A 115343-nucleotide genomic window follows, 5' to 3' on the forward strand; every position below is an offset into this window, starting at 1 on the left:
GGAACGGTGGTCTTGGCGCAATGTCCTGCCCATCTATAAGTCCATTGAAAACTACTCCGAAGGCCCCAGTGAATTTCACGGCACCGACGGCTTGCTCCCGGTAGTCAACGACTACGAATTGGACCCGATCCAGCAGTCGATTGTCGACGCTGCCGTGCAGTCGGGGGTTAAATTCAATCCCGACTACAACGGGGAAAGCCTCGAAGGTGTCTCCAAAGAGCAGGTCAATATCGTAGACGGGGAACGGATCAATACCTGGAAGGCGTACCTGAAGCCGGTGCGCGAGCAGCTGGAGATCATCACCAACGCCGAGGTGCACTCGGTAATAGTCCGGGACGGTGCTGCCGTTGGCCTTCGATACCAGCAAGATGGCGAGCTCAAAGAACTTCTGGCAGATGAGGTGGTACTGAGTGCAGGGGCTCTCGGTTCTCCGCAGATCCTGCTGCGTTCGGGTATCGGCCCGGGTGAAGAGCTTGAAGCGGTAGGAGTGAGACCGGTGCTGGAATCGCCGCAGGTGGGAAAGAACCTGCACGATCATCTGCTTGCACCGGTCATTGCCCAAACCACTACCCGAGATATTGACCCGCCACGGACCGGGGTCTCGGTGTCGCAGAGTCATCTGTTCGCCAAGTCGCGCGCGGAACTCGAAGTGCCGGACACCCAGCCGATTTTCTTCTCGGTTCCCATGTACTCCCCGGGGATGGACATGATCGAAGGAACCGCGTTTACCCTGCATTCGGGGATCGTCACGCCTGCAAGCCGAGGCGCGGTGACGCTGAGCGGGCCGAATCTCGATGACCCGGTAACCATAGACTTAAATGCCCTAGACGATCCGCAGGATATGAAGTCCTTCTTGTTCTCCATCAAGCAGTGCCGGGATATTGTGAAGCAGCGGGCACTCGCCGAGGTCTGGGGCGCAGTGGAGGTTTACCCAGGTCCCACGGTGCAAAGTGATGCGGAGCTTGAAACTTACATTCGCAATAACGTGGTCACCTACCATCATCAGGTGGGTACTTGCCGGATGGGCAGCGATGACCAGGCCGTGGTTGACCCCCGGCTCAAGCTCAACGGGCTGAGCGGATTGCGGGTGATCGATGCGTCGATCATGCCGAAAATTACTACCGGCAACACCAATGCGCCGGCGATTCTGATCGGCGAGCTCGGTGCGCAGTTCCTCATCGAGGATCTGGAGCTCTAGGTACCTTAAACCGCCTTGCGGGGCTGTTGCAGGGCGGACCGAGGGTAGGCGCCGCACACCAAGTGGGGTGCGGCGCCGATCTCAGTTAATCTATGGACACGGCTTGTTTCTCGGATTCGCCGACCGCTTCGGTCGCAGCCGGGCCGTGGATGCGGAAGGCCCCGGCATCTTCCTTCTCCACCGCGACCTTTGCCACATGCGCGGCACGAAGTGCTACGTGCCCCGGCTTGCTGCGCACCACGCGGTATCCGATAGCCAGACCGATGAACCACAGCGGGGTGATTAGCAGTGCCGACAGCGTATCGCTCTGCGTGGTCAACGCCCAGAGGATGAATCCGAAGAAGGCCAGCACCACATAGGGCATGAAGGTGCCACCGGGCATCTTGAACTTGCTCTGCGCATGCAGGTGCGGACGGCGCTTGCGGTACACGAGGTAGCTGACCAAGATGATCGACCAAACAAACATGAAGCAAAGGGCCGCTACGGTGGTGACCAGGGTGAAAGCTACCATCACCGAATCGCCGCTGTAGAGCAGCACCACTCCGGCCAGCAGGAACATGCAGGAGAACATCAGCGCGTTGCGCGGCACCTTGTTTTCGGACAATTGGGCGAAGGCCTTCGGCGCATCGCCCTCAAGGGCCAAGCCGCGGATCATGCGGGAGGTCGAGTAGATGCCCGAGTTCGCGCTGGACGTCGCGCTGGTGAGCACCACGAAGTTGATAATGCCCGCCGCACCGGCCAGCCCGGCCAAGGCGAACATGCCCACGAAGGGGGATTCTCCGGCGGAGAACAAGCGCCATGGCTGAACCGCCATGAGGATGATGAGCGCACCCACATAGAAGATCAGAATGCGGATAGGAATGGAGTTGATGGCCTTGGGGAGGGTCTTCTCGGGGTCCTTTGTTTCGGCAGCGGTGGTGCCTACCAGCTCAATTCCCACGAATGCGAATACTGCAATCTGGAAACCTGCAACGAAGCCCATGAAGCCGGTCGGGAACATTCCGCCGTCGGTCCAGAGATTGTTGAAGGACGCGGTAGCACCGTTGTGCCCGAAGCTGGTGATGACCATGACCAGGCCAACAACAATCAGCGCGCAGATGGCCACGATCTTGATCATGGAGAACCAGAACTCGGTTTCGCCGAAGGCCTTCACCGTGGCCAGATTCAGTACCAGCAACAACGCGATACATGCGAGTGCCGGGATCCAGAGTGGAAGGTTCCCCCACCAGAAAGCGACGTAGTGCGCGATGGCCACCACATCTGCGATGCCGGTGACTACCCAACAGAACCAGTAGGTCCAGCCGGTAAAGAACGCGGCCCACGGGCCGAGCAGGTCACCTGCGAAGTCCGCGAAAGTCTTGTAGTTCAGGTTCGAAAGCAGCAGTTCGCCCATGGCACGCATGACGAAGAACAGCATGAAGCCGATAACCATGTAAACGAAGATGACAGATGGCCCGGCAACCGAAATGGTTTTACCCGAGCCCATGAACAATCCGGTGCCAATGGCACCGCCGATTGCGATGAGTTGGATATGACGATTTGAGAGCCCGCGTTTGAGTTTGGGCGAAGAGCTGGTATCGCTCATGCTGCTGCCTTCCAGGAGTGGTGAGGTGCTTCGATGAGGTGCCATGGCGAATCACTAATGGTTTCGTCACGTTGTGGCAGATCTACGTTCGCACTCGAACCGTCAGACTCCGGGACAAATTTCTCTGCGCCGCAACGTAGCGGGCGAGGTCCAGCCAGGGACCGCCCGAAGCGAACGCGGAGATAGTTTGCCAAAGGGAGGACTTTCGAATCGGGTGCGTACGGTGCGGCACGGTTCTTAGTTCCTCCCCAATCTGTTTGAAGACCTGAGAGTTTTCGCCTCGACCCGGTGAGGGGTCAGAGAGTTGCTCCGTCGGTGAGTATGGACTAGTCCATACTGCTTTCCAGATTCGCCTCGTCGTGGCGGTACGGGTGCCTGAGAGTTTCCCGGGGAGGAATTGCTCCTACGGCGCCCGCCCTTGGCTTGGGCGGGACTCTCCCGCCACGCGTCAACGGCGTACTGCTTGTGATTGCAGTCACAGTATGCCCGGCTCTTTTCTGCTTGCGCAAACCGGCATGGAGTTTATTGCGTGAGCAATCTATGGCTTGCTCAGGCCTGAGCCCGGCATTGGGCGGTTTTGGGGGAGGGGCTCGTTTTAAATATGAAGCGTTTTGTTGCCAAGTACGCACGGTGCCGCCGGATAATAATTTGCGCTTACTTTGAACAGAGTGAAATTTACTGGTCAGAAAGAGGGGAGCATATTCGCGGATCAGCTTTAGGACGAAATAAGTATGAAAATTTTGCAGCGGCTTCCTGAAAAATTGTTCTGGATGTTGGCTGCGCACGCCGAAGGTGTTTCGTTTTCTCCCGATGCTGCGCGCAACGCGGCGGCCTCGGTGTAGTTCTACCTGCCGCAAGTGCCGGGCATCGTACCTAGATTGGAATCGCCGGCCCGAACTATCCGCCGGTAATTAAAAACTAGAGCCCAGCCAATGGGCTGGGCTCTGGTTCATCACTCGCACCTTTGAGGAAGGTAGTTACCACTCTAGGGGCGGCAACTGTTTGGCTACTGTGTGCGCGGTGCTTATTCGCTTTGCACGCTGAGCGGATGCGCTAGGGCGGCGCCTCCTCGACGAAATTAGTTGGTGAAGGGAACACGCTCCCAGCTGAGAATTTCTGCACCCTGTGCTGAGTTGGGCGCGACGCTCACGCGCAGCCACTCTCTTGATGTTGCGGCGCCCTCGACGGTGACCCGCTGCAAGTTCGGAACCGGGTCAACGCCGTAGACCTCTAGCCACGGTGAACCGGCGGCCAGCGGCGCATCTTCGTTGAACACGTGGCTGTCGCCATTGACCAGATACACCGGTCCGCCGAAGGCTGCTGATTCGTTGGCCAGGGCCTCGACGAACGACTTGAAGCCTGAAACGGATTCGGGGTTTGCCAGGGAATCATCTTCGAACCCGGGGGTGAACATATCTGCCTGGGTCATCACCACTACGGCGCGCGCCTGGGATCGTTTCGCATTGGCGAATGTTTCGGCCAGTTGGTCGAGGTTGGCTTCGGTGCGCAGCGCGACTTCTTCCAGCTGTTCGGAGGTTGGTTCGGTCAGTCCGAGCCCAGTCCACGGAGCCAAGGAGTTATTGGATCCTTGGACGTTCACCGCGGAGAAGGCGATACGGTTCTTCGTGAATTGAACGTTTTCCGGTAAACCGATGTCAGCCTGGGAATCTACCCGCATGGTGCCGCCCAAGGTCTTGTTTTCGACCGGGAAGAACATCTCACGCAGGGTATACAATCGCTCCAACGGGTTGTAGGCACCGTTATTGGCACGGTGGCAGTCAACCCATTCGTTGTCGCCCGGGGTGAATACCAGCGGAGTTTGAAGTCTGTCCAGTTCCTTCCTGACTAGGCCCAGGCGTTCGTCGGTGCACCGCTCGGAACCTGCCTTGATATCTCCAACGTGGGCAATGAAGCGAAGCTCGTCTTGCTCGTTGAGTTCACTGACCATGCTGGGGAATTCGGCCAGCTGGGCTGCGCCGTAAGGGATGTCTCCAATGACACCAAAAGTGTAAGCAGACTCTGCGGAGCCCGCGGAATTCGCAATTGCTGGGGCCGCCGGGGCGACGAGAATTGCGCAGGCTAGAGCGGCGAGACCGGGTAGGAATCGATTACGCATGGTTCACTCCTAATTTTCGATGCGAGGCGAAGCTGAAAAGACCTCTGCCACGCTACGCGGCAGGGGTTAAGCGCCGGCAACAGGAGCATGGCACGAGGGTGAAAACGAGCCTGCTCGAGCCATCTTCTCGGAGGCCTGAAACAACAACGGCTACCGGAGCCTATGGAGCATAGGTAGCGGTAGCCGTGTGACGGTTGAAGAAGGGGTTGCGCTGGATCTACTTCTTTTCCTGCGGGTCGGTTGCCAACACCGCTTCGGTGTAGCGGCGTTCAAATTCCTCGGCGGAAACCATCTCGCGCTCCACGCGGAAGGACGATTCCGGGATGCCGAGAACTGCCGAGATGAGGGTGCGGGTGTATCCGGCAATCTTGCGGGACTTCCGAGTGGAGGTGACATGGTCCAGTTCCGGGACCCAGATGTTCCACCAACCTGCTTGTTTGCCCACCACCGCGTGGAATACTCGTTGTTCGTTCATCTGTTGTCCTACTTTCATGGATGCACCAACCGTGAGTCCAGCTAGAGGTAATTGCTTAGAACAGGCAGTCAATTGCTCACTGCCTGTTCTAATGTTCTATCATCGGTGGCATCTGCGCCAAGACAACTTGCGCCACCTAGCAGCAATTGGCCTGTGGCTACTTCGCCAAAGGCGCGCCGTCCTGGCCGACCGGGAAGGTCACCACATCGTCGTATACGCGTCGTTCGGTGTGTTCAAGCTGGTATTCCGAATCCAACTTCGGGAAGACGTATACCGGGGTCAAAGTGAGCTCTGCTCCTTTGGCCTTCTTCGCGATGTCGATTTGCAGGTGTCCGTAGTGCAGACCGCCGGATACGAGCTGTGCTACGCCGTTTTCATCCTCTTTCCAGGTCTCTGGCTGATCTGCCGGGGCTGACCACTGTGAATGCGAGTTGAAGCGGAGCGGTTCGTACTCGCCCTGAGCATTCTGCACCAACTTTTCGCCACGCAGGCCGTCGGCGGCCACCCCCACATCATAGGAGTGGAAGCCTCGTCCGTCGCCGTCCGCATCTACCCAAGAGCGCTCGAACATTTCATCATGGCCGGAGATGACTGCGGCGACACCATGATCCTCGAACATTGGCGAGTAGGCACGCATTGCGGTGCCGGACTGGTTATCGGGGTGCTCATGGTTCGGTGGGGTGCCGTGCACACCGTTGGAATAAGCCGAATGGTGGAATTGGACGAGCACAATCTGGCCGTCGGCGCGGGCTTCGGCCAATTGCTTCTCGGTCCAGTCCCATTGGGCGGACTGCGCATCCATATTCGGCAGGTCAACCTCTTGCTCGGTTGAGCCGGGGAAAAGATCCTTGAAGCCCTGAACGTAGGATTCAAAGGTGAATTGCCCCTGGGTGTCGGTGGACTGGTTCTCGGCGGTCAGGTTGGTGTCGTCCCCGGAGAATTTTTCGCCGGACAAGGTGCCGGTGTCGGTGTTCTCATCGGGTCGGCCATTGGTGGAGTCCAAGGTCAGGACGGTGACCGGCCCATGATCCACCCGGTAGTAGGAGCCCTTGTGTTCGGGGTGCTCCGGGTCCTGCGGCAAGGAGAAATAATCCAGGAAGCGGTTGCGTGAAATTACCGCGGGGGTGCGGTCTGCGTCCGAACCGTAGCCACCGTTCAGGGCCGCATAGGTTTCCCAGTTGCCCAATGCCGGAAGCAACGGAACATTGGAGGCTAGATCGGAGTGTTCCCCGGCGACATGTCCGAAGAACTCATCCCATGCCGGTTGGTATCCCGAGCCCTGTGTCAGGTCCCCGGCCATCATGACCAGATCCGGGTTGGCAGCCTGAACATGCTTGAGGTTTTCGTTGAAAGCGGTGGACTGGTCCAGCGGATAGCGCAAGGTCGGCTGGCCATACCGGGTGGTCATTCCGAAAGTCTCGGCCCATTGCGATCCGTCGCCTGGGCGCTGCAAGGACTCGGAGGTATATCCGTTGACCGGGGAAAGCTCCCATTCACGGTGCTCGGTGCGTCCGCGCGGTTCGGTCTCCGAGTCGGAGAAGGCGACAATGCGGATGTTCTTCCAGGATTTTCCATCTGGCGCTGTTTCGAAAGCGGCAGTATGCGTCTGTCCTGATTGGGTCACGGTGTAGTTGTATTTCTTGCCTGGTTTGAGGCCCTCAAGGGTCACCGAATGCTTGTAATTGGAGTTCGACTTCAGCCAGGAGCCCTGTTCAAGTCCGGGGATGTGTTGATCCAGTTCTGCCTGGGTGTACTCCATCAAGTCCAGGTATTCAGGCTCGCTGCGTTGGACGCTGCTATTTCCTTTGCCAGGCTGATTGCCGAGACCCGGCCCCTGGACTGAGAGGGTTCCTGGGTGGTCGGTTTCGCTGATCCAGTTGATGGTCATCGAGGTCGAGCCTGGTGCCTGCAGGTAGGGCAGAACACGAAATCCGGGTTCTGGAGATTTGGCGGTGGACGCCGGGAAGGACATGGGGGCGCTGGCTGGCAGGGCTGCCGCCGGTGTAGCAGGCGCGATGGCCAGCGGGAGCAGAACGGCGGCCGCGAGCGCGACGGCGGTGGGCTTGTGCATGAGCAATTCTCCTGTGCGAGTGTGATCGCCCGGGTTGGCGGGCAATACCTCGAGGATGCACAGCGCGAATGGACGAAAAGTGCACGGCAGGAGTCGAAGAGGTGAACCTGCCCGGTGATCCTAATCTCCGTTTCGTGGGAAATTCTGGTTTGCCGGGTGCGGGATCGGGTTTTCGCGGTCCATGACGTTGGTCGCGCGCGCTTCCAGCCTTCCCGAATGTTGACTGCGTCACGTTTGAGATATACCTTTAATCACATTTTGATATATGAGGTTCGATATCGAACGTGCGGTGTCGAGTGAACCTTCTGAGAGGGAATCTACATGTCAGATAAGGTCGTTACCCGAGCGCATTTAGCAACGGTTGAAAAAGGCAGCTTCTTCCGGGTCTTGACCTACGCGGGGGCAATAATGGCGTTTTTGATCGGCTCAGGTTTTGCTACAGGCCAAGAGATTTTGCAGTACTTCACCTCGTACGGATACTGGGGAGTCTTTGGCACCGGGCTGCTGGTTCTCGTGCTCATGACGTATGTAGCAGTGGAGTTCTTCGTTGTCGGGCAGGCAAAGAAATATGATCGCCCGTCGCACATCTTCCGCTATTACTGCGGAAAGCACTTGGGGTACTTCTTCGACTTTTTCTCAATACTGTTCGTCTTCTTGAGCTTCACGGTGATGGTAGCCGGCGCGGGCGCCGTATTCGAGGAGCACTACGGATTGTCGAAGTTTATTGGCGGCATCGGTTTGGCTGTTGCGGTCGGCGTCAGCGTCTGGTTTGGCCTGAAGAGTCTGGTTGACGTCATCGGCAAGATCGGACCGCTGGTTGTTGTGGTGGCTATTGGGCTTGGACTGTTGGCGATTCTGCGTAATCCAGCCGGGATCTCTGAAGGACACCAGTTGCTTCCGGGGCTGGACCTTATCCAGGCATCCACAAACTGGTTCATGGCTGGACTTTCCTACGTGGGTTTCTGCATGCTGTGGCTGGCGGCCTTCCTTACCGCGTTAGGTAAGACGGCGAGAAGCCGCAAGGAGGCGGTTGCCGGTGGAATTACCGGTGCGGTGGTGTTCTCGCTGGCCTGCGTTGTCGTCGGGCTGGGGCTGCTGGCCAATATCACCCGGGTGGGTGGAACCGAGATTCCCATGCTGGTGCTGGCGAAGGATATTAGCCCCGTACTTGCCGCAGGAATTTCGGTCATGATTCTCGCCGGAATCTATACCACCGCGGTCCCGCTGCTGTGGACCGTGTCTTCGCGATTCTTTGCCGACAAGACTCTCCGATTTAAGTACCTGACCATCACCTTGGCAGTACTAGGAACGGTTATCGGGCTGATGCTGCCATTCTCGCAAATGGTCAACGTTGTCTATGTCATCAACGGGTATGTAGGTGTTCTTCTGCTGGCGTTGATGGTGGTGAAGACGATCTCACGAGTTGTCCGGCGCCACCCCGTGTCGCGCTAAGCCTGGTTGCCTCGGAGAGATGCGTGATTGCCGGTGAACGGTGAACGGTGAACGGTGAACGGTGAACGGTGATCAGGTCTAGCAAGCCACCAGGGGGATGATTGTGTTCCCGGCGGAGTGGGAATCGTATCGAGGGTCTGTAGAACGCTCGTCCCGCATCCGCGCCTGCGCGGTGGGTTCCTAGTTGCCGACGGATTCGAGAGTGTACCCGGCTTCTTCGATCGCGTTGCGTATGATTTCCTGCTCAACGGCGCCGCTGGTGTTGAGGATTGCCGTGGAGATCCCCTTCGCGTCCAAGATGATCTCGACGTTCTGGACCTCGGGGATTTCGTTGAGTTCTTCAGTTACCGAAGAGACGCAATGGCCGCAGGTCATTCCCGAGATCTTCAGTTCGGTCTGGCTGATGATGGGGGTAGCCTCCGGACGCGGAATGATCTGCAGTCCTTGGCTGGTGGACTTCGAGTTATCGGAACATCCGCAGTTGCAGGCATGGCTCATGTTTGGATCTCTTTCGTGGAAAAGGTTGGAAGGTCTTCGAGGATCAGCGCAGCAACCGGGAGATGGCTGCGGTGGCTTCCGAGATCTTGTCTTGAACGATGCTCGCATCCCCGGACTGGATTGATTCCTCGGCGGCTCCCACCACGCAGTGGCCGATATGGTCTTCGACTAGTTGGAGGCTGACCTTGTGCAAGGCTGCGTTGATGGCTGAGATCTGGGTGAGAATATCAATGCAATACTTGTCCTCATCAACCATGCGGGCAACTCCGCGCACCTGGCCTTCGATACGGTTCAAGCGCTTTCGCAGCGCCTCCTTTTCAGGAGTGTATCCGTGGGGTGCTGTGGGTTGCGCCTGCTTAGTTTGAGAGTCCATACATCAATAATACCCCCGAGGGGTATGAATTGCACGTGGCCTCAATGGTGACTTTCGGTAAGAAAATTATTTGCAGGACTTAGTCTCCGCATGGGCTTCTCTGGCTCGTTGCCTGCCCTTGGAAATCATGGGCCAAGGCGCGTCCTGCGAGTTCTGTCCGCCACGGCTCACGTATGCAACTGGTTTCCGGCAAGTGCGGGTGTCCAATTGCTCACAGACTGACACCGCGCACCAGTTGGTTTCTGCCAGTGATCCTGCGAGTGTTCTTGGGCGCGAGGGCCGCTGGCGGTATGTCTCAACCCGGGGGCGGTGCGCAAACCACGATAGGCTTCTACGTGTGAGCCACAATGAACTTCGCGTGCGTCCGATATCCAGCACCGAGCACTCCGCGTTCCTTGCAACCGCGCAAGATGTCAGCTTCCTTCAGCGTCCCGAATGGGCGCAGGTCAAGGGGGGATGGCGGGGCGAATCGCTCGGTTGGTTCGAAAGTGACACCCTCGTTGGAGTCGCCCTGGTCCTGCACCGCCATGCGCCGGTGATCAAAAAGACCCTCGCCTACATACCCGACGGCCCGGTCATTGATTTCACAACCTATGACCCGCAGGGTGTGCTTTCTATTCTCGCTAGCTATCTGAAAAACCGCGGCGCCTTCCAGCTGCGCCTCGGCCCAGGGCTGGCGATGCGCACCTGGGGTGCGGCGGCTGTGCGAAAAGCATTTGGCAAGGAAGAGCTTGCTTCATTAGCGGACCTGGAAACCGTGTCGGTCAATGAAGAAGCCCATAAGCTCAACGAGGCGCTCGGCGACTTGGGGTTCACCAAGCAGGACGTCGGAATGGACTTCGCCGCGGGGCAGCCGGAGTACGTGGCCCGGGTTGTGCTACAAGATGCCGAGGGAAACCAGCTGGATACCGAGCAGGTCATGGCTTCCTACTCCTCATCCACTCGCAACGAAACGCGTAAGTCGCTCAAGAGCGAGCTCAAGGTTGAAATCGGCGAGACCCAGGACATGGCACGCTTCCATGCACTGTATAACCACACGGCCGAACGCCAAGAGTTCACCGGTCGCCCGCTGAGCTATTTCGAAAAGATGCACACGGTACTTAATGCTGCGGTACCCGGCTCCTGCACCCTCTACATCGCTAGCCACGAGGGCGTCGACCTGGCTTCGGCTATTGTGCTGCGCTCAAGCAACCTTGCGTGGTATCTCTACGGCGCCTCGTCTTCCGAACAGCGCAAGCTCTTCGCGCCCAAGGCTCTGATGCATCACATGATTTCGGATTCCACCGAGGCTGGATGCAGGTACCTGGACCAGGGCGGGGTGAGCGCCACCTTGGATAGCGCACACCATCTGGCAGGGCTGACCAAGTTCAAGACCAACACCGGCTGCGATATCGTGCAAACCAATGGCGAATGGGATCTGGCGCTCAACAAACCACTTGCTTGGGCATTTGAGAAGTACATGAACTGGCGACAGAAGTAGGAACCAAAAACCTTATGGCAATCGAGAATTCTCAGCCTTTCGTTCCCGTTATTCTTGGCGGAGATATCGGCACCTACACCCTCGCCCGCGAATTCTATGAGGCATACCAGGTGCGCTCGGTCGTTGTGCCTGCCTCAGGCAACGGGGTAATCGAGCACTCGGTGGCCATCGAACTGCATCCCATCGGGTCCATGGTTGACCAGGGGCGGGTAGTTGAAGAACTCATCTCCCTGGCCCAAGAGCTTAACGCCGAAGTGGATCGACCGCTGATGCTCTTCGGTTCCCTCGATTTCCATATCATGCTGATCGCCGAGCACCGTGCGGTGTTGAGTGAATATTTTGTCATCCCTTACCCGGAACTGGGAACCATCGAAGGCGCCGCGCTGAAGGAGAACTTCTACGCGCTCGCCGACCGGCTGGGAATTGCGCACCCGCGCACCGCCGTTTACCGGGCCGGAGAAGACCTGCAGGAATTGGCGCAGTCGCTGACCTTCCCGCTGATCGGCAAGCCCTCGAGCTCGGGGGACTGGATCGCCGCCAAGTTTGAAGGCAAGCAGAAAATCCACACCCTGCGGAGCATCGCCGAACTTGAGGACCTGCTCACTCGTATCGACGCGAGCGGCTACACCTCGGGGTATATCCTGCAGGAATACATTCCCGGTTCGGATGACGCGATGCGTCTGTGCACTTATTTCGCCACTCAGGACAAGAAGGTCATCTTCGCCGGATACGGCGAGGTGGTGGTCGAAGAGCACGCGCCGCTGGTGCTCGGTAATTCCGCAGCCATCGTCACCGGGCAGCATGACCAGATGTCCCAAGATGGTGCGCGCCTGCTCGAAGAACTCGGCTGGCAGGGGATCGCGATGATCGATGCCAAATACGACCACCGCGATGGATCCATCAAATTCTTTGAAATCAATCCTCGTCTGGGACGCAATCATTATTACCTGACCGCGGCCGGAGTTAATCCTGCGCGTTTTTACGTCACCGAGTTCCTTGGCGTCGAGTTTGATCGCTCAGACCCGCACACCGATGCGGTCCTCGATACCGGGATCGGAATCTTGCAGCTAAGCCGCCAGCATCTGTTCACCGTGCTCCCGCACCATTTGCTGCGCCGCTTCTTGGATAGCGAAACCGGGCAGAAGGCTGCCGCATTGCTGAAGTCCGGGAAGGTTTCCAACCCGCTGAAATTCAAGGCAGAGAAGCATCCTCGCCGGAAGTTCTACCTGGTGCTCAATGCGGTCAACCACTACCGCAAGTACAAGAAATTCCCGCCGCGTAGCCTGTAGGCATCTGCATCCGGCAGTTTTCAGCCAAGGCCCTGAGCCTAGGCTGAGCTCTTTAACGCCTTCTCGCGTTTGCGTGCATAAGCACGAGCGGCGCGGACTCGGTCCCCGCAGCGGGTCGAGCACCACTGCCGCCGCCCATGGGTTCTCAGCAAGAACCGCTGGCAGGGCTCGGCCTCGCATTGTGCCAGTAACGCTGACTCTTCCGAAGCTAGAAGCGTCGCGGCATCTTCGGTGATCACCGACATCGCATATTCCACCAGGCGCGTGACCGGGTGCTCCGTCGAGCGGTAGAACCCGTTGTCGGGGGAGTAGCGCAGCAGCGGAATATGCGGGGCCGCGGTTAGCGCCTTGTTTAACCGCTCCAGTATCTGCGGATCGAAAGGCTGTTGCGCTGCGCTCATGGAGAAGGCTTCACGCAGGTCTGCGCGCAATCCGCTGAGCCTGTTCTGGCAGTAGGACTGCAATGCGGCATCTTCGTCAACCAGCTCGCGCCTCTTGAGCCAGGCGGTCGTTTCCTCTGGGGAATCCAGCTCGTCGACAATCTTCCCGCCGGGTAGGTGGAGCACGCTGTTGACCAGGTCGAGGCTCAGGTGCTTTTGTGTGCCGGGGGCTGGGGGTAGCAATGCTTCGGACATGCATCTCATGGTATCAGTAGATATTTATCGTGAGGTCGTGTTATCTTGATATCACGTTATAAATAGATTTTATCCGTGATAAAGAGGTTTTACTTGTACCCCGCACCAATGTTCGGATCCGCACCCTTTGCGCTCAATGCCCATACCGGTGGCAGCGTTGGAGTGGGACGCACCGCCCAAGAAGGCTTTAATGCGCTGATCAAGCTCGCACGAAAAGCAGACGAACTGGGATACCACCGCTTCTGGATGTCTGAGCACCACGCGATGCCGGGTCTGGCGGTGTCCTCACCTCCGCTGGTGCTCTCGCGCCTGACCGCAGAAACCGAGCGAATCCGGCTGGGCGCCGGCGGCGTGATGCTCCCGAACCACGCACCGCTGGTCATCGCTGAGCAATTCGGAACGCTGGACGCGCTGGCCCCCGGGCGCATCGATCTCGGGCTCGGCAGGGCGCCGGGCACCGATCATGCAACGGCCACCGCGCTGCGCCGGGGCGAAGGAGCGAATGACAACTTCGCCCAGCAGGTTGCCGAGCTGGTGGGATTCATGAATGACGATTTCCCCGAGGGGCATCCCTACAGCACCGTCCATGCGGTCCCCGGCCCGTGGCAGGCCAAGGAAAACCGGGTCCAGCACCCGCAGCTAGCTACCGAGCTTTGGATGCTCGGCTCCTCGCCGTACTCCGCTCAACTGGCGGCAAAGCTCGGCCGCCCCTATGCCTTCGCCCTGCAATTCGGGGATGCCGACATCGACACCGCGCTGCGCATCTACCGGGACAATTTCGAACCCTCCGCGGTGCTCGACGCTCCTTACTCCATGGTCAGCGTCACCGCGGTTGCCGACGAAGACCCGAACGAGGCCAAGCGCCAGGCCTCCAGCATGGCCATGGCGATGCTGCGCATGTTCAAGCGCGAATCCTTCACGCTGTTCTCCCCCGAAGAGGTCGCGGCCTTCGACGGAACGCTCAACGAACGGTCCATCATCGAGATGTACACCGACCGTGCCTTCACCGGCACCGCAGCCACCGTGGCAGGGCGCCTCGAACGACTCCAAGAACAAACCGGAGTTGACGAGATCATGCTGGTCATTGGGGCCTACTCGGCAACGGCGGAGATCAACACCCTGGAGCTGCTGGCCAAGCACTACGGGGCGTAGCCCGCCTGCATCCGACTCATTCGCTATACCCGACAGAAAATAGGAGAAAATATGAACACCCCACGCCGTGCCCTGATTGTCATCGACGTCCAGCAGGAATACTTCGAAGGCCTGCTGCAGATCCAGTACCCGCCACGCGAACAGTCCCTGGCTCGCACCGTCGAGGCGATCGACGCCGCGCAGAGCGCCGGAATTCCGGTATATATCGTGCAGCACCAGCTTCCGTCCGAAGCGCCGGTGTTCGCAGATGGTTCGGCAACCTTCAAATTGAACCCTGAAATCGAACGGCGTGCAGACAAGGCCGCGAAGGTCTTCACCAAGGCCTACGCCAGTGTTTTTGCCGGCACCGAGCTCGAAAGCTGGCTGCGCGAAAATGAGATAGACACGATCGCGGTGACCGGATACATGACGAACAACTGCGTCATCGGTTCCGTGGCCGCCGCCGAACCTCTGGGATTCAAGGTCGAAGTGCTCTCGGACGCAACCGGCGCCATCAACATCGGCAACGAGGCGGGTTCCGCCAGCGCGCAACAGGTGCATGGAACCTTGATGGCATTGCTGCACTCCAACTGGGCTGCGGTGGCAACCACCGAGGCCTGGATCGGCGCGCTCGACGCGGGCGCGGCGCTGGAAGCGAGCAATCTGGTCGTCTCGGCGATGGAAGGCCAGAAGCAGCACCGGCAGTAGCTTGGCCAAAGGGCGGGCGTGAACTTGAGAGTTCACGCCCGCCGTTGCGTAAGAGGTAATCAAGGGCCTGTTACCCGATGTTCGCTGGCTAGGATGAAGCCATGGACTCCAAACACCCAGTGCTGCCCAAGGGCTTCGGCGCGCTGCTGATCATCGCCTTGGTATTCGCGGCGTTGAACCTGCGCCCGGCGGTAACCTCACTTGGTTCGCTACTGGACCCGGTCATTGACGGTCTGGCCATGAACGGCTTCGTCGCCGGGCTCATCACCGGCGTGCCGCCCCTTTGCTTCGCGGTGCTCGGGCCGCTGGCACCCAAGCTGGCCGGAAAACGTGGCCCAGAAGTGGTAGTTATCGCCGCAATGCTGGCAATTCTTCTTGGCCTGGCCCTGCGCTCTGTGGCCCCCAATACCTGGGTGTTCTTCATCTTTACCGCGGTGGCGCTGGCCGGCATCGCGGTCGGCAATATCCTGATGCCGGTGCTCGTCAAACGCTGGTTCCCCGCAAAAATAGGAATAGTCACCGGCGCCTACACCACCGCGGTCGCCCTCGGCGCCTCGGTCGTCGCAACCGTCGCGGTGCCCGTAAACGAGGCAGTGGGCGGCGCCTGGCGACGAGGACTAGGGATTTGGGCGATACTTGCGCTGATTGCGGTATTCATCTGGGTCGTAGTCTTTTTCGGGTTGCGCAATCAGATCGCGCAGCGCCAGCTGCCTTCCTCGAACCTATCCGTCGCCGCCCTGGAGATCGGGCCGATGAGCCGCAACGCCACCGCGTGGTGGGTGGCACTCTTTTTTGGCGCCCAATCAACCGTCGCCTATATCCTCATGGGGTGGGCGCCGAAGATCTTCACCGACTTCGGCGTGAACCCAGCGTATTCCGGGGCATTGCTCGGGGTGATCCTCGGCGTCGGGGTGCCGCTGTCTTTCATCATGCCGGCACTCGCTGCACGGTTCTCGCACCAGGGGCCTCTGGTGATTATCAATGGCATAGCCGGGATACTGGCGGTGATCGGCATATTCATCGCGCCGGTGCAGGGAGCCTTTATTTGGGCGGCGCTTTTAGGCATCTGCGGTTCGAGCTTCCCACTAGCGCTGACCATGATCGGGCTCAAGGCGCATACCGCGGCCGGGGTGAGCAGGCTTTCCACCTTCGGGCAATCGGTGGGCTACCTGATCGCAATTCCCGGGCCCTTCCTCGTCGGAGCCCTCCACGAGGTGACCAATTCCTGGACCACGCCGCTATTGCTGATCGCTGCGGTGATCATTTTCCAGACCTTCACCGGCATCATGGCGGGCCGGCCTCGTTTTGTCGAAGACAACGGCGCCCCAATTCGCATCGACGCCTAGCCCGCCAAGAGCATTCCGGATCGGATGACCTGCAATCAGCTACTCGGATCCCGAGGTTTGGGCGGGAGAGACATAGACTGAAGCAGTGGAAGAAAACGGCAGCCTGCGCATCAGTAAGAGTCTCTGGGCAGCGGCCATATTTCTGGCCGTCATGCTTCTCTGCCTCGTCGGCGATCCCGCAAGCTGGGGAGAATCCCTTGGCCCTGCACTCGTAGTCGCTGCCGGAATTCTTGCCGTCGGGTTCGCCGTCCTTTCCGTACTGCAAGAGCGTTTTCCGCGTGCGATCATGCTCATCGCAGCTCTGGGGATCTGTGCCTGGCTAGCGCTTGAACTGCCGCATATTGCACTAGTTATCCCCCTGCTTTATTTTCTCGCGGGGGCAACTCGTGCCGGACACCGCACCTTCGCGTTGCTTAGCGCGGCGGGCATCCTGCTCTTCGGCATGGCGCTACAGCTGGTCCAGCGACAAGCACCGGCAGAAATCTTCGATTATGAGCTGCTGGCCTTCGCCGCGCTGGCGCTGCTGGCCGTTGCCTTCGGAGAACTGCGGGCAAACCGCAAGATCCTGCGTGAGCATATGGAACAGCTTGAGCACGTTGCCCGCCGGGCGTCGAACGCGGAAACAGCACAGCAGCAGTTGACCAAACGCGCACGGGTGACCTATCAGCTTCATGACGAGATTGCCCACAACCTTGCGGTGGCTTCGTTGCATACTAATGCGGCCCTCGACTCCGAGCTGACCGATACCAGCACGGCTCTGCGCCTGATTCATGTGCGCCAAGCGGTGACCGGGGCGTTAACGGCCCTGCGCCGTACCTTCGATGCCTTGGGGCATCAAGAACCTCCCGAGGAGTTATCTGCCACCCTCGAAGATGTCGAACGGATTGCCGCCTCGCTGCGCGATGCCGGAATCGAGGTGAGCATCCATAGCTCCGGGCTCGGGCAAACCGAGAATTTCCCGCAGCTAGCCATGCGGATTATCCGTGAGGCCGCCACAAACGCGGTTAAGCATGCGGATCCGAGCGAAATAGTCATTTGGATCCGCGAGAACGATGACGAAAACGGGACCCCGCACTGGACCGTATCGGTGCGCAACAACGGTGTTCCTAGGCCTAATCCGCAAGCCCGTCCCGGGCAGGGCCTGACCCGGTTGCGTACGGCAACCGAAGAGGACGGCGGAACCATAGAGTGGGGACGGCTGGGCTCGAACTACCTGCTGTCGGCAACCGTGCGCAAAGAAAATGACAAGAAATCATAGCTTCGCAGGCCCTGATTCGTAAGCCTGGTGTGCAGTAGGGCCCCGTCACCCGCCATGTGCTTGGAGCACCTGGATCTTCCCTAGTGAGGCCCTAAGCAAAGTAGCTATAGCCGGGTTCGAAAACCGGGCGTAGAGTGAAGGCACCAAACGATGCGGCACTTGCGACAGCGCGGGGCTCGCACACACTATGGGAGGTCGAGATGGGCGATTTTCGGGCATACACCATGGAGGAACGGGCCACGTATTTGGCACCGTCTTGCGAGCGCTGCGGACAGCACCGGCATGTGGTGTGGGAAAAGGTCGAGGAAACCGAAACATATCTTCCACGCGATGCCGGATGCTCCAATGAGGCCTGCACCGCGTAGCGGATGATCATCCGAGGCGATGCGGGGCCTTTCCGCAGTGCCATTCTTGTCGCGCCGGTGCCAGGGCATCTCGTTGCGGTGCCAGGCCGGAGTATTTTCCGGCCCCGGGCAGCTAGCGCAGTCATCCCCGGACCACCGGTGCGGGGGCCTTCGGGCGGCTCGGTCCGCTACCCCGCCAGCGCCGCTCGGCACGTGCGCCCCACCAGGTTGCAAAGAGCAGCACCGCGGCACCAGCGTATCCGAGGGTGCCGATGCGCTCCCCTGCGAGAAGCACCCCGACGAGCAGCGCCCATCCGGGTTCCGTGCCGAGCAGCATGCCCGCCCGTGATGCCGAGGTGTGCTTCGTCGCCCACAGCTGCCCGAGAAACGCGAAGATGGTGCAGCCGAGGCAGAGATAGCCAATGGTGAGCCAATTCGCGGCACCGAAGTCGGGAATGTGATCCAGCAGCGAACTTCCGCCCCACGCGGCAAAGATGGCCGCGCCAAATACGATCTCCATCGTGGTCAAGCCCAGCACGTCGGCGTTCTTGCCGACGGTGAACCGCGCCTCGGCCACACCGAGCAGGGCCCGCGTTGCCGCCGCGGCGAGCATCAGCCCATCGCCGAGGTTGAGCTCGGAAAAACTTTGCCCGCCCACGAGCAGCATGATCCCGATCAGGGCGAGCAGGATGCTTGCGACCAGCGAGGGGGAGAGCCGTCTTTTGGTGAGTGCGGATTCGAGGATCGGGGTGAGCAGGATGGACAGAGCGATGATGAGTCCCGCGTTTGTGGCGCTGGTGAGCGTGACCCCGATCGTCTCCAGAGCGATGGTCGCCGCGCGCAGCGTGCCCAGCATCATGCCGGGAAGGGCCGAATCCCGGAGCCTGAATTGGGGCCGGGACAGATGCACGCACAACAGGATCGCGGCCGAGGGGAGGAACCGGGCGCACATCACCGCAGCTGCCGAGGAGGCCGCCGCCAGGTCTTGGGTTGCCAGATAGCTTCCGCCCCACATGATTGCGACGATCAGGAGTACCAGGTCGGGAAGGGCGCGGCGAAGGCGGGGAAAAGCGGAGGTCATGCTTTTACAGTAGAGAGGCATTCCATGCAGAACAACGGGCATTATCTTCACTATCGCGTAAGCTGAGCTTCATGGAAGTGCATCATCTTCGAACTCTTCGGGAGCTCAGGGACCGGGGGTCGGTCACCGCCGTGGCGCAGGCGCTGCATCTGTCCCCGTCCGCAGTATCCCAACAGCTCGCTTCGCTGCAGCGGGGCGTTCAACTGCCGCTGACCGAGCAACGCGGCCGCGTGCTGGTGCTCACTCCCGCGGGCGAGAGGCTGGCGGATGCCGGCGGCGAGGTGCTCGAATCCCTGGCTCGCGCGGAGAACTCGGTGGCGGAGTATCTCTTGGCGCGCCGCGAGCCGGTTTCGGTCACCGCCTTCCACAGCGCCGGCCTGGCCTGGTTTCCGTCGCTGATCGCAAGCAGCCTGGCCGACCCCGATGGGCCGGCGGTGCGCTGCCGTGACGAGGATGTGTCGATCAACGGTTTCATCGATTTGGTCGGCGACCACGATGTGGTGATCGCCCACCGCCCGCTGGCCTCGGACCCCTGGCCGGGCCAGCGGGTGCATGTCACTTCCGTGCTGCAGGAGCCGATCGACGTGGCGATCCACCGGGAGCATCCGCTGGCGAAACAGCAGACGGTGAGCCTGACCGATCTGGTGGGGGAGACCTGGGTCGCGGCCCATGAGGGCTTCGCGCTGGAGCCGCTCCTGGTCCAGGCGATGTTTGCCAGCGCGGGCACGCCGATCCAGATCACGCACCGGGTCAATGAGTTCAATCTGGTGGCGGCCATTATCGCCGAGACGCGCATGGTGGGACTGCTGCCTCGGTACACCGGCTTGATCCCATACTTCCGCGAGCACGTGGTGCTGCGCCCGATCCAGTCACTCGCCCTGGGCCGGCATATCGACGTGCTGACCAGGCCCGAAGCGCAATCCCGGGTGAGCACGCGCAACGTGATCGAGCGCATTGTCAAAATTGCCGAGGAGACCCGCCGCCATGCCGAGGGCAGCTAGCTCAAGCCGTGCCGAGCCGGGAAAACACGCTCAACGCACCGCGGAATTCAGCCGCGCAGTTTAGCGCTGGGTGCCGCGTCGCATAGAGTTAAAGCTGCGGTTAACGAAGGGACGCACCATGGCCAAGAAACGCTCAATTTGGGCCCGTATTTTCGGGATCGGCAAAGCCAACGCCAACGCGGCACTCGACGCGCTCGAAGATCCACAGAAGATGCTGGACCAGCAGGTCCGCGACTACACCAACAACATTGCCCAAGCCGAATCGGCGGTAGCCCAGACCATCGGCAATCTGCGCATGGCCGAGGACGACCAGGCCAAGGCGATGGAAGAGGTCAAGTCCTGGGGTAAGAAGGCGCTCGCGGCGTCAAATAAGGCCGAGGAGTTCTCCACTGCCGGGGACTCCACCAATGCGCAGAAGTTCAATCAGCTAGCCACCGTCGCGATTCAGCGCCAGATGGCAGCGGAGAAGAAGGTCAAGGACCTCGCTCCGCGTATCGCCTCCCAGCGCGAGGTGGTGGCCAAGCTCAAGGACGGGCTGAACATCATGGGCGCCAAGCGCGTCGAACTTGTCGCCAAGCGTGATGAGCTCGTCGCTCGTGCCCGCAATGCGAAGACCCAGGGCCAGATGATGGAGACCCTGAAGGCCTTGGACCTGAATGATCCAACCTCGGAGATCAGCCGCTTCGAAGATAAGATCCGCCAGGACGAAGCCAAGGTCCGCGGAGCTTCCGAACTTGCGGCCTCCTCGCTCGACTCGCAGTTCGCCGCACTCGAAGATTTAGGTGAAGAAACCGAGATCGAGGCCCGCCTTGCGGCGATGAAAGGCGAGCAGAACGTGCTCGACGAATCCCCAGCACCGCAAGCCGTTGAATCCCAGGCTCCGCAGATGTCTGAAATCGAGGCTCGGCTGGAAGCCATGAAGAAGAACCAAGCATAGCCCTAAAGCGGAAGCTGGCCGCTGGCCGAAGTGAATATTCACTTCGGCCAGCGGCCAGCTTCGTCTTACCGGAAGGTTGCGCTTATTTCTTTGGCGTTGTCGCTTCCGCCCCTGGGCGCAAGACCACGTTGCCGGCCGAGACCTCGACCTTCACCATGTGCGGCGACGACGAATCGACGAGCAAACTGTTATCGAGGCTGCCGGCGGAGATATCTTCGCTCACGTTGTAGCTGTCCTTGGGCAGGGTCAGGTTCAGCATGCCGGCACTGACATCGGCCTGGACATTATTCGGAGAACTGCCGGTGAGGGTGCTGTCGATGCGGCCGGCCGAAACATTGAAGTTCGCCGCCTGCACGTCTGCCATGTCGATGTCGGTCTTGCCAGCACCGAGTTCTACGAACAATCCATTCGCCGCACCAGCAGCCTCAAGGGTGCCGCCGCTCATTTCCATAATCAGATCATTAAAGTTGCCGTCAACGGAATATTCACCGGCAGACATCTTCAATACGGCATCGAGTTCACCGCTGTTCAGTGAGTTCGGCAAGGTCAAGGTGACCTCGTTTTCGTCCCAATCGCAACCGGTGAAGCACCAGTCACCCCAGTCATTGGGGGAGCGCACAAGGAGGGAGCTTCCATCGCGTTGAAGCTTCCATTCCCCGCTACGCGAGCTTTGCACATCCAACGTTGCGGTCGGGACCTCCGCGAAGAGGATATTAAATTTCCCCGCATCCACTTCCACGTCCAACTCGGCGATGCCCTCGGTGTTCAAGGATTGCGTGGTATTGCTGCTGGAGAGGCTGTGCGAAGCACGCCATGCCGAGGTGGCGATCACACCGAGGATGACCAGTGCGCCGATGAGGCCCAGCACCAGGGTCAAGGTTTTCTTCGAACCGGCCGGCTGCGGATTCTGCGGTGCAACCGGCGCGTTCATGGTTGGGGAGTTCATGGGTTTGTCCTGTCGCTGCGAGTGGTGCCCAAAGTTTGGATATGAGCCAGGGCGGCGAGCACACGCCGGTTTCCCGTCCCATCTGCCTCGAGTCCAAGCTTCTGGAAGATCGAGGTAATGTACTTTTCAACGCTTGCCTCCGAAAGGAACAGCAAGGCGGCAATGGCCTGATTCGATTTGCCTTCGGCCAGCGCCGTCAGCACGCTGCGTTCCCTATCGGTCAACCGCTGCATCCGGTCATCGTGATTGCGTCTGGTCAACAGCTGTGCCACCACCTCTTGGTCGAGTACCGTGCCGCCACCGGCGATCTGCTCCAGCGAAGCAATGAACTCGGTGACATCCGCAACGCGGTCCTTGAGCAGGTAGCCCAGGCTTCCGGATTGCATGGAGATCAGCTCCGAAGCGTAGCGTTCCTCCACATACTGGGAGAGCACCAGCAACGGAAGTTGCGGGTAGTTCTTGCGTACCTCCAGCGCGGCGCGGATTCCCTCGTCGGTGTAGGTCGGAGGCAGCCGCACATCCAGGATGCAGATCTGCGGGAATGCTGATTCCTCGGCCTGGGCCAGGAAATCCATAAGTCCGCCGGTATCAGGCAGGTCCGCGACCACCTGATGCCCGGAGTGGTCCAGCAGCCTGACCAGGCCCTCGCGCAGGAGCACCGAGTCTTCGCAGATTAGGACGCGCATGGCACGTTCACCTCCACCGCGGTCGGACCGCCTTGCGGGCTGTCCAGGCGCAGCGTGCCGCCGGCAGCCAGGACGCGGTTATTGATCCCATCCAGTCCGCCGCCGGGCAGGATCTGCGCCCCGCCCACCCCGTTGTCTTCGATGCGCGCGAAGAGCCAGCGCCTGCCGGCCTCCTCGCGTTCGCGCACCGTCACTCGGCAGGTCGCCGCCCGGGAATGCTTGGTCGAGTTGGTCAGCGCCTCGGCAATCGCGAAGTACACCGCCGATTCGCTGTCCCTCGGGTAGCGTCCGGAAAGCTGCACATCGAGTTGCACCGGGATATGGCTGCGTCCGGCTACCGCGGACAGGGCCGCATCCAATCCGCGGTCATCGAGCACCGAGGCGTAGATCCCGCGGGTGAGCTGGCGCAGCTCGGTAATCGCCGACTTGGTCGAGGCATGCGCCTCGGCGATCAGCTCCTTGGCCTGCGCCGGGTCCTTGTCGATCTGCTGATGGGCCAGGCCCAAGGTCATGCCCACCGAAACCAGCCGGGGCTGGACCCCGTCGTGCAGGTCGCGTTCGATGCGGGTGCGTTCCACCTCAGCGGCACGCACCGCGCCTTCACGCTGGACCGAACTGGTTCGCACCCGCTCGGTCATTGCGGATTCCCGGGCAATCGCGCCGATGATGGCGCAGGTGACCGCGCGGTGCAAGAAGGCCAGACCGACTATCACCGCGGCACCCAAGAGGGTGAAGAGGAACAGCCAGGGGGCCTGGGAAGCCGGAACCAGCAGCCCGAAGGGACCAGTTACGGTGTCGGTAGCGCTCAGCGGAGCGAAGCCGACGATTGCGGTATGCACCGTCCACTGCAGCGCGCCGATCATCAGCGAGCCGAAGATGCAGGAGAGCACGAAGCTGCCAAAGGAGGCCCACATGCGTCCGCTGGCCAGGTTCCGGCCCAGGGAGCGAATGTACTCGCCGAACCCTTCGCGGCGTCGTGGACGCCAGGATAAGGTGGCGACGTTCAGGTCATAGAGCCCGGAGACGCGCTGTATTTCTAGCCAGGAGAGCCCGAAGAGCGCGTAGAGCAAGCCGATGAGCACGATGATGCCGAATCCCAGGAGGAATATCAGCGCGGCACCTGCTGCGAGCCAGCCGAGCAAGAGCCAAGAGATGGCGGTGCCGACGCTGCCCAGAACTGCCAGGTGAAGAATCGTCAGTCCGATTCTCAACGGTGGCCGGACGGTGTTCTCGTCCGGGAGAAGCTTTGGTGATGAAGTCATAGCTCAACAGTATGCTGACGTGGCCGCCAGCAACATCGAGAGATCCGGAGAAGAAGGGTAGGGAAAACCCGAATGATTTTCTTGGGCTATCGCCAAAGCACCCGGGGGTGCAGGATGGATGCATGGAAGCCAATGCGCAGAGTCCAGCAGCAGACAAGGCCAATTGGGAAGTGCTGCCGCTGACCGCGGATCGTTTTGCGGATTTCGCCGCGGTGGTCAATCCCGGCGGACGCGAGAAGCATTGCTGGTGCCTTTCGCATCGCCTGGGAGCCAAGGAAATTGAGCTGCTCGGTGCCGGGGATCGGGCAGCGGCGATGCGCGCCCTGAGCGCCGAGCCCATCGCGCCGGGAGTGGTGGCTTACCGGGATTCGGTACCGGTGGGCTGGTGCAGTATTTCCCCGCGGTCGCAGGTCCCGCTGCTGGAGCGTTCGAAGCTCATTCGCCCGGTGGATGACCTGAAGGTGTGGAGCATTATCTGCGTTGTGGTCCGCAGCGGCTACCGCCGGCAAGGGGTAAGTACCGAAATGCTAACCGGCGCCCTTCGGTACGCCCAGGCGCTCGGCGCGCCCGCGGTGGAAGCCTACCCGGTGGATCCCGAGGGGCGCATGGACCTCACCATGGCATTTGTGGGGACGCGGAAAATGTTTGAGCGCGTGGGATTCGAGCTGATCGGGAGCACGGATGCGGTGGCCAGCCGGATGCCGCGGCTGATCATGCGAAAAGACCTCACCGCGCATTGAGCCACCTGCTAGGCGGGGTTGAGCAGCGCCTGCAGGCCGCGCAGGCCATCTTCATCCAGGCTGTGCTTGAAGTAGGAGGAGATGGCCGTCTTGGCCGCGTTCCCCGCGGTGGCGGGCTCGCCGGCGGCGATGGCGTCGAAGATGGCGCGGTCCAGGGCCACGACCTTCTTCATTTCACGCCGCTCGTTCTCCGAATGGCTCATTTGCTCATTCATGACGTTGAGGATGGCTCCCGATACCGCCTCGCCGCAGATCCGCAGCAACGCGTTGCCACTGGCCTCCCAGACGGCTGCGTGGAAATCCAGGTCGGCGCGGTTGAAGGAATCCGATCCGGTTCCCGCTTCCACCTCCATCCGTTCGATGGCGTCGCGCATCGCAGCCAGCTGTTCGGCGTTGTGCATGACCGCCGCCAATTGGCAGGCCGAGCTTTCCAGCACGATGCGGAACTGGACTAATTCGGAAAGCGACAAGGAGGCAATCCGCGCCATATTGGCAAAGGAGCGTCCGAGATTATCCGGCGAAACCGGCAGAACTATCGGGCCGCTGCGGCTGCCGGGCCGAGAAGCGATAAGCCCCTGGCTTTGCAATACGCGCAGTGCTTCGCGCACCGTTGGCCGGCTCACGGAGAATTGCACCATCAGCTCGCGTTCGCTGGGAAGGTGCTGCCCGGGCTCGATTTCCTTGGAAAGAATCGCCTCTTCGATTTGCTGCACAACTCGCTCGTAGGTCAATGTCGGCACGGCCGGCGTGAAAGTCAGCTTGCTCATGTGGAGCCTTCCTTTGATTGCGAGGATGAGTGCGTTATGGACAAAGCTAGCGCAGCTGCCCCGGCCGCGCGGTCTCCACCAAATATGTCGTTTACTGGTAAGACCAGAAAACTTAGTAGAAATATCAGCATATATGGTGTTGTATGGATCACATCACTCAGTTGTCACTTTGACCCGATGGAGATCTCATGAGCGCGAAAAAGAATTACTGCCGATTGGCAGCGGCCGCAGTGGTTGGTTCCCTCGTCCTGACCGCCTGCTCGGCGGGATCCGGCGGAAATTCTTCGGAAGGCTCGGCGGAAAACACCTCGGTCACGGTGGCGCTGACCGGTGAACCGGTCAACCTCGACTTCACCACCACCGCAGGCGCCGCCATCCCGCAGGCGCTCATGTCCAACGTGTATGAAGGCCTGGTAGAGATCGACCAGGAGGGCAAGATCCAGCCGCTGCTCGCCGAGTCCTGGGAGCTGAGCAACGGAAACAAGACCTACACGTTCAAGCTCCGCGAGGGCGCAACCTTCTCCAACGGCGAGGCATTCACCGCCGAGGACGTCAAATTCAGCATCGAACGCGTCCAATCCGATGCCTGGGTCTCCAGCCTGAAGAAGAAGATGGAGATCGTCGAGTCGGTGGAGGTCAACAGCGACACCGAGGTCGCCATCACGCTCAAGCAGCCAAGCAACGCATGGCTGTTCGACATGGGGACCCTGGTCGGGGCCATCTTCGATCCGAGCGGAGTCGAAGACCTGGCGGGGACCGCCATCGGCACCGGCCCCTACGAGATCGACGCATGGAATCGCGGCCAGTCCATCGAGTTCGTAACCCGCGAGGGCTACTGGGGCGAAACTCCTGGAGTCGAAAAGGTCTCGCTGCGCTACTTCGCCGATGCGGTGGCCACCACCAACGCGCTGCAGTCCGGGGACGTGGATGTTGTCTACAATATGCAGTCGCCAGAGCTGCTCTCCAGCTTCGAGTCGGATGACAAATACCAGGTCCTCGACGGCACCTCAAACGGTGAAATCGTGTTGTCGATGAACAACAACATGGCACCCTTCGACGACTTGCGGGTGCGCCAGGCGGTCATGCATGCCATCGACCGGCAGGCCGTGGTGGACACCGCCTGGAACGGCTATGGCACGGTCGTCGGCGGACCGGTCCCGACCACCGACCCGTACTACGAAGATCTCAACGACGTGTACCCCTACGACCCGGCAAAGGCCAAGTCCTTGCTGGCGGAAGCCGGCGCGGAGAACCTGGACATCACCTTCACCGTCCCGACCCGCCCCTATGCCACGGCGGTCTCCGAAATTGTCGTCTCCCAGCTGGCCGACGTGGGAATCAACGCAAAAATCGAATCGGCGGAATTCCCTGCGGTCTGGCTGGACGAGGTCTTCACCAAGCAGGACTACCAGATGTCCGTGGTGCTGGCCGTGGAAAGCCGGGACGTGCTGGCCATGTTCAACAACCCGGACTACTACCTGGGCTATGACAACTCAAAGATCAAGGACCTCGCCGCCGAGGCCGACGCCGCCGATGAAGCGGGCTACGTGGAGGGCATGAAGCAGGTGGTGCGCACCATCGTCGACGACGCGGCGGCGAACACCCTGTTCATCTTCCCGAACATCGTCGTTGCCAAGGCGGAGGTCACCGGAATTCCGGAGAACTCCGTGACCGAGGCGCTGGATCTGACCAACCTCGGCTGGAAGTAATCCGCAGCACCGCTTCGGCAGAGAGGAACGCACTTGGGCATCCGATTACTGACTAACCTCGTGAGATTTGCTGTCACCTACGTGATTGCAACTATTGCGGTGTTCTTCTTCATGCGCGCAATTCCCGGGGACCCGGCGCAGATCGCCTTGGGCGTGAACGCCACCCCGGAACTACTGGCCAAGACGCGGGCCGAGTTCGGCACCGACCGGCCCCTGATCGTGCAGTACTTCGACTGGGCGCTCGGCCTGCCGGCCGGGAACTTCGGCACCTCCTACGTCACCCGGCAAGATATCAGCCCGCTGATCATCGACCGGGTCCAGGTGAGCCTGATCCTCGTGGTGCTGGCAATGGTTGTCGCGCTGCTGATCGCCGTGCCTTTTGGCACCTACGCGGCGGTCAAGCACCGCAACCCCAGCGGCATCCTCATCAGCGGGGTCAGCCAGCTAGGCGTTGCCATTCCCAACTTCCTTGCGGGCATCTTGCTGGTGGTCGTCTTCGCGGTCGGGCTCGGCTGGCTGCCGGCCAACGGCTGGACGCCGCCGGGCGAAGACTTCGGCGATTTCCTGGCCCGCGTGTGCTTGCCGGTGCTGGCGCTGGCCTCGGTGCAGGGCGCGATCCTGACCCGCTACGTCCGCTCGGCGGTGATGGAGGTGATGAGCGAAGACTACCTGCGCACCGCACGGTCCAAGGGGCTGGGCAAGCTTGAATCACTGGTCAAGCATGGCTTGCGCAATGCCTCCATTCCGGTGCTGACGGTGACCAGCGTGCAGCTGGCGGCGCTGATCATCGGTGCCGTGGTGATCGAACGGGTCTTTGTCATCCCCGGCTTGGGATCGATGCTGCTGGACGCGGTAGGCAACCGCGACCTGCTCACGGTCCAGTCGGTGGTGATGGTGCTGGTGGCCATCACGCTGATCATCAACCTGGTGGTGGACGTGCTCTACACGATCCTGGATCCCCGCATTCGAAAGGGAGCGTAATGGCTGCCGAACAAATACCAGTCGAGAAAACCCGCCGCAAGCTTTCGCTCACGCTCATCGTGGGCGGATCATTGGTGGCAGTTGTGGTGCTCGCCGCCCTCGTCTCATTCTTTTGGACCCCTTACAACCCGGTTCAGGCATTTCCCGCCGACCGCTTGCAAGGTTCCAGCGCCGCGCACCTGATGGGCACCGACCGCTACGGCCGGGACGTATTCTCCGGGGTGCTCTACGGGGCGCGCATCACCTTGCTGGTCGGGCTGGTGGCCGTCGGCATCGCGCTGGTCATCGGCACGCCCTTGGGAATCCTCGCCGGAATGCGCGGCGGGATCACCGAAGAGGTCACCATGCGCGGCGCGGATATCCTGCTGGCCTTCCCCGCCCTGCTGGTGGCGATCATGTTCGGTGCGGTCTTCGGCGCCAGCACGCTCACCGCGATGCTCGCCATCGGCATCGGCTCGATCCCCGGGTTCGCCCGCGTGGCCCGCAGCGGAACCCTGCAGGTGATGAGCACCGAATACATCATGGCCGCCAAGGCCTCCAGCCAGAGCGGCTGGAGAATTGCCCGGCGCCACGTGATGCCCAATATCGTGGGCATGGTGGTGGTGCAGTGCTCGGTTTCCTTCGCCATCGCGGTGCTTGCCGAGGCGGCCCTGTCATTCCTTGGCTTGGGCACCCCGCCACCGGTTCCCTCCTGGGGGCGCATGCTGCAAGAATCCCAGCAGTTCCTTGGCACCTTCCCGATGCTGGCCGTCTGGCCAGGTGCCGCGATCGCCGTCGCGGTGCTCGGCTTCACCCTGCTTGGGGACGGACTACGCGACCGCTTTGACCCGAAACTGAACGGAGAGCGCTGATCATGGCGAAGCATGCAGAGGCCGCCACATTGCTGGAGGTCAAAAACCTGTCCATCGGCACCAAGACGCGCACCCTGGTCAGCGACTTCAACCTGAGCATGGCACCCGGAGACCGGGTGGGCCTGATCGGGGAGTCCGGCTCGGGCAAGTCCATAACCACCTCGGCGCTGATGGGATTGCTCCCCGAAGGGGTCACCGCGCAAGGCTCAATTCAGCTCGCGGGCTATGGAGGAAACCTCGTCGAGGCCAGCGACCGGGAGTTGCAGAAGATCCGCGGCAAGGACATGGCCATGGTCTTCCAGGAGCCGTTGACCGCGTTGAATCCGCTGATGAAGGTCGGCCCGCAGGTCGCCGAGATCATGAGCAGCCACAAGACCGTGCCCTCAAAGGCCGCGGCCCGCGCGCGGGCGGTGCAGATGCTGGAATCGGTGAAGCTCCCGGACCCGGAACGTGCGGCACGCTCCTACCCGCATCAGCTCTCCGGCGGCCAGCGGCAGCGCGCCATGCTGGCGATGGCGCTGGCCAACAACCCGGGCCTGCTGCTCTGCGACGAACCGACCACCGCCTTGGACGTCACCGTGCAACGCCAGGTGCTCGACCTGATCCTGGAATCGGTGACCGAGCGCGGCACCGGGCTGCTGTTCATAACCCACGACCTGTCGGTGGTGGCCAACGTCTGCGACCGGGTCCTGGTGATGAACAACGGACGGGTGGTGGAGGAAGGAAGCACCGAAGAGGTCTTCAGCAACCCGCAGCACCCGTACACCCGGGGACTTCTTGCCGCCTCCGACCTGGACGCCACCGACGCCCAGGGGCGCCTGTTCACCGTGGCCTCGGCCGCGGCATATGTGCCACCGGGCGTGCGGGAGGAAGCGGCGCCGGCGGAACGGGTCCCAGAAGAGCCGGTGGCGGCCGCGCCGGAACCGGCCACCGTCGGCGAGGCGGAGCCAGCCGCGCAGGGGAAACCTTCCGAAAACCCGGTGATCAGTGTCGCGGACCTGCATCGGATCTACCCGGTGGGCCGTTCCACCCTCTTCGGCAAGCCCTCCGAAGTACACGCCCTGCGCGGGGTGTCCTTCGAGGTGGCCGCCGGACAGCGCTTCGGGGTGGTGGGCGAATCGGGTTCGGGCAAGTCGACGCTGCTTCGCATTCTGGCGGGCCTCGACCAGCCTTCCTCCGGCAGCGTGCAGGTCGCGGGAAACCAGGTCTCCGGAGCGAAGGAACGCGATCTGCTGCAATTGCGCCAGCAGCTGCAGATCGTCTTCCAAGACCCCATGGGATCCCTGGACCCGCGGATGCGGGTCCGCGACATCATCGCCGAGCCGCTGCTCGCCCCGGGGCAAAAGGTGGACAGCGCCAAGCTGCGCAAACAGGTGGCCGAAATGCTCGGAGCCGTGGGGCTGCCGGCCGACGCGGCCGAACGCTTCCCGCACCAATTCTCCGGCGGGCAGCGCCAGCGCATTTCGATTGCCCGCGCGCTGATCTGCGAACCGCGGGTGCTCGTGGCCGACGAACCGGTGAGCGCCCTTGACGTCTCGGTTCGGGCGCAGGTGCTGAACCTGCTCTCCGACCTGGTGGATGACTACCAGCTCACCTTGGTCTTCGTCTCCCACGATTTGGGGGTGGTGCGCTATATCTGCGACAACGTGGTGGTGATGAACGAGGGGCAGATTGTCGAAAGCGGCACCACCGAGCAAATCTATGAGAACCCGCAGCACGAGTACACCCGGACACTGGTGAACTCCTCGATGTCCCTCCAAAACGAACTGGCACTGCGCTAGAAGCACTTGCGCATTTTGAAAGGTCCAGATGTCTCAGCTATCCAAACGCACCACAGCGCTGCACCAGCTCTCCGCCCGCGAGCTCGGCCAGAGGTATGCGGCCAAAGAGCTCTCCCCGGTCGACGTCGCCGAGGCGGTGATCACCCGGATCCAGGAACGCGAACCGGTGCTGAACGCCATGTATCAGTTCGATCCGGAAGACATTCGCCGCCAAGCCCGGATGAGTGAAAAACGCTGGGCAACCGGGCAGCAACGCGGTGCCCTGGATGGGGTGCCGGCCACGGTGAAGGAAAACGTGGCCCGCGCGGGAATTCCCATGCCCTCGGGGACCGCGCTGGCCAATCCGAAGGTTCCCAGCGCCAACGCACCGATCACCGACCGGATTCTCGAAGCCGGATCGGTGATCCTCGGATCCACCACGATGCCGGACTGGGGCATGCTCTCCTCGGGCGTCTCGAGCCTGCACGGCATTTCGCGCAGCGCCTGGAATCCGGCGTGGACCACCGGCGGCTCCAGCGCCGGGGCCGGGTCGGCGGCCGCGGCAGGGTACGGTCCGCTCCATGTGGGAACGGACATTGGCGGTTCGATTCGGCTGCCCGGCGGCTGGCAGGGGCTGGCCACGCTCAAGCCGAGCGCCGGGCTGATTCCGCTGGATGCCCCGTATATCGGACGCGCCGCGGGACCTATGGGGCGCACGGTGGATGACATCGCGGCGTTCATGTCCATTCTCGGCCGGCCAGACATCCGCGATTATTCCGCGCGCCCCTATGCGCCCATGGACTTCGAAACCCCGCGGGGCAACGTGCGGGGTTTGAAGGTCGGGCTGCATACCGTGGCCAATGCCGGAGCCGAGGTCGATCCCGAGGTGCTTGCCGCCGTGCAAGCGGTCGCGGAGACCTTCGCGGAAGCCGGGGCCAACGTGCAGCGGCTGGATCCGTTTATCGATCAAGGCATGCTGGACCGGCTCGACAAGTTCTGGCGCACCCGTTCCTGGGCCGACTACCGGGAGCTTTCCGAAGCAGACCAGGCGAAAGTCCTGGACTACATCGTGCGTTGGTGCGCCGGCGGCGCCGGATTTGATGGTGCGGACACCATCCGGAACTTCGGCGCGATCGACCAGATGCAACGGGCCACGATCGCCGCGACCGCAGGTTTCGATCTGGTGATCTCCCCGGTCTCGCCGATGGCCGCCTTCCCCGCCGAGCAGCCGATGCCGGTGGTGGACCCGGATGCGACCATGAGCCACATCGCCTTCACCGTTCCGTACAACATGTCGGGCCAACCTGCTGCCACGGTCAATTGCGGGTTCACCGCCAACGGGCGGCCCATTGGGGTGCAGCTCTCCGCCCGGGTCGGCGCCGATGCCGACCTGCTGCGCGCGGCACGCTGGTATGAGGCGCATCGCCCGGCGCAGGCAACACCGAATTGGCTGGCCCTGGACTAGGCCCACCGGGCACGGTCGAGCCTGCCCTTCGGGGGATCAGGGCTCGGCCGGGCTGCCGAAGGAGGCCAAGGCGGCCAATGCTTCGCGCTCCTCGGCGCCCAGCAGATGCCCGTAGTATTCGAATAGGCTGCTGCGCGCCAGATGCTCCGCCAGATGGGCGTCCTGTTGCTCGATGGCCGCAAACACCTCGGCGTGATGATCGATGGTGCGCAGCATCAGTGCATGGTCATCCGAGCTTTGCTCGATGCGCGAGGCGATGAGCTGTTCAATTGATTGGCGCACGGCTTCGCCGGAGATCTGCAACAAGGCATGGCCACTGGCCTTGGCGACCACATCATGGAAATCGAGGTCAGCTTCGCTGAAGGCCACTTGGCCCTGCAGGCGCGCGGCCCGCATGCGCGCCATCGCCTTTTCCAGCTGCAAGAGATCGGCATCCGTGCGCCTCGTCGCGGCGAGCGAGTTCGCCGAGGACTCCAGGGTCATGCGGTAGATGAGCAGATCGGCAAGGCTGGAGGCGGAAGTATGGGTGAGCCGGGTGATCATTTTGCGCAGCGGCGTGGCCGTAGGGGAAAGCACCACCGCTCCGCGCGGATCACCCGGGCGGGAGGCGATCATGCCGCTGCTTTCAAGCACCCGCATCGCTTCGCGCACCGAGGACCGGCTGACCTGGAAACGGGTCACCAGTTCGCGCTCGCCGGGCAGGTGGTCGCCGATTTTCAGTTCGCCGGCGAGCACCTGATTCTCGATATGGCTGACAATCGCCTCGAAGGCGCGGGTCTTCGCCGCGGCCGGAGCTTCGGGTGTCTGCGGCAACTTAAAATCCTTTCCCTCAGGGTTCTCGCTGCACCCCGCAGCTGGTGTGCAGGCTAATTTGGCGGGGTGAAGCGTCCGTCGATTGCGGTCCAGCCGCCGTCGACCGTCAGCACCGAGCCGGTGACAAAACTTGAGGCCGCCGAGGCCAGGTATACGATGGCCCCGGCCATTTCTTCGGGTTTGGCCCAGCGTCCCAGTGCGCTCTTCTCGGAATAGGCGTTGTACCACTGTTCGTTCGCCTTGATCTGGCTGGTCAGCGGGGTCTCCACAACGCCGGGGGCAATGACGTTAACGCGGACTGACTGGCCGCCGAACTCGGCCGCGGCGGTGCGCACCAGCTGGACCAGCGCCGCCTTGGTGGCCGCGTAGACGCTCTGCCCGGGCTCGACGACCGTGGCGCGGATGGAGGCGATGCCGATAATCGACCCGCCGCCGTTGGCCGCCATCCGCGGGGCGAAGGCCTGGAGCAGTGCGAAGGAGGCGCGCAGGTTCAGATTCACCACGCGATCGAATTCCTCCATGGAGTAGTCCACGATGCGCTTGCGAACGTTGGTGGCCGCGGTGAAAACCAGCGCGCTGATGTCGCTGTATTCGGCGGCTGCCGCCCGTACGGCCTGGAAATCCAGGACATCGAGTTCCAGCACGGAAGCGTTCGCGCCGAGTTCGCCGGCGGTGACCTGGACCGCTGCCAGGTCGCGATCGGCGCAGATGACCGCGGCGCCATGGGCGCCGAGGGCCAGCGCGGCCTCGCGGCCAATGCCGCTGCCTGCGCCAATCACCAGGACGCGGCGGCCGGAAAACTGAAACAACTGCGTGTAATCCATCGATGAATCTTTCTCTGAGGACTGCTAGTTACGGCCTGATCATGGCCATGCGGGTCACGGTGAATTCTTCGATGGCGAAGCGCGGTCCCTCGCGGCCTATGCCCGAATCCTTGACCCCGCCATAGGGCATGATGTCGGAACGGAAGCCCGGAATTTCGTTGACTACCACCCCGCCGACTTCCAGCTCATCGATGGCCCGGAACGCGGTTTTCAGGCAGGTGCTGTAGATCGCCGCCTGCAGGCCATAGCGCGAATCATTGACCAGTTCGAAGGCGGTGTCCAGATCCGGGACACTGCGCAGGCAGATCACCGGCCCGAAAATTTCCTCGCACCACAGCTGCGCATCGGTGGGCACTCCGCTCATCACCGTGGGCCGGATGGCCCCGTCGCGCACCTCGCCGCCGCTCAGCACCTGCGCGCCGCGTTCGACGGCGGCGGTGATCCAAGCCATGATGCGCTGGGTGGAGGCTTCATTGATCACCGGCGCCACGCGGGTGTCGGCCGAGCGGGGGTCGCCCACGATGACCTCGGAGATGCGGGCGAGCAGCTGCCGTTCAAATTCCTTGGCGATTTTCTGATCGAGGAGCACCCGCTGCACCGAGATGCAGGCCTGCCCATTGGCATAGAACCCACCGCGAAGCACCGCGTCCACCGCGTCCGGGATCACCGCGTCGGCGGCCACGATGAAGCCGGTGTTGGATCCCAGCTCGAGCACCGCCTTGCGTGGTGCCGCGTTTTTCGCGATCTGGTGGCCTACCGCGGCGGAGCCGGTGAAGGAGACGACGGCCGAGCGCGGGTCGTCGACGAGTAGCTCCCCGACCTCGATCCCGCCGGTGACCAGCTGCACCGCCGCGGCGCTGACCCGATGCTCGGCAAGCGCCTCGCGGATCAGGTGGACCGCCCACAGTGTGGCCAAAGGGGTGTTGGGGGCGGGCTTGAGAATGATGGGGCAGCCGGCGGCGAGGGCCGGAGCCAGCTTGTGGCTTGCCAGCAGCAGCGGGTAGTTGAATCCGGCGATGCCAATGACAATTCCTGCCGGCTTGCGGGTCCAGTAGCCGATCATTCCCGCACCGGATGGCTGAAGGTCCAGCGGGACCGTTTCGCCATGGGCGTGGGCGACCTCTTCGGCCGCCGCGGCCCAGGTAGTCAGGGTTCTTGCGACCTCCACGCGGCAGTCGACCAGCGGCTTGCCGGTTTCCAGCACCAGCAGGTTTTCCAGCTCTTCGCGATGGGCGGCGAGTTTCTCGTGGACCGCAAGCAGAATTGCCCGTCGGGTTCCGGTGCTCAGCCGCGCGATTTCCTTGGCGACTGCCTGCGCCGCATCGAGCGCTTGGCTCGCATGCTCGGTGGTGCCGACCGGAGCCTGGGCAACGATCGATGAATCGTAGGGGAAGACGACTGGTGCGGAGCTTTCGCACGGAACCCACGCGTCACCAATGGGCAAGCCATCCGGGAAGGCCTTTGAATAAGTGGACACCGTTCCTGCTTTCGCGTCGTCGACTATCAGAAGCTCTACTGGTCTGACCAGTAGATGACCAAAGCTAATCAGTGATCTAGCTCGCAGTCAATGGATTTCGCCTAAATGGCACCAACTATTGCGAAAACTCCTAAATTCATTGACATGTGGTGATGCACCGGGAACAGTGATTCTCACCAAGATAACTTCTGGATACCAACAATCGCGGGCAACCGCCGGAGCACGAGGCGGTGACGATGACTTCCGAATGGCGGAGCAATGTCTCCCTGGCCCGGGAAACCGCGGGAGTAATCAGCGAACGCGTATTCTCCGGGCGCTACCATCCCGGACAGGTTCTTGCGCAGAGCAAGCTGTCCCAAGAGCTCGGCTTGAGCCGCACCCCCTTGCGGGAAGCCTTGAGCCTGCTTGAGCGCGAGGGAATCATCAGCATCGACGCGGGCGGCCGCGCGACGGTCCGGAGCATGGCCGGAAGCCAACTCCGCGAGGCGCTGGTCTTTCGCGAAGTGCTCGAATCCGCGGCGTGCAAAATGGTGTGCGGCCAACTGCCCGAAACGGTGCTGGATGATCTTCAGCGGTTGATCCAGCAGGCCCGCACCGGTGATCAACGCCCGATGTCCAGATTCCACCTGGCGCTTCTCGACGCTTCGGACAACAGCCACCTGCAATGTTTTTCAGGCTTGGTGCGGATGACCGAAGAAGTCATCCTTCCCGGCCTCGGACGGCACGGGCAGGCATTTGAAAATTCGCTAACCGACTTAGCGAAGCTTGTCCTCGCCCTACGCGAAGGTGCTAGCGGCAGGGCTCTGCAGCACCTCTCCGAGTACTTCCAAAAGCAACTAGCTCTCCTGGACAATCCTGAAAGGCATTCCCCGTGAAAACTTATAACATTGCAGCAATTCCCGGAGACGGCATCGGCCCCGAGGTCATGGACGGGTCGCTGAAAGTACTGGCCGCGGCCCAGCAGGCGTTTGGGTTTGCGCTTCAGCTGACCAAATATGAGGCGGGGGCACAGCATTACCTGCAGACCGGAGAATTATGGGGCCCCGAACTTGCCGAACAACTTCGCGGTCACGAGGCAATCCTTTTCGGCGCCATGGGCGACCCCGCGGTGGAACCCGGAATCCTCGAGCGCGGCTTCATCTTGGCGATGCGCCAGGAATTCGAGCAAGCCGTGAACCTGCGTCCGGTAAAGCTCTATCCGGGTGTGGCAACGCCCATCGCCGGGCTGACTCCCGAACGCTGCGATCTGGTGATCGTCCGGGAAAACACCGAGGGCGCCTATGTGGGCCAGGGGTCCACCATTCACGCAAACACCGAGCACACCGTGGCGGTGCAAGAATCGGTTAATACCCGTGCGGGCATCACACGAGTGGTCGAATACTCATTCAAATTAGCCGCCAGCCGGCGCGGAAAACTCACCCTGTGCCATAAGAAAAATATCCTCATCGAAGCCGGCAAGCTATGGCAGGAAGTGGTCACGCAGGTCTCGGCACGCTACCCGCAGGTCGAAGTGGACTATGTCCATGTAGACGCCATGTGCTTCCACCTGCCGGTAGCCCCGGAACGATTCGACGTGGTGGTCACCGATAACCTGTTCGGCGATATCATCACCGACTTGGGTGCGGTGATCCAGGGCGGACTCGGTGTGGCAGCCAGCGCGAACCTGAACCTCGACGGATCGGCCCCGAGCATGTTCGAAGCCATCCACGGTTCGGCCCCAGACATCGCTGGCAAGGGGTGGGCTAATCCCGTCGGCGCCGTTTTGTCCGCGGCCATGCTGCTGGCGCATCTGGGCGAAACTCAAGCGGCACTGGCCGTCGAATCCGCCGCGGTGCACGTACTCGGCGAACTCCCGGTGCTCGCCGGCCCGGATATGGGAATGGATACCACAGGGATCGCCGAGGCGATTGCGCTTCAGGTTTCGCAGGAGTTCGAGAAGGTGGGCGGCCACTCGGTGATGAACAGCCTGGCCGAGGTGCGCTGAGCGAGAATTGCGGACTCTCGCTGATCGTCAACCCGGGGCAGGCCTGCCTGGCGACTCGCGCGCACCAAGGCGAGCCCGAACGACATGTGGCGGTAAGGCTTCGTTTGCCGCTAGGTCATTGGCTGGTCAATTGCCGACGGTAGCGTAGCCAGTCATGAGTCGGCTATTTGTAGCAATCGGGGATTCGTTCACCGAGGGTGTGGGGGACTGGGAACCTCGCCTGCCCAATGGGGTGCGTGGCTGGGCGGATCGAGTGGCTAAGCAGCTCTCCAAAGAAGATCCCGGGTGGCGCTACGCCAACCTTGCTATCCGCAGCCGCCGGCTGGATCGAATCATCGAAGAGCAGATCGAACCGGCCCTTGCCATGAACCCGGATGTCATCAGCTTTTATGCCGGCGGAAATGACATTCTGGAGTTTCGCAAGGATCTGGATGCGGTGCTGGCAAATTACACTGCCGCGGTAGAGCGGCTGGCAACCTCCGGGGCCCAAATTTTGCTGTTTACCGGCTTCGACATCCCGGTGCACCCAATGCTTGCTCCGTTTAAGCGGCGCAACTGGAAATTCAACGATCGTGTCCGGGAGCTAGCACTTCAGCACGGTGACACGGTCACGTTGGTGGACTACTGGGAATGGGAGGTCTACAGGGATCGGCGCATGTGGGACGTCGACAAGCTGCATATGAATCGGGCCGGGCATCGCTACATGGCCATCAGGGTTTTAGAGATCCTGGGGGCCAACCATCAGCTTGCATTCGAAGACTTCGGCGACATCGAGCGGGTATCTCCGGTGCAGGCGGTGCGTCGCGACGTGGAGTGGCTGCGCCAGTGGGTCCTGCCGATGTTCGGACGCAGAATTCGCGGGGTGACCTTGGGAGATGAGCTCGAACCGAGATGGCAGCAGCCGATACGTCCGGCGGACGGCATGAAGAAGCTATACCGCAAGGGGCTGCAGAAAAAGGCCAGGCGGCACGCCAAAACGCCGGATTAGCCAGATAAGCAAGCAGGGGTCCCGCCGCCGCCCCAACGGACCAGCGGCAGAACCCCTGCTTGCTGATTGTTGAACTAGCCGCCAGGATTCTCCATGGCTTCTGGGCTCATCCATGCGATTTCCCAGACGTGGCCGTCGGGATCTTTCACGGCCGCTTGGTACATTCCCGGGAACGGCTCGTCAGCCGCGCGGTAGATGCTCCCGCCGCCGGTCTGGGCATTGACTACGAACTCGTCCACGCCCTCCCGGGTGTCAGCCGAGATGGCGTTGAGCGTCTCGCGGTGCGGTGCGCCCAGTGCGGGCACATCTCCATCGACCAGGAAGCTGGCAAAGAATTCCTGGACCAGCACCATCACGGTGATGTTATCGCTGATCATCCAGGAGGAAGCGTTCTCGTCAGAGAAGACCGGGTTCTTCTCGAACCCCAACGAAGCGTAGAAAGTGTCCGCCTTGGCTAGGTCAGCGGTGGGTAAATTGACGAAGATCATCCGGCTCATACTCAATACCTCGTTCGGTTGGGGGAAAGGCGCTTAATGCGCCCGGCACTTACTTTGCCCTACCAAGTCACGCGGAACAAGAGGTAATGTATGCAAATTTTCGGGACGCAAATTGAGCCTTGATGCGAAACGGCCCCGATCCTCGTCACGAGGATCGGGGCCGTTTCCACACCGCCAACCGGGTAATGGCTGAAGGCATCCGCTGGAAGTTAGATAAGAGCCTTGGTGATTTCCAGGGGAATACGGTCACGGGTGTAGGTGATGTGGTCATAGCCGTGTGGTTCTGGCTTGCCGTCTTCGCCGATGTTCACGAACACAATCTTCTCGATGGTCAGGATGGATTCCTGGGTGAAGATGTTGCGTACCTCGGCACGCAGCGTGACCGAGGTGCGACCGAAGTCGATGGCGGTCAGGCCCATCTCAATGAGGTCGCCTTCCTTGGCGGAAGCGATGAAGTTGATTTCGGACATGAATTTGGTGACCACGTGCTTGTTGCCAAGCTGGATGATCGAGTAGATGGCCGCCTCTTCGTCGATCCAACGCAGCAAGCTTCCGCCGAACAGCGTGCCATTTGCATTGAGGTCTTCGGGGCGAACCCATTTGCGCGTATGAAAAGTAATACCCTTAGCCATACTGAAAATGCTAGGTCAGAATGGGAGTTAACGCTGTAAGGCCGTGCACATTGTCACCGAAAACACACTTTGCTCCACGGTAGGAGCCGCAGCAGCACCACCGCGGAATCGATCAGCTGGCATCGTTGAAGCTGCGCGGCCAGTCGCACTCCGAATTGAAAGATGCCAGCTGAGGTCGCTGTTGGTAGTCTCAAAACAGGTAGTAGGAAACTAATGGCGCCATAGGCAAAGGCAGGTGAAGATGAACTATCCTTCGGAGGGGAATAACGAAACTATTCCTACCGACTTTGACGACGTCGAACAGCAGGTATCCACTGGTGCCCTAGAGCATCAACGCATCGACGAGCTTCTCAAAGAGGCCCATGAACGCTATGCCGATGCGGATGACGGTCTGCTGGCCCACTACATCCCAATCCTCGGCCAAGCTGATCCGAACCTGTTTGGCATTGCCATGTCCCACGTTCGCGGATCCGTGCATGAAGTTGGCGACTGCCGGCATCTCTTTTCCATCCAGTCAATCTCCAAGATGTTCGTCTACGCTTTGGTCGTGCAGGAGCATGGGCGCGAACTCGTGCGCGAGCGCATCGGGGTGAACAACACCGGGATGTCCTTCAACTCGGTGATGGCCGTTGAGCTGAATAATGGGCACCCGATGAATCCGATGGTGAACGCCGGAGCGATTGCCACCACTGAAATGATTCCCGGCAAGACCGCAGCGAAGAAGTGGGAGAACGTCAGGGAAGGGCTCTCGGCATTCGCCGGCCGCGCGCTGTCCCTGGATGACGAGGTCTACCACTCCGAGTCGCTGGCCAACGAACGAAACAAGGCTTTGGGCCGTTTGCTCAAGAGCTACGGGCGTCTCGAGGGGGACCCGTTGGATGCCGTGGATACATATACCAAGCAGTGTTCGCTGAATGTCACCGCCTACGACCTTGCCGTCATGGGCGCGACGCTGGCCGACGGCGGGGTTAACCCGGTGACCGGAAAACAGGTAGTTGATGCGGATGTCTGCCGTGACACCTTGGCCGCTGTGGCGTCGAACGGCCTCTACGAGCGTTCGGGCGAATGGCTCTTTGAAATCGGCATACCAGCCAAATCCGGAGTTTCCGGAGGCATCGTGGCTGTAGCGCCCGGCAAAGGCGCCATTGGCGCCTTTTCGCCACCCTTGGATATGGCTGGCAACTCGGTTCGGGCACAGCTGGCCATTGGGCAGCTTTCGCGCGCCATGGGGTTGAACCTATTTGCGTCGGCTCCGAATCTAGAACGCTGACTTTAATTATTCGATGCGATGGCAGCTCTAGAAGGAGTTATCTACTTGGCCAATAATTTATAGCCGGTTGGGTTAAATCAGCCAGGCAAACGGTGGCATGTGGAGTTTGGCTTTGAAATTTACTATCTCGATACCCTCTAAATGCTCTACTCAGCACCGAATAACACGAGAACATTTGTTCGTGATTCAGATGGCGGGAGAAAACCCCGCGAGAAATCCTCGAGCTCGTCCGAAGCCAAGAAGTCTTCGCGCTAAAAGCAAGTTGAATTTGCTCCTAAATACGCTTTACTGAAGGTAGGTGCCATCGCAGGCACTCCTACTTTGAGGATGCGGAGCATATGAAGAAAGTAACCAAGGCGACTGTAGCGGCCGTTGCCGCGGGTGCCCTGTTGCTCGGCGGCGCCGGTACGGTGGCCCGTTGGCAATCACAGCAGACGGTAGACGCGGGCGTGGTTGAGACCGGCCATCTGAACCTGACTCTGGGCGCCGACGGCGTTTGGCAAGATGTCAGCAACGCGGCAGCGCCGGAGCCCTTCGATCCTGCAACGCAGCAGCTTGTGCCTGGCGATACGGTGACCTATAGCCAGACCGTCGCAATTGACGCCGAGGGCAAGAATATTGCCGGTGTCTTGAGCATTGCCGAAGCCGAGACCGTGTTGGGCGCGCTGGAGGGCTTTGTGACCGTGGGGCTTGAAGTTGACGCCTCGGCCACTGGCATCACGGAAGAACCTGACGGCACGCTGAGTTTTGCCGAGCCAGGTACCTACAACGTTCCGGTGTTGATTACCGTTGTCTTTGCTGAAGGCGCCGTAGGCGACACGCCGCCGTCAACCTATGACCAGCCTCTTGACTTGGGCGACCTGACCTTGACTTTGGACCAAGTCCGCTCCTAGGTAACGAACGCGGGATAGCCCCTATATGCCCAAGCCTCTGAAGTTTGCGTTGATAGCGGCCGTGCTTTTGGTGCTCGGACTCGGCGCCCAAGGTACGGTCGCTTCGTGGCGCGCAGAAAGCAGTGTGGATCCCGGAACGCTGCAGACCGGATCCTTGCAGTTGCTTGCCGGTGATGGGGTAAACGGTATGCAGCATTACCAGTTCTCGCAGCTCAGCAGCGGCAACCTTGTCCCGGGGCAATTCACGCAGGCGCCACTGGTGATCAGCAATGGCGGCACCAGCGATCTGGGCTATCGGCTGGACGGAGCGGTCAACGCGGCAACTTCACCCACTGCCGCTGATATTGCCTTGTCCGAAGCAAGCCAGTTGCGCATTCATGCCGGTATGCCTGCCTCCGCTTGCGAAGCTGGGCAGCCGCTCTCTGGCGAGCAACTTTATGCAGGTTCGCTAGGGGATGCTGCGGAGTTTGCAGCGCCCAGACCGTTGCCGGCCGAAAGCGCTGGGGGCGAAGAAACCCTATGCGTGCGAGTCTCGCTTCCTGCTGGCGCGTCCCAGACAGCAGCCGGCGGGAAGCTGGAACTCAGGCTGGGCTTTGTCGGGCAGCAGCGATGACCGTGCAAACACGAGCGGAGCTCAGAAAAGAACGTGAAAAGACTGGCCTGTTTTGGTGGAGCGGACAACTTGCCTCTTGGTTTGCCCTCTTCGTTGTGCTGGCTTTGATCGCCGTCATGATCGTAATCCCAAAACTCGGCGGTGCCACAGCCTATACCGTGCTGACAGGTTCCATGCGGCCAGAGTTCCCTCCTGGGTCGTTAATCGTAGTGCGGCCTGCAGATACGGAAGAGATCCGGATTGGCGATGTGGTGACCTACCAGCTGAAGTCCGGAGAGCCTGAGGTGGTGACCCACCGGATCGCCGCCGTTAGCTCGTCCTTGTCGGGGGAAATTCAATTCACGTTGCGCGGGGATGCAAACAACACCGATGACGATCCGGTAAGGCCAGAGCAGATCAGGGGCAAGCTCTGGTACTCGATGCCATTGCTCGGTTTCATCAATTCGGCCATTTCCGGCCAGCAGCGCACTTGGCTGACCTGGGCTGCCGCAGGGGGCCTGCTGGCCTACTCGATGATCATGTTCGCCGGAGCTTGGCGCGAGAATCAACGAAAGGAACGGACATGACTATTCGTCTTCACCCGGTCCTTTTGAAGGCCTCGGCCGCAGCGCTCATTGCATGTCTGAGTGCCGCTCCCGTCCATGCTCGGAGTGATCAAGATAGTGCCGGTGGCTTGAGCTATAGCAGTGATGGCAGGAATTTTTCACAGGCCCCACCGCCGCTGTTCGGCGGGGAGCCGGTTCTGGTGCCAGGCGATGAAGTCATTGGCGCACTGTGGATTCGCAACGACCGCGGCCTGGAGATAGAAGTTAGCGTGCAACCCAAGGATCCAGCAGCTCACACGCAAATCTATTTCGAGACAATCGGCTTGTCGCGCTTCCGGCTGGAACCGGAGGAATCGGTCAAAGTGGGACTGCGCATGGGGATGCCGGGGTCCGCGACGAACGGGTCGCAAGATCAGGAAGAGCGTTCACTGCAGGTGCAGATCAACGCGGTCGAAATCGGCATAGGCAAGACACCGGAGCCCGAACCGTCGCAACCACCACGCGAAACCGACGCGCCCCCAGAAGCTCCTCCCGAAAAGAATACTCCGGATCAGCGCGATCAACTTAGCGATACGGGATTCAGCGGAGGGGTAATAGCATTGGGAATCGGTGCATTGGCGGCTGGCTGTGCGGCCGTCATTCTCTCGTGGAGACAGAAACGAACTGAAGCAATAAGGGATGATGGCAAACGATGAGCACCCGATCCATGCGTATCAAGGCGATCCTGTCCATGGGAATTCTCGTGGGATTTGGCGCGGTCTCCACGTTGGCTGCGTGGACCGGCACCGCCACCGCGACCTCCAATATCAGTTCCGCTACTGTCGCCCTTGGAGTCGGCGCAACGGCAGGTGCAGCGAACGCAACTACCTATCAGATGCCTATTACCGGCAGTAATTTGTATCCGGGCACCAGCGCGGCATCCACGGTGGTTGTGAAAAATACGGGAACCATATCGGCTCCGTACACGGTTCAGGGAAAGATCACCGAATCAGGTGCTTCCACCCTGGGTGCGGGGCTGAACATCTCCGTCAAGATTGGCGCAACGATCAGCGGCAGCGGCACCAACGTCACGTGTTCAGGTGGAACGACCATAATCTCCAAGAGCGCCGGTGCGCAGTTCATCGGCTCATCGACTCCGCGCACTTTAGAATCTGGTGCCTCAGAGTCGCTTTGCATCCAATATGCTTTGCCGACAACAGCTGCCAACTCCCTGCAGGGCGCAACGACAAGCATTGGCCTGACCTTCACCTCAACGGTTGGTTCCTAGCATGGGGAATCATAAGTCCAAAAGGAATCGGGGCACGGGCCTCTCAGCATTCCAGCGGATCGTATTGAACGTAGGGGCGGCACTGGGTTCCCTATGCCTGATCATGACGGTCGCAACCATGATTTTTGGTCTAAAGCCCTTGATTTTTGCTTCCGGCTCCATGGAGCCGTCGATTCCGACGGGTTCCTTAGGGATCGCAGTGCCCACTGCTATCCACGAGATCAACCAGGACGAAATTGTCTCGGTGATAAATAGCGAAAATCAACGCATAACGCATCGGGTCGTCGAGAACTCAGATGCCGGTCTGGTGCTCAAGGGAGATTCCAACCCCATCCCAGATCTCGAAATGTACCACGCGAGCACCGTCGATAAGCTTCTTCTCAGCATTCCTGTATTGGGCTATGCCGTTTCTTGGCTCAGCCAGCCTTGGGCATTTTTCCTCGGGGGACTGCTCTGTGCCTATCTGCTCTACATAGCCTTCGTTAGAAGCACCAACGATCGTGGAAGTGATCCTGGCAATACGAGTGAAGCAAGAAAGAACGCGTCCGAGATGCATGCCTCGGTCGAAGACGCAACCGGGTCGGCTCACAGATGGTCGAAACGCAAATCGATACGTGGGATCGCGGGCCTTGGTGCTCTTCTGCTCGTCAGCACGCTGATTGTCGGCACACCGAAGATCGAAATGACTCAGGCCGCCTTCGCGGGCAATGCGACGTCTACGTCATCGCCCGTTGCCGCCAGCGTGCCAGCGATCCCCGGCGCCCTGACCTGCACGACGGTTGGCGGCGTGCTGGGTGCCGCTACCAGTGCTGACGTGTCCTGGCCCGCGCCGGCTATGCCTGGTGGTGCTAAATATGCGGTTCGGGTGCAGTTCAACTCCGGTGAGGTTCGTTTTCTAAACGTCAACGCTGGCACTACTTCGGTGAGGTTCAGCGCCGGGCTGAGTCTGCTCGGAGCAATCCTCGGCACTGCCCAGACATTTGAAGTCAAGGTGCTCGTCGTGACAACAACTGATGGAGCTGCGGTCACCGAAATGGGCAGCAACATCGGATGGTCCTCGCCGGTGGCTACGGCGCCGAAAACGACAATTCGATACCGGCCGGGAATTTTGCTGATCAACGATTTCTCGTGCGCGTAGTCCGCCCAAACGCCACCCATGGGAAATCGGCGAACTACACGAACTTTCGCTCAAACCCGGATAGCACGATTTCCAATCCGGCAGAGAAGGCCTTCGCCGGCCTGCCTTCTACATTCAAGCCGGCGTCCAAGGCGTCGCTAAATGCAGTAGATGCTTCGCTGCTCACTAGCCAGACTTCCTTGGGCGCGGCGGCATCCAACGCGGAGCCCAGGACAAACGAATCAATGATGGTGATCGCTTGCAGGCGTTCCTTGGGTGCAAATCCAGCCATGGCAAACGCTTCAGCCAGCGCTTCATAGACTCGCAGCGTCGTTTGGTCGCGGACCGTGTGGCTGGTGAAGAGCGGAATCAATTTTGGGTGCTTGGCGTAGGAGGCCCAATACTCCGTGGCGATCTGCCGAACTGCCTCCTGCCAATCAACCCGGTCCAGATCGGGTAGTTGAATTTCGGACATCGCGCGCCCGCGCATCAGCTCAATGATCCCGGCCTTGCCATCTACGTGGTTGTAGAGCGAAGATGCAGTCACCGAGAGTGCTTTGGCCAGATGCGGCAGGGTGAACTCACCATGTGCGTCGACAAGCTTGAGCGCGGCGTCGGCAATCGCAATTGCGCTGAGCTTTGGTTTCGACGGCCTAGCCATGCGGGCTTCCTTTGCTTCGAGACTCTTTGACTAGAGCATACACAGATTAAACGAAAATCATTCGTTAAGCTCCTTGATTTTGGATATGACTTAGGTCTAACCTGAAAACGAATAGCATTCGTTAAACATCCTGAGGTGACCCAAATGCAAGAAGTCCTCGCCCTGAATCCACCGGTCTCTCCGGCGCGTGCCGGAGAAAAAGTGCGTGGCGACATCACCGTTGCCCTAGTGCAGCACCGCTGGCATGAAGACCGCCAAGCCCTGGAAGCGGAGCTTGAAGATGGGATCCGGCGAGCGGCGAGCCATGGCGCACAAATCGTATTCCTGCCGGAACTGACGCTGAGCAAATACCCGGCTTTCAAAGTCCCGGATACGGCTGCCGCCGATGCGTCTGCCGAAGAGCTGCTGACCGGTCCAACTTTTACCTTCGCCGCGCAGATGGCCACCAAGCACCAGATCAACGTGCATATCTCCTTGTACCGCAAGGCGCCATCGCACGATGGCCTGGGGTTGAACACCGCGATTGTCGTGTCGCCGGAGGGCGAACTGGTGGCGACCACGAATAAGCTGCATATTCCGCGTACCGCCGGATACTACGAGGATAAATACTTCCGCGAAGGCCCCAACGAGGAGCCCTATCCGGTGCACCGCATCCCGGGCCTGAAAGATCTGGCCATGGGACTGCCCACTTGCTGGGATGAGTGGTTCAGCGAACCACCGCGCATCTACTCGTTAGCCGGGGCCGACCTGCTGGCCTATCCTACGGCCATCGGGTCTGAACCGGATCACCCGGATTTTGATACCGAACCGCTGTGGCGCCAAACCATTCTCGGCAATGGCATTGCCAACGGTCTTTTCATGGTCGTCCCTAACCGCTGGGGCGACGAAGGAGCGCTGACCTTCTACGGTTCCTCCTTCATCTCCGACCCGTATGGCCGGATTCTGGTCCGCGCCCCGCGCGATGAATCAGCGGTGCTGGTCGCGAGCCTGGACCTGGATGCCCGCCGGGACTGGCTGACGCTCTTCCCATTCCTGCGCACACGCCGCCCGGAAACCTACGCAGCCCTGACCGAAGCGCGCGTTGAGAGCGGACTCGGGGAAGAAGAGCAGACTCGTGCCTAACTACTTCATGCCCGCCGAAACTGCAGCCCATGAGCGGATCTTCATGGCTTTTCCAAGCGGAGGATACACCTTGGGGCAGAGCGAGGCGGAGGCGGAAGCCGCTCGTACGGCATGGTCCAACGTGGCCCGCGCGGTTGCCCGGTTTACCCCGGTGACGATGATCGTTGATCCAGGCGCACTTGCCGATGCCGGCCGCCATCTCGGGGAATCCGTGGACTTCTCGGTACGCGCGTTGGATGATGCCTGGATGCGCGACATCGGTCCAACCTTCGTACGTGATGCCGCGGGTGAACTTTTTGCGGTGAACTGGAATTTCAACGGTTGGGGCGCCCAGGCATGGGCAAACTGGGGAAAGGACAGCAAGATCGCGAGCGAAGTTGCCGCCTTGACCGAAACCAAGGTGCTGCGAGCGCTGATCACCAATGAAGGCGGCGGCATTCATGTGGATGGGGAGGGCACCGTTTTGGCTACCCGCAGCGTCCAGCTGGACCCGGGACGCAACCCGGGGGCAACGGAAGCCGATATTGAAGTGGAATTTTCCCGGCTACTCGGTGCCACGCAGACCATCTGGCTAGAGCGCGGGTTGACCCGTGACAACGAAGAATTCGGAACCCGTGGACACGTAGATATCGTGGCATGTTTCGCCGCGCCCGGAGTGGTGCTCTTCCACGACCAGCAGAACCGTGAGCACCCAGATTTTGCGGTCTCCCAGCAGGTGCGCCAGCAGCTTGAGTCTGCAGTTGACGCCAAGGGACGCAAGCTCACGCTCATTGCGGTGCCGGCCCCGACGGTGCTCACGGATACCGAGGGATGGGTTGATTACTCCTACATCAACCATCTGGTCACCAACGCCGGAGTCATCGCCTGCACCTTTGGCGATCCGATGGATGCCCAGGCCCTGCAAGTATTGGCGGAGGCCTATCCTGGGCGGGAAGTGGTGGGAGTCGATGCCCGGGAGCTCTTTGCGCGCGGTGGCGGAATCCACTGCATCACTCAACAGCTGCCGGGGGCTAAACGCAAGGGTTAGTCCAGTCCGACCTGATGGCGCCGCTCCAGAAATACGGGGCGCGTGATTTTGCGGTTTGCGGCGAAAGTCGGCTCGGTGCTGCAGGCTCCGGTGGCCAGATCGGCCAGATGCTCGCCGATGGCGGGCACAAACTTAAACCCATGTCCGCTAAATCCGGCGCCCACGGTGATCGGTCCGAAGCGATCCAAAATGAAGTCCTCGTCCTCGGTATTGGAGTAGGTGCAGGAGACCGTCTCAAAACGTTCGGGGTCCACACCAGGTAGCCAGCGTGCGGCATATGCCTGCAACGCCCGAATTTGTTCGTCCACGAGTTCATGCGGACGGGCATCCGGGTCAACTATGCGGCCCGAGCCGTGCCAGCCGACCTTGATTCCCTCGCCGGGGGTGTGCATTCCATAAATCGGACCGTAGACCGGGGAGCCGGTATCGCGGGCGGGGTCCAGCGAGTGGTTGAACCCGGGCCACCGTACCGGAAGCGGGGTTTGCGTGAAATGAACCGGGTGCTCTTCGGTGACATGGATCCGTGGAAGGCTGATTGCTTCCCCAAGGAGCGACCGGGTCCATGCCCCGGCGGTCACGATGACATGGCGCGCGCGCAGGGTTGAGCTCCCCGCAGGGTCCTCCAGCTGGATGCTGACAAGTTCCTCGGAGATCACTTGCAGGGACGACACACGCCGAGTGTGGTGAATCGTGGCCCCGGAGTTCAACGCCAGACGTTGCAGTGTCGAAACGGCAAGATCGGCATTAATCTGACCACCTGCGGGAATATACAGAGCTTCGGTCTCAAATTTCATCCCGGCAAAACGTTCTTCGGCTTCGGCAATGCTCAGCGTCACGCAGTCGAATCCGGCCGCGCCAAGACTGCGCTGGATCTGGCGTTGCCCGGCTGGATCGCCGTGGTTCACCAACCCGGTGCGGTTTAGCAGCTCGGTGCCACCGGCCTGGGCAATCTCATCCCACAGGTGGTTCGCGCGTTGCAGCAACCGCACGTAGGGAGTTTCCGCGTAGGCCGGATTGAAGTTGCGGGTCGCCCCATGCGAGGCACCGTGCAGATGGCCCGGCGCGTACTGCTCGAGCAAGAGCACTTCGCGGCCGCGTGCAGCTAATGAGTGGGCGGCGGCCGAGCCCATCGCTCCGCCGCCAATGATCAGGTAGTCAACGTCGATACTCACTAGACAAGCGTAGAACGAGGCAGCGCGGAATTCGTATTCTGCGGTCGTGCTCGGGTGCACTAACGTAAAGCAATAGGGCGCGACTGCGTTCTGTGCAGGAACTGGAAGGCAACAACTATTGGATACGCTACAACTCGGCGCATTGCTCGGATTGTCCGCGGCCGTTTTTGTGGGGGCTTCTACACAACGAATCTCCGGCATGGGATTCGCGCTGGTTGCTTCACCATTTCTGGTGATGGTTCTCGGGCCGCACCACGGGGTCATGGTGGTCAACTTCCTCGGAGCCTGCAGCAGCTTGTTGATTCTGCTTCAGGTATTCAGGGACGTTGAGTATAAGAAGATCTTGCTGATGCTCGTTCCTGCGGTCGTCATGACTCTTCCCGGCGCCTGGGTTGCCTCGCGTTTAGGCGGCCCATGGCTCACCGTTGGGATTGCCCTGATGGTCATCCTTGCCCTGGGTTCGAGCTTCCTGGTGCGCAACCTTCGTACCGCGCAAAGCAAGGGGTTGGCAATCGGGGCCGGCGCCGTTTCCGGATTCATGTCTGTTACCGCCGGAGTATCAGGTCCGGCCATTGCGGGGTACGCGGTGGCCAGCCGATGGCCGCAGGCGAAATTCGCCATTTCGGTGCAACTGTATTTCTTTGTGCTGGCCGTCGCTTCTTTGCTGGCCAAGGGCGGAGCTCCTGAACTTCATTGGACGCAGTGGGTGAGCTGTCTCGTGGCGATGGTTGGGGGAATACTGCTGGGCAACTTCCTCGCTCCTAAAATTCCGGAGAGGTTTAGCCGCTTGTTCGTTATTCTCGTCGCGTTTGCCGGGGCCGTGACGCTGATGGTCAACGGGCTAACCCAGGCACTGGCGTAGGCAGAAACTGGCTAAAAAGTCTATCAGTGAGATAATTGGTACCGTGCGGACCGATGAGAGCATTCAGAACCATGGCAAACCGGCCACAGAACTAGACATTGAACGGCAGGCATTGTGGGCAGGCTTTATCTGTTCAATCCTAGGATTAATAGTCGGACTCATCCTGTTCGCAGGTAATCGTCCGGCCCTCGCCGGTGGGCTATCGGTAGGTGCCGTCGCAGCTTCAACCGGAGCGATCGCAGCAGCCCTGGCAAGTGCGGTGGCCTTTCGGCGGTTGCTGCTATCGCGCGAGCCGTGGCTCGCACGGATCCCCAGGTGGCGTCAGGCAGTCACCCTGATTGGGCTGGTATTGGTTCATGCAGCAAGCTCGGTGATGATCTTGATGGTGGCTTTCCACCTGATGCAGCAGGCGTTTTTCGGACTGCGTGTGGATATGCTTGCCGGGTCCTTGCTTGTCAGTGGCGCGACAGGGGTAAGCGCCTATCTGTGCTTGGTTGCCACGGCTCGGACAAATGCCGAAACTCTGTCGGTGGTTCTGGGTATCTTCATGGCCTCGGGTGTCGTCATCAGCATGCTGCTCGCCGAGGACCGAGGCTGGTGGCAGTCGATGTTCTCTTCCCTCGGCACCTATGACGCGGGGATTGGTTCCTTCTGGACATTCAATACCACGTTGGTGGTCTCCGGGCTCGTGCTGATGGCCTTTACCGAATTTATGACCAGAGATCTTGCAAAGCTCGCACGGACCTATAGGTGTCGCCCGAGCTTGGAGAAATACCGGATTGCAAAGTATCTGCGTCCGCGTCCCGGCGTTGTCCGCTGGTGCCTGTTGGCGGTGGCCGTTGGCGTTATTTTGATCGGGATAGTTCCGGTGAATGTTGCACCCGAGGTACACGCTACTTTTGTCCGTTTGGCGGCGGCCGGGATGATGCTGCTCCTGATGGGGACTACCGTGCTTCTTCCGGGGTATCCGGTGGTTTTCCATTTGATGTCGCTGACGGCACTAGGAGCCCTATGGCTGTCCTTCTTGCTATGGCAGGAATGGAACTACTACAACCTCACCGGATTTGAACTTGCCGTGGTCGCAATTCTCTTCACCTGGATCTCGGTGTTCATCCGTACAACTTCGGCACTGATCCACGACAAGAAACAGCAACTTCGCAAGGAAAAACGTGCGCGCAGACGTGCGCAGCGTGAACAGTTGGCCGGTGCGCAAGATCCGGCAGCCTCAAATATCGATCCGCATTTCAACCACGGCGAAATCCGTCGTAATGGTGAGGACGCAGGTTTCCAGAGTCGATAGCCTTGAAATATGTTGATCTCCGAGAAGCTGTATTTGCTACTGACCAAGGATGACGGCCGCCCCGAGACGGTGATGAGCTCTTATGGGTACGGGATGAACGCGGCGGTCATTGCCGACCTGATTCTGGGCGGACGAGTGGGCTTGACCGAAGACACGAATCCGCGCATCACAATCATCGGGGCGGGGCCAATCGGGGACCCGGTATTGGCGCATTCCCTGGACAGGCTCGAAGGCAAAGACGGCACAACCCTGGATTCGGCCGTTGCGATCAACCGACTGTGCAATATTCGCTTGGTAACAGATTCTTTAGCCAAGCAAGGACTCGTGGAACACGGAGAACGCAGCTTCTTTGGTCTGGGCAAGGGGAATGTGAAGGTACTGAACGGGCAGTTGGAACGCCAATTCCGTTTCGGGCTGCGGTCGGTGCTCCAGGGGCAACGGGAGGCCGAAACCCACGAGGCAACGCTGCTATCCATCTTGCAAGGCATGGGCGTGGTGCCTGATGTCCTAGCCGAGGAGATCGAACCGCTGAACACTGCAGAGGCCAAGCAACGGATCAAGGAAGTCGCCACGGACTCCCGTGCTGGGGACGCGGTACGCAAAGCGGTGGCAACGATGAACAGCGCGGTCGCCACGACCACCATCCTTCCGGGCTCTCGCTGAGAAGCCGGTAGCCATGCGGGCTGCTCGACCAAACCGGCTTGCATCACGACGTCCACGGTGGCTTGGAAGTGCTTGCGCAGCAGCACGCCGAGCTGCTGCGCATCGCGGGCCAGGGCCTCATCGAGAATATCTGCGTGCTCCTGCTCAACATCGCGCGCCACCGCCGCTTGTGACGGTGCGGCCCACCGGCGATAGAGCTCCGTGAAATTCGCCAAGTCGGTGGAGGGTTTCAGCCTCGGTTGGCACTCGCAGGGAGCCAAAAGCTGATGATGAAATTCGCGGTGCGCAACCGACCAGAGCGGGTTCACGCGATCCGGTTCTTCGGGTAGACGGCGTGGGGTTCGCGAAAGTTCATGGTGCGCGGCGATGAGCCCGGATTCCCAACCTACGGTTCCACGCTCCACGGCCAGCCGTGCCGCGAGCGCCTCGGTGGCACAGCGGAGCTCGGTAATATCTGCCAATTCTCCAAAGTTCAGATCTGGAACGAAAAATCCGCGATTGGTGCGGATGGCAACAAGGTATTCACCGGCTAAACGAGTCAAGGACTCGCGAATGACGGTGGTGCTGGTGCTGAATTGCTCGGCTAACGTGGTGGGCTGCAAGCGATCTCCAGGAGACCAGAATCCGTCCAGAATCGTACGGCGAATTCCTTCGAGCGAATGCATAGATGCCTTTGCCCCGCTGGCCTCTTTCTTATTGGCGAAACCTTGAGCGCAAAATCCAAGATAATCAGATTATGTCTGGCTACTCAGAGTATTGAGCGATTTCGCTTCTTCGTGTTCCCCCTGTGTTTCGCTGCACCCTTTACGTAGCGTGGCGGTGGGCCTAGGCTCGGCTCATGCCAGTGATGCTGCGTACTATCCAGACCGCCGTACCAGAAAGGCTCCTTCGCCAGGACGAAGTTCGTGATGTCTTTGCGCTGCAACCTGGGTTGTCCCGTTTGGGTCAGCGGCTGATCGCTACCTCCTTCGATTCCTCGGCAATCAACACCCGCTACAGCTGCGTCAAAGACTTCGATGCCAAGCACCCTCCGGCGAACCCGTTGTTCTACGACGCAAGCACACAACTGCTGCATTCCCCGAGCACCGCCACCCGCAACCGCGAGTATGTGGCCCATGCCCCGGCCCTCTTTATCGGAGCCGCGCAGAAAGCCCTGGATTACTGCCCGGATCTGACACCCGCGGACATCACCCACGTCATTACCGTCTCCTGCACCGGTTTTTACAACCCAGGACCGGATTACCAGATTGTGCGCGCGCTGGGCCTGAAGCCCAATACGGTGCGGCACCATCTGGGGTTCATGGGCTGTTATGCGGCTTTCCCTGCACTGCGTGCGGCTAAGGACTTTTGCCTCGCGGATCCGCAGGCGACGGTGCTGGTGGCCTGCGCGGAGCTGTGCACCTTGCATGTGCACAGCTCGAACGACCCGGACACCATCATGGGTTCTGCGCTCTTTGCCGACGGAGCCGCGGCGGCAATCGTCACCGCACGCGGCGACAGCGGGTTGAGCATGGACGCCTTTGAAACGGTGCTCACCCCGGTCGGCGAAGAGGCCATGGCGTGGAATATCGGGGATGAAGGATTTGAGATGGTGCTCGGGACCTATGTTCCGCACATCATCGATGAGCATATCAGCGGCGCCTTGGAACCGCTCTTCGCGAAGGCTTCCATCCCGGAGACAAGCTTTGCCCAGATCAAGCATTGGGGGATTCATCCCGGCGGACGAGCGATCCTGGACCGCGTCCAGAATCGCCTCGAACTCAGCGATACCCAATTAGCACCTGCCCGCAAGGTCTTGGCCGAATACGGAAATATGTCCAGTGCGACGGTCCTATTCGTGCTCAAGGAAATCATGGATGATCGGCAAGCCAACTCGGGCGAACGAGTCTGCGCCATGGCCTTCGGTCCCGGACTGACCGTGGAAACCGGGCTGTTCACCCTGCACGGGGAGGCTGAATGACGAGTCTGCGGCGCAGCATTGGAGTCGCAGAGGAAATGGATCGACCGGACTGCGACCCTACGTTGCTACGCCGGACCTACGCGCAGTTTCCGCTGGTAAATCGAGTTGTCGCCGGATGGCGCGGAAACTATGTGCGGTTCATCCGCCCGGTGCTGCGCCGCCGGCCCGAAACAAGAATTCTGGATGTGGGTTGCGGAGGCGGTGACCTCGCAATGAATCTGGCCCGCTGGGCGCTCGCCGATGGGCTTTCAACTCAGATCCTCGGGATAGATCCGGATCCGCGCGCCATCGGCTATGCCCGGCAGGCTATGCGCCGGGCGGCGCTACCGGAGGGCGTGGTGCAATTCCGTGAGACTACCAGTGCGCTGCTCGCCGCTGCCGGGGAGCCGTTCGACGTGGTGCTCTCGAATCACCTGCTGCATCACCTGGAAGCGCGCGAATTGCAGCAGCTGCAGGTGGACACCGAATCGCTGTGCACCGGGATCGGCCTGCATAGCGATATTCGCCGCGCCCGAGCGGCGTTGCTGTTGTTCGGCACGGCGACGCTGCCGCTGGCCGGTACCTCGCTGATCCGCCGCGACGGGCTGGTCTCCATCCGGCGCAGCTATACGTCGGCGGAACTGCGTCACCGGGCCCGGCCAGGCTGGGAGGTTCAGGCACAACGGACTTACCGGAATGCGCTGCTCTGGAAGGCCGCCGGCAGTGGATGAGGTAGCGATCATCGGAGCCGGACCGGTGGGGCTGACCCTGGCGATCCTGCTGGCCCAACGCGGGCAGAAGGCCACGGTGTACGAGAAGCGCACCGAACTAGCCGGGCATTCACGGGCGATCGGCCTGCACCCACCGGCCCAGCGGATCCTTGAACTGGCAGGGCTCGGCCCGCGGGCGCAGGAAAGCGGAGTGCCGATCCGCCGCGGCATCGGAATGTCCGCGGGCCGCATCATCGGCACCATGGATTTCGCGGTGATCGGCGGGGACTACCCCTTCGTCTTGTCATTGCCCCAGCAGGTCACCGAGTCGCTGCTGCGCGAACGCCTGGCAGAGCTTGCCCCGGGGGCACTGGTGTCCGGGGCCGAGTTCTCCGGCCTTCTGGAACAGTCGCCGGACGGGGTGGAATTCACCGCCGGCGGCACCGCGCACCGTGCCCGATGGCTGGTCGCGGCCGATGGAGTGAACTCTTCGGTGCGCAGGAGCCTAGGAGTTCCTTTCGCCGGGAAAGAGCTGCCCGACACCTACCTGATGGGAGATTTTCCGGATACCACGCAGCTGCCCCATACCGCCGCCTTGTTTTTGCACCCGGCGGGGATTGTGGAATCTTTCCCCTTGCCGGGTTCCTTGCGGCGCTGGGTAGTGCGTGTGGACGGCCAGGACCGCGGCGGCTCGGCCGCCGAGGTGGTTGATGCGCTCTGCCATCGGGTGGGATTTGTGCTCGACGCCGCGAGCTGCACCATGCACAGCCGCTTCACTACCGCCAACCGGCAGGTTGCCTCGATGGTCCATGGGCGGGTGGTCATGCTCGGGGATGCCGCACACCAGATCAGTCCCATTGGGGGACAGGGGCTCAGCTTGGGATTTGCCGACGCGCTGGAGCTGGCAGCTCGGTTGGCTTCCCACGCATCCCTGGCCGGTTTCTCCGAAACCCGATTGCAGGCCGCGCGCAAGGCGGGATCGCGTGCGCAGCTGAATATGATGCTGGGCCGGCCCTTGCCGCGATGGCTGGCCCCGGCACGCGATGTCCTGATTTCACGCCTGGCATCGAGCCAACGAATCCATGACGGTGCCGCCCGCAGCTTTACGATGACCGCACGTGGAGTTCCGCGAAGTAGCTGATGCGCGGGAGGGTGCCGCTGATTCTCTCCTCGGGGAGGGCTCCGGAGCAGCAAGCACCATGCGTGCCCAAACTCACCGCCAACTTCCAGTGGATACGTGAAACAATAGGTAGTAATGACTTCCAGCGACTCCACCACACTTTCCGCCGTTGAACGCAAGGCCCTGCGCACCGAGCAGGCCGCTGCCCAGCGCGCCCAGCAGCTGCGCATCTCCAAGTCCCGAGCCGAGGCCGAAGGCCGCGCCCAGGTCGTGCCAACGGCCGAAGGATGGAAACAGGAGATGGGCGCCGATGGCCGTCCAGAACTGCAGTTCGCCACCAAGCGCCGCGTCGCCCAGCCGCCAACGCACCTGGCGGACCTGAGCCTTGCCGAACGCCAAGCGAAGCTGAAGGAACTAGGCCTTCCGGCCTTCCGCGCCAAGCAGCTTTCGACGCACTACTTCACGCACTACACCACCGACCCGGAGAAGATGAGCGATCTTCCCAAGGAGCGCCGTGCGGAACTGGCCGAGGCCATGTTCCCGAAGCTGCTCACCGAGGTCAAGCGACTGACCACCGATGACGGCAAGACCATCAAGTTCCTCTGGCGCCTGTTCGACGGTTCGCTGGTCGAGTCCGTGCTCATGCGCTACCCGGGCCGCATCACCCTATGCATCTCTTCGCAGTGCGGCTGCGGCATGAACTGCCCATTCTGCGCCACCGGACAGGCGGGGCTGACCCGCAACATGTCCACCGCAGAAATCCTGGACCAGATTGTCCAGGCGAACCGGGTGATCGCCGAAGGCGGCCTCGGTGGCCAGAAGCATCCGGACGAACGCGTGGGCAACATCGTGTTCATGGGCATGGGCGAGCCGCTGGCGAACTACAAGCGCGTGATGAATGCGGTGCACCGCATGGTTGCCGACGCCCCCGAAGGCCTGGGCATGAGCGCCCGCGGCATCACCATTTCCACCGTGGGTCTGGTGCCTGCCATCCGCAAGCTGACCGAAGAGAATGTGCCGGTCACCTTCGCGCTGTCGCTGCATGCCCCGGACGATGAGCTGCGCGATGAGCTGATCCCGGTGAACTCACGCTGGAAGGTCGACGAGGCGCTGGACGCCGCGTTTGACTACTATGTGAAGACCGGACGCCGCGTCTCCATCGAGTACGCGCTGATCAAGGACATGAACGACCATGAGTGGCGTGCCGAGCTGCTGGCGAAGAAGCTCAACGCCCGCGGTCGCGGCTGGGTCCATGTGAATCCGATTCCATTAAATCCGGTGCCGGGCTCCATCTGGACCCGCAGCGAGAAGGACATCACCAGCAAGTTCGTGCGCCGCCTGGACAGCCTCGGCGTACCCACCACGCTGCGCGATACGCGCGGCAAGGAAATCGACGGCGCCTGCGGGCAGCTCGCAGCCGACGAAGACTAAACATGTGTGACTAGGGCCTTTGCTTCACGTGAAACACGTGGAGCAAGGGCCCTTTTCGCGTTTAGGGGCGCCAGCAATCTGGCGCGCGGCCTGTCCGGAGACGCTATTTCTGGGTTCGCCGGTCGGGGCGGGCTCCGCGAACACCGGCAGCCGCCAAGACACAGGCGCCGACTCAGCAAGAGCAACCGCGGCCAAACCGGTAGGGTTCAGATATGGCCGTTTCAGACCCGCTCTTTTTAGACAAGACCAATCCCGAGTTGTGGAACTCCATGGGGAAGTTCTCCAACCAGCTTGCCAAGACCTACCGGGCCGCCGGCATCAGCGACCGGACAGCCGAACTGATCAACCTTCGGGTCTCGCAGATCAACGGCTGCGCCTACTGCCTCGACATGCACACGCGCAAGGCGCTGGAAGCCGGAGAGCGCATGCAGCGCATCGTCTTGCTCAGCACATGGGATGAATGCGGCGGACAGTTTGACGAGCTCGAATGCGCGGCCCTTGCCATCGCCGAGGCTGCCACGGATCTGCCCTGCCCGGAGGAACGCATCGCAGCCGTAGCTTCGGCGCGACTGCTGCTCACCGATGAACAGGTTGCCGCGATCCAGTGGATCGCGATTTCGATGAACGCTTTTAATAGAATTTCCATCCTGTCCCGCCACCCGGTCAAGGAACGGGCGCTTGGAGCGGAGAACGCCCAGTGAAGGTATCTGCTCGCGGACAGGTGCCGCCCTTTGAAGTAATGCAGATTGTTGATTCGGTGGCCACCATGCGTTCGGCCGGACATGATGTGATCTCGCTCTGCGTCGGCGAACCCGGTGGCGGGGCACCGGCCGCGGTTAATGAATTGGCTTCGAAGCTCCACGCCGAACATGCGGATTTCGGGTACACCTCCACCACTGGCTTAGCCGCAACAAGGCAGGCGCTAGCCGAGCACTACCGCCTGACCTACGGGATAGAGATTCCCGCGAGGAACTTCGTCATGACTGCAGGTTCCTCGGGCGCATTCCAGCTCGCGTTCTTGGCGGCCTTTGATCAGGGAGATATCGTCGCATTGGCGCGGCCTGGGTACCCGGCCTACGCAAATATTCTGCAAGCCCTTGGGCTGCAAGTTGTTGACCTGCCCACCGGACCCGAGCAGCGTTTCCAGCCGACGGTGGAACTTCTCGAGGCGGCGAAGGCGCAACACGGACGCCTCGACGGGCTGGTGATAGCTTCGCCGAATAACCCCACCGGCACCATGTTCAGCGCCGCGGAGCTTGAACGCCTTGCCTGCTGGTGCGAAGCCAATGGGGTGCGGCTGATCAGTGACGAGATCTATCACGGAATCGAGTTTGTTCCCGAACGCAGGGGCCATACCTCTTGGGAATACTCCCAGACCAGCATCGTCGTCTCGTCTTTTTCCAAATACTGGGGAATGACCGGCTGGCGTTTGGGCTGGATGATCGTCCCCGACGATATGCTCGCCGTGGTGGATGGCCTAGCTTCCAACCTTGCCCTTTGTGCGCCGGCGCCCGCGCAACGCGCCGTCCTGGCGGCCTTCGAACCAGCGAGTCTGGATGAAGCCGAGAGCCGGGTAGCCGAATTTGCGCGCACCCGTGAGTTGGTGCTCCGCAGCATGGAAAAGCTTGGCATCTCCCAGGCGGCCCCTGCCGATGGCGCGTTCTATCTCTACGGAAAACTGCGCCCGGCGGTGCTCGAAAAGTTTGGTTCGGCCTCTGGGTTCTGTGCCGCGGTCTTGGAAGAAACCCATGTGGCGCTCACCCCCGGCGGGGACTTTGACCCATTTGCGGGGCATCTCTTTATTCGGCTTTCTTTCGCAGCGGGCTACCATCGTGTCGCCGAAGCGCTGGATCGAATCGATGCATTCCTGAAAAGGAATATTTAGCAATGGGAGTTTATGCACAGTTCGCCGTTGCGGGGCAACGCGTTGAACAAGCAGGCCCGAAGCTGGGATGAATCAAAGTCCGCCGCCCAGCTTGGAGTCCACCATGCGCGATCTACCGCTACCCGTTGAACACGAATGCCTTGCCTGCTACCTCTATCGGGTAGCCGAGGACGTCCCCTGCGAAGGTTCGCTTCGCATGCTCAAATATTACCGAGACCATGCGGCACCCCGAGCCACCGCGCTGGAACGCAAGATCAAGCTGCTGGGCGGATACTGCGATTGCGAGGTTCTCATGAACGCACTGCGGCCGGCTACCACCGAGGCGGTCAGAGCCATGGACCACGGGGCCGATTTGGTCTGCAAAGGGGTACGCCGCGGCTGTATTCAACCCTGCGAGCAGTGGTTGATACGCCGCGGCGTGCAATGGGCTGGCGGACAATTCCGCAGCCGGGGTGCTAAAAGCTCTTAGTCGTCGATTGCGTCAGACCGATTCGCTGCCTTCTTCTTGGACGCCATACGGGCCTTGAGAAGTTCCACGAAGATCGGGATGACCGAAATCAGCACGATCAAGATGAAGATGATGTCTACGTTCTCTTCGATCCAGCTAATCTGGCCCAACCAGTAACCCAGCAGGGTTACGCCGACACCCCAGAGCAGCGCGCCGACAAGATTGTAGAAAACGAAGGTCTTGTGGTTCATTTTGGCGACGCCGGCAATCACCGGCACGAAGGTACGAACCACCGGGACGAAGCGTGCAAGGATGACCGCGCGTCCACCGAATCTCTCGAAGAATTCGTGCGCACGTTCCACGTTCGCCTGGGAAAAGAAACGAGAATCGGGCTTTTTGAAGATCGCGGGGCCAGATTTCTTACCTATGATGTAGCCCGTTTGGTCTCCGGCGAAGGCGCAAACGAAGATCGCGAGGGCAAAAAGCCACAGCGAGATATCCAGAGTTCCCGAAGCAATCAACAGCCCCACGGTGAAGAGCATTGAATCCCCTGGCAGGAAGAACCCGACAAGCAATCCGGTCTCGGCAAAGACGATGCCGCACACCAGCAGCATGACCCATGGGCCTAAGGCTGGGTCGCGGAGGAAGACGTTGGGGTTCAACCAGTCGGGGAGAAACGCGGCTCCCATGGTTGGTGTCCCGAACTCGGTCATAAGCGAGAGGAAAGGAGAAAGATCTAGCACGGTAAAAGACTACGGGAAATCACTGGGAGTTTCCCTGCACGTTAATGCAGATCACAGACCGAAAGTGCGTGGAGAAACGCCGAAATTACATCCTGACAGGTGCTTACCGAACCTTTGCGCTAGCTGGCGCACAGGTGGAGTGTGGCGGCACAGCGCCAGAGCTTATCGGCAAGATCACAGCCAGCTCGTCCCTATGCTGGCACCGGGCGGGGCAATGTCTACCGAGGCGCCACCTCATTCGTCCGAGGTCAGGCGGGCGAGCATGACCCATGACAACCGTCATGGGCGGGACGTGACTTTCTACTCTGTGCACAGCACCGGAAATTTAGAAAAATAGTGAGTATGAAAACGCTGAACCGAACCGACGCTGTCACGCTGACGGGGCTTCACAAGACTTTCACGACACCCCGTACCAAGGTCGAAGCCGTTAAAGGCATCGATCTAACCATTCACACCGGACAAATCGTCGCCCTGCTGGGGCCGAACGGTGCAGGGAAGACCACCACCGTGGACATGATCCTCGGGCTGACCGCGCCAACCGCAGGAACTGCCCAGGTACTTGGCCTGGACCCGCACAAGGCGGTGTCCAGCGGCCGGGTCTCCGCAGTTTTGCAAACCGGCGGACTGCTTCGAGATATGACCGTCTACGAAACGATCAAGGTCATCGCGTCCATGCACCAAGTTCATGGACGAATCGACGAAGTCATGGAACGAACCGGACTAACCCCGATCGCCAAGCGCCGCGTCGGCAAATGCTCCGGTGGTGAACAGCAACGAATCAAATTCGCTCTCGCGCTCCTGCCCAACCCAGATGTGTTGATCCTGGATGAGCCCACTGCGGGGATGGATGTGATGGCTCGCCGCGAATTTTGGAACACCATGCGCAACGAAGCCATCGACGGGCGAACCATCATCTTCGCAACCCACTACCTCGAAGAGGCACAAAACTTCGCCGAACGCACCGTGCTGATCAGCCGCGGCACGGTGGTCGCAGACGGCGCAACAGAGCAATTACGGCAGATGATCTCCGGACGCAAGGTAGTCGCGACCATGCCGGACGCGCGAAGCATCGACCAGCTCATGAGCGAAGAAGCCAAGCCCGAGATCGAAGAGCGGTCAGGGATGCGGGTGACCTTTCGCTGCCAGGACTCGGACGGGCTGGCACGTGAACTTCTGACTCGGTATGGCGCCTATGATCTGGAGATCTCCGCGCCAAGCCTCGAAGACGCTTTTGTTCAGTTGACGGAGGACGCATCATGAATCCCACATATGTCGGTGTCGAGTTCACCCGACACATTCGAGATGGCTACAACCTGTTCTTCTCCCTGCTGATGCCTTCGGCAATGTACCTGCTCTTCGGCAATATCCCCAGCTACGGCGAGGAGGTCCTCGGACTGGGAAACGTGAAGTTCTACATCATGGCGTCCATGGCAGCCTACGGGGCCGCGATCTCGACGGTTGCCATCGCCGGCACCGTTGCTACCGAATCCATGCAGGGCTGGGGGCGGCAGATCGCCTTGACAAGAATGTCGCCGGCAACCTTCGTCTCCTCGAAGATGTTCGTGGCGACCACCATCGCGGCAATCTCCGCAGCCCTGGTCTACGCACTGGGTGCCGCAACGGGCGCCACCACCACCGAATGGTGGCTGTGGATCGCCGCCTTCGGCATCACGATGGTCGGTTCGCTGATGTTCGCTTGCTACGGCATCGGCGTTGGCATGCTCTTCAAATCCGAATCCGCGCTGGGCCTGGCCTCGGGGCTGATGGTGTTCTTCGCCTTCTTCGGCAACGTGTTCATGCCGCTGAGCGGCATGATGCTGGATATCGCACGCTTTACCCCGATGTACGGGTATGTCGCGCTGGTACGTTTCCTGCAACTGCAAGATGTTCCAGCAGAAACCGGGTTCGCTCCGGATGCATTGTGGATCCCAGTGACTAATGTGGTGCTATGGGCAGCGTTCTTCGCAATCTTCGCCCTGATCGCAACGCGAAAGGCACGGGCACGACAGTGACCGAACGTAGTCAGGCACAGGCCGATGTAGACCGATTCTGGAGCAGATTTGGCTGGTGGGTTTCGGGAGTGTGGATTATTTTCCTCATCTACCCGACGCTCACCCTGCTCCAGGAGGACTTCCCGGTGGCACTGCGGGTCATTGGACTGAGCCTGATTCTCGTGTACGCGGCCGCTTACCTTCGCGGCTACGGACGGTTCTCCTGGACGGTGGGCCACGGCGGCAGCAGCTCTTTCGAGGCCTATGCCTATTTCGGCACCATGGCAGCGATCATGTTTGCAAGTATTCCGATCCTGCACGATGGCGCGTTGGGGTTGCTGCCCTTTCTGACCTCATATTCGGCTTTTCTGCTCAAGCGCAAGGTCATGTACGTGACCTACGCGGTGGCACTGATCCTGAGCTTCGGCCTTCCGTTGGCTTACGGAGTGTTCTTGCAACAGCTCTTCCTCACCGGGTTGAACGTGATGCTCATGGTCATTTACTTCGTCACCTCCGGGACGATCCGCAGGGCCGTAGCGGCAGACATGATCAAGGATGAATTCCTGGTCCTTAGCGAGCAAGAACGAATGGCTCGCGACGTGCATGACGGGGTAGGCCATTCGTTGACCGCGCTGAACCTCAAGGCGCAGCTGGCCCTGCGGCTGCTGGACGAAGGCGAAGTGCAGAAAGCCCGAAGCGAGGTTGAACAGCTCAGCGAGCTGGCGCTCATGGCGCTCGATTCGGTGCGCACCACCGTGCATGGAATGGCCCGGGCCGATCTCGAAGGGGAACTTCAGGCCTTGGCGTGCGTGTGCGCCGACAGCGGCATCGAATTTAACGTCGTGGGCCGGGCGGAAGCCATCCCGCACGAACTGCGTTCGCACGTTTCGTGGATCGTGCGGGAATCGCTGACCAATGTGTTGCGCCATGCGCACGCCAGCGGGGTCTGGGTTAGCCTCTCGGAGCAAATGCTCAGTATCGATGATGACGGAGATGGCCTGCAGAATGCCAAGGAAGGCCATGGGCTACGCGGCATGCGTGAACGAGCCCGGCTTTTCGGAGCCAGCTGTACAGTGGGGGAGTCGAAGCTCGGCGGAACCAGCATTCGAATCGACTTCGGAACCACAGGAGTACATTCATGATCAAGGTGTTGATTGCCGATGACCAGCACCTGGTCCGCGGTGCGCTGGTGGCGCTGCTGAACATGGAACACGACCTTGAAGTGGTTGCCGAATGCTCCGACGGGGACGAGGTGCTGGACGCGGTGGCCGCGTACGCCCCGGACGTGGTGCTGCTCGATGTACAGATGCCGCGCATGGATGGACTCACGGCCGCCGGCCTGGTTCGCGCGAAGCATCCGCAGGTCAAGGTGCTGATCGTGACCACCTTCGACCGTCCGGGATATTTCAGGCAGGCATTCGAGGTCGGAGCCCATGGCTTCCTTGTTAAGGACGCCTCGCCCGCCGAATTAGCCGACGCGGTGCGCCGGGTGCAGGCCGGAGGCAAGGTCATCGACCCGCAGCTTGCCATGCTGTCGGTTGAATCCGCGAGCAACCCGCTGACCGATCGGGAACGCGAGGTCCTGGGGCTCGCGGCGGCCGGGAGCCCGGTCTCCAGGATTGCCCAGGAAATACATCTGTCGGTCGGTACCGTGCGCAACCACCTGTCGAATGCGATCGGCAAGACCGACGGGTCGAATCGGATCGAGGCCGCACGCATTGCCCAGGAACGCGGTTGGATCTAGCGGGTCGCGAAGTGGGTGATCAGGCCGATGACCCAGATGGATGTGGCCAGCAGGACGCAGCCGAACTCTACAATGATTCCGATGCCCATGGCCTTCAAGGTCGCCCAGGAAGAGGCTAAGGCGCCACCGAACTTGCGGTGACGAGCAGCCTCGCCGAGGAACAGCCCCACCGCGAAGCCGAGGAACAGGCCCACCACCGGAATGAGGATGGCGCCGGCGATCGCACCGAGCAACCCCCAGAAGATCGATCCTTTGGGGATCTGATGCTGTTTGAGCTTGCGTCCGGTCAGTACCGCGGATGCCGACCAGCCTAAGGCGGCGATCAGCATGCCGAGTCCCGCCGCCCACCAGGAAGCGCCGGATCCCAGTAGCCAGCCCCATCCGAGCAGCGTCAAAATAGTGAGCAAGGAGCCGGGAAGTACCGGAATGATGGTTCCCAAGGCAGAAACGATCAGCAGTAATCCGGCAATAATGGTGTAAATAATCTGTGCATCCACACCCTTAGTGTGGCACGGTGAGCTTGAGAATAACTTTTGGGCGCGTGCAGGATTTTTGAGGTGTTTGATGAGTCAGCAACAGCAGGGCCGCATCGGTGTCGAGATCAGCAACAACGTAGCCACGGTGAGCCTGGATAATTCGAAGCAGCACAACGCGCTGACCAAAGACATGTGTCTGCAACTCGTCGGCGCGTTTGCCGGGCTCTCTGCAAATCCCGAGGTCGCTGCCATCGTGGTGACCGGGGCCGGAACGAACTTCAGTGCCGGCATCGCCATCGATCAAATGAATCTGGTGCTCTTTGACAAGCCCAGCGGAGACGGACTGGTTAACCACTTTGATCTGGTGGACCATGCGATTACCAACTGCCCCAAACCGACCATCGCGGTGGTGCGCGGCAATTGCTTCGGAGGGGCATGGCAGCTGGCGGCCGCTTGCGACGTCCAGCTGGCGGCGGACAATACCCGTCTGGCTATTACCCCGGCCAAGGTGGGGTTGGTGTTTCCCCGGCCTGGCATCGAACGCCTGGTGCAAACGGTAGGCCGGAGCCGCGCAAAATACCTGCTGTTCAGCGGCGCCGGAATCAGCATGCAGGAAGCTTCCGATTGGGGCTTGTTTACCCGGGTTGTCCCAGAAGAAAAACTGGAAGGCGAGGCGGCGACCCTGATCTTCCAAATGTCAGCCAATTCGAACTTTTCGATTCAGCACACCAAGGAAGCCATCTCACTGACCGGTGAAGGAAAACCGGATCCATTGCTTGATGCCTACTGGGAGGAGCTGTGGAGGGACAACGCGCACAGCGAGGATCTCAAGGAAGGCCGAGCGGCTTTTGCCGCCAAACGCCGCCCAGAATTCAACTGGCGCTTCGAGGGGACCAACTAGCGGCGCAGCTCGCTGCTGGAAGCGTGCGCCCGTAGCTAGCCGCTGTGCTTGGCTACCAGCTCGCGTTTGAGAATCTTCCCGCTGGGGCCGAGCGGGAATTCTTTCACGATCTCAATGTGCCTTGGGTACTTGTAGGCAGCGATCTGTTCGCTGACCCATTGGCCGATACTTTCCGGGTTCAGGGTCGACCCGGGTTCCAGCGTGATCGAGGCCGCGACTTCCTGTCCGTGCTTTGCATGTGGAATGCCGTACACGGCCGCGTTGGAGATCTCCGGATGGCTGACCAGCACTTCCTCCACCTCGCGTGGGTATACGTTGTACCCGTTGCGCAACACCATATCCTTGGTGCGGTCCATGATGCGCAGATAGTCTTCTGCATCTTTCGTGCCTAGGTCTCCGGTGCGGAACCACCCATCCACGACGGCCTCGGCGGTCGCATCCGGGCGGTTGAGATATCCGGAGAACAGGTTGTGTCCGCGGATCACCAGCTCTCCCAGCTCTCCGCGGGGAAGCAAACGGATTTCGTTCGGATAGGCAGGGTCGGTGATTTCCACTTCGACTCCCCAGATGGGGGTGCCGATAGTTCCGGGGCGAGGCTCGCGCCCCAAATGGTTGAAGGTGGCGGCCGGTGAGGTTTCGGTCAGTCCGTACGCCTCATGGATTCGAGCTCCGAAACGCGCCTCGAAGGCGTTCAGGACCGCTACCGGCAGCGACGCACCGCCGGAGACCGCATAGCGTAGCTTGGTTGCTTTATCGCTGCGTTGCTTGCCGGCTTCCAACAGTGCGACGTACATGGTGGGGACGCCAAAGAACAAGTCGATTTCCTGGTCCAAGACTAGGTCCAGGGCATCTTTCGCGGTGAATTTCGGAAGCAATACGAGTTCGGCACCGGCGCGGAATCCGGTGTTGAGCACGGCCGTTTGGCCGAAGGTATGGAACAGCGGCAAGCCGCCGAAGAGCTTATCGCCTGGGCGCATATCGATGGTTTCCAACAACAATGTGCTGGTCTGTTCGATTAACGCTAGATGGGTGCCGAGGGCGCCCTTGGGCGTGCCGGTGGTACCGGAGGTGTAGAGGATCGTGGCGATATTCTCCGGATGCTGTGGCTCATAGGTCCTGACGGGATCCGCGCTCGCCGCGCGGTCTTCCAAGCGGTCGGTTTCCAACTCCGGCGGTGCCAAGACGCTGAGGACTTTGGCGCCGGCCAGTTCGGCTCCGGCTGCGCCTTCGCCTAGCAGGGGAGCGGTACAAATCAGCAGCTTGGCCGCGGAATCTTCGAGTACGTAGGCGATCTCCTGCTTCTTCAGCAACGCGTGGATGGGCACTGCAATAGCTCCCAAGGAAAGGATCGCGTAGTACACCCGGGCGAAGTCGGTGACATTGGGAATGAGCACCGCCACGCGGTCTTCCTGTTGGATTCCGAGATCGCGCAAGGCTCCAGCATAGGCGCGGGTCTCATCCCAAAGCTGGCTGTAAGTGGTGCTTTGGCCGCTCATGGTGATCGCGTTCTGATCCCCATAGCGCGCGGCGCTTTCGGCCAAGATGGCCGCCACCGACATGGTCAGGTTTGAGTTCGAACGCATCACGCAGGGCTCCTAGGATCAACAGCTAAAACTTAGTGAGGTGGATCACTCTACAAGCCTAATGGAACTTCGTGTCAAATTAGGGCACTAAGTTTCATTTTACGTTTGCCACTTTCTTAGAGAGGTCTTGACCCTTGCTGGCCGTAGCCATTGAATAGACTGCACGGTCGTTTTAGACTCAGCGTGTCATCACTGACAACTCGCAATCTAAGGGAGCACCATGTCGACGCCAGAATTTCCACCGGGATCTCCGTGTTGGATCGATTTATTGACTAAGGACATCGAGGCTGCCAAGACCTTCTATTCGCAACTCTTTGGGTGGAGCTATGTCGTGGGGGATGAGGAAACCTATGGTGGTTACACCACGGCCGCCATCGACGGGCTCCCTGTCGCGGGGATTATGAAAAACGATCCGGACAATGGCTTCCCCGACGTATGGAGCACTTACCTGCGTGTTGCGGACATCGACGCGGCGGTAGACCAAGTCCAAGCGCATCAGGGGCTTGTCTACATGCCGCCTATGGAAGTGCCCGAACAGGGGAAAATGGCGATGATTGGCGACCCCTCGGGCCTCGGAGTGGGACTCTGGCAGGCCGGCGGCCATCCCGGCTATCAGAAGATGGGGGAGCAAGGCACCCCGGTGTGGCATGAGCTGCACACCACCAAATTCGAAACCTCAACAAAGTTCTATCGAGAAGCGCTGGATTGGGATCTGGAGGTGATGAGCGACAGCGACGAGTTCCGCTATCAGACGCTCGGCGCCGGAAGAGATGCAAAGGCCGGCGTGATGGACATCGCGCATTTCGAGGACCCGAAGCTCGCCGGTTGGAAGGTGTATTTTGCGGTGGAGGACACCGATCAAACGGTGGCCGAGGCCATTGCCGCCGGCGGCGCGGAAGTCAGCCCGGCCATGGATTCGGACTTCGGCAGGCTCGCGGTCATCGCGGATCCCACCGGTGCCGAGTTCTATGTCATCCAGGCCAACGGCTAAGGGCGGACCGATTGCTCCGGATGCGGTGAAAATTTTCTTGCTGATTGCGTATCCATCCAACGAATCGCTTCATGGCGTGTGGAAATGGTGCGATTTGGCGAGTCGTTCCACGTAAGCTCGGGTACATGCAACAACGACTTCTTGGACGCACCAACCGCACCGTTTCCGTCATTGGCCTGGGCACCTGGCAGCTGGGCGCCGACTGGGGAGCGGTGGACGAAGCCGAAGCTCAGTCGGTGCTCGACGCCGCCTACGCCGAGGGCGTCAGCTTCTTCGACACCGCAGATGTCTACGGGGACGGACGCAGCGAGCAGCTCATCGGCCGCTGGCTGCGGGCCAACCCGCAGGCCGAGGTCACGGTGGCCACGAAGATGGGCCGCCGCGTGGAGCAGGTGCCCGAAGCCCATAACCTGGAGGCCTTCCGCGCGTGGAACGATCGTTCCCGCGCCAACCTGGGGGTGGACACCCTCGACCTGGTGCAGCTGCATTGCCCGCCTACGCCGGTGTACTCCACCGATGCGGTCTACGATGCGCTGGACACCATGGTGGACGAGGGGCGGATGCGCTCCTACGGGGTCTCGGTGGAGACAGTTGATGAAGCGTTGAGCGCTATCGCCCGTCCGAATATCGCCACCGTGCAGATCATCGTTAATGCCTTCAGGCACAAACCGCTGGAGCAGGTGCTGCCCGCGGCCCGCAAAGCAGGAGTCGGCATCATTGCCCGCGTCCCGCTGGCCAGCGGGCTGCTGACCAACCGCTACACGCCGCAGACGAAGTTCGCCGCAGATGACCACCGCAGCTTCAACCGCGACGGCTCGGCCTTCGACGTGGGCGAGACCTTCTCCGGGGTTGACTACACCACCGGGCTGCAAGCCGCCGAGCAGTTCGCGCAGCTGGCCGCCGCCGAGGCGCCGCAGGCGACCAGCGCCCAGGTAGCCCTGGCTTGGCTGGCCGCCCAAGAAGGCATCAGCTCCATCATCCCCGGGGCCCGCAATGCGGACCAGGCCCGGGCGAATGCCGCCGCCGGGTCGCTGCAGCTCTCTGAGGGCTTCAACGCCGCGGTGCGCGAACTGTACGACACGAAGCTGCGCGCGCAGATCCACCCACGCTGGTAGCCGCCTAGCTCGGTGCCCCGATGCCGATCGTGGCACCGAGGCGCACCGGCTCGGCCGGGCGGTGCTGCCCGCGTTCGGGAATATAGCTGAGCTCCTCGTCCTTCTGGTCCGGGGCATTGACGAAGGAGCGGAAGCGGCGCAGCTTCTCCGGATCCGCGAGCGTGGCCGCCCATTCGTCCTGGTAGTTGCCCACATGCGTTTCCATCGCGGCTTCAAGCTCCGCGCCCAGGCCCAGCGAGTCCTCGACCACCACGGCCTTGACATGCTCGATGCCGCCGTCCAGATCCTGCATCCAATGCGCGGTGCGCTGCAGCCGGTCCGCGGTGCGGATGTAGTACATCAGATAGCGGTCGATGTAGCGCAGCAGCGTGGCATCGTCGAGTCCACCGGCTAGCAGCTGGGCGTGGGCGGGGTTCGCTCCGCCGTTGCCGCCCACATACAGGTTCCAGCCCTCGGCGGTGGCGATCACTCCGACGTCCTTGGCCCTGGCCTCGGCGCATTCGCGCGCACAGCCCGAGACGCCCATCTTGAACTTGTGCGGGGCGCGCAGCCCGCGGTAGCGCAGCTCCATCTCGATGCCCATGGCTACAGAGTCCAGCATGCCGTAGCGGCACCAGGAGGAGCCGACGCAGGTTTTCACATTGCGCAGCGACTTGCCGTAGGCCTGGCCGGACTCAAATCCGGCGTCCACCAGCTCCTTCCAGATCTCCGGCAGCTGCTCCAGCCGGGCGCCGAACATGTCGATGCGCAGCCCGCCGGTGAGCTTGGTGTACAGGTTGTACTTCGCCGCCACGGCGGCGATGACGCCGAGCTTTTCCGGGGTGATTTCCCCGCCCGGGATGCGCGGGACCACCGAATAGGTGCCGTCCTTCTGCATATTGGCCATCACCCGGTCGTTGGTGTCCTGCGCGCCGGCCAGTCCCGCTTCCATCGGGTGGCCCGAGGTCTGGGAGGCGAGCACCGAGGCGATGACCGGCTTGCAGATGTCGCAGCCCGCACCTTTCCCGAAGCGCTCCATGATCTGCGGGTAGCTGGTCAGCCCGGCCAGGCGCACGGCCTCGAAGAGCTGGGCGCGGGAGAATTCGAAGTGCTCGCACATCGCCGCGGAGACCTCGGCGCCGTTCTTGAGCATCTCGGCTTCCATCAGCTTCTTGAGCATCGGCACGCAGGAACCGCACTGGGTGCCGGCGCGGGTGCAGCCCTTGAGCTCGGAAAGCTTGGTGACCGGCTCGCTGCCTTCGCAGCTTCCGCAGCCGCCCACGGCGTCGCGGATCGACCCGGCGCTGACATTGTTGCAGGAGCAGAGCACCGCGTCATCGGGTAGCTCGCCCTGCGGCGCCTCGCCGCCCAGCGCGCTGAGGTAGGCACCCGGTTCGCCGGGCAGCTCGCGGCCCAGCAGCGGGCGCAGCGACTGGTAGGGGGTCGCGTCGCCGACGAAGATGCCGCCGAGCAGCACCTTGGCATCGGCGGAGACCACGATCTTCTGGTAGAGCCCGCGCGGAGCATCCGCATAGACGACCTCCAGCGCGCCCTCGGTGCGGGCGAATCCGTCGCCGAAGCTAGCCACGTCCACCCCGGAGAGCTTGAGCTTGGTGGCGGTATCGAAGCCGGCGAACTCGGCGGTTCCGCCCTGCAGCCTTTCGGCCACGACCTCGGCCATGGCGTTGGCCGGTGCCACCAGGCCGATGCACAGCCCTTCGAAGTTGGCGACCTCGCCGATGGCGTAGACGTTCGGGATCGCGGTGGCGCAGCCGGCGTCGATCTCGATGCCGCCGCGCGGGCCGATGCCGAAGCGCGGCTGGCTGCTTTCAAAAGCATCGAGCGCCGCGTTGTAGTTGCGCGCAATTTCATCGCGGGGCCGCACCCCGATGGACACGATGACCATATCCGCGTCGATGGTGCGCTCGTCGGCCATCAGCACCCCGGAGACCAGCCCGGTTTCTGCGCTGGTGAGAATCTGGCTGGGGAACACTCCGCCGTGCACGGTGAATCCGGTGTCGGCGATGAGCCGTCCCATGGCCTGGCCGGCGCCTTCGTCGAGCTGGGTGCCCATCAGCCATTTGCCGCCGTCGATCACCACGGCTTCGGCCCCCAGCGCCTGCGCGCCGGCGGCGGCTTCCAGGCCGAGCAGGCCGCCACCGATGGTGGCCACCACCGGGGCGCGGCCCAGGGACTCGGTCAGCTCGCGGACCTGCTCCGCAATGGCCCAGACATCCTCCAAGGTGCGGTAGACGTGGGTGTGCTCGGCTCCGGGAATGGGGAGGGTCGCGGCATTCGATCCGGTGGCCAGGACCAGCTCGTCGTATTCGAAGCTGCGCCCGTCGGTGGTGCGCACGGTTTGGTTGATGCCGTCCAGCTCGGTGACCGCCGCACCGGTTTCGAGGGTGACGTGAGCGCGTTCCCAGAGCTCGGCCTCACCGAGGGTCAGATCGACTCCGGGGTTGGTCAATGCCTGGGAGAGGGCCACTCGGTCGTAGGGAAGGTGTGTTTCTTCGGTGAGCACGGTGACGTGCACGTCGCTTGGCTCGCGGTTTGAGATGGCTTGCGTAAAGCGGTGCGCGGCGGGGCCACCGCCAACCACCACGATGCGGCGGGATCCATTTGCTGTGCCCATGATGAAACTCGACTTTCGCTCGAAAAGATCAGTGCTCGTTATTGACTGATCCCAGCTTAGGAAGTCAGTTTTGCGCCCCAATTACCCTTATGTTTCGGGGGCCACAATTTTCTCCACCACCCAAAAAGTTGCCGGTGAGAAGCGCGAAATATGTTGGAATCAAAGCTGGCGCTCCGCGCGGCGTTTTCTCGAAAAGGCGCGCAGAAAACCTTGATATTCCGGGAGTAATCGGGGGTTCACGTTGCTTGCACTACGCGGTGAAACACGCTTTACCGAGGCGGAACAGCAGAACGCACGGCGCGAAACATTCGAGTTCTAAGCTCGAACTATCGAAGGCAACCAGTTGAAAGGAGCGCAGTGATGAGCGCTGTAGTCGAAGAGTATGTATTAGACATTCCAACCAACCTGGCGTCGGTCTGCCGGCCGGAGGACCTGGAACCAGGGTGGGGAGAAAGCGCCCTGCTCGATGGCCGGCAAATCGCGTTGTTCCGCACCGAATCCGGGGACTTCTTTGCGGCCTCGCATCACTGCCCGAACAGCGGGGCGAAGGTGATGGCTCGCGGAATCCTCGGCGACACCATCATTGACGGCCAGCGCGTGCCAACGGTCGCCTGCCCGCTGCACAAGGAAATCTATCGATTGGATACCGGGGAATGCCTCAACGCCGAGGAGACGCCGCTTCCGGTGTTTCACCTGGTCGAACACGAAGGCCAGCTATGGACGGGAGCACAGCGATGAGCACCAATACCGAAGCTTCAGCCAGTATTGAACACGCAGCTTGGCAGGGCTGGCTCGAGACTGTTCCGGAATCGGGGATAGCCACTGCCACGCCGATAGTGGAGAAGGCGGCATAGCCGCCGGCAAGCCGTTGCCGAGGTCAGGAAACTGACCTCGGCAACGGCTTTTAAAGCTCCATCTAGTAGCAGTGCCCCTGAGCTTGGAGCATTCAGCGAATCAATCCGAAGGCGCAGAGCACTCCTGCGGCCCGGGAAATCCGCGCTAGTGGCCAGCTCGGATCACGTCGGTTCGGAACTCGATCCTTTGGTTCTGTGGACGTTCGATCCGGCAATCTGCGCTGTAGCCTCGATGCGCCACGGTCGGTTCGCTGCCGCCTGTGCAAGTCGCTGTCCAAGATGGTGGAAACTTTCAGAGGGTCTTTGCCTTCGATGCGCGTACTTATCGAGTCGCAGCAAGGCGGACTAAGCTTGGCGGTATAAGCAAAGCTAAGGAAGCGGACCTTCATGGTGAAACCACCGCGAAGGGAAAGCCTCACCACCTCGTGACCGCATCGAATGCAGGTGGAGCGAATGAGTGAAGATCTTGCCAAACTGGTTGACCGCGGTGACATCGCTGCGGCCGTTCGCGCAGCTCAAGGATTAACACCGGAGCGTGTTAGGCCGCTGCTATTCAGCGGCGGCGGTTTCATGAAAGATTCGAAACCTTACGCTGAGTTCATTTCTCGTTGGTATCAGTCTTTGTCGAGTGCTAATCTCGCGTTGACGTTTAGCCTGACCCATCTAGGAAATGAATTTATTCAAAACTTGGTCAATTGTCTACGTTCGGTAAAGGCCCGTTCCGTATGACGATGGGTGTATCCAAGCATTTCCACGTTGAGGCCGGTTTCTCGTGAAAGTTTGTGTGCGAACTTTCCATCTGAGATGTGATGGTTGTTGGCATCAATCACCGGCGTGATGGGCTCCTTGGTGACATTACGTGTTCGTTCTTGTGGTCTTCGGGTGCGGTCAGTGCGCTCGGCGGCGAAACATGAGCAACCCCAAATAATCACTACGACGACCGAGCCGCCGATCGTTTGCAGCCAAATCCTCAGCGACCAGAAGCGATTAATATCCACATCAAGAATCAGCGATCCAAGCTAACCACCAGCCATGGCGTCGACAACACCCAGTACAAGGGTGTCAAGTAGCTCTCCGATCAGAAAGGCCAGTACCGATTCGGTACTGGCCTTCTTTCATCACTGCGGGTTAGAACTCGCGGCTCTGTTCTTTCGCTTAACCATCCACGCCATGGCTATGATGGCCGCACCAGCGAGAGCGAGCACTGGCGATCCCCAAAGCGCGAAGCTCTCAAAAGCAGTGTTTTCTCCACTGCCGCCAGCCTCTAGCCGTTGGATCTCGGCTGGGGTGAGAACTGCCATGTTATACCAAGTGAATAGAACGACCCCGATGATCAAAAGCAAGGAACCAATAATTAGGCCCCACACATTTCGCTGACTTTTACGCATGTTACTTACTTTCTATAAAGGGTTGCACAGAGCCCGAAGCATCCGTGCGTAGCTCACTTTCGGACGCCAAGTATCCAGATTCCAACTCTTTTTGAGCGGGTCCCTAAGACGAACCGCGTCAATGTGGCAGTACAGCTGATCTCGCATCGACGTAGTTTCTTCACGAGTACCAGGGATTTTCGAGTTCATCTCATAATAGAACGCCTTACGAATTGATCCGTACAAGGCAGGTCCGAACAAAAGCCAAACGTTGGCTCTGCCCCACTGCGTCGGGTAAACCTCCAAAGTGTAGCCCTTGTACTTCTTGTTATAGGCCGTCCAGGAAGTCTTTGCGATCAAAGCCTTGCCGACCCATGGATCAGCTACAACCGGGTAGACTACTGATTCATTCCGGTCGACGATTTGTGTGAACGAATGCCCATCAATTATGTAACGTGTGGAGATTTCGCGACCAGAAGCATCCCGGGCCCAGGGAGCAGCTACACCGCCGATGAATACGCCCTCATCGATCACGGCGATCGCACCGTCTTCTTGCAGCTCGAGCTTCGCCTGTATAGGTAGATCCAGCTTATAAGTGAACTCGTGTGGGCTTTCCTTAGCGCTCAGCACTGTGTTGATTCGCACTGAACTCGCTTCAATTGGCTCCACTACGACATCAACCCCGTCTCCGCCGAATACAGCCGTTCCTGAGTTGAGCGTCTTTCCGCGCTTCGACACACCGGCTTGCTGAGGTAGAGAGATGCCGATCGAAGATTCTGCACCTTCGGCACTGTCCGTCTGTATCTCGATGAGCTCATCTCGCATGAGAGGAATCGACAAAGAGTCACCTGAGGTGTCAGAACTCAGGGTGATTTCATCACGTAGTACTTGTGCATCTGTTTCCGGCGCAGGCAGCTCGTCAGGGGTGGCTGCTTTAACCGCTTTTGCAACTTGCTCGGAAGGGTTTTCTGCAGCGTACGCGACAGAGGGGAAAAGAAGTGCAGAAACTACTGCACCCGCAATTCCTGCAGTAACCAGTCGTTTTCCCATAATTTTCCTTATCTAGGGTGAGAAGCTGAAATTAACGGCGCCCAATTTATCAAACAAAAATTTTGATAATCAAAGAATCGTCCTAGCGCAACAGATTTGAGAACATAATTACGTCATAGGTAGTTGGAATTTACATCTTATGTAGTATTGGAGAGCCGGCAGCGTTCCGAGGAATAAAAACGATCACTGACCTCACTATTGGCATGAGTCGCTTGTTCTTTAGGCATGCAGCAAAACTTATTAGGCACACGCCTGACTGTTCTGTCCTAAATTGGGCATGGCCGCGTCGGAAGAAGTTAATGACCTTGGCTAGCCGGGCGCAGAGGCCGCTGGTTGGTTCGCACAGGCATACTTCACTGAGATCGCAGATGTAGAGCATGCCGAGTACATAGGTGCAGAAATGTCCACCGAATCTAAGCGGCAAGTCATTTGCTACCTTGCACAGTCCATTGACAGTACGGACATTTCCACTTGGGCAATGAGTCCGGAAAAGCCGTTGGGCAGGGGCAATTGAATAACTGGCAGAAGATTGCTCGGAAACTTCGAGAAGTTTCCACGCTGTAGTTATGCGAGATCAAATCCGATTGACGGATTTCGCGAGGCCCACCCAAGCTCGTCGGCGAAGGCAAGGGAGCTTTCAACCGCTTAGCCGGTCTCCGGTTTCGGATCAGGCGGTCTTCACGCCGGAACTGGCGTCTTGAGCATCGCTTCGATCATCGCGCGGCAGCCGCCGCAACCGGTGCCTGCCCGGCAGGACTCGCCCACTTCGGCCACCGTGGTGCACCCTGCCTCCACCGCATGGGCCACCTGGCCGTGGGTGGCTCCGGAGCAACGGCAGAGCTGGTCATCCGGTCCCGGTGCCCCCGCAGGTTCCAGTATTCCGGGATCATCAAGCCGCAGCAACGTCGAACGGTCCGCGGGCAGCATGCTGCCTCGTTCGTAGCTGAGCACCAATTCCGCGCTGGTTCGCGGCAGGCCCATGGCGAGAAAGCCGGTGAGCACTCCCTCTTGCGATACCATTTTCAGATATTTGCCCTCTGCCGGATCGGCGAAGATGGTGACCTGGCTGCCGGACTCGTCCCAAAGCCCGGCGGCGATGTCTCCGCCCGCGGTCAGCTCAAGGCCTTGGCCCTTGAGCATCAGGACATCCGAGGATTCCAGGGACGGAGGTGCGAGGCTGATCGGATCGTGCAGGCTTGGATCGGCTGGTCCCGGAGCCGGGGTGCTGAGCATATATTGGGCCAACCAGCCTGCTTGGGCCCAGCCAGGGGCGAGCAGGCCCACCGGCGCTTGGCCGGCGACCTCGGCGCAGTCGCCGATGGCGAAGATGCGATGTTCGATGTCCGCGGCGAGATATTCGTTGGTTTTGATTCCTCGGTTGACCGCTAGCCCGCAGCTGGAGGCCAGCTCGGTGCGCGCACGCACTCCGGTGGACAGCACCAGGGCCGCTCCTTCGATGACGCCGTGGGTTTGCGTGACCAGTCCGGTGAATCCGGTTTCATCCTTCTGGATTCCGGTGGCGCGAGCCTCGGAAATCACCTCGACACCGGCGGTGCGCAGGCTGCGGATCAGCAATGTGCCGCCGTCGGCATCCACCACCCGTCCCAAGGGGGCCGGCCCGTGGTGGATCAGCACCGGCCGATGCCCGGCTTCGGCCATGGCCAGCGCCGCTTCGATGCCCAGGACTCCGCCGCCGAGCACCAGCACCCGGCCGTTGCCCTGCAGAACCTTGTTGAGGTTCATCGCGTCTTCCAGGGTGCGCAGTGCGAGCACACCGTGGGGGAGCTGGGCCTCGGAATGCGGGTCGAAGTTCAACCCGTTCAGCGCGGGGATCGTTGGCCGGGCGCCGGTGGCGAAGACCAGCCGGTCGTAGCTCAGCGGATCGGCGTCTTCGAGCAGAACCTGGCGGCGGGAGCGGTCGACGCGCTTCACGGTGCGGCCCAATTGCAGGACAACCCCGGCGTTGCGCAAGCGGGTTTCATCGACCATGCCCAGGTGCTCGGCGCGGGTGGCGCCGACGGCCAGCTCCGCGAGCAGCACGCGGTTGTAGGCCAGGTGCTTTTCGGATGACACCACGATCAGCTCTATGGTTCCGGCGGTCACTGCGGGCAGCAGTCCCTCAACGAGGGAGGCTGCCACCGGGCCAAACCCGATAATGACAATGCGTTCCTTGTTCTGCAAAATCAAGACTCTTCTCCTAAGGGGCATAGCGAGACGGGGACATGCTTGAACTCGGGCATGGCGCTGAGCGGATCGACGACCGCGGGAGTCAGGACGTTCGCGTTATTCTTGCCGGGAAAATGGAAGGGAAGGAATACGGTGTCCAGGCGAATCGTGGTGGTCAGCGTGGCGCGTGCGACCATGTTGCCTTGCCCGCTTCCCACCCGCACCCGCTGGCCGTCGGTGATGCCGTGGTTCAGCGCGGTGGCCGGATGGATTTCAAGTCTGGCCTCGGGCGCCGCCGCCTGCAGTTCGGCCACACGGCGGGTTTGCGCACCGGACTGGTAGTGTTCCAGCAGCCGGCCGGTGACCAGCGATATTGCGCCGGGCCGGGAGTCCTGTGGCGCAGTGGCCGCTGGATAGACCGCGACGAGCTTCGCCTTGCCATCGGGATGGGCAAAACGTTCCAGGAAGAGCCTCGGCGTACCCGAACGGACCCCCGGCTCTCGGGAAATTGTTGCTTCGGCGGGGCACGGCCAATAGATGGCCGCTCCCGCATCGAGGTCGTCCCAGTCCACGCCGGAGTAGTCCGCTGCGCCGCCGGCAGAGGCGCGGCGAAGCTCCTCGAAGACCTCGCGGGCGTCGGCCGAGAAGTGTCCGGGGGAGTCCAGCCGCTTTGCGAGTTCGGCCATGATCCACAGTTCGTTGCGTGCCTGGCCCGGTGCGTCCAGAGCGGCACGGCGGCGCAGTACCCGCCCTTCCAAGTTGGTCATGGTTCCTTCCTCCTCGGCCCACTGCAGCACCGGGAGCACCAGATGGGCCTCGGCCGCCGTTTCGGAGAGGAAGAAGTCGCTAACCACCAGGAAGTCCAGCCGGCGCAATCCGTCGATAACGCGCGAGGCGTCCGGGGAGGAGACGGCCGGGTTGGAGCCATGGACCAGAAGCATGCGCGAGCCCTGAGCGGTGCCCAAGGTGTGCAGCAGCTCGGCGGCGGGAATGCCCGGACCGGGAATGAGCTCCGGGTCAACGCCCCAGACCTTTGCCACATGCTTGCGGTGCGCCGGGTCGGTGATCTTGCGGTAGCCGGGCAGTTGATCGCACTTTTGCCCGTGTTCGCGCCCGCCTTGTCCGTTGCCCTGGCCGGTGATGGTGCCGAAGCCTCCGGCAGTGCTGCCGGGCAGGCCCAGCAGCAACGCCAGATTGATGGCTGCGGTGGTGGTGTCGGTGCCGTTGGCGTGTTGTTCCACCCCACGACCGGTGAGGATGTAGACCGGGCGGCCCTCGTTTTTTGCGCTGCGTGCCGCGTCGGCCAGCGCGCGAGCGGTGCGGCGGATCTCGGTGGCCGGAACGCCGGTAGCCTTCTCGACGCGTTCGGGCCACCACGCGGCCAGTGAGCCGCGCAGCTGCGCCAACCCGTTGGTCCGGTCTTCGAGGTACCGTTCGTCCGCCAGCGATTCGGCGAGCAGCACATGGGACAGGCCCAGCAACAGCTGCAGATCGGTGGCGGGGGTGGGCTGCAGATGCCATCCGGCCCCGTCGGCGGAGAGCTCGGCGGTCGCCGAGCGTCGCGGATCCACCACGATCAGCCCACCGCTGCTCCGGGCGCCCTCCAGATGGCGGACGAACGGCGGCATGGTGTCCGCAACATTGGAGCCGAGCAACAGGATCATCCCGGCCCCGTCGAGGTCGGCCAGGGGGAACGGCAATCCCCGGTCCAGGCCGAAGCTGCGGTTGCCGGCCATGGCCGCCGAGGACATGCAGAACCTGCCGTTGTAGTCGATGCGCGAGGTACCCAGCGCCAGCCGGGCGAACTTGCCCAGCTGGTAGCCCTTCTCATTGGTCAACCCGCCGGCACCGAATACCGCCACCGCATCCGCGCCATGCTCGGCGCGGATGCTGCTGGCGCGTTCGGCAATCAAATCCAGTGCCGCTTCCCACCGGATGGGCGCAAAGGAGCCATCTGACTGGCGCAGCAGCGGCTCGGTCACCCGTTCGGGGTGGCCGAGCAACCGTGCGGCGCTGTAGCCCTTGCGGCACAGCGCCCCGCCGTTGGTTTCGAAGTTCCGTCCCTTGAGCGCCACCGGTTCGGCTGCCTGGGCGGTGGCGGCAGGTTCCAGGGTGATGCCGCATTGCAAGGCGCAGTAGGGGCAGTGCGTATCGATGAGGGAGGTCATTTAGATTCCTTGCTGTGCAAAGATGCTGCCGCGGCGTACGTAGCAGAACCAGGTCACTGCCATCAGCAGCAGGTACAGCCCGACGAAGACGCAGAATGCCGGGAGGTAGGATCCGGCGCGGGAGACCGAAAGCCCCAGGGCCTGCGGGACCAGGAACCCGCCGTAGGCGCCAATGGCCGAGATCAGGCCCAGGGCCGCCGCTGATTTGCGGGCCGCTCCGACGCTGTCCTTGCCGATATCCGCCCGCAAGGCGAAGACGGCCGGGATCATTCGGTAGGTCGAGCCATTGCCCACGCCGCTGGCGGTGAACAGTATCAGGAAGAGTCCCAGGAACACCCAGAAGTTCGAAGCCGACAAGGTGAGCACCAGCCCCACGGTGATCAGCGCCATCAGCGACAATGAAGCCAGCGTGATGCGCGCGCCGCCGAAGCGGTCGGCGAGCTTGCCGCCGTAGGGGCGGGCCAGGGAACCGACCAGCGGGCCGAGGAAAGCCAGAGTAATCGTGGCGGTGCCCAGCGCGAAGCCGGAATATTCGGTGAACGTATCGGCGATCAGCTTCGGGAATACCGCGGAGAAGCCAATGAACGAACCAAAGGTGCCGATATACAGGGACGAGATGATCCACAGATGCGGTTCGCGCAGGCAGGCCAGGGCTCCGCGCAGATCCGAGCGCGCATTGGACAGGTTATGCATATTGCGCAGGGCGCCGAAGGCGGCGAGCAGGATGAACGGGATCCAGACGATGCCGGCCATCGGCAGCTGCAGGGAGCCTGCAGCGAATACGGTGATGGCGACCGGCACCAGCAGCTGGGCCACCGCCGCCCCGAGGTTGCCGCCGGCGGCGTTCAGGCCCAAGGCCCAGCCCTTTTGCGCCGCAGGGTAGAAGTAGGTGATGTTGGCCATCGAGGAAGCGAAGTTGCCGCCGCCGAACCCCGCAAGGCCTGCCAGCGAAAGCATGACCCAGAACGGGGTGTCGGTATTTGCGACGGCAAGAGCCAGGCCGCCGGCCGGGATCAGCAGCAGCAAGGCCGAGACGACGGTCCAGTTGCGTCCGCCGAAACGGGCCACCATGAACGTATAGGGAATGCGCAGGGTGGCACCGACGAGGCTTGGCATGGAGATCAGCCAGAAGAGCTGGGAGGTGCTGTATTCGAAACCGGCCGCCGGCAGGTATACCGCGACGATGGCGAATAACTGCCACACCACGAAGCCGAGGAATTCGGCGAAGATCGACCAGCGCAGGTTGATTGCCGCGGTTTTCTGGCCCACGCTATTCCAGAATGCAGGGTCTTCGGCGTCCCAGTTGTTGATCCAGCGTCCCTTGGACAACTGAAGCGACGCGTCGGCTGTAGCGACACCGCGACCCATCTGGGGCTCTGACTCTAAATTGATACTCACGCGAATCGTTCCCTCTCGCTGCTAGCTGGTGCTTTCAGCTTTCCAGAGGGGCATTTCACTCAGGTACGGTCGGTGTTGCACCGAAGGGAACTTAAATTCACGGCGCTTGCCTCAGCGGCGATAGGTCCACGTAACTTGTTCGAAATCAGCGGTGTTGTGCCTAGTGGCAGCTCATATTTCTGAGAGTCTCAGGCGGTGCACCGACGGAGTTACCCGCCGATATACGACATCTCGATGCGCTTGCGGTCCCCTGGCTCCAAGGCGGCGCGCAGCTCCGAATAGTTGTCATCGCGTTTGCTCCACAGCCCGCCGAGCGCCAAGGCGATATCCCGGTCGGTGGCCTCGGAGCGCAGCAAGGCGCGCAGGTCCGTGCCTTCGGAGGCGAAGAGGCAGGTGTACAGCCGGCCTTCGGCCGAGACCCTGGCCCGGGTGCAGTCGCCGCAAAAGGCGCCGGTGACCGAAGAAATCACGCCGATTTCCCCCGACCCGTCGGCGTACTTCCAGCGTTTGGCGGTCTCTCCCATTTGCGTCGGAGCGGCGGGTTCGAGCCGGTGCCGGGCGGAGATCCGCTCGATCACCTCGGCGGAGGGCACAACCTCTTCCAGCTGCCACTGGTTGGAGGCTCCGACATCCATGTATTCAATGAAGCGCAGCACATGTCCGCTGCCGCGGAAGTGCTCGGCGAGGTCCAGGATTTCGTCGTCGTTGACTCCGCGCTTGAGCACGGTATTGATCTTCACCGGGCCGAGGCCAGCTAGCGCAGCCGCGTCGATGGCGGCAAGAACCTTGTCGACCGGGAACTTGACGTCGTTGATAGCTTGAAAGCGCTCATTGTCCAGTGAATCGAGGGATACCGTCACGCGGTTCAGTCCGGCCTCTTTGAGCGCGGCCGCCTTGATGGCCAAGGCCGACCCGTTGGTGGTCATCGCGAGATCCACCGGATTCCCTTCCGGCGTGCGCAGCGCCGCCAGCCGGGAAATCAGGTCCTCGATGCCGCGCCGCAGCAGCGGTTCACCTCCGGTGAGGCGGAGTTTGCTGACCCCTAGGGATACCGCGATCCCCGCAAGCCGTTCAATTTCTTCGAAGCTCAGCAGTTCCGAGCGCTCGCGGAACTGGAAATCCTTGCCGAAGACTTCCTTGGGCATGCAGTAGACGCAACGGAAATTGCACCGGTCGGTCACCGAGATCCGCAGGTCTCGCAATGCTCGGCCGCGAGCGTCTGCCACTTTGATGGGATCTACGTTCAGAGCCACGGTGCACCTCCTGAAAAAGTACTGATTGGGTGACTTCAAGCTATTGGCAGGGGAAGACTGCATCCGCGCAATATGCGAAGCTACCGAGGTGGTAGGTCATCTTTGAATTCTTGAGGCCTGGCCGCCGATGGTCCGCGGCGAAAATTCGATGTCGCCAAAGGGGCGCCGGCAAGAGACAAGTGATTCTCAGTCGAGAATACCTTGGATCGCGTTGACCCGCATCACTTCGACCGACTTTGACCTCGGAAGTCGGCCGGCAGCGCAGTTGCCGCATTTGCTTCGTCGATTGACCCGCCTTCCCTGGCGGGCCGAGGCGCAAGGTTTTTGCCGATTTCTTTGCTTCCTCCAGCTTCCGCCGCTGCTGGCCATCGGCACTTGTCGGTGCCGAAACGGGGTGGAATCCGGGCAGGCAAAATGTTCATGATGCGAAAAAGCTATTTCAAAAAAGTGTTGCGCAGGTCACATTCCGTTGATAATCTCGTAGCTGTCTATGGCGGGCACCCACCTCTGGGTCGCTATCTACCGGGCGTGCAACTGATCTATTTCAGCAGATGAGTACGGTCGGCGCCCGAGATAAACGGGACCGTTCGGCTGGCTTGTCCGAAGCATGAGGAGCCACGCGATGAGCGTTACTACCACTGGCCAAGACTATCTTTCGATGGCCATCGATATTGCCACCACCAATGTCCGCAACAACGGAGGTCCTTTCGGAGCCGTTGTTGTCTCTGCCTCGGGGCAGATCTTCGAGGGAGTCAACCGCGTCACCGCGAACAACGACCCCTCCGCCCATGCCGAGGTGGTGGCCATCCGCAACGCGGCCGCCGCGCTGGGCACCTTCGACCTGAGCGGATGCGTGCTCTACAGCAGCTGCGAGCCGTGCCCGATGTGCCTGGCCACCTCGCTGTGGGCGCGCATCGACAAGGTCTACTTCGCCGCCAACCGGCACGACGCCACCGACGCTGGCTTTGATGATGCGGTGTTCTACGAATACTTTGAACCCAATTCCAGCCGCGCGCTGATGCCGGTGGATTGTTTCCAGAGCGCCAGCAAGGAGCATTTGAAGCCTTTCCAAGAATGGGACTCGCTAGAGACCCGGACGGACTATTAGGGGACCGGGCCATGACTATGACAAGTCGCCCGCAATCCGAACCGAAAAAAACGGGCAATGCAGCCAAGCCGGGTAGTCTGCAAGCGCGCCCCGGCGGTCCACGCAATCTGCTTGATGCGTACTTCCGGATCAGCGAACGTGGTTCCACGCTCGCGCGGGAATTTCGCGGTGGAATCGTCACGTTCTTCACGATGGCCTACATCGTCATTCTCAATCCCTTGATCCTCGGCGGATTCAGCGCCGACGCCGCACCGGTGGATGTCGCCGGAACCTGGCTGCCGGCAGCGCAGGTCGGGGCCATGACCGGGCTGACCGCCGGGGTCATGACCATCATGTTCGGGGTGATCGCCAACCTGCCCTTTGGGCTGGCCGCCGGCTTGGGCATTAACTCCTTCCTCGCGGTCTCGGTCATCCAGGAGGTCACCTGGGCCGAAGCCATGGGGCTGGTGGTGATCAACGGCGTGCTGATTGTGATCTTCGGAATGACGGGCATTCGAACCGCCATCTTCCGCGCGATCCCGAAGGACCTGAAGGCCGCGATTACGGTGGGCATTGGCCTGTTCATTACCTTCATCGGGTTCGTGGACTCCGGCTTTGTCACCCGCACACCCGCAGGTCCTCCGGTCCAGCTGGGAGATGGCGGATCGATCGTGTCGATCCCGACGATGATCTTTGTGATTGGGTTGCTGATCATGGGCGCGCTGGTAGCCCGTGGAGTGCAAGGCGCGATCCTGATCGGCATCGTGGTCTCCACCGTGCTGGCCGTCGCTGCGGAGCTGGTCTTCAAGATCGGTGCGGGCAGCGCGGATAACCCGCACGGCTGGCATCTGAACATCCCGGTGCTCCAGGGGCAGGTGGTCGCGCTGCCGGACATGTCGCTGGCCGGCGACTTCGATCTCTTCGGTTCCTTCTCCCGCATCGGTGCGCTCGCGGCGACGATGCTGGTCTTCACCCTGGTGTTCACGAATTTCTTTGATGCCATGGGAACCATGACCGGGCTGGCCAAAAATGCGGGCCTTGCGAAAAAGGACGGCACCTTCCCGAGGCTCAAGGCCGCATTTGTGGTGGAAGGCCTGGGTGCGGTCGCCGGCGGCATGGGGTCCTCATCCTCGAATACCGTGTATGTGGATTCGGCCGCCGGCATCGGGGAAGGGGCGCGCACCGGCTTGGCCTCCGTGGTTACCGGGGCGTTGTTCCTGGGGTCGATGTTCTTCACGCCGCTGACCTCGGTGGTGCCCATCGAGGTGGCCGCCGCGGCGCTGGTGCTGGTCGGCACCATGATGTGCGCGCAGATCCGCGAGATCAATTTCAAGCGATTCTCCTCGGCCCTGCCCGCCTTCCTGACGCTGATCACCATGCCGCTGACCTACTCCATCGCCAATGGCATCGGGGCCGGGTTCATCGCATGGGTCGTGGTGAATACCGCGGCCGGCCGCTACAAGAAGATTCACCCGCTGATGTGGGTGGTTGCCGCCGGGTTCTTGGTCTACTTCGCCCGCGGGCCGATCACCGCCCTGCTTGGCTGAGCAGGTGATGAATAAAAGTTGACATTAGTTGCTGTGATGCACTTCACTTAGAATGAATGAACTTGATTTTCCATGATCCGAAATTTGGAGGCTAATCATGGCTGGTTGTGTTGCCTGGTCCAAGGGCCAGATCGCGCACGGAGACTAATCGTCGCCGCGCGCGGAGGGCTGCCCTCCGCGCGTAGCTCATCGAGCGTTTCCCCGGGGCTGGGCCCCGGCGGAAACTAGTCAACCATCCAAATCATTCATAGTGCGCCTGAGCTCTCAGGTGCAGGAGGTGTCAGCGGCATGACCGCCGAGACAACGGAAAAATCGAGCTGCCAAATAACCGTCAACGGAACCATCCGTGAATTCGATGGCCCGCCGCATACCAACGCGCTGGATTTCCTGCGTGGCGAAGGGCTCATCGGGTGCAAGGAGGGATGCGCGGAGGGCGAATGCGGCGCCTGCTCGATCCTCGTGGCCCGCAGCGACAGGCAGGGGACCCGCTGGACGGCGTTGAATGCCTGCCTGCTGCCGGCCGCATCGCTCGACGGGCAGGAAGTCATCACTTCCGAAGGCCTGGGCAGCGTGGAAAACCTGCATCCGGTGCAGGAGGAGATGGCCAATCGCGGCGGATCCCAGTGCGGTTATTGCACCCCCGGATTCGTCTGCTCCATGGCCGCCGAATACTACCGCCCGGAGCGAATCGCCAATACCGCAGTCATCGCGGAGCACGGCGAGGAGCACCGGTGCGGACCCAATGGATTCGATCTGCATTCGCTCTCTGGCAACTTGTGCCGCTGCACCGGGTATCGACCCATTCGTGACGCGGCCTATGCCTTGGGTGCACCGGATGCACAAGATGAGCTTGCCACCCGGCGAGGGCAAGCCGCACCGGCGGCGGTGTCCACCGATATCACGCGGGTGGACACCCCCACCGGAAGCACCGGTCGCTTCCGGCGCCCGGCCAGCCTGGACGCGGCCTTTGGCATCCTGGCCGAGGAACCCGAAACCCTGCTCGTGGCCGGAGGCACCGACTGGGGCGTCGAGGTCAATATCAAAGGTGCGCGGGCCCGCTCGGTGCTGGCCATCGACCGGCTTGCCGAGTTGCGCCAAATTCACTTCGGCGAAGACTATATCGAACTCGGCGCCGCCTGCACGCTGAGCGAACTCGAACGTCTTCTGGCCGGCAAGATCCCGTTGCTCGGCCAGCTCTTCCCGCAGTTCGCCTCCCGGCTCATCCGAAATGGCGCCACCCTCGGCGGCAATTTGGGCACCGGTTCGCCGATCGGGGATACCCCGCCGGCGCTGCTGGCGCTGGAAGCGGACCTCGTGCTGGGCAGCGCCTCGGGCAGCCGCATCGTGCCCTTGGCACAGTACTTCACCGGGTACCGGCAGACGGTGCGCGCCGCCGGGGAACTGATCACCGCGATCCGCATCCCGCTGCCGCTGGCGGCCCTGACCAGCTTCCAAAAGATCTCCAAACGACGCTTTGACGATATCTCTTCGGTGGCCATCGGCTATGCGGTGAGCGTGGAAAACAACTACATCACCAAGGCCCGCATCGGCTTGGGCGGAGTGGCCGCCACTCCGCTGCGAGCTACCGCCACCGAAACCGCCTTGGAAGGCAAAGAGTGGTGCTTGGCGACCATCCATGCGGCCGCCGAGCAGATGGCGCAGGAGGGCACCCCCATGGATGACCACCGGGCCAGCTCAAGTTATCGAAAGGCGATGCTGAAGTCCTCGCTGGAGCGTTTCTTCGCCGAACAGCTCGCCTGCACCAACGCAGCAAAGGGGGAGCAAATCTCATGAGCCAGCTTTCACAACGCCCGGAATCGCCCGTAGTCGGCCAGCGCCAGCGCCACGAATCCGCGGCCGAACACGTCACCGGCACCGCGCGCTACACCGATGATCTGGCGCAGCGGCTCACCGGCGTGCTCCACGCCTACCCGGTGCAGTCCGCCGAAGCCCACGCGAAGATCCTGGGCCTCGATACCAGCGGCGCCAGCGCAATTCCCGGGGTGGTGCGGGTGATTACCGCCGCCGATATCCCGGGGGTTAACGACCAGGGCGCCAAACGCGACGAACCCATGCTTCCGGTCGACGAGGTGATGTTCTACGGCCAACCGGTGGCCTGGGTGCTCGGCGAAGATCTGGAAGCCGCCAAGGCCGGGGCGGGGGCGGTCAAGGTGGACTACGAGCCGCTTGCCTCGCTGATCACCATCAAGGAGGCCATTGCCGCCCAGAGCTTCCACGGGATCAAGCCCACCATCGACAAGGGGGATATTTCCGGGGCCTTCGCCGACGCGGCACATGTCTTTGAAGGGGACTTCGAATTCTCCGGCCAGGAGCATTTTTATCTTGAGACGCAGAACTCGCTCGCCCTGGTTGACGAGTCCGGCCAGATATTGATTCATTGCTCCACCCAGCACCCCACCGAAACCCAAGATATCGTCTCCCATGTGCTCGGCATCCCGGCCCATGAGGTGACGGTGCAGGTATTGCGGATGGGCGGCGGGTTCGGCGGCAAGGAAATGCAGCCGCACGGCTACGCGGCGCTCGCCGCGCTGGGCGCGGTGCTCACCGGGCGTCCGGTGCGGGTTCGCTTGAACCGCACCCTGGATATGACCATGACCGGCAAGCGCCACGGGTTCTACGCGACCTGGAAGATCGGCTTCGACGCGCAGGGCAAGATCCTGGCCTTGGATGCCGGCCTCACCGCGGACGGCGGATGGAGCCTGGATCTGTCCGAACCGGTGCTTACCCGTGCGATGTGCCATATCGACAACGGCTACTGGGTCCCGAATATCCGGGTGCGCGGACGGATTGCCAAATGCCATAAGACCTCGCAGACCGCATTCCGCGGCTTTGGCGGGCCGCAGGGCATGCTGGTGATGGAGGATATCCTGGGCCGGGTCGCCCCCAAGCTGGGGATCGCTGCCCGCGAGCTGCGCCGGCGCAACTTCTACGCGCAGGGTCAGGACACCCCGTACTATCAGCCGGTGCGCCATCCCGAACGGCTCGACGCGGCCTGGCAGCAGGTCCTGGATTCCGCCCAGATCACCCAGCGCGAGGCGCAAATCAGCGAATTCAACGCGCGCAATGAGAACACCAAACGCGCTCTGGCACTCACCCCGGTGAAGTTCGGGATCTCCTTCAACCTCACCGCCTTCAACCAGGGCGGCGCCCTGGTGCTGGTCTACAAGGACGGCTCGGTGCTGGTGAACCACGGCGGCACCGAGATGGGCCAAGGGCTGCATACCAAGATGCTGCAGGTCGCGGCCACCACCTTGGGAGTGCCGCTGTCCGCGGTGCGCATCGCGCCAACCCGCACAGACAAGGTGCCCAATACCTCGGCCACCGCCGCCAGCTCCGGCAGCGATATCAATGGCGGGGCCGTGAAGGACGCTTGCGAGCAGATCCAGGCCCGGCTGGCGCAGGTCGCCGCCGGCAAGCTTGGCGTTCCGGCGCATGAGGTGCGTTTCGGCAACGGAAAGATCACCGCACTGGGCAAGAGCCAGGAGCTGAGCTGGGAAGAAACCGTGCGGGACGCCTACTTCCAGCGCATCCAACTCTCGGCCGCCGGGTTCTACCGTACCGAGGGGCTGCACTGGGACCTGAGCCAGATGTCCGGCACCCCGTTCAAGTACTTCGCCTACGGGGTGGCCGCCAGCGAGGTGGAGGTCAGCCGCTTTGACGGGTCCTACACCCTGGCCCGAGTGGACATCGTCCACGACGTGGGAGACTCGCTCTCGCCGCTGGTGGATCTGGGGCAGATTGAAGGCGGTTTCGTGCAGGGCGCCGGGTGGCTGACCCTCGAAGACCTGCGCTGGGATACCTCGGATGGTCCGGGGCGTGGACGAGTGGCCACCCAGGCCGCGAGCACCTACAAGATCCCCAGCTTTTCCGAGATGCCCGAGGAATTCAACGTTTCGTTGCTGGACAAGGCCCACGAGGAGGGCGCGGTGTACGGTTCCAAGGCGGTCGGCGAACCGCCGCTGATGCTGGCCTTCTCGGTGCGCGAGGCGCTGCGGCAGGCGGTGGCCGAATTCGGCCCGGCCGGCTGCTCGGTGCAGCTGGCCTCGCCGGCCACACCGGAGGCGGTGTTCTGGGCCATTGAATCCGTGCGCGAGCCGAGCCTGATCGAGGAAAAGGTGCGCTAGCCATGCTGTCCTGGATCGAAGCGGTGACGGCACTGCGCAATGAGCGGCGCGCGGCGGTGCTGGTCACCGTCACCGCCGTGCGCGGCCATGCCCCGCGTGAAGCCGGCGCGAAGATGGTGATCGCAAAGGAAGAAATCTTCGGCACCATCGGCGGCGGCAATCTGGAGATGGCGGCCATGGAACGGGCCCGCGAGATGCTCGCGCAGGGCGAAAGCCAGCCGCAGGACATGAGCCTGCGGCTGAACGACAAGGCCCCGGCAAAATACGGGCGCCAATGCTGCGGGGGAGAGGTGAGCCTGCTGCTGGAGCCTTTGCCGGTGCCGGCCACCGTGGCGATCTTCGGGATCGGCAACGTGGGAATGGAACTTGCCCGCATCCTCTCCCGGCATGAGCTGGAATTGCATTTGACCGACTCGCGTCCCGAGTTCCTCCAGTCGCTGGCGGCTATGGAACCCGGCGTGGCCCGTGTGCATGCGCAGGTGGCGGTGCTGGGCGAGCAGGTGTTGAGCTGCCTTCCGGAAGGCGCCCACGTGCTGATCATGACCCACGACCATGCCGAGGATTTCCACTTGTGCGATGCGGCCTTGCGGCATCCGGGGCTCGGATCGATCGGGCTGATCGGCTCGAAGGCCAAATGGGCCCGCTTCCGGAAGAACCTGGCCGCCAGCGGTCACGGCGAGGCGAAAATCCAGCAGATCCAATGCCCCATCGGCTTGGCCGAGGTCTCGGGCAAGCAGCCGGCGGTTATCGCAGTCAGCGTGGCCGCCGAGCTGCTGGCAAGGATCAATTCCAGCCCCAAGGTGCATGCCTGAGATCATTTGATCCGCCGCCGGCCACCGGCATCAGCCCTGGACGCGCCGAAGTTCGCTGCCGACCCGGGTGATCTGCTCGGGGCCGACCTGGCAGCACCCGCCGATAATGCGTGCGCCGGCGGCGATCAGTTCCGGCACCGCTCCGGGCAGATCGGTGCCCGAGGTCCCCGGAATCCAGGCTCGGGCCGCGCGGTCCCAAATCTCGCCGCTGTTCGGGTAGGCCAGCAGCGGAAGGTCCGTCAGCTCGCGCAACAACCTCAGGGCCGAGACGGCCACGGGCACCGGGCAGCAATTCACCCCGAGGGCGGCAAAGACGCCGGAGTCGTTGGCGATCCGCGCCGCCTCGCGCAGGTCGCTGCCGTCTCCGAGCACCAGCTGTCCGTCCGCGGCGGTGCGCACCGCGAGGCTGAGCATGACCGGCAGGCCCAACCCGGCCACCTCACCGGCCAGCGCCTGGACTTCGGCCAGGCTCGGCACGGTTTCACAGATCAGCACGTCCGCCCCGGTCTCGGCCAGGACCCGCAGGCGCCCGCGGTGCCAGTCGGCCAGCTCGGCGACTTCGAGCCCGTAGGCCCCGTCGTATTCGGTGCCAGCCCCCGGACCGGCGCCGTAGGGTCCCACCGAGGCGGCGACCCAGCGCGCCGGTGAACCGTTCGCCGCTTCGCGGGCCAGCCGCACGCTGGTGCGCAGCAGCTCCTCGGCTTGGGCGGCGACCTGCTCCGTGCCCGCACCGCCGCTGGCGTTCGCCAGGCCATCGATGCTGACCTGGTAGGAGCAGGTGGTGGCCAGCTGCGCGCCGGCGGCGAAGAAGTCGGCATGCGCGGCGCGGACCTCCTCGGGACGGTCCTTGAGGATCTGCGCGGACCACAGCTCCCCGCTCACGTCATTGCCGCGCTGCGCCAGATGGGTGCCGAGCCCGCCGTCCAGCAGCAGCGGCGCGCTGTCGGCGGCGCTCAGCGCCTCGCGGAAATTGAGGGTTTCACTGGGATTTTTCACTTTCCGAGGGTAACCCGGTGACAGCCTGATGACCGATTATGACGGCCTGTGACAGGCCATGACAAGGCCTGCGCGGAGCAGGGGGCACGGCAGATATCCTTCAAACGCATTCATTCCAGAAGGAGCCCCATGACCGAGCTCAATGCGCCGCCGGCGCAGCAGCCTTCCGCCCGCGCTACTCCGGGCGTTTCGCCCGGGGAATCCGGGCTGCGCCGAACCATGACCTCACGCCACCTGGTGATGATCGCCCTGGGCGGGGTGATCGGCTCGGGATTGTTCGTCTCTTCGGGCTACACGATTGCGCAGGCCGGACCGCTGGGCGCCGTGCTGGCCTACGCGGTGGGCGCGCTGGTGGCCTATATGGTGATGAGCGGGCTCGGGGAGCTGTCCGCACGCCATCCGGTGGCCGGCGGGTTCCACGCCCATGCCACCCGAGACCTTGGCCCGGCCTGGGGTTTCACCACGGCCTGGCTGTACTGGATGTGCTGGGCGGTGGCGCTGGCCAGCGAGTTCACCGCCTCGGGCATCCTCATGCAACGCTGGTTCCCCACGGTGCCGGTCGCGGTGTTCGCCCTGATCTTCGCCGCCCTGCTGTTCGCGCTGAATGCGGTGTCCTCGAAGGTCTTCGCCGAAACCGAATTCTGGTTCTCGCTGATCAAGGTGGCCGCCGTGGTGCTCATGATCGTGGTCGGCGCGGCCACGATCTTCGGCATCAACCCGGCCAGCGACGCGGGACCGCTCGGATTCTCGAACTTCGCCACCGGCGACGGGCTGTTCCCGACGGGGATCAGCGGCGTGCTGGTCACCATCCTGGCCGTGTTCTATGCCTTCAGCGGCACGGAGCTGATCGGTGTGGCCGCCGGCGAGGCCAAGAACCCGGAACTGAGCATCCCGCGGGCCATCCGCACCGCGGTGGTGCGCCTGGCGGTGTTCTTCATCGGCGCCATCGTGGTGATCGCCGCGATCATCCCCTTCGCCGAGGCGGGCGCAAACGAGAGCCCGTTCGTCACGGTGCTGGATGCCGCCGGGCTGCCGGCCGGGGCCGACATCATGAACTTCGTGATCATCACGGCGCTGCTCTCCGCGGGGAACTCCGGGCTGTATTCCTGCGCCCGGATGCTGCACGCCATGGGCGCCGCGGGCCAAGCCCCGGCGGCGCTCTCGAAAACCAACCGCCGCGGCGTGCCGATGCTGGCGCTGTGCCTGTCGCTGCTGGGCGGTTTGGCCTCCCTGCTCTCCGGGGTCATCGCCGCCGACTCGCTGTTCCTGGCGCTGGTCTCGATCTCCGGGTTCGCGGTGGTGGCGGTGTGGATCGTGATCTGCGCTTCGCACCTGTCCTTCCGCCGGCACCATGTGGCGCTGCATGGCGGCACCGATTCGCTGCCCTACCGGGCCCCGCTGTTCCCGCTGCTTCCGATCCTTGCCCTGCTTCTGCTGGGCGCCTCGCTGGTCGGCGTGGCCTTCGATCCCGTGCAGCGCCCGGCCCTCTGGTTCGGTGTGCCCTTCACCTTGCTGTGCCTGGGCTACTACCGCTGGCGCCACGGGGCCGGTGTGTTCACCCCGGCGCGCTGAGCGGGCGCTGTGAAAACGCCGGGCACGGGAACTCTGCGCGGCTCTGGGGAGTTTAACGGGGCCAAGGCGGGCGTAAATCGTGCCGCGACCCACCAAGGAAATGAGGACGTTGTGGCGATGTTCGACAAGCTATTGCGCAAGGGAAAGCAGCTGGCCGGCGAGTATGTCCGGGAACAGCTGAACCAGCGCAGCACCACCGGCCAGCGAAACAACCAGCAGGATCCGCGCGGCCCGCGCAGCCACGCCGGGTACGAAAACCGGAACTACCCGAACCAGCCAAGCGCGGCGCAACCGCGGCCGGCCGGTAGCCAGGGCGCCTCACGCGAGGACCAGGCGGCGATCGAGAAATACCGCTACATGCTGCGCACCGCGCCGCCGCAGGATATGGAACGCGCCCACACCGAGGCTTTCGCCCGGTTGACTGCCCCGCAGCGCGAGCTGCTGCACGCCGAGCTGGCCGAGCAGTTGCCGGCCGCAGAGCGCCCGGCCTCGCAACGGCCGGAGGATCTGGCCCGGGCCGCCACCCGCGCCGAGGTGTCCCGCCCGGGCTTCTTGGACAAGCTCCTCTCGCGGGGAGATTCGGGACGGAAATCCATGGGAGGCATGGCCGCCGGCGCTGCCGGCGGACTCGGAATCGGCCTGCTGGGCGGTGTGGCCGGCGCCTTCATCGGCACCGCGATCGCCGGTCCGCTGCTCGATGGCTTCGCGGGGATCGGCGAGGAATTCGGCTCGGCGGCCGAGGGGCTCACCGATTCCTTCGCCGGGGCCGGCGAACAGTTTTCCGCGGCCGGAGAGGGCTTGGGCGACCAGGCCGGGGGAGCGTTCGGGGACTTCCTGGGCGGTGCCGGAGGAAGCTTCGGGGACTTCGAGTTCTAACCGGGCTACCGCTCCACCAGCGGAATATGCACCAGCGCGCGCTGCCCGTTCTGCACCATGAACCCGCGCCCCGGCGGGAACTCGTGGCGCTTGACCCGCGGGAAAGGCACCTTGAAGAGCGAGTCGCCGTCATAGCCGTCGGGCTTGAGCGCCAGGCCATGCCGGGCGGACTTCAGCTCGCCGAGCAGCCCGAAGCTGGAGGAGAACTGGTTGACGTCTCCGTCGGCCAGCAGGAAGTGGTCGGAGCGGTTGACCGCCTTGATCAGCTCCTTCAGCGGGCGTTCGGCATCCGAATCGGCGAACTCGCTGATATTCTCCACCACGAACACGATCTTGCCCGGCATGGATTCATCCGCGACCAGCTCCAGCATGTCCTTGGCGAAACGCCGCGTTTCCTCCGGCCCGCTGGCCGTGCCATGCCAGGTCCGCCAGCCGCGCAGCTCGGCGCGGCGCCCGCCGAGGTGGAAGAACTGGGTGGCCGGATGCTCGCGCTCCAGGGCCGTGACCATGGCGCGCAGCGTGTTGGTCTTGCCGCTCTGCGGCGGGCCGACCACCACGAAGGTGCCCACCGCTTCGAATCCGCACGGACCCAGGGTCGTATCGGACAGGCCGATCACCGGCTGCCCGTTGAAGGAGTCCGGCAGCGCCGCGGCCTCGAAGGACTGCGGCAGCGACTGGATTCCGGCCGCCGCCGGGGCTCCGGCCGCGCGCAGTTCCGCGGCCCAGCTGGTGGTCAGCGCCGTCTGCTCGGCGACGTTGGCGGTGCCGCCGAGCACCGCGATCTGCGCCTCGTGGCCCTTGATGATGGCTCGCCCCGGGGCGCTGCGCTCGCTCAGCACGTCCTTCGGCACGCCGAGCACGTTGTAGGCCTGCTCGTCGGCCATGCGCAGCACCACGCGCTGGGTGATGTTCGCGCTGATCGCGGTGGGCACTGCCCCGAAGCGGTCGGCGGTGGCGATCACGTGCACGCCCAGCGGCCGGCCCTCGCCGACGATCCGCATGAACACCTGGTAGAACTCGCCGCGTCCGTGGCCCAGCTCCCAGTCGCCGCGGAACTGGCCGAAGCCGTCGATCAGCACGAAGATCCGCGGCTCCGACAGGTCCCCGGTGACTTGGCGGTATTCGCTCAGCGACGCGGCATTGGCCGCGGCGTAGCGGGCCGAACGGTCATCGAGGTGCTCGGCCAGGGTCCGGAAGAGGCGCTGGATGCGCTCCACGTCGTCTCCGCCGAGCACCGCGCCCACCTGCGGCAGCGCGGAGAGCGAGCGCAGCGAGCTGGTGCCGAATTCCAGCGCGTACACCGCCGCGGCACCGGCCGAAGGATTGGCTCCGGCGGCCAGCGCGATGCTGCGCAGGGCCGCGGACTTGCCCGAACCGGAGGTGCCGTAGATCAGCAGGTGCCCGTCCGCGTCCGGTTCGAAATAGGCGGTCTCCTGGGCCTGGCGCTCGGGGATGTCGGCCAGCGCCAGCGGGATGCGGCTCTCGGAGTCCGGAGCCAGTTCGCGCAGGTCGATGGTGGCGGACAAGTCATCGAGCCAGGGGCGCCGCGGGGCCGGGATCGCGGCGCTGCGGGCGGCCGCGCTGAAGCTGGTGACCAGCAGCTTCTGGTCGGTGGGCCCGCTGTTCTCCTCGATATCCGGGGCCGCGGACTCGGGCTGCTCCCAGATCCGCGTGCCGCCGAAGCGCAGGTCCTCCACGCGCACCTCGGCCCGCTCGGGTTCGTCGGTGGTCCAGCCGCCGGCATAGCCGGACTGGAAGGGGATCAGCCGGCCGGGGCCGGTTTTCGCGATGCCGCGCCCGGGCAGCGCGGGGTCGAAGCCGGCCGCGATGGGGTCCTCCACCACGTCGTTGGAATCCGCGGCGTCGGCCATGCGCAGGGCCACGCGCAGGTTGGTATTGGCGCGCAGGTTGTCCTTGATCACCCCGGCCGGACGCTGGGTAGCCAGGATCAGGTGGATGCCCAGCGAACGGCCGCGCTGGGCGATGTCCACCACGCCGTCCACGAACTCCGGGACCTCCCCGGCCAGGGCGGCGAATTCGTCCACCACCAGCACCAGGGCCGGCGGAGTCGCCGGGTCCTGGCGCTTCTCCAGCTCCAGCAGGTCCTTGGCCTTCTTGCGGTGGAAGAGCTTCTCGCGGTGGTGCAGCTCGGCGCGCAGGCTCTGCAGCGCGCGGCGGACCAGATGCGGGGAGAGGTCGGTGACCAGACCGACGCAGTGCGGCAGGTCCACGCAGTCGGCGAATGCCGAGCCGCCCTTGTAGTCCACGAACAGGAAGGTGACCCGGTCCGGGCTGTATTCCGCGGCCATGGCCAGCACCCAGGCCTGGAGGAATTCGGACTTGCCCGAACCGGTGGTGCCGCCGACCAGGGCGTGCGGTCCCTGGGAGCGCAGATCCAGGCTCATCGCATCCGGGGTGCTCTGCCCGATGAAGGCACGCAGGGTGCCGGCGCGCTTGAGCCGCGGCAGCGACCCGGCTGGCGCGGTGCGGTCGATCACCGAATTGTTCTGCCGCCAGCGTTCGAGCACCGCGGCCGGGGACTCGGCCAGGTCGGTGCCGAGGATGCGCAGCAGGGAGACCGAATCGGGGATGTCCGAGGAGTCCGGGATCAGCGAGCTGGAGTCCACGATCGGCGCCAGCCGGCGGGCGAAATGCTCGGCGTGCTCGCGGGAGACCCCCTCCATGGCCACCTCGCTGGCCTGCTCGCCGGCGCGCACCCAGCCGACCGTCGCCGCATCCAGCCCGTTGCTGACGTCGAGATAGCTGCGGCAGGCCGCCGGCAGGGATTCGCGGGTCGGGGCGACGAAGATCGTGTAGATCCCCACCTCCGGCCCGCGTTCGATGATCTGCGAGAGCCGGGCGCGGTCCACCGGGGCGTCGTTGGTGACAAAGAGGACCAGCGAGAGGTCCTTGGCGCGCGGGGCCTTGGAGGTTTCTTCCCCGACGTCCTTGCCTAGCTCCATGGAGGTGGCCCGGGCCGCCAGCGGCCCCAGCCGGTAGGCGGCCGGACCGGCGCGCTGGGCGATCAGCTCCTCCAGGGCGTTGAGCAGCACGGTGCCCGAGGTCTGCGTATCGGCCAGCGCGATCTGGGCCAGCGGGGAGCGCGGGCCGGTGGTATGCGGCAGCCATTTGAACCATTCCAGGTCCGCGGTCCAGGCCGGGTCGATCAGCGCGGCGGTGCACAGGTCATTGGGCGCATGCAGGCCGAAGAGCTGCACCGCCAGCGCGCGCAGCGCGTCGGCGGCCTCCAGCCGCGGCCCGGCGATGCCGATGGCCCCGGCGGAGGGCAGCAGCTCGATCACCGGCACGTCGTGGATCATCCGGTATTTTTCCGTCAGGTCCTCCACCCGCTGCACGTACTCCTGCAGCCCGGCCCGGTCGGTGAGCGCCGCGACGGTGTTGCGGCTGCGGGCGGTGCCGGAACCCAGGCGCAGCGAGAGGAAATTCCAGTGCTCCGGGCGCCGGGTCCAGAGCAGCGGGCCGAGCGACTCGGCCTGCTCGTAGACGGTGGCGGTGGCCGGCGCTTCGCTGCGCCGGTGCGTGCGTTCGGCTTCCTCCCCGGCGAACAGCTCGTCCTCGAGCTGCTCGAACTGGCGCTCGAAGGTCTCGATCTCCAGGCGCAGCTTGTTGTTGTTCTGCGTGCGCTGGCCGATCAGGTTGCCGAGCATCATCAGCGGGGAGACCAGCACCACGATCAGCGACAGGGCGCGCTGGGTCAGCGAGAAGATCGTCAGCCCCATGATCAGCGGGGCGAAGATCATCGGCCAAGGGAAGAGCTTCGGGGAAGCTTCCTGGGGGATGGCCGGGCGGGGCAGCTCCTGGCCCGGGTAGCGGATCTCCACCCGCGGGGAGCGGTTGAAATTGATCGAGCCGCCCTTCTCGTAGACCGGGGATTCGCGCGTGCTGTGCCCGGGCAGCAGCTCGAAGTAGACATCCGTGGCGCCCAGGGTGATCAGCTGGCCGGGGATGACCGCCAGGCGCTGCACCAGCCCGCCGTCCACCAGGATGCCGTTGGCCGAGTTCAGGTCCACCAGCTCGATCTTGTTGCCCACCTCGATGCGCGCGTGCCGGGTGGAGACCAGCTGGTCGTTGAGCACCACGGTGGCCTGCTCCGAGCGCCCCAGCGACGAGGTTCCGGCCGGCAGCGCGAAGGCCATGCCCGCGTCGGGCCCGCTGGCCACGCGCAGCACCGCGGCGGCCGAGCCGCCGGAGACGAAGGCGTCGGTGGTCGGAACCACCTCGATGGCGAATCCGGAGCCGAGTTCCGCCTCGGCCAGCGGGGTCTGCGGGTCCAGCTGCACCGAGGCGGTGCCGGCCGCGGTGGCCAGCAGCGTGGCATGCTCCGGGGCTTGGTCCCCGGCCAGCGCCCGGGCGGCGTCGCCCACGGTGGCGGTGGCGTCGCAGGTCAAGATGACGTCCACGGTGCTGGAGTCGTGGCGCCTGAGGGTGGCCTTGATTTTCACTTGTCGGTCTCCTGGGAGGTGATGCGGAAGGTGCGGCTGCCGATCTGGACGGAGTCCCCGTCATGCACGTGCACGCGGGTGCCCGCCGGCACGTTGTGCGGCCGGCCGGAGGCGACGGTGAGCTGGGTGCCGTTGCTGGAGCCCAGATCCATGATCCACACCTCCGCGCCGTCGCGGCCGAAGGACAGGTGGTTCTTGGACAGCAGCCGCTCGGGGTCCGCCAACGGGATCAGCAGGGAGCCGGAAGGGGCCGCGTCGGCCACCGGGGCGCGGCCGATCAGCCCGGAGGCGGGGACCGGGATGTAGGAGCCGTCGTCGAAGGCCAGGGCCGCGCGGCGCCCGGTGCGCCGCTCGCCGCCGGCCGAGGCTTGCCAGTCGCTGTTCTGCGCCCCGACGATCCCGGCACTGGACCGGGGACGCGAGGCGAAATCGGACTCCACGGCCGCGGTGCCCAAGGCCGGCAGGTGCTCGGAGATGTCCCGGTCCGGGCGGGCGAGCAGGTACTTGGCGCGGGCCAGCACCCGCTCATTGGTGGAATCGATGCCGCTGCGGATATCGATCACATAGGTGCCCGCCAGCTTGTCCAGCCAGCCGCGGCGGTGCCGGCGGTCGAACAGGCAGGAGAGCAGCAGCAGTAGCGGACCAATCACCGGGATCAGCTGGCTGCCGAGGAACACCAGCGCCAGGGCCAGGATCCGCAGGAATCCCGGTGCCGCGAAATCGGCCAGGCGCACCGCCCGCAGGCGCATCGCGGCCTTGCCCGGGGAACTGCCCTTGCGGCCGTTCAGGCTCAGCAGAACGACCAGGTAGATAACCAGCAGCAGGCCGCTGGCGCCGGTGAGGACCAGCGGAACCGTGGAGTATTGCCCGGTGATCAGGTACAGCAGATAGCCGATGCCGGCCGGGAGCAGCGCGGCGAGCCCCACCGAGTAGTCGATCGCATAGGACCAGAAGCGCAAACGGGCCTCGGCCGGACGCAGCCCGAGCTCGTGGGCCTTGGCGAGAGAGGGTGCGAAGACGTCCATAAGACCTTTTTACGTTAACCGGATGCCTGCGCGCTACGGGGAGTTCTCCCCATTGATCGGAAAGCATGTGCCGCCTTAGCCTTGATTAGAACGAACCAAGCGGTCCGCTGATCGGGCCTGTCGAACTGCTAAGGAGCATTGTTGTGACTGATTTCAAGGCCAATTACGGCGAAATGGAAGCCATGGCGTCCAAGCTGGACACCGGACGCGAGGATCTGGACGGCGTGCTGGAGCAGCTGCAGTCCGGCGTGGACAAGCTCCTGGGCGAGGACTTCACCACGGAGCACGCTTCGGGCCAGTTCGGTGAAGGCTACAAGGACCTGAACGATGGGCTCAAGAAGGCCTTTGACGGCATCAACGACATGGCCATCGCGCTGCGCGACATGATGGAGCAGATCCAGGACACCGACCGCTCCATGGCCGGCAAGTAGCCAGAGCAGCTTTCGGGCTGATGTGGCCGCCCTGGTTTTTGCCGGCGGCCACATTTTCTTGCTCTGCGTGAGCTTCGATCACCCATTTGACCCGCAGCGTTGTCGCTGGATACCTAAGGAGTCGTTTACGCCGTGGCCGATGAGATTTATTTGGCTCGACTTGATGAGATCGTCACCGAACTGGGCAACAGCATCAAGGACTTTGAGAACGCTTCGGAATTTGCCAAGGGCATGGCCGATGCCGTGGGAGACCCGATGGGCAAAGGCGATCTGAAAGACCGGGTCAAGGACTTCGAAGACAACTGGAACGATACCCGCGAGGATCTTGTCGAGAATCTTGACGGCGTGTACACCGGCCTGAAGGACATCAAAGAAGGATTCGAGGAATGGGACTTGGAAACTAAGAAGGCCTTCTTGAATTCGCGTGCTTCCGATGCTCCCAAAGCAGCTGAATAGACGGAGAGAATTGACGATATGACCTTGGAATCGCCAAAGGGCGCAACCTTGCAGTTGATTGACGGAAATCCTGATGATCTGCTCCGGAGCGCGAGGAACTTGATCACGTCGGGCGAAGAGATGGAACGCTCCGCGGCCCGGCTGGAAGACATCAGCAACGGAACGTCGGATCTGAAATCAGAGGCTGTCACCAAGCTGCGCGAGAACGCTGGCGAAGTATTTCCCGAGCTGCGCAAGGCAGCGATTAGGTATGACGGCACGGGCAAGGCACTGAAGAATTATTCGTACGCCTTGGATCGAGTCCAAGGGGCGCTCCAGATGTGCACCGCTGAGGGCGGTACGGATTCATATCCGACATTGAATGCCCTGATTACGGATATCGAGGACGCGCATCAGAGCGTGCAGACCAAGCGAAGCCAGGAAGACTCTGCAGAAGGAGCCGTGGATGACGCCGACGGTTTCCTCGGTTTCAGCGAAGGCACCGAGGAGGAACAGGAAGAAGCCAAGGGCGAGCTGACCGAGGCAACCACGGCGCGCGAAGAAGCCGAAGAGGAACTGCGTGAGCTCTGGGGCAAGTTCGACGGCCGCGTTTCCTATTGGGAAGATGCCTATGACGAAGCGGTCGGCGAAATCGAGGATGCCTTCAAAGCCGCGGACAACGATGACAAGTTCCTCTCCACCCTGGGTTCGGTTCTAGGTTGGATTGCTCTCGTTGTCGGTATCGCCGCGTTGTTCATTACATCTCCGGTGTGGGGTCCGATTGCCTCCGCGATCGCGGCAGTTGCGGCGATCGCGGTGTTGGCCATCGAGATCATCAAAATGGTCCAAAACGACGGTGATTGGACCAGCCTGATCATTGCCGCCATCGGAGTCATCCCCTTTGGCCGTTTTGCCGGAAAAATCATTTCAGGATTAGGCAAAACACGGGTCACCACCGGACGTGGCATCGTCAGATCCTCTATCAAGACGAAGGCAAAACGTCCGCCCAAGACCAAGATCCGTGGAGATCGCACTACCCGATCAAAGATACGACGCAAGAATCGCAAAATCGAGGACAACTACCAGCAGTCCAAATTCATAGCGAAAAACCAGAAAACCGAAACGTACATGGACGGCTTCAAGAAGGAATTCAAGGGAGACTGGAAAACGTACGTGAAATATACTTCGGAAGGGAGCGCGGTCAGGCACCGCGAGCTGGCCAAGTATATTCTGAAGAACCCCGAGGACCTCGGACCTCAAGCCAGGGCTTGGGCTGAAAAGACCATCAAGCACGGCGCCAGGGAAGATCGCGGTAGTGTTTTAGTCCAGGCTCCGCCGAGCCTCTGGGATTTGACCCGCGAGAAGTAGCCATGCTGGTCGATCCGATGAGTGTACGAATGAGCCAAGCCTCGATATTGCGGGAGAAATGATGAGCCAGGCCCCTCCAGATCCGAAAGCGCGGCACCGGGGCATCGGATATAGCCTGCTGTACCCTGCTGGATGGCGCGAGTTCAACACCAGCGTGGAGCATGAGCAAGCCTTGACGAAGCTGGTGACGGCGGAACCCAAAGCCCTTGGACGTGTCGACCTGGTATTGATGCTTCGGCAGAAAATGCATCAGATGTTCGAGTACTTACGCCGCCGTGGATCACTCGGCTTTGCGATGCCGGTTGAAAAACTCAGCAGTGGCGCCATGCCGGTTTCCGTGATCATGACCCCGCTGAAGGTGGGAACGACTGGATCTCTGCTTGATGCAGCGCGAAGGGCCGCGGGCGGAAGCCAGATAGAAATCGAAGATGCGGACGGGGCCGAATGGTATCTCTGGACCTCATCAGAGCAGTCCGATGAAGCCCCGGAGCTCAAGAACAAGGGCTTGAACCTGGTTGTTCCGAGGCCGAAGCCCGACGGGAGTCTCGATCCGGATCCGAAGGCGGGCCTGTGGCTGCTCTTTTCCTATAGCTATGTTGATTCGGATAATGGAGAGGAATTCGCCGAAGGGCTGCGAACCCTGGGCTATGCGATTCTGGGGACCTTCAAGTGGGTGCCAATCCAGTGACGGCATATGAGATGGAACCGGATTTGGATTACTGGATTCCGGTGCCGCGATCATTTCCCGGAGATGGCTGGGACACGGCAGGTCAATGGGCGCAGGACTTAGCCGAACTCGCCATACCGGATGATGCAGACTTGCGGCATGTCTATCAGCAGTTGGCTTTGGACGTGGCGAACAACCAAGTGGCCGACGCCGAGCATACGCTTTGGTATTCGCCTGAAGACGGCCACGCCATGGGTACTGCACACCTGTTCATCCTGGACGACGATGCGGGACAAAGCTTGGCGGATCTGGCGATGCCGGATTATGAGTCTGCTACGCCGGTGCAGATTCGTGAGTACCAGTCGAATTCCGTTGGCCAGATTCTCCAGTTGACTTCCGTCATCGCAATAGACGCACCGCGCGACGACGATGGATCCGCGATTCTGCCTGCCGTGGGACATGTGAGAACGGCAGCGCGCTCACGTGGCCTGGTTTTCCTGCTGGATGCCTACGACTCGGAACTGTCGACATTGAGTTTCATGATGGATCCCATGGTTGACCTATTCGACACTGTTTCCGTCTATGAAGACGAACCTGAGAACGAAACGGATAACAATTGAAAACCTCCAGATCCAAGCTGCCCGATCACAAGGAGTTCGTGACGTGCTCGTTGCACCATTCCCCACGGATCGATAAGAGCTTTTCACTCTTAGCGCTTGGGGGGATCTTATGTGCCCTGGGGATCTATCTGATCGCCAACGATTTGCCGGCAACGTCAAGCTATCTCGCTCAAATTACCTTGCAGGGCATTCCGACGACCGTTGGCGGGATACTCATCATTTTCGGTGTTATCGGCCTGGCCACCGCGCTCAAGAACTCTGCACGCAAAACGAGCGAAGCCATTGACCTGATAATCAAACCCAGCGGAATAACCGTGCGAGGGGGGCACAAGATTGCGTGGAGTTCAATTCATTCGGCAACGGATATCCAGCATGTAAATGACGCGAAAGTCCAGGTCCTCTGGGATCGTGCAGACCTTAACCGTTCGTTGGATATTTATCTTGATGAGCCTTTGGACATTCCACGATGCAAAGTGAAAGATGGAAAGCCGGTCGTGAGGGTCTGCCTTCGCTATTACCCTGCCGTTGAGTACAGGATGCTCTACGAATCGATATTGGACCAGATTGAACGCCGCGGCATCGCCGTGGAATTCGAAAGACAGCAGACACAATTCTGAATTTTCGCTGCCGGAAGCGGCGGTAACACCGACTGCCGCGGTTTCTCCGCCCGCCGAAAACCCCGCATGGAAAGCCTGATGCTCAGCGAATCGGCGGCCTGCCGGCAAGTCGATTCTTACGCACAAGCAGTCCTGAAGCCGGACAGCTGAGTGTGCCTGCAGTCCGCGCCGCTGGGTTCCGGCTGCAGGGCAATCTCCAATCCGCGGCTTGGCTTATTGCGCAACAATGGCGCAGTTCGGCTCGATCCCCGCAGGCGTGGTGAATCCCGCTGCAGCGCTACGGCGCATCCATGACGCCGCGGCTATGGGCCAGCGCCGCCGCCTCCGCGCGGGAACGTACCCCCAATTTCCTGAACAAGTTCCGGACATGGAACTTCACCGTGTTTTCGCTGATGCCCAGTGCAGCCGAGATCGCGCGGTTCCCCTGCCCCGCCGCCAGCAGCTGGAGCACTTCGAACTCCCGGGCGGCCAGATTCCATTGGGCTAGATCGGCGGGCGTGCTCTGCGGAGCATCGAGCGGCAGCACGATCGAGACATCCGTGCCCCACTCGGGGATGACTTCCAGCTCCATCCGCCCGGCCAGGGCTTGCACCTGCCGGTTCAGTCGCTCGATAGTCGGGGACGCTTGGTCCATGGCGCCGCGTCCGTCGTCGCGCACGTTGATCAGCAGGTTCTCCCCGTCGCAGTCCCACTGCGCCCGGATCCGGTGGATATGCTCTTGCTCCATCATGTCCAGCGCCAGCCCGCGCATGATCGAGCGCGCCGCATGGGCGACTTCCCCGGGCAAGGCCCTGCCATCGGCGGGCGGCTCGATGAATTGCAATTCCACCCCGCCGGATTCGCTCAAGGGACGCAGGTCCTCGCGCAACCGGGTGAAGGCGCTGCCCACCGGTTCCTCGGCCATGCCATTGATCCGGTCATCGAGGGAACGCAATCCCACTAAGGTCTTCGCCGCCAGGTCGGTGGCCTTGGCACGTGCCAGCGCATCGCTGAGCTGGGTGCTGCGCAAGGTCGCCAGCAGAAGATCCAGGCTGGTGGAGTACTGGTCAACCAGCTCGGTGGTCACCCGGGTCCGTTCGGCCGATACTGCCCGCGATTCACGCAAGTAGGAAGGCGGCGCGTCGGCGACCTTTTCGCGGATCCGGGCTGCCGTGAGCCGCCAGAGGTAGCCAAGCAGATCGCGGGAACTGGCGGACTCGGCAGGCTCCTGCGCCAACACCGGATCGGTCAGCACGAGGAGCGCATTGCTCGGCGGATAGCGCAAGGCAAGGACTTCGCGCGGAGCCCCGCCAATCCCGGCGGTGCTCCGCCACCGGTCCTGGCCCGGATGGGAGCTGCGCAGCTGGTCCAATTCATCGATGGTGACCCGGGAGGTGATTGCCTCGCTTCCCGACTTCTTCTGCGGCCTGCCCGTGCATTCTTCGGTGAAGATCAGCAGCGCGGAGCATTTGATCCAGGGCGGCAGGGCGGCATGCAGGCGCTCGGCGATCTGCAGCAGCGGCGCGGTCGCCAGCAGCGACAGCGAATCGAGAAGCCGCCAGAGCGCGTCTTGGGAAATCGGTTCGGCAGCAATGCCCTCGGGGGAAGAAACCATGACAGCGAGTGTATTCCATCCGGGACTGGCTCACCTACCTGAATGGGTGGGATGAACCGTCACAAAATGGGGTATTGCCCACCCGGAGGAATCGCGAGGATGGATTGTAGACACGGCGGGGTCCTCGACGGGCACCGAAGCGAGCATCGAGAGGAATGGCTTGGGAACTTTGCGAACCACGGCGGCGGCAATCACGACAAATCATGTTCTAGCCGCGCAGGAAATGATCCAGGCGGAGATCGCTGGGACCATGCAGGCCATCGATCCCGGGCAGATCGCCGCAGTGGCCGAGCTGGCCGGTTCGGCCAAGCGGATCTTCGTCGGCGGTGCCGGGCGCAGCGGTCTGGTGCTGCGCATGGCCGCCATGCGGCTGATGCATCTGGGCCTCACCGTGCACGTGGCCGGGGATATCACCACTCCGGCCATCACCGAGGGGGATCTGCTGCTGGTGGCCTCAGGCTCGGGCACCACCTCCGGGGTGGTCAGAAGCGCACAGACTGCGGCCGATCTCGGCGCGCGCATCGCCGCGGTGACCACGGACCCGGGCTCTCCCTTGGCGCATCTGGCCACCGCGATTGTGCAGGTGCCGGCCGCGCGCAAGACGGACCACGGATCGGCGAAGAGTAAGCAGTACTCGGGCAGCCTCTTCGAGCAGTCGCTCTTTTTGGCCACCGAATCGCTATTCCACTGCCTCTGGAGCAGCACGGACTTGCCGGCCGAAGAGCTGTGGCTGCGGCACGCCAACCTGGAATAGCCCGCCGCGAATCCTCCTCGAAAAACACAACAACCGAAAGAAGATCATCATGAAAATCCAAGTTGCCATCGACCTGTTGACCACCCAGGACGCGCTGGAGCTGGCGGCCAAGGTCGCCCCGTACGTCGACATCATCGAGTTGGGCACCCCGCTGATCAAGGCCGAGGGCCTCTCGGCGGTTGCCGCGATCAAGAGCGCCCACCCGGACAAGATCGTGTTCGCAGACATGAAGACGATGGATGCCGGCGAACTGGAAGCCGACATCGCCTTCGCAGCCGGCGCGGATCTGGTCTCCGTGCTCGGCAGCGCAGACGACTCCACCGTGGCGGGCGCCGTCAAGGCCGCCAAGGAGCGCAATAAGGGCATTGTCGTCGATCTGATCGGCATCGCGGACAAGGCCGCCCGTGCGAAGGAAGTCATCGCGCTGGGTGCCCAGTTTGTCGAGTTCCACGCCGGCCTGGACGAGCAGGCGCAGCCCGGCTACGACTTGAATGGACTGCTCAGCGCGGGCGCAATCGCGGCCGTTCCATTCTCGGTAGCCGGCGGTGTCAGCATCAGCACCATCGCCGAGGTGCAGAAGTCAGGGGCCCAGGTGGCGGTGGCCGGAGGCGCCATCTATGGCGCGGCCGACCCGGCGACCGCGGCCCGCGAGCTCAAGGCCGCATTGGTCTAAAGCGCGATATATCCCTTCGGCCTGCCCCGTTGGGGGCAAGTCGAAGCATCGGCGGCATCGATAAAACGGAGCCACCCGGAATTGCATAATAAGGCGCACGGCTCCAGTGGAGCCGTGCGCCTTGGCGCTATTTGCCCTCGTCGCCACCGACCATGGTGATTGGCTGGACGCCTCCGCCGGGGAAACAGCCGATCGGGCTCTTGCCTGATTCTGCGACGATGTCCAAGCATTTGGATGTCAGCGTCTCGGGGGTGATGGACCGCTCGAGGATCTTGTTGGCCTCGGCCTCGGCGGCGCTGGTTTGCTTGCGCTGCTCGGCGATGCGGGTCTTCGCAGTTTCGGCCTGCAGCTCGTTGATGCGATTCTGCGTCGGCTCATCGAAGTTGATGATCGGCAGGGTTACCGAGCGGATGTCGATCTGGGTGCCGACCTTTTCCTGCATCTTGGTCCGCACGGACTTGGCCAGGCCCTCGAGGTCCTGGCCTCCATCGGCTGGATCGGTGTAGGCCAGCGGGTCGTAGGTCGCCATGACTTCGTTCAACGCGGCGCGGAAATTGCGATCCACCAGGTTGGACTGGATGCCTTCGAAGGTGCGGTAGTCCAGGAACACGGACATCGCGTCGTCGGTCTTCAGCTGCCACTGGATCGAGGCGTCGACGTTCGCCTTGCCGTTGTTGCCCAGGCGGACCGGGATGGCGCTGTTCGAAGAGTACACATCGTTTTGGACCGACCCATCGAGCTTCTCCACGGTTTCCCACGGCGCCTTGAGGTGGAAGCCGTTGCCGATGACGGCGGTGGGCTTGCCCAGGGCGATCTTCACCCCGACGGTGCGTGGCTGAACGATGGTGGCCGAGGCGAATCCGAGAACAACCAGCGAAACGAGCAGGATGCCGATGCCGGTCAACCGGGCATTTCCCTTGGACTTCGTGCCGGCTTTCATGCCCGCGCTGCCGAAGACGAAGAATAGCCCGAGCAGGATGCCAATGATGATGAGAACTGTGAGAAACATGTCCCTCTTCCTTGATGTGATGAACACTTAAAGTCTAAGCGATGTACCATCTGGAGGATTCGAGGGAAGATGAGTGATGTTTCACGGATGCTGCAGCGGAAGGCTACTTCAGGTGGTCAACCAGCTCAGAGGCGATGCCGGTGTAGTTGCCCGGGGTCATCTGCTGCAGACGAGCCTCGGCATCCGCCGACAAGCCCAGCTCGCCAACGAATTCCTTCAAACGGGCCGCGTCCACGCGCTGTCCGCGGGTCAGGTCCTTCAGGCGCTCATAAGGATTGTCCATGCCTGCAACGCCGGCAATGGATTCGGCGCGTTGTGAAGTTCGAGCGGACAGGGATTCATGGAGACGATCGTGCTGCAGGGATACAGCGAAGAATGAAAAGCGCTACGGTCGATCTTAAATATTAGACCCGAGCAACGAGATGAACGACGAGACGATATCGTTGGCACCTGTGGATGCAGTCTTCAGCCTGTATAGCAGCGTGCATGCTGACAAACCTAGCTCGGCCGCTAGCTCGGCGTTCGGCATACCCCGACTCGCCGCTCATTAAAGTGCGGTGCAATTGGGCCGGGTGAGCACTGGATTTGTTGTTCGTTCGGTGTGACCGAACGGTGTGATAGCAACTTGGCCGTTGAACCGCTCCGCAACCTGGACTCTACTTATAGAGAGAGCAAACCATGTGTCTCTAGTCACAGAACCTAGGTCCGAAGGAGAACGAAATGGCCGTCACCGCTGCTCCAAAACAAAAAGACAGGGCTTCTAGTACGCCAAATAGTAGGCGAAACTGGGGCATCGTCGTGATGCTGTTGATCTTCTTTATGCTCAATTTCGCCGATAAGGCGGCTATAGGGCTGGCGAGTACGCCGATTCGAGAAAGCATGAACCTGAGTGCAAGCCAGTATGGGCTGCTTTCAAGCGCGTTCTTCTGGTTATTCGCGGTCGGGGCGGTCACGCTCACTGCAGTGTTCCGTAGAATCTCTTATAACTGGGCAGCCGGCATCTTGATGATCACCTGGATTCTGACAATGTTGCCACTGACGGCTCAAACAACTTTTGGTGTATTGCTTGCAAGCCGGATCGCATTGGGTTTCTTCGAAGGCCCCGCGCACGCGCTATGCCAGTCCATTGTTCACGAACTTTTCCCCCCTGAAAAGCGTGCTGCCGCAGGCGCTGTGGTCAATGCCGGTTCTTCTCTCGGACCCCTGTTTGCAGCGCCGATTCTGACTTGGATCATCCTGACCTGGGATTGGCACGCATCTTTCGTCTTCTTGGTGGGCATCAGTATTACCTGGGCCATCGTCTGGTTTTTCTATGCTGACAAGCTTCCCTTCCGCAAGCGGCGAATAGCCAATGAGCCTAGGGCAGCCAAGGAAGACCCCAACGGCGATATTGTCGTCCCGTTCTACCGTCTGCTATTGATACCTAGCTTTTGGGGTCTCGCGCTACTTTCGTTCGCCGGATATCTAATCACCTCGCTGAAGGTTTCCTGGTTGCCTGCCTTCATGAATGAAGGCCTAGGGTACTCGATGGAAAGTGTCGGCGTATTGGTGACGATCCCGTATATTGTGGCGGTAGTAGTACTACTGGGTGCCGGGTTGCTCTCAGGACACCTATTGAAGCGTGGCCACTCCTCAAGAATGGCCCGTTCTTTCCTGACTGCTGCCTGCCTGCTGTTCGCCGGAGCATCAATGATCACGTTTACTCAGATCCCGGCTGGCCCGCTCCAGCTCGTTCTGGTCGTCGCGGCATTCTCCATCAATTCGGTGGCGTTCTCCATCGGATTTGCAGGTGCTTCGGACTTCCTCCCGGCCCACCAGCGTGCCTCGTTCTTCGGTTGCATAATTGCTGCCTATTCGATCGCCGGAATGGTTGCACCCTACGTACTGGGTCTGATCGTTGAAAGCGCAGCATCCTCCGTTCAAGGCTATTCGAACGGATTCTTGATCGTTGGCATCACCATCTGCGTATTCGGGGTCGCCGGTGGAATGATGCTCAATCCAGCCCGGGCGCGGACCCGGCTTCTAGAACTCACCGCAATGTATGAAGCTCGAAAGCAGGTCAGTTCATGAACCAGCAAGCTGGGCCGTTGAAAGGAATCCGGGTACTGGACTTTGGGCAGTACATTGCTGGCCCGGGCGCCGGCCAGATCCTGTCGGACCTCGGTGCCACAGTCATCAAGGTCGAGAACATTAGCGGTGACCAAGCCCGCAGCATTGGTGTTTTTGGCGAAGCCATGATCCGTGCCTACAACCGGGACAAGGCAAGCCTGGCACTGGATCTAAGGAAACCCGAGGCACGTGTTGTCGTCCAGCAGCTGCTCCCGGAAACCGATGTACTGATTCACAACTTCCGTCCCGGGGCGGCAGAACGGCTGGGACTCGGCGCTGAAACCTTGCGCGAGCAGTACCCAGCACTTGTCTACGGTTCGGTGACCGGGTTTGGAACTCGTGGACCCTCCAGCGATCGTCCGGGACTGGATATCGCTGCGCAGGCAGAATTTGGGATCATGCAGACAACAGGTGAAGAAGGTGGAGAACCTCAGCGGATCGGTTTCGCAGCAGTTGACGTGGCAGCAGCAAACTCGCTTGCCACGGGCATCATGGCAGCGCTCTTCGCCCGCACAACCACACGGGAAGGGGCCCATGTTCAAACATCCTTGATGGAAGCGGCGATTTCCATGCAGGCAGCGACTTGGGGCGAATTCACCATCACCGGTCAGCCCGGACGGCGCAAGGGAAACGGCCAGGCACACGCGGCCCCCGCCGCGGATCTGGTCCATGTCAGCGATGGAATGATCGTGCTTTCCGCTTACACGAGTGAGAAGTGGGCAGCGCTCTGCAACGCCATTGGCCACCCCGAATACATTGAAGATCCGAGGTTCAGCGACAATCCGTCCCGCGTTGCCCACCGTTCAGCACTCCTGGACAGTTTGGGGCAGGCACTCTCCGCGAGCACCCGTGCCCAAGCCGTCAAACTGCTCCTGGCCAACGGCATCGTCTGCGGGGCAGTCCGTGCTTTCGACGAACTGGTGATCGATCAAGATCTGGTCGCATCAGAGGTGCTGATCTCGGTTGAATCCGGCAATGGAAATTACACCTCCCCGGGAGTCCCCTTCACACTCGATGGGTGGCGCAGGACTTCCTCCGCCGAAGCGCCCCGAGTCGGAGCGCAGAATACTCGGATCCTTGCTGATCTGGGCTATACGGAGGAGCAAATCGAAGCACTGCACGTCGCCGGTGTAGTCTCCACGCCACCGATTGCCGCAGCCGGTACCTCGCAACATGCACGTAAGTAAGGAACTACATTCATGATCAACCCCGAGATATTCGAATACGGATTTGATGAGTATCGCAAGCTCATCGCGGAATTCACCGAGCGGGAATTGATTCCCGCGGAAAACGAGATGGTCCAGGCCGGCGCCGTCCCCGAGCGCCTGCTCAAACGCATGGCGGAGGTAGGGCTTTTCGGCATCTCCATCCCTCGCAAATACGGCGGGCTGGAATGGAACATGGAACAGCAAGTTCTGCTGACACTCGAATTCACGAGGGCCTCCTGCGTCTACCGTTCACGATTCTCCACGGTCATCGGTTTGTGCTCCCAAGCGATCCTCGACCACGGCACAGAAGAACAACGGGGCAACCTGCTGCCCAAGATGGCCGCCGGCGAACTGGTCACTGCATTCGCGCTGACCGAGGAAGGGGCCGGATCCGATGCGGCGCAGCTCACCACCTCCGCGACCCTTGAGCACGAACGCTACGTGCTCAACGGCGAGAAGCGATACATCACCAACGCCGGATGGGCTGATGCCTTCGTGGTTTTTGCACGCACCAACCAGTCGATCTCGGGCGCCAAAGGCGTTTCCGCGCTGATCGTTGACGCCACGCTGCCCGGAGTCACCACTTCGCTGCCCACCCGCATGAACGGCCATGCCGAGGCACCGGTCGGCGAAATCCACCTCAACAACGTCTCGGTGCCCGCCAGACACTTGTTAGGCGGAGCCGGCGGCGAAGGGCAGGGACTGACTATGGCGCTGCGCGGTATCAACCACGCCCGGCTCCACGTGGCAGCAACTTGTGTTGGCCAGGCAACGCGCATACTCGAAGAAACCACCAGCCATGTCAGCAGTCGCAAACAGTTCAACGCCCCGCTGTCCGACCTGGGAGCCGTCCAGGCCGTGCTGGGCGAGTGCTTCGCCGAGGTCGAGGCCGCCCGTGCGCTGGTCATGGAAGGAGCACGCTCCTTCGACGAGGGAGATGTCCCTCGCCACCGGATCGCCGCGGCCAAGCTCTTCGCCTCCGAAATGGCTGGCCGCGTTGCCGACAAGTGCCTCCAGCTGCTCGGCGGCGAGGGAATTGTCGGCGACCATCCGATCCCGCGTATGTGGCGCGACGTGCGCGCGCTGCGCATCTACGAGGGGTCCTCGCCAATTCACGAACGCAATCTTGCCGTAGCTATGATTCGACAAGGGAAGATCGACGGGAAGCTCCCGAATAGCTACCGCGCGTAGCCCTGCCAACGCGCAAAACCGTCTGAAGCCAAGGAGAAAATTGTGGAGATTCGCCAGCTCGAGTATTTCTTGGCCGTTGTCGAGCACAACGGGGTCAATCGCGCTGCCGTCCACCTGCACGTTGCGCAGGCAACGATATCCCAGAGCATCAGGCAGCTTGAGCGCGAACTCAAGCTCGAGCTGTTTCACCGGACGGGGCGCAACATCGTGTTGAATTCGGCGGGCCGGCTTCTTGTTGACCCGGTTCGCCGAATCCTCGGAGAGGTCCTTTCCACGAAGGACCTCATGCATGGGGCCCTCGAGATGTCCGTAGGTTCTATCACGATCGGCACGATGCCCGAGATGTCCAGCGAGGCCGTGGCTGCCTGGAGCGGATCGTTCACCAAGCACTACCCTGAGATTCGGATCGACATGACCGAGTATGCAGATGTTGCAGAGCTCTGTGAAGAAGTGCTCAACGGGCACTGCGAAATCGGATTCACCACTTTCCCGATTCCCGTCGAAAACTTGCAAACGATCCAATGCGGTGTCCAGCGGATGATGCTGGTCATGCCACCGGGCACCACGCTCCCGGCACACCAGCCGGTCGCGTTGTCCGGGCTGCACTCGCTGCCACTGGCAGTGAGCAACTTAGCGCACCGAGAAAACGACATCGTCGCAGCGGCACTTCGAGAGCAAGGCATCACCGGTCGGATCAGAGCCTACGTGCCCACCCGGCACGCGCAGCTGGCCCTGGTGCTGAACGGCAGTGCAAACGCGTTCCTGCCGATTCGGCTTGCCGTGCTCGCGAAGAAACTGGGAGCAGTGGTCGTCGAAACGGAACCCACGATTCGCACAGACTACGGAATCGTGCACCGTGCTGGCTCGTTGAATCCGGCGGCAGAAAGCTTCATTCGGCAAAGCATGGCGGTCCTGAACCAATGGGGAGAACTGATCAAGAAGCACCAGGATGCCGGGGAATCGTTGCTCGATGCTGCATTGCTGGCGGACGAAGCGCTGCACGGCAAGGTCTAGCCCGCGGGTGCCCCGACCAACTACCGACAAATCGCCGCACCGGCGAACAACCTATGAACAAACGGATTCAACTATGAATACAAGTAGCGGCGTAGAGGGCATTTCTAACATCCTGGTCATTGGCGCCGGGACCATGGGACGTCAGATAGCCATGAGCGCGGCTCTGGCCGGCTACTCCACAACCCTCCAAGATATCTCCCTCGATGGCCTGACCGCGGCACGCACCGAACACAAGAGCTGGGCCGATTCCCGGGTAGCCAAAGGCAAGCTGGGGCAGGGCGATGCCGGCGCTGCGTTGGATGCACTGGCCTACAGCACGGACTTGAACACCGCGGCCTCCGGCGCGGACTTTGTGATCGAGGCTGCCACCGAGCGTCTGGACATCAAGACGCAGATCTTCGAGCAGCTGGGCGTGCTGACCCCGGCCCATGCCATTCTGGCCACGAACTCCTCCACCCTGGGATCCTCCAAGGTCGCGGAGGCCACAGGGCGTCCGGCGCAGGTGTGCAATATGCACTTCTTCAACCCGGCGCTGGTCATGAAGTGTGTCGAGGTGGTGCGCCACGGAGCAACAAGCGACGCCACGGTTCAGGCCGCCATGGACCTGGCCCGCCGGCTGGGCAAGGAGCCGGTGCTGATCAACCGCGAAATCCCCGGGTTCATCGCCAACCGCCTGATGGGTGCGATGCAGCGCGAAGCGCTGTTCCTGGCCGATGAGGGCATCGCAAGCATCGAGGACATCGACACCACGGCGCGCACCGCGCTGGGCCATCCGATGGGCCCGTTCGCACTGATGGACATGGTTGGGCTCGACGTCATCGACTTCATCGCCCAAGCGACTTACGAGGAAACCGGCAACGCAGAGGATGCACCCAACGAACGCATCACGGCGCTGGTTGCTGAGGGAAAAATCGGACGTAAATCCGGCACCGGGTTCTACGGCTACACGCGGTAGCCCCTTGCCGGAGAAACTACCAGCGGCGTGAAAAATATTGAAGAACACCCCCGGCCATTGCAGAGGGTGTTCTTCAAAGCACGGTAAGAACCGCGTAAAACGCTGCGGGTTACTTCTGCAGGTGGTCAACCAGCTCAGAGGCGATGCCGGTGTAGCTGCCCGGGGTCATCTGCTGCAGACGAGCCTCGGCGTCCGCCGACAAGCCCAGCTCGCCAACGAATTCCTTCAAACGGGCCGCGTCCACGCGCTGTCCGCGGGTCAGGTCCTTCAGGCGCTCATAAGGATTGTCCATGCCTGCAACGCCGGCAATGGATTCGGCGCGCATGACCATCTGGATGGCCTCGGCGAGCACCTCCCAGTTGTGGTCCAGATCCTCTGCGAGTACCGCCTCGGCGACATCCAAGCGATCCAGGCCCTTGGCGACGTTCGAGATGGCAAGCACCGAGTGGCCGATGGCGGTGCCGATGTTGCGCTGCGAGGAGGAGTCGGTCAGGTCGCGCTGCCAGCGGCTGGTGACCAGGGTGGCACCCAGGGTGTCGAGCAGGCCGTTGGAGATCTCCAGGTTCGCCTCGGCGTTCTCGAAGCGGATCGGGTTCACCTTGTGCGGCATGGTCGAGGAGCCGGTTGCTCCGGCCACAGGGATCTGTGCGAAGTATCCGATGGAGATGTAGCTCCACACATCGGTGCACAGGTTGTGCAGGATGCGGTTGAAGCGTGCGATGTCGGCGTAGACCTCTGCCTGCCAGTCGTGGGATTCGATCTGGGTGGTCAGCGGGTTCCAGGTCAGTCCCAGGTGCTCGACGAAGGTCTGCGAAACCTGCTGCCAGTTAGCGGTGGGAACCGAGGCGTAGTGGGCGGCGTAGGTGCCGGTGGCGCCGTTGATCTTGCCCAGGTACTCGGTCTTCTCGATGCGGTCCAGCTGGCGGGTTAGGCGCCAGGCAAGAACTGCCAGTTCCTTGCCCAAGGTGGTTGGGGTTGCCGGCTGGCCGTGGGTGCGCGAAAGCATCGGAACGTCGCGGGACTCTTCGGCCATCTTGGTCAGCTGGGTCACCAGCTCGCGGGCCGCAGGCAACCACACCTGGGTGACGCCGCCCTGGACGCCCAGAGCATAGGAGAGGTTGTTGATGTCTTCGCTAGTGCAGCCGAAGTGGACCAGCGGCTTTAGGTTGCCAATGCCGATAGCGTCCAGGCGGTTAGCGATGTAGTACTCGACTGCCTTCACGTCGTGGACGGTGACGGCCTCGATCTCGGCCAGTTCCTTCACCGAGTCGGCGTTGAAGTCCGTGACGATCTTGCGCAGGGCAGCCTGCTGATCGGCGGTGAACGGGGAGGTGCCCGGCAGCACGGAGTTCTCGGCCAGGTGGATCAACCATTCGATCTCCACGTGAACACGATCGCGGTTCAGCGCCGCTTCGGAAAGGTAGTCAACCAACGGTGCCACCGCGCTGCGGTAGCGTCCATCGAGGGCACCAAGTGCCAGGGGTTCATTAGCAAGGGAAGTGCGCGCAATCTCAGCCATGTTCATATTCTTTCATCACTGCGTGCACATCACATCTTTTACACACATCCTTCTTTCCACAGCCGGTGCCCAAACGGGCCGAAAGAAGCAGCAACAGGGTGAAGATGAAGGCAGATTTTCACCGATTCGCCGGTGGAGAATGACGGGTTGGAGCTAATCATGATGTTTCAGGCGACCCTGGATTCGGTGGCCTTCCAGCTGGATGACGCCCAGTCAACAACGCGTTTCGCCATCGAACAGCTCTCTTCAATCGGTTCGCTGACTTGGAGATCTTCGGCAGGCAAGGCCTTTGCCTCGGAGGTGAGCCAACTCAGTGACAGGCTCGTGGGACTTACCAAAGCGCTGGGCGAAGCCGAGTCCTATCTGTCGTTGGCCATCGGGGAGATGAACGCGTTGGAAGCGGAGATCCTCAATCAGCGAATGGCTTCCTAGCCATGGGATATGACGTCAATTACAACGCCTTGGATTACGCCCAATCGGCTCAAATTTGCCAACAAGTCTACGGGCAACTCCAAAGTGTGGAGACGCAACTGCTGAGAGCCTCGGTGCGCGCGCAAGAATGCCAGCGAGAAGCGCAAACCCAATGCTGGGTAAACGGAATCGGTAACCGCGGCTATTCACTGGGGATACTGGCGGACAAATTACGCACCGGCTACCACCACGCGGCCGAAGCCGTGATCGGCGCCCGGAGGTTGGAGGAGAAGGTGCACGCAGCAATCGAGAACTACGTCAGGGCAGAGACCAGAATCGAGAACTCGATTCTGGTCTCTGCCAAATGGCAGATTCTGCTGGACGCTTGGAACAGCACGCGCAACAACGATTCCCGCCCGCCAACCA

The 115343-nt window shown here is 61.8% G+C and carries 106 protein-coding genes, 1 pseudogene and 1 riboswitch (2 of these 108 cut by a window edge); of the genes and pseudogenes, 70 read left to right on the forward strand and 37 right to left on the reverse strand.

Annotation, left to right across the window (positions count from 1 at the left end):
• Window positions 1-1198 carry the 3' portion of a GMC family oxidoreductase gene (locus tag CQ015_RS06740; protein ID WP_105649660.1) on the forward strand. It extends 326 nt beyond the left edge of the window, so the window shows 1198 of its 1524 coding nt (coding positions 327-1524); the start codon falls outside the window, past its left edge; the stop codon is at window positions 1196-1198.
• Between the two features lie 85 nt (window positions 1199-1283).
• Here the strand turns inward: CQ015_RS06740 and cycA are convergent, their stop codons facing one another.
• The 4 genes from cycA to CQ015_RS06760 form a co-directional block, all read right to left on the reverse strand.
• A complete protein-coding gene (gene cycA / locus CQ015_RS06745) occupies window positions 1284-2783 on the reverse strand; it encodes a D-serine/D-alanine/glycine transporter (RefSeq protein ID WP_105649661.1) in 1500 nt (499 codons plus the stop codon).
• Between the two features lie 353 nt (window positions 2784-3136).
• Window positions 3137-3234, reverse strand: a riboswitch (glycine riboswitch).
• Between the two features lie 627 nt (window positions 3235-3861).
• Complete coding sequence (locus tag CQ015_RS06750; protein ID WP_105649662.1) at window positions 3862-4899, reverse strand: metallophosphoesterase; 1038 nt, start codon at window positions 4897-4899, stop codon at window positions 3862-3864.
• Between the two features lie 217 nt (window positions 4900-5116).
• A complete protein-coding gene (locus CQ015_RS06755) occupies window positions 5117-5374 on the reverse strand; it encodes a hypothetical protein (RefSeq protein WP_105569525.1) in 258 nt (85 codons plus the stop codon).
• A gap of 157 nt (window positions 5375-5531) precedes the next feature.
• Window positions 5532-7445 (reverse strand): metallophosphoesterase, encoded by a 1914-nt coding sequence (locus CQ015_RS06760; protein WP_105649663.1) that lies wholly within the window; start codon window positions 7443-7445, stop codon window positions 5532-5534.
• A gap of 321 nt (window positions 7446-7766) precedes the next feature.
• Between CQ015_RS06760 and CQ015_RS06765 the strand changes: the two genes are divergently transcribed.
• Window positions 7767-8897: a hypothetical protein gene (locus CQ015_RS06765; RefSeq protein ID WP_105649664.1), complete on the forward strand. Its 1131-nt coding sequence runs from the start codon at window positions 7767-7769 to the stop codon at window positions 8895-8897.
• Window positions 8898-9077: 180 nt separating this feature from the next.
• Here the strand turns inward: CQ015_RS06765 and CQ015_RS06770 are convergent, their stop codons facing one another.
• On the reverse strand, window positions 9078-9395 hold the full coding sequence (locus CQ015_RS06770) for a heavy-metal-associated domain-containing protein (protein WP_105649665.1): 318 nt from the start codon (window positions 9393-9395) through the stop codon (window positions 9078-9080).
• Window positions 9396-9438: 43 nt separating this feature from the next.
• A complete protein-coding gene (locus CQ015_RS06775; RefSeq protein ID WP_096286191.1) occupies window positions 9439-9768 on the reverse strand; it encodes a metal-sensitive transcriptional regulator in 330 nt (109 codons plus the stop codon).
• 337 nt (window positions 9769-10105) lie between these two features.
• Here CQ015_RS06775 and CQ015_RS06780 point away from each other — a divergent pair, with 337 nt between their 5' ends.
• Together CQ015_RS06780 and CQ015_RS06785 are read left to right on the forward strand one after the other, a co-directional pair.
• Window positions 10106-11248, forward strand: a complete 1143-nt coding sequence (locus CQ015_RS06780) for a peptidoglycan bridge formation glycyltransferase FemA/FemB family protein (RefSeq protein WP_105649666.1) — start codon at window positions 10106-10108, stop codon at window positions 11246-11248.
• Between the two features lie 14 nt (window positions 11249-11262).
• Window positions 11263-12537 carry a carbamoyl-phosphate synthase gene (locus CQ015_RS06785; RefSeq protein ID WP_105569530.1) on the forward strand — a complete coding sequence of 425 codons (1275 nt, stop codon included), beginning with the start codon at window positions 11263-11265 and terminating at the stop codon, window positions 12535-12537.
• A gap of 38 nt (window positions 12538-12575) precedes the next feature.
• On the opposite strand, the gene CQ015_RS06790 is transcribed toward CQ015_RS06785, so the two are convergent.
• The gene (locus CQ015_RS06790) at window positions 12576-13172 is read right to left on the reverse strand and encodes an ABATE domain-containing protein (protein ID WP_105569531.1); all 597 of its coding nucleotides are present in this window, start codon (window positions 13170-13172) and stop codon (window positions 12576-12578) included.
• A 108-nt stretch (window positions 13173-13280) separates the two neighbouring features.
• Between CQ015_RS06790 and CQ015_RS06795 the strand changes: the two genes are divergently transcribed.
• From CQ015_RS06795 to CQ015_RS18905, 5 genes are all read left to right on the forward strand, one after another.
• Window positions 13281-14324 carry an LLM class flavin-dependent oxidoreductase gene (locus CQ015_RS06795; RefSeq protein ID WP_105649667.1) on the forward strand — a complete coding sequence of 348 codons (1044 nt, stop codon included), beginning with the start codon at window positions 13281-13283 and terminating at the stop codon, window positions 14322-14324.
• Window positions 14325-14375: 51 nt separating this feature from the next.
• Window positions 14376-15011 (forward strand): isochorismatase family protein, encoded by a 636-nt coding sequence (locus CQ015_RS06800; protein WP_105649668.1) that lies wholly within the window; start codon window positions 14376-14378, stop codon window positions 15009-15011.
• Window positions 15012-15112: 101 nt separating this feature from the next.
• Window positions 15113-16357, forward strand: a complete 1245-nt coding sequence (locus CQ015_RS06805; protein ID WP_105649669.1) for an MFS transporter — start codon at window positions 15113-15115, stop codon at window positions 16355-16357.
• An 85-nt stretch (window positions 16358-16442) separates the two neighbouring features.
• On the forward strand, window positions 16443-17615 hold the full coding sequence (locus CQ015_RS06810; RefSeq protein WP_105649670.1) for a histidine kinase: 1173 nt from the start codon (window positions 16443-16445) through the stop codon (window positions 17613-17615).
• A 200-nt stretch (window positions 17616-17815) separates the two neighbouring features.
• Window positions 17816-17980, forward strand: a complete 165-nt coding sequence (locus CQ015_RS18905; RefSeq protein ID WP_181150366.1) for a hypothetical protein — start codon at window positions 17816-17818, stop codon at window positions 17978-17980.
• Window positions 17981-18101: 121 nt separating this feature from the next.
• Here CQ015_RS18905 and CQ015_RS06815 read toward each other — a convergent pair whose 3' ends face one another.
• Complete coding sequence (locus CQ015_RS06815) at window positions 18102-19040, reverse strand: DMT family transporter (protein WP_181150367.1); 939 nt, start codon at window positions 19038-19040, stop codon at window positions 18102-18104.
• 71 nt (window positions 19041-19111) lie between these two features.
• Here CQ015_RS06815 and CQ015_RS06820 point away from each other — a divergent pair, with 71 nt between their 5' ends.
• Window positions 19112-20041, forward strand: coding sequence for a LysR family transcriptional regulator (locus tag CQ015_RS06820; RefSeq protein WP_105649672.1), 930 nt, complete (start codon window positions 19112-19114; stop codon window positions 20039-20041).
• Window positions 20042-20159: 118 nt separating this feature from the next.
• Window positions 20160-20978 (forward strand): PspA/IM30 family protein, encoded by an 819-nt coding sequence (locus CQ015_RS06825; protein ID WP_105649673.1) that lies wholly within the window; start codon window positions 20160-20162, stop codon window positions 20976-20978.
• 82 nt (window positions 20979-21060) lie between these two features.
• Here CQ015_RS06825 and CQ015_RS06830 read toward each other — a convergent pair whose 3' ends face one another.
• The 3 genes from CQ015_RS06830 to CQ015_RS06840 are packed head-to-tail and all read right to left on the reverse strand — an operon-like array spanning window position 21061 to window position 23872.
• Complete coding sequence (locus tag CQ015_RS06830; protein ID WP_105649674.1) at window positions 21061-21924, reverse strand: DUF4097 family beta strand repeat-containing protein; 864 nt, start codon at window positions 21922-21924, stop codon at window positions 21061-21063.
• Window positions 21921-22610, reverse strand: a complete 690-nt coding sequence (locus CQ015_RS06835; RefSeq protein ID WP_105552719.1) for a response regulator transcription factor — start codon at window positions 22608-22610, stop codon at window positions 21921-21923. Before CQ015_RS06835 ends, CQ015_RS06830 begins: the two co-directional genes overlap by 4 nt.
• Window positions 22598-23872 (reverse strand): sensor histidine kinase, encoded by a 1275-nt coding sequence (locus CQ015_RS06840; RefSeq protein WP_105552720.1) that lies wholly within the window; start codon window positions 23870-23872, stop codon window positions 22598-22600. Before CQ015_RS06840 ends, CQ015_RS06835 begins: the two co-directional genes overlap by 13 nt.
• Window positions 23873-23994: 122 nt before the next feature.
• Between CQ015_RS06840 and CQ015_RS06845 the strand changes: the two genes are divergently transcribed.
• A complete protein-coding gene (locus CQ015_RS06845; RefSeq protein ID WP_105649675.1) occupies window positions 23995-24612 on the forward strand; it encodes a GNAT family N-acetyltransferase in 618 nt (205 codons plus the stop codon).
• Window positions 24613-24620: 8 nt separating this feature from the next.
• On the opposite strand, the gene CQ015_RS06850 is transcribed toward CQ015_RS06845, so the two are convergent.
• Window positions 24621-25379, reverse strand: coding sequence for a FadR/GntR family transcriptional regulator (locus tag CQ015_RS06850; protein ID WP_105649676.1), 759 nt, complete (start codon window positions 25377-25379; stop codon window positions 24621-24623).
• Window positions 25380-25567: 188 nt separating this feature from the next.
• On the opposite strand from CQ015_RS06850, the gene CQ015_RS06855 reads away from it, so the two are divergent.
• The 5 genes from CQ015_RS06855 to CQ015_RS06875 are packed head-to-tail and all read left to right on the forward strand — an operon-like array spanning window position 25568 to window position 32145.
• Window positions 25568-27088, forward strand: a complete 1521-nt coding sequence (locus CQ015_RS06855; RefSeq protein WP_105649677.1) for an ABC transporter substrate-binding protein — start codon at window positions 25568-25570, stop codon at window positions 27086-27088.
• Window positions 27089-27121: 33 nt separating this feature from the next.
• A complete protein-coding gene (locus CQ015_RS06860; protein ID WP_105649678.1) occupies window positions 27122-28069 on the forward strand; it encodes an ABC transporter permease in 948 nt (315 codons plus the stop codon).
• A complete protein-coding gene (locus CQ015_RS06865) occupies window positions 28069-28920 on the forward strand; it encodes an ABC transporter permease (protein WP_105649679.1) in 852 nt (283 codons plus the stop codon). Before CQ015_RS06860 ends, CQ015_RS06865 begins: the two co-directional genes overlap by 1 nt.
• A 2-nt stretch (window positions 28921-28922) precedes the next feature.
• Window positions 28923-30701, forward strand: coding sequence for an ABC transporter ATP-binding protein (locus CQ015_RS06870; RefSeq protein ID WP_105649680.1), 1779 nt, complete (start codon window positions 28923-28925; stop codon window positions 30699-30701).
• Between the two features lie 28 nt (window positions 30702-30729).
• Complete coding sequence (locus CQ015_RS06875; protein ID WP_105649681.1) at window positions 30730-32145, forward strand: amidase; 1416 nt, start codon at window positions 30730-30732, stop codon at window positions 32143-32145.
• A 36-nt stretch (window positions 32146-32181) separates the two neighbouring features.
• Here the strand turns inward: CQ015_RS06875 and CQ015_RS06880 are convergent, their stop codons facing one another.
• From CQ015_RS06880 to CQ015_RS06890, 3 genes are read right to left on the reverse strand one after another with little or no spacing between them, the layout of a single operon-like run.
• Window positions 32182-32958, reverse strand: a complete 777-nt coding sequence (locus CQ015_RS06880) for a FadR/GntR family transcriptional regulator (RefSeq protein ID WP_105649682.1) — start codon at window positions 32956-32958, stop codon at window positions 32182-32184.
• A 53-nt stretch (window positions 32959-33011) separates the two neighbouring features.
• On the reverse strand, window positions 33012-33782 hold the full coding sequence (locus tag CQ015_RS06885) for an SDR family NAD(P)-dependent oxidoreductase (RefSeq protein WP_105552728.1): 771 nt from the start codon (window positions 33780-33782) through the stop codon (window positions 33012-33014).
• 28 nt (window positions 33783-33810) lie between these two features.
• Window positions 33811-35259 (reverse strand): aldehyde dehydrogenase family protein, encoded by a 1449-nt coding sequence (locus tag CQ015_RS06890; protein ID WP_105569543.1) that lies wholly within the window; start codon window positions 35257-35259, stop codon window positions 33811-33813.
• Between the two features lie 236 nt (window positions 35260-35495).
• Here CQ015_RS06890 and CQ015_RS06895 point away from each other — a divergent pair, with 236 nt between their 5' ends.
• The 3 genes from CQ015_RS06895 to CQ015_RS06905 all read left to right on the forward strand — a co-directional run bounded on the left by CQ015_RS06895 (window position 35496) and on the right by CQ015_RS06905 (window position 38231).
• Window positions 35496-36134: a GntR family transcriptional regulator gene (locus CQ015_RS06895; protein ID WP_105649683.1), complete on the forward strand. Its 639-nt coding sequence runs from the start codon at window positions 35496-35498 to the stop codon at window positions 36132-36134.
• Window positions 36131-37243 (forward strand): 3-isopropylmalate dehydrogenase, encoded by a 1113-nt coding sequence (locus CQ015_RS06900; protein WP_105649684.1) that lies wholly within the window; start codon window positions 36131-36133, stop codon window positions 37241-37243. The genes CQ015_RS06895 and CQ015_RS06900 overlap by 4 nt, the downstream gene beginning before the upstream one ends.
• 154 nt (window positions 37244-37397) lie before the next feature.
• Window positions 37398-38231, forward strand: coding sequence for an SGNH/GDSL hydrolase family protein (locus CQ015_RS06905; RefSeq protein ID WP_105569546.1), 834 nt, complete (start codon window positions 37398-37400; stop codon window positions 38229-38231).
• Window positions 38232-38305: 74 nt separating this feature from the next.
• Here the strand turns inward: CQ015_RS06905 and CQ015_RS06910 are convergent, their stop codons facing one another.
• Window positions 38306-38728 carry a VOC family protein gene (locus CQ015_RS06910; RefSeq protein WP_105552733.1) on the reverse strand — a complete coding sequence of 141 codons (423 nt, stop codon included), beginning with the start codon at window positions 38726-38728 and terminating at the stop codon, window positions 38306-38308.
• A gap of 209 nt (window positions 38729-38937) precedes the next feature.
• Window positions 38938-39360: an acyl-CoA thioesterase gene (locus CQ015_RS06915; RefSeq protein WP_105552734.1), complete on the reverse strand. Its 423-nt coding sequence runs from the start codon at window positions 39358-39360 to the stop codon at window positions 38938-38940.
• A 241-nt stretch (window positions 39361-39601) separates the two neighbouring features.
• Between CQ015_RS06915 and glsA the strand changes: the two genes are divergently transcribed.
• The 7 genes from glsA (at window position 39602) to CQ015_RS06950 (ending at window position 45086) form a co-directional block, all read left to right on the forward strand.
• Complete coding sequence (gene glsA / locus CQ015_RS06920; protein ID WP_105569547.1) at window positions 39602-40630, forward strand: glutaminase A; 1029 nt, start codon at window positions 39602-39604, stop codon at window positions 40628-40630.
• Between the two features lie 338 nt (window positions 40631-40968).
• Window positions 40969-41523 carry an alternate-type signal peptide domain-containing protein gene (locus tag CQ015_RS06925; RefSeq protein ID WP_105569548.1) on the forward strand — a complete coding sequence of 185 codons (555 nt, stop codon included), beginning with the start codon at window positions 40969-40971 and terminating at the stop codon, window positions 41521-41523.
• A gap of 25 nt (window positions 41524-41548) precedes the next feature.
• Window positions 41549-42136, forward strand: a complete 588-nt coding sequence (locus CQ015_RS06930) for a SipW-dependent-type signal peptide-containing protein (protein ID WP_105569549.1) — start codon at window positions 41549-41551, stop codon at window positions 42134-42136.
• The gene (locus CQ015_RS06935; RefSeq protein ID WP_181150368.1) at window positions 42133-42702 is read left to right on the forward strand and encodes a signal peptidase I; all 570 of its coding nucleotides are present in this window, start codon (window positions 42133-42135) and stop codon (window positions 42700-42702) included. Before CQ015_RS06930 ends, CQ015_RS06935 begins: the two co-directional genes overlap by 4 nt.
• Complete coding sequence (locus tag CQ015_RS18910) at window positions 42699-43376, forward strand: hypothetical protein (protein ID WP_105569551.1); 678 nt, start codon at window positions 42699-42701, stop codon at window positions 43374-43376. The genes CQ015_RS06935 and CQ015_RS18910 overlap by 4 nt, the downstream gene beginning before the upstream one ends.
• Window positions 43373-43948: a hypothetical protein gene (locus CQ015_RS06945; RefSeq protein WP_105569552.1), complete on the forward strand. Its 576-nt coding sequence runs from the start codon at window positions 43373-43375 to the stop codon at window positions 43946-43948. Before CQ015_RS18910 ends, CQ015_RS06945 begins: the two co-directional genes overlap by 4 nt.
• 1 nt (window position 43949) lies before the next feature.
• On the forward strand, window positions 43950-45086 hold the full coding sequence (locus CQ015_RS06950) for a signal peptidase I (RefSeq protein WP_105649685.1): 1137 nt from the start codon (window positions 43950-43952) through the stop codon (window positions 45084-45086).
• A 34-nt stretch (window positions 45087-45120) separates the two neighbouring features.
• On the opposite strand, the gene CQ015_RS06955 is transcribed toward CQ015_RS06950, so the two are convergent.
• Complete coding sequence (locus CQ015_RS06955; protein ID WP_105569554.1) at window positions 45121-45726, reverse strand: TetR/AcrR family transcriptional regulator C-terminal domain-containing protein; 606 nt, start codon at window positions 45724-45726, stop codon at window positions 45121-45123.
• 144 nt (window positions 45727-45870) lie between these two features.
• Between CQ015_RS06955 and CQ015_RS06960 the strand changes: the two genes are divergently transcribed.
• Entirely contained in the window at window positions 45871-46848 is a 978-nt protein-coding gene (locus CQ015_RS06960; RefSeq protein WP_105569555.1) for a nitrilase-related carbon-nitrogen hydrolase, read from the forward strand.
• A 7-nt stretch (window positions 46849-46855) separates the two neighbouring features.
• The gene (locus tag CQ015_RS06965) at window positions 46856-47875 is read left to right on the forward strand and encodes an agmatine deiminase family protein (protein WP_181148406.1); all 1020 of its coding nucleotides are present in this window, start codon (window positions 46856-46858) and stop codon (window positions 47873-47875) included.
• On the opposite strand, the gene CQ015_RS06970 is transcribed toward CQ015_RS06965, so the two are convergent.
• On the reverse strand, window positions 47872-49047 hold the full coding sequence (locus CQ015_RS06970; RefSeq protein WP_105569557.1) for an FAD-dependent oxidoreductase: 1176 nt from the start codon (window positions 49045-49047) through the stop codon (window positions 47872-47874). The two genes, CQ015_RS06965 and CQ015_RS06970, sit on opposite strands and share 4 nt — an antisense overlap.
• 118 nt (window positions 49048-49165) lie before the next feature.
• Here CQ015_RS06970 and CQ015_RS06975 point away from each other — a divergent pair, with 118 nt between their 5' ends.
• The 4 genes from CQ015_RS06975 to CQ015_RS19295 are packed head-to-tail and all read left to right on the forward strand — an operon-like array spanning window position 49166 to window position 52045.
• On the forward strand, window positions 49166-49909 hold the full coding sequence (locus CQ015_RS06975; protein WP_146112429.1) for a sulfite exporter TauE/SafE family protein: 744 nt from the start codon (window positions 49166-49168) through the stop codon (window positions 49907-49909).
• 43 nt (window positions 49910-49952) lie between these two features.
• On the forward strand, window positions 49953-51209 hold the full coding sequence (locus CQ015_RS06980) for a hypothetical protein (RefSeq protein ID WP_105569559.1): 1257 nt from the start codon (window positions 49953-49955) through the stop codon (window positions 51207-51209).
• Between the two features lie 9 nt (window positions 51210-51218).
• Window positions 51219-51872: a GPP34 family phosphoprotein gene (locus CQ015_RS06985; RefSeq protein ID WP_105552748.1), complete on the forward strand. Its 654-nt coding sequence runs from the start codon at window positions 51219-51221 to the stop codon at window positions 51870-51872.
• Window positions 51873-51910: 38 nt separating this feature from the next.
• Window positions 51911-52045 carry a hypothetical protein gene (locus CQ015_RS19295; RefSeq protein WP_258133888.1) on the forward strand — a complete coding sequence of 45 codons (135 nt, stop codon included), beginning with the start codon at window positions 51911-51913 and terminating at the stop codon, window positions 52043-52045.
• On the opposite strand, the pseudogene CQ015_RS19580 reads toward CQ015_RS19295, so the two are convergent.
• Window positions 51995-52537, reverse strand: a pseudogene (locus CQ015_RS19580) (GntR family transcriptional regulator); the annotation flags it as partial. The gene CQ015_RS19295 and the pseudogene CQ015_RS19580 overlap by 51 nt on opposite strands.
• 173 nt (window positions 52538-52710) lie before the next feature.
• Between CQ015_RS19580 and CQ015_RS07000 the strand changes: the two are divergent.
• The 7 genes from CQ015_RS07000 to CQ015_RS07030 all read left to right on the forward strand — a co-directional run bounded on the left by CQ015_RS07000 (window position 52711) and on the right by CQ015_RS07030 (window position 59426).
• Window positions 52711-53832 carry a type III polyketide synthase gene (locus tag CQ015_RS07000; RefSeq protein WP_105649686.1) on the forward strand — a complete coding sequence of 374 codons (1122 nt, stop codon included), beginning with the start codon at window positions 52711-52713 and terminating at the stop codon, window positions 53830-53832.
• Entirely contained in the window at window positions 53829-54542 is a 714-nt protein-coding gene (locus CQ015_RS07005; RefSeq protein WP_105649687.1) for a methyltransferase domain-containing protein, read from the forward strand. Before CQ015_RS07000 ends, CQ015_RS07005 begins: the two co-directional genes overlap by 4 nt.
• The gene (locus tag CQ015_RS07010; RefSeq protein ID WP_181150369.1) at window positions 54535-55662 is read left to right on the forward strand and encodes an NAD(P)/FAD-dependent oxidoreductase; all 1128 of its coding nucleotides are present in this window, start codon (window positions 54535-54537) and stop codon (window positions 55660-55662) included. The genes CQ015_RS07005 and CQ015_RS07010 overlap by 8 nt, the downstream gene beginning before the upstream one ends.
• A gap of 114 nt (window positions 55663-55776) precedes the next feature.
• On the forward strand, window positions 55777-57072 hold the full coding sequence (rlmN, locus tag CQ015_RS07015; RefSeq protein ID WP_255248436.1) for a 23S rRNA (adenine(2503)-C(2))-methyltransferase RlmN: 1296 nt from the start codon (window positions 55777-55779) through the stop codon (window positions 57070-57072).
• Window positions 57073-57284: 212 nt separating this feature from the next.
• The gene (locus tag CQ015_RS07020) at window positions 57285-57773 is read left to right on the forward strand and encodes a carboxymuconolactone decarboxylase family protein (RefSeq protein WP_096286289.1); all 489 of its coding nucleotides are present in this window, start codon (window positions 57285-57287) and stop codon (window positions 57771-57773) included.
• A complete protein-coding gene (locus CQ015_RS07025) occupies window positions 57770-58957 on the forward strand; it encodes a pyridoxal phosphate-dependent aminotransferase (RefSeq protein ID WP_105649689.1) in 1188 nt (395 codons plus the stop codon). Before CQ015_RS07020 ends, CQ015_RS07025 begins: the two co-directional genes overlap by 4 nt.
• A gap of 103 nt (window positions 58958-59060) precedes the next feature.
• The gene (locus CQ015_RS07030) at window positions 59061-59426 is read left to right on the forward strand and encodes a DUF2695 domain-containing protein (RefSeq protein WP_181148362.1); all 366 of its coding nucleotides are present in this window, start codon (window positions 59061-59063) and stop codon (window positions 59424-59426) included.
• Here the strand turns inward: CQ015_RS07030 and CQ015_RS07035 are convergent.
• Window positions 59423-60118, reverse strand: coding sequence for a DedA family protein (locus CQ015_RS07035; protein WP_181148410.1), 696 nt, complete (start codon window positions 60116-60118; stop codon window positions 59423-59425). The genes CQ015_RS07030 and CQ015_RS07035 overlap by 4 nt on opposite strands.
• Before the next feature lie 372 nt (window positions 60119-60490).
• Here CQ015_RS07035 and CQ015_RS07040 point away from each other — a divergent pair, with 372 nt between their 5' ends.
• From CQ015_RS07040 to CQ015_RS07055, 4 genes are read left to right on the forward strand one after another with little or no spacing between them, the layout of a single operon-like run.
• A complete protein-coding gene (locus CQ015_RS07040) occupies window positions 60491-61408 on the forward strand; it encodes an ABC transporter ATP-binding protein (protein ID WP_105552755.1) in 918 nt (305 codons plus the stop codon).
• Window positions 61405-62160 carry an ABC transporter permease gene (locus tag CQ015_RS07045; protein ID WP_105552756.1) on the forward strand — a complete coding sequence of 252 codons (756 nt, stop codon included), beginning with the start codon at window positions 61405-61407 and terminating at the stop codon, window positions 62158-62160. Before CQ015_RS07040 ends, CQ015_RS07045 begins: the two co-directional genes overlap by 4 nt.
• Entirely contained in the window at window positions 62157-63281 is a 1125-nt protein-coding gene (locus tag CQ015_RS07050) for a sensor histidine kinase (RefSeq protein ID WP_181148380.1), read from the forward strand. The genes CQ015_RS07045 and CQ015_RS07050 overlap by 4 nt, the downstream gene beginning before the upstream one ends.
• A complete protein-coding gene (locus CQ015_RS07055) occupies window positions 63278-63883 on the forward strand; it encodes a response regulator transcription factor (protein WP_105569566.1) in 606 nt (201 codons plus the stop codon). Before CQ015_RS07050 ends, CQ015_RS07055 begins: the two co-directional genes overlap by 4 nt.
• Here the strand turns inward: CQ015_RS07055 and CQ015_RS07060 are convergent.
• Window positions 63880-64380 (reverse strand): DUF456 domain-containing protein, encoded by a 501-nt coding sequence (locus tag CQ015_RS07060; RefSeq protein ID WP_096286305.1) that lies wholly within the window; start codon window positions 64378-64380, stop codon window positions 63880-63882. The genes CQ015_RS07055 and CQ015_RS07060 overlap by 4 nt on opposite strands.
• A gap of 67 nt (window positions 64381-64447) precedes the next feature.
• On the opposite strand from CQ015_RS07060, the gene CQ015_RS07065 reads away from it, so the two are divergent.
• On the forward strand, window positions 64448-65260 hold the full coding sequence (locus CQ015_RS07065; RefSeq protein WP_105649690.1) for an enoyl-CoA hydratase/isomerase family protein: 813 nt from the start codon (window positions 64448-64450) through the stop codon (window positions 65258-65260).
• A 35-nt stretch (window positions 65261-65295) separates the two neighbouring features.
• Here CQ015_RS07065 and CQ015_RS07070 read toward each other — a convergent pair whose 3' ends face one another.
• A complete protein-coding gene (locus CQ015_RS07070) occupies window positions 65296-66843 on the reverse strand; it encodes a long-chain fatty acid--CoA ligase (RefSeq protein WP_105649691.1) in 1548 nt (515 codons plus the stop codon).
• A gap of 268 nt (window positions 66844-67111) precedes the next feature.
• On the opposite strand from CQ015_RS07070, the gene CQ015_RS07075 reads away from it, so the two are divergent.
• Together CQ015_RS07075 and CQ015_RS07080 are read left to right on the forward strand one after the other, a co-directional pair.
• The gene (locus CQ015_RS07075) at window positions 67112-67834 is read left to right on the forward strand and encodes a VOC family protein (RefSeq protein WP_308727241.1); all 723 of its coding nucleotides are present in this window, start codon (window positions 67112-67114) and stop codon (window positions 67832-67834) included.
• 125 nt (window positions 67835-67959) lie between these two features.
• Window positions 67960-68949 carry an aldo/keto reductase gene (locus CQ015_RS07080; protein WP_105649767.1) on the forward strand — a complete coding sequence of 330 codons (990 nt, stop codon included), beginning with the start codon at window positions 67960-67962 and terminating at the stop codon, window positions 68947-68949.
• Between the two features lie 4 nt (window positions 68950-68953).
• Here the strand turns inward: CQ015_RS07080 and nirB are convergent, their stop codons facing one another.
• The gene (gene nirB, locus CQ015_RS07085; protein WP_105649692.1) at window positions 68954-71563 is read right to left on the reverse strand and encodes a nitrite reductase large subunit NirB; all 2610 of its coding nucleotides are present in this window, start codon (window positions 71561-71563) and stop codon (window positions 68954-68956) included.
• A gap of 360 nt (window positions 71564-71923) precedes the next feature.
• On the opposite strand from nirB, the gene nirD reads away from it, so the two are divergent.
• On the forward strand, window positions 71924-72301 hold the full coding sequence (gene nirD / locus CQ015_RS07090) for a nitrite reductase small subunit NirD (RefSeq protein ID WP_105649693.1): 378 nt from the start codon (window positions 71924-71926) through the stop codon (window positions 72299-72301).
• A 796-nt stretch (window positions 72302-73097) separates the two neighbouring features.
• Here nirD and CQ015_RS18915 read toward each other — a convergent pair.
• The 6 genes from CQ015_RS18915 to moaA form a co-directional block, all read right to left on the reverse strand.
• Window positions 73098-73415, reverse strand: a complete 318-nt coding sequence (locus CQ015_RS18915) for a hypothetical protein (protein WP_146115279.1) — start codon at window positions 73413-73415, stop codon at window positions 73098-73100.
• 402 nt (window positions 73416-73817) lie between these two features.
• Window positions 73818-74834, reverse strand: a complete 1017-nt coding sequence (locus CQ015_RS07100; protein WP_105649694.1) for a DUF2599 domain-containing protein — start codon at window positions 74832-74834, stop codon at window positions 73818-73820.
• 678 nt (window positions 74835-75512) lie between these two features.
• Window positions 75513-77021 carry an FAD-dependent oxidoreductase gene (locus tag CQ015_RS07105; RefSeq protein WP_258137993.1) on the reverse strand — a complete coding sequence of 503 codons (1509 nt, stop codon included), beginning with the start codon at window positions 77019-77021 and terminating at the stop codon, window positions 75513-75515.
• Entirely contained in the window at window positions 77018-79168 is a 2151-nt protein-coding gene (locus CQ015_RS07110; RefSeq protein WP_105649696.1) for a molybdopterin oxidoreductase family protein, read from the reverse strand. The genes CQ015_RS07105 and CQ015_RS07110 overlap by 4 nt, the downstream gene beginning before the upstream one ends.
• Complete coding sequence (locus tag CQ015_RS07115; protein ID WP_105649697.1) at window positions 79169-80536, reverse strand: MFS transporter; 1368 nt, start codon at window positions 80534-80536, stop codon at window positions 79169-79171. It lies immediately after the preceding gene.
• A gap of 239 nt (window positions 80537-80775) precedes the next feature.
• Window positions 80776-81819: a GTP 3',8-cyclase MoaA gene (gene moaA / locus CQ015_RS07120; RefSeq protein WP_255248454.1), complete on the reverse strand. Its 1044-nt coding sequence runs from the start codon at window positions 81817-81819 to the stop codon at window positions 80776-80778.
• 622 nt (window positions 81820-82441) lie between these two features.
• Between moaA and CQ015_RS07125 the strand changes: the two genes are divergently transcribed.
• From CQ015_RS07125 to xdhC, 5 genes are all read left to right on the forward strand, one after another.
• Window positions 82442-82927: a nucleoside deaminase gene (locus CQ015_RS07125; RefSeq protein ID WP_105552769.1), complete on the forward strand. Its 486-nt coding sequence runs from the start codon at window positions 82442-82444 to the stop codon at window positions 82925-82927.
• Window positions 82928-82938: 11 nt separating this feature from the next.
• Window positions 82939-84453, forward strand: coding sequence for an NCS2 family permease (locus CQ015_RS07130; RefSeq protein ID WP_105649699.1), 1515 nt, complete (start codon window positions 82939-82941; stop codon window positions 84451-84453).
• 288 nt (window positions 84454-84741) lie between these two features.
• Window positions 84742-86247, forward strand: coding sequence for a xanthine dehydrogenase small subunit (locus CQ015_RS07135; protein WP_105649700.1), 1506 nt, complete (start codon window positions 84742-84744; stop codon window positions 86245-86247).
• On the forward strand, window positions 86244-88598 hold the full coding sequence (gene xdhB / locus CQ015_RS07140) for a xanthine dehydrogenase molybdopterin binding subunit (protein ID WP_105649701.1): 2355 nt from the start codon (window positions 86244-86246) through the stop codon (window positions 88596-88598). Before CQ015_RS07135 ends, xdhB begins: the two co-directional genes overlap by 4 nt.
• A 2-nt stretch (window positions 88599-88600) precedes the next feature.
• Window positions 88601-89410, forward strand: coding sequence for a xanthine dehydrogenase accessory protein XdhC (gene xdhC / locus CQ015_RS07145; protein WP_105649702.1), 810 nt, complete (start codon window positions 88601-88603; stop codon window positions 89408-89410).
• A gap of 30 nt (window positions 89411-89440) precedes the next feature.
• Here the strand turns inward: xdhC and mmuM are convergent, their stop codons facing one another.
• Entirely contained in the window at window positions 89441-90406 is a 966-nt protein-coding gene (mmuM, locus tag CQ015_RS07150; protein WP_258137997.1) for a homocysteine S-methyltransferase, read from the reverse strand.
• 129 nt (window positions 90407-90535) lie between these two features.
• Between mmuM and CQ015_RS07155 the strand changes: the two genes are divergently transcribed.
• Complete coding sequence (locus tag CQ015_RS07155; protein WP_105649703.1) at window positions 90536-91978, forward strand: amino acid permease; 1443 nt, start codon at window positions 90536-90538, stop codon at window positions 91976-91978.
• A 117-nt stretch (window positions 91979-92095) separates the two neighbouring features.
• Window positions 92096-92854 (forward strand): hypothetical protein, encoded by a 759-nt coding sequence (locus tag CQ015_RS07160; protein WP_181150374.1) that lies wholly within the window; start codon window positions 92096-92098, stop codon window positions 92852-92854.
• A 5-nt stretch (window positions 92855-92859) separates the two neighbouring features.
• Here the strand turns inward: CQ015_RS07160 and CQ015_RS07165 are convergent, their stop codons facing one another.
• Entirely contained in the window at window positions 92860-97317 is a 4458-nt protein-coding gene (locus tag CQ015_RS07165; protein ID WP_105649705.1) for an FtsK/SpoIIIE domain-containing protein, read from the reverse strand.
• Entirely contained in the window at window positions 97314-98342 is a 1029-nt protein-coding gene (locus tag CQ015_RS07170; protein WP_105649706.1) for an RDD family protein, read from the reverse strand. The genes CQ015_RS07165 and CQ015_RS07170 overlap by 4 nt, the downstream gene beginning before the upstream one ends.
• 143 nt (window positions 98343-98485) lie before the next feature.
• Between CQ015_RS07170 and CQ015_RS07175 the strand changes: the two genes are divergently transcribed.
• The 6 genes from CQ015_RS07175 to CQ015_RS07200 all read left to right on the forward strand — a co-directional run bounded on the left by CQ015_RS07175 (window position 98486) and on the right by CQ015_RS07200 (window position 102480).
• Window positions 98486-98773, forward strand: a complete 288-nt coding sequence (locus CQ015_RS07175; protein ID WP_066141890.1) for a WXG100 family type VII secretion target — start codon at window positions 98486-98488, stop codon at window positions 98771-98773.
• Window positions 98774-98905: 132 nt separating this feature from the next.
• The gene (locus CQ015_RS07180) at window positions 98906-99229 is read left to right on the forward strand and encodes a hypothetical protein (RefSeq protein WP_105649707.1); all 324 of its coding nucleotides are present in this window, start codon (window positions 98906-98908) and stop codon (window positions 99227-99229) included.
• A gap of 18 nt (window positions 99230-99247) precedes the next feature.
• Window positions 99248-100576, forward strand: a complete 1329-nt coding sequence (locus CQ015_RS07185; RefSeq protein WP_105649708.1) for a hypothetical protein — start codon at window positions 99248-99250, stop codon at window positions 100574-100576.
• Window positions 100577-100637: 61 nt separating this feature from the next.
• Complete coding sequence (locus CQ015_RS07190; protein ID WP_105649709.1) at window positions 100638-101264, forward strand: hypothetical protein; 627 nt, start codon at window positions 100638-100640, stop codon at window positions 101262-101264.
• Window positions 101246-101863: a hypothetical protein gene (locus CQ015_RS07195; protein ID WP_146114029.1), complete on the forward strand. Its 618-nt coding sequence runs from the start codon at window positions 101246-101248 to the stop codon at window positions 101861-101863. The genes CQ015_RS07190 and CQ015_RS07195 overlap by 19 nt, the downstream gene beginning before the upstream one ends.
• A complete protein-coding gene (locus tag CQ015_RS07200; protein ID WP_105649711.1) occupies window positions 101860-102480 on the forward strand; it encodes a hypothetical protein in 621 nt (206 codons plus the stop codon). Before CQ015_RS07195 ends, CQ015_RS07200 begins: the two co-directional genes overlap by 4 nt.
• Window positions 102481-102757: 277 nt before the next feature.
• On the opposite strand, the gene CQ015_RS07205 is transcribed toward CQ015_RS07200, so the two are convergent.
• Window positions 102758-104074, reverse strand: a complete 1317-nt coding sequence (locus CQ015_RS07205; RefSeq protein WP_105649712.1) for a response regulator transcription factor family protein — start codon at window positions 104072-104074, stop codon at window positions 102758-102760.
• Window positions 104075-104243: 169 nt separating this feature from the next.
• Between CQ015_RS07205 and hxlB the strand changes: the two genes are divergently transcribed.
• A complete protein-coding gene (gene hxlB / locus CQ015_RS07210; protein ID WP_374955683.1) occupies window positions 104244-104828 on the forward strand; it encodes a 6-phospho-3-hexuloisomerase in 585 nt (194 codons plus the stop codon).
• A gap of 49 nt (window positions 104829-104877) precedes the next feature.
• Window positions 104878-105501 carry a 3-hexulose-6-phosphate synthase gene (gene hxlA / locus CQ015_RS07215; protein WP_105649714.1) on the forward strand — a complete coding sequence of 208 codons (624 nt, stop codon included), beginning with the start codon at window positions 104878-104880 and terminating at the stop codon, window positions 105499-105501.
• A gap of 127 nt (window positions 105502-105628) precedes the next feature.
• Here hxlA and CQ015_RS07220 read toward each other — a convergent pair whose 3' ends face one another.
• Both CQ015_RS07220 and CQ015_RS07225 read right to left on the reverse strand, forming a co-directional pair.
• Window positions 105629-106510, reverse strand: a complete 882-nt coding sequence (locus CQ015_RS07220; RefSeq protein ID WP_105649715.1) for an SPFH domain-containing protein — start codon at window positions 106508-106510, stop codon at window positions 105629-105631.
• Window positions 106511-106613: 103 nt separating this feature from the next.
• A complete protein-coding gene (locus tag CQ015_RS07225) occupies window positions 106614-106871 on the reverse strand; it encodes a hypothetical protein (protein WP_258138041.1) in 258 nt (85 codons plus the stop codon).
• Between the two features lie 359 nt (window positions 106872-107230).
• Between CQ015_RS07225 and CQ015_RS07230 the strand changes: the two genes are divergently transcribed.
• The 5 genes from CQ015_RS07230 to CQ015_RS07250 all read left to right on the forward strand — a co-directional run bounded on the left by CQ015_RS07230 (window position 107231) and on the right by CQ015_RS07250 (window position 112987).
• Window positions 107231-108580, forward strand: coding sequence for an MFS transporter (locus CQ015_RS07230; protein ID WP_105552778.1), 1350 nt, complete (start codon window positions 107231-107233; stop codon window positions 108578-108580).
• Window positions 108577-109806: a CaiB/BaiF CoA-transferase family protein gene (locus CQ015_RS07235; RefSeq protein ID WP_105552779.1), complete on the forward strand. Its 1230-nt coding sequence runs from the start codon at window positions 108577-108579 to the stop codon at window positions 109804-109806. Before CQ015_RS07230 ends, CQ015_RS07235 begins: the two co-directional genes overlap by 4 nt.
• A 12-nt stretch (window positions 109807-109818) precedes the next feature.
• On the forward strand, window positions 109819-111018 hold the full coding sequence (locus CQ015_RS07240; protein WP_105552780.1) for an acyl-CoA dehydrogenase family protein: 1200 nt from the start codon (window positions 109819-109821) through the stop codon (window positions 111016-111018).
• Window positions 111019-111060: 42 nt separating this feature from the next.
• Entirely contained in the window at window positions 111061-112032 is a 972-nt protein-coding gene (locus CQ015_RS07245) for a LysR family transcriptional regulator (RefSeq protein WP_105569584.1), read from the forward strand.
• Window positions 112033-112105: 73 nt separating this feature from the next.
• Window positions 112106-112987, forward strand: a complete 882-nt coding sequence (locus CQ015_RS07250; RefSeq protein ID WP_105649716.1) for a 3-hydroxyacyl-CoA dehydrogenase family protein — start codon at window positions 112106-112108, stop codon at window positions 112985-112987.
• A 109-nt stretch (window positions 112988-113096) separates the two neighbouring features.
• Here CQ015_RS07250 and purB read toward each other — a convergent pair whose 3' ends face one another.
• Window positions 113097-114506, reverse strand: a complete 1410-nt coding sequence (gene purB / locus CQ015_RS07255; protein ID WP_105649769.1) for an adenylosuccinate lyase — start codon at window positions 114504-114506, stop codon at window positions 113097-113099.
• 159 nt (window positions 114507-114665) lie between these two features.
• Between purB and CQ015_RS07260 the strand changes: the two genes are divergently transcribed.
• Together CQ015_RS07260 and CQ015_RS07265 are read left to right on the forward strand one after the other, a co-directional pair.
• A complete protein-coding gene (locus CQ015_RS07260) occupies window positions 114666-114938 on the forward strand; it encodes a hypothetical protein (RefSeq protein WP_105649717.1) in 273 nt (90 codons plus the stop codon).
• Between the two features lie 2 nt (window positions 114939-114940).
• Window positions 114941-115343, forward strand: the start of a protein-coding gene (locus CQ015_RS07265) for a hypothetical protein (RefSeq protein ID WP_105649718.1). The gene runs 944 nt beyond the window's last position; the window shows 403 of its 1347 coding nt (coding positions 1-403); it begins with the start codon at window positions 114941-114943; the stop codon falls past the right edge of the window.

Source organism: Arthrobacter sp. MYb221 (assembly GCF_002979835.1).
Lineage (GTDB): Bacteria > Actinomycetota > Actinomycetes > Actinomycetales > Micrococcaceae > Glutamicibacter.

Excerpts from the sequence above, each read along its gene's own strand:
- cycA (WP_105649661.1), bottom strand. The coding sequence starts at position 2,783 with ATGAGCGATACCAGCTCTTCGCCCAAACTCAAACGCGGGCTCTCAAAT.
- CQ015_RS06750 (WP_105649662.1), bottom strand. The coding sequence starts at position 4,899 with ATGCGTAATCGATTCCTACCCGGTCTCGCCGCTCTAGCCTGCGCAATT.
- CQ015_RS06755 (WP_105569525.1), bottom strand. The coding sequence starts at position 5,374 with ATGAACGAACAACGAGTATTCCACGCGGTGGTGGGCAAACAAGCAGGT.
- CQ015_RS06760 (WP_105649663.1), bottom strand. The coding sequence starts at position 7,445 with ATGCACAAGCCCACCGCCGTCGCGCTCGCGGCCGCCGTTCTGCTCCCG.
- CQ015_RS06765 (WP_105649664.1), top strand. The coding sequence starts at position 7,767 with ATGTCAGATAAGGTCGTTACCCGAGCGCATTTAGCAACGGTTGAAAAA.
- CQ015_RS06770 (WP_105649665.1), bottom strand. The coding sequence starts at position 9,395 with ATGAGCCATGCCTGCAACTGCGGATGTTCCGATAACTCGAAGTCCACC.
- CQ015_RS06775 (WP_096286191.1), bottom strand. The coding sequence starts at position 9,768 with ATGGACTCTCAAACTAAGCAGGCGCAACCCACAGCACCCCACGGATAC.
- CQ015_RS06785 (WP_105569530.1), top strand. The coding sequence starts at position 11,263 with ATGGCAATCGAGAATTCTCAGCCTTTCGTTCCCGTTATTCTTGGCGGA.
- CQ015_RS06790 (WP_105569531.1), bottom strand. The coding sequence starts at position 13,172 with ATGTCCGAAGCATTGCTACCCCCAGCCCCCGGCACACAAAAGCACCTG.
- CQ015_RS06795 (WP_105649667.1), top strand. The coding sequence starts at position 13,281 with ATGTTCGGATCCGCACCCTTTGCGCTCAATGCCCATACCGGTGGCAGC.
- CQ015_RS06800 (WP_105649668.1), top strand. The coding sequence starts at position 14,376 with ATGAACACCCCACGCCGTGCCCTGATTGTCATCGACGTCCAGCAGGAA.
- CQ015_RS06805 (WP_105649669.1), top strand. The coding sequence starts at position 15,113 with ATGGACTCCAAACACCCAGTGCTGCCCAAGGGCTTCGGCGCGCTGCTG.
- CQ015_RS18905 (WP_181150366.1), top strand. The coding sequence starts at position 17,816 with ATGGGCGATTTTCGGGCATACACCATGGAGGAACGGGCCACGTATTTG.
- CQ015_RS06815 (WP_181150367.1), bottom strand. The coding sequence starts at position 19,040 with ATGACCTCCGCTTTTCCCCGCCTTCGCCGCGCCCTTCCCGACCTGGTA.
- CQ015_RS06820 (WP_105649672.1), top strand. The coding sequence starts at position 19,112 with ATGGAAGTGCATCATCTTCGAACTCTTCGGGAGCTCAGGGACCGGGGG.
- CQ015_RS06825 (WP_105649673.1), top strand. The coding sequence starts at position 20,160 with ATGGCCAAGAAACGCTCAATTTGGGCCCGTATTTTCGGGATCGGCAAA.
- CQ015_RS06830 (WP_105649674.1), bottom strand. The coding sequence starts at position 21,924 with ATGAACTCCCCAACCATGAACGCGCCGGTTGCACCGCAGAATCCGCAG.
- CQ015_RS06835 (WP_105552719.1), bottom strand. The coding sequence starts at position 22,610 with ATGCGCGTCCTAATCTGCGAAGACTCGGTGCTCCTGCGCGAGGGCCTG.
- CQ015_RS06840 (WP_105552720.1), bottom strand. The coding sequence starts at position 23,872 with ATGACTTCATCACCAAAGCTTCTCCCGGACGAGAACACCGTCCGGCCA.
- CQ015_RS06845 (WP_105649675.1), top strand. The coding sequence starts at position 23,995 with ATGGAAGCCAATGCGCAGAGTCCAGCAGCAGACAAGGCCAATTGGGAA.
- CQ015_RS06850 (WP_105649676.1), bottom strand. The coding sequence starts at position 25,379 with ATGAGCAAGCTGACTTTCACGCCGGCCGTGCCGACATTGACCTACGAG.
- CQ015_RS06855 (WP_105649677.1), top strand. The coding sequence starts at position 25,568 with ATGAGCGCGAAAAAGAATTACTGCCGATTGGCAGCGGCCGCAGTGGTT.
- CQ015_RS06865 (WP_105649679.1), top strand. The coding sequence starts at position 28,069 with ATGGCTGCCGAACAAATACCAGTCGAGAAAACCCGCCGCAAGCTTTCG.
- CQ015_RS06870 (WP_105649680.1), top strand. The coding sequence starts at position 28,923 with ATGGCGAAGCATGCAGAGGCCGCCACATTGCTGGAGGTCAAAAACCTG.
- CQ015_RS06875 (WP_105649681.1), top strand. The coding sequence starts at position 30,730 with ATGTCTCAGCTATCCAAACGCACCACAGCGCTGCACCAGCTCTCCGCC.
- CQ015_RS06885 (WP_105552728.1), bottom strand. The coding sequence starts at position 33,782 with ATGGATTACACGCAGTTGTTTCAGTTTTCCGGCCGCCGCGTCCTGGTG.
- CQ015_RS06895 (WP_105649683.1), top strand. The coding sequence starts at position 35,496 with ATGACTTCCGAATGGCGGAGCAATGTCTCCCTGGCCCGGGAAACCGCG.
- CQ015_RS06905 (WP_105569546.1), top strand. The coding sequence starts at position 37,398 with ATGAGTCGGCTATTTGTAGCAATCGGGGATTCGTTCACCGAGGGTGTG.
- CQ015_RS06910 (WP_105552733.1), bottom strand. The coding sequence starts at position 38,728 with ATGAGCCGGATGATCTTCGTCAATTTACCCACCGCTGACCTAGCCAAG.
- CQ015_RS06915 (WP_105552734.1), bottom strand. The coding sequence starts at position 39,360 with ATGGCTAAGGGTATTACTTTTCATACGCGCAAATGGGTTCGCCCCGAA.
- glsA (WP_105569547.1), top strand. The coding sequence starts at position 39,602 with ATGAACTATCCTTCGGAGGGGAATAACGAAACTATTCCTACCGACTTT.
- CQ015_RS06925 (WP_105569548.1), top strand. The coding sequence starts at position 40,969 with ATGAAGAAAGTAACCAAGGCGACTGTAGCGGCCGTTGCCGCGGGTGCC.
- CQ015_RS06930 (WP_105569549.1), top strand. The coding sequence starts at position 41,549 with ATGCCCAAGCCTCTGAAGTTTGCGTTGATAGCGGCCGTGCTTTTGGTG.
- CQ015_RS06935 (WP_181150368.1), top strand. The coding sequence starts at position 42,133 with ATGACCGTGCAAACACGAGCGGAGCTCAGAAAAGAACGTGAAAAGACT.
- CQ015_RS18910 (WP_105569551.1), top strand. The coding sequence starts at position 42,699 with ATGACTATTCGTCTTCACCCGGTCCTTTTGAAGGCCTCGGCCGCAGCG.
- CQ015_RS06945 (WP_105569552.1), top strand. The coding sequence starts at position 43,373 with ATGAGCACCCGATCCATGCGTATCAAGGCGATCCTGTCCATGGGAATT.
- CQ015_RS06950 (WP_105649685.1), top strand. The coding sequence starts at position 43,950 with ATGGGGAATCATAAGTCCAAAAGGAATCGGGGCACGGGCCTCTCAGCA.
- CQ015_RS06955 (WP_105569554.1), bottom strand. The coding sequence starts at position 45,726 with ATGGCTAGGCCGTCGAAACCAAAGCTCAGCGCAATTGCGATTGCCGAC.
- CQ015_RS06960 (WP_105569555.1), top strand. The coding sequence starts at position 45,871 with ATGCAAGAAGTCCTCGCCCTGAATCCACCGGTCTCTCCGGCGCGTGCC.
- CQ015_RS06965 (WP_181148406.1), top strand. The coding sequence starts at position 46,856 with ATGCCCGCCGAAACTGCAGCCCATGAGCGGATCTTCATGGCTTTTCCA.
- CQ015_RS06985 (WP_105552748.1), top strand. The coding sequence starts at position 51,219 with ATGTTGATCTCCGAGAAGCTGTATTTGCTACTGACCAAGGATGACGGC.
- CQ015_RS07000 (WP_105649686.1), top strand. The coding sequence starts at position 52,711 with ATGCCAGTGATGCTGCGTACTATCCAGACCGCCGTACCAGAAAGGCTC.
- CQ015_RS07005 (WP_105649687.1), top strand. The coding sequence starts at position 53,829 with ATGACGAGTCTGCGGCGCAGCATTGGAGTCGCAGAGGAAATGGATCGA.
- rlmN (WP_255248436.1), top strand. The coding sequence starts at position 55,777 with ATGACTTCCAGCGACTCCACCACACTTTCCGCCGTTGAACGCAAGGCC.
- CQ015_RS07020 (WP_096286289.1), top strand. The coding sequence starts at position 57,285 with ATGGCCGTTTCAGACCCGCTCTTTTTAGACAAGACCAATCCCGAGTTG.
- CQ015_RS07030 (WP_181148362.1), top strand. The coding sequence starts at position 59,061 with ATGCGCGATCTACCGCTACCCGTTGAACACGAATGCCTTGCCTGCTAC.
- CQ015_RS07035 (WP_181148410.1), bottom strand. The coding sequence starts at position 60,118 with ATGACCGAGTTCGGGACACCAACCATGGGAGCCGCGTTTCTCCCCGAC.
- CQ015_RS07040 (WP_105552755.1), top strand. The coding sequence starts at position 60,491 with ATGAAAACGCTGAACCGAACCGACGCTGTCACGCTGACGGGGCTTCAC.
- CQ015_RS07045 (WP_105552756.1), top strand. The coding sequence starts at position 61,405 with ATGAATCCCACATATGTCGGTGTCGAGTTCACCCGACACATTCGAGAT.
- CQ015_RS07055 (WP_105569566.1), top strand. The coding sequence starts at position 63,278 with ATGATCAAGGTGTTGATTGCCGATGACCAGCACCTGGTCCGCGGTGCG.
- CQ015_RS07065 (WP_105649690.1), top strand. The coding sequence starts at position 64,448 with ATGAGTCAGCAACAGCAGGGCCGCATCGGTGTCGAGATCAGCAACAAC.
- CQ015_RS07070 (WP_105649691.1), bottom strand. The coding sequence starts at position 66,843 with ATGCGTTCGAACTCAAACCTGACCATGTCGGTGGCGGCCATCTTGGCC.
- CQ015_RS07080 (WP_105649767.1), top strand. The coding sequence starts at position 67,960 with ATGCAACAACGACTTCTTGGACGCACCAACCGCACCGTTTCCGTCATT.
- nirB (WP_105649692.1), bottom strand. The coding sequence starts at position 71,563 with ATGGGCACAGCAAATGGATCCCGCCGCATCGTGGTGGTTGGCGGTGGC.
- nirD (WP_105649693.1), top strand. The coding sequence starts at position 71,924 with ATGAGCGCTGTAGTCGAAGAGTATGTATTAGACATTCCAACCAACCTG.
- CQ015_RS07100 (WP_105649694.1), bottom strand. The coding sequence starts at position 74,834 with ATGGGAAAACGACTGGTTACTGCAGGAATTGCGGGTGCAGTAGTTTCT.
- CQ015_RS07110 (WP_105649696.1), bottom strand. The coding sequence starts at position 79,168 with ATGACCTCCCTCATCGATACGCACTGCCCCTACTGCGCCTTGCAATGC.
- CQ015_RS07115 (WP_105649697.1), bottom strand. The coding sequence starts at position 80,536 with ATGGGTCGCGGTGTCGCTACAGCCGACGCGTCGCTTCAGTTGTCCAAG.
- CQ015_RS07125 (WP_105552769.1), top strand. The coding sequence starts at position 82,442 with ATGAGCGTTACTACCACTGGCCAAGACTATCTTTCGATGGCCATCGAT.
- CQ015_RS07130 (WP_105649699.1), top strand. The coding sequence starts at position 82,939 with ATGACTATGACAAGTCGCCCGCAATCCGAACCGAAAAAAACGGGCAAT.
- CQ015_RS07135 (WP_105649700.1), top strand. The coding sequence starts at position 84,742 with ATGACCGCCGAGACAACGGAAAAATCGAGCTGCCAAATAACCGTCAAC.
- xdhB (WP_105649701.1), top strand. The coding sequence starts at position 86,244 with ATGAGCCAGCTTTCACAACGCCCGGAATCGCCCGTAGTCGGCCAGCGC.
- xdhC (WP_105649702.1), top strand. The coding sequence starts at position 88,601 with ATGCTGTCCTGGATCGAAGCGGTGACGGCACTGCGCAATGAGCGGCGC.
- CQ015_RS07155 (WP_105649703.1), top strand. The coding sequence starts at position 90,536 with ATGACCGAGCTCAATGCGCCGCCGGCGCAGCAGCCTTCCGCCCGCGCT.
- CQ015_RS07160 (WP_181150374.1), top strand. The coding sequence starts at position 92,096 with ATGTTCGACAAGCTATTGCGCAAGGGAAAGCAGCTGGCCGGCGAGTAT.
- CQ015_RS07170 (WP_105649706.1), bottom strand. The coding sequence starts at position 98,342 with ATGGACGTCTTCGCACCCTCTCTCGCCAAGGCCCACGAGCTCGGGCTG.
- CQ015_RS07185 (WP_105649708.1), top strand. The coding sequence starts at position 99,248 with ATGACCTTGGAATCGCCAAAGGGCGCAACCTTGCAGTTGATTGACGGA.
- CQ015_RS07190 (WP_105649709.1), top strand. The coding sequence starts at position 100,638 with ATGAGCCAGGCCCCTCCAGATCCGAAAGCGCGGCACCGGGGCATCGGA.
- CQ015_RS07205 (WP_105649712.1), bottom strand. The coding sequence starts at position 104,074 with ATGGTTTCTTCCCCCGAGGGCATTGCTGCCGAACCGATTTCCCAAGAC.
- hxlA (WP_105649714.1), top strand. The coding sequence starts at position 104,878 with ATGAAAATCCAAGTTGCCATCGACCTGTTGACCACCCAGGACGCGCTG.
- CQ015_RS07220 (WP_105649715.1), bottom strand. The coding sequence starts at position 106,510 with ATGTTTCTCACAGTTCTCATCATCATTGGCATCCTGCTCGGGCTATTC.
- CQ015_RS07230 (WP_105552778.1), top strand. The coding sequence starts at position 107,231 with ATGGCCGTCACCGCTGCTCCAAAACAAAAAGACAGGGCTTCTAGTACG.
- CQ015_RS07235 (WP_105552779.1), top strand. The coding sequence starts at position 108,577 with ATGAACCAGCAAGCTGGGCCGTTGAAAGGAATCCGGGTACTGGACTTT.
- CQ015_RS07240 (WP_105552780.1), top strand. The coding sequence starts at position 109,819 with ATGATCAACCCCGAGATATTCGAATACGGATTTGATGAGTATCGCAAG.
- CQ015_RS07250 (WP_105649716.1), top strand. The coding sequence starts at position 112,106 with ATGAATACAAGTAGCGGCGTAGAGGGCATTTCTAACATCCTGGTCATT.
- purB (WP_105649769.1), bottom strand. The coding sequence starts at position 114,506 with ATGGCTGAGATTGCGCGCACTTCCCTTGCTAATGAACCCCTGGCACTT.
- CQ015_RS07260 (WP_105649717.1), top strand. The coding sequence starts at position 114,666 with ATGATGTTTCAGGCGACCCTGGATTCGGTGGCCTTCCAGCTGGATGAC.